99 protein-coding genes and 1 pseudogene are annotated in these 115343 nt (G+C 73.3%); 56 read left to right on the top strand and 44 right to left on the bottom strand.

The features are described 5' to 3' along the window. Positions 1–78: 78 nt before the first annotated feature. From ACFYYN_RS07535 to ACFYYN_RS07485, 11 genes are all read left to right on the top strand, one after another. Positions 79–162 (top strand): putative leader peptide, encoded by an 84-nt coding sequence (locus ACFYYN_RS07535; protein WP_322975673.1) that lies wholly within the window; start codon positions 79–81, stop codon positions 160–162. 169 nt (positions 163–331) lie between these two features. Beyond that, positions 332–2029, top strand: a complete 1698-nt coding sequence (locus tag ACFYYN_RS07530; RefSeq protein ID WP_500321730.1) for a nitrite/sulfite reductase — start codon at positions 332–334, stop codon at positions 2027–2029. After that, on the top strand, positions 2026–2205 hold the full coding sequence (locus tag ACFYYN_RS07525; RefSeq protein ID WP_500321732.1) for a hypothetical protein: 180 nt from the start codon (positions 2026–2028) through the stop codon (positions 2203–2205). The genes ACFYYN_RS07530 and ACFYYN_RS07525 overlap by 4 nt, the downstream gene beginning before the upstream one ends. Continuing rightward, positions 2202–2909, top strand: a complete 708-nt coding sequence (locus ACFYYN_RS07520; RefSeq protein WP_500545034.1) for a phosphoadenylyl-sulfate reductase — start codon at positions 2202–2204, stop codon at positions 2907–2909. The genes ACFYYN_RS07525 and ACFYYN_RS07520 overlap by 4 nt, the downstream gene beginning before the upstream one ends. A gap of 32 nt (positions 2910–2941) precedes the next feature. Beyond that, positions 2942–3487: an adenylyl-sulfate kinase gene (cysC, locus tag ACFYYN_RS07515; protein WP_500321734.1), complete on the top strand. Its 546-nt coding sequence runs from the start codon at positions 2942–2944 to the stop codon at positions 3485–3487. 118 nt (positions 3488–3605) lie between these two features. Beyond that, positions 3606–4541 carry a sulfate adenylyltransferase subunit CysD gene (gene cysD, locus ACFYYN_RS07510; protein ID WP_500545033.1) on the top strand — a complete coding sequence of 312 codons (936 nt, stop codon included), beginning with the start codon at positions 3606–3608 and terminating at the stop codon, positions 4539–4541. Positions 4542–4543: 2 nt separating this feature from the next. Then, entirely contained in the window at positions 4544–5893 is a 1350-nt protein-coding gene (locus ACFYYN_RS07505; RefSeq protein ID WP_499514656.1) for a sulfate adenylyltransferase subunit 1, read from the top strand. Positions 5894–6117: 224 nt separating this feature from the next. Then, positions 6118–7245 carry an ABC transporter substrate-binding protein gene (locus ACFYYN_RS07500; RefSeq protein ID WP_500545032.1) on the top strand — a complete coding sequence of 376 codons (1128 nt, stop codon included), beginning with the start codon at positions 6118–6120 and terminating at the stop codon, positions 7243–7245. Between the two features lie 52 nt (positions 7246–7297). Next, positions 7298–8092, top strand: a complete 795-nt coding sequence (locus ACFYYN_RS07495) for an ABC transporter ATP-binding protein (RefSeq protein WP_500545030.1) — start codon at positions 7298–7300, stop codon at positions 8090–8092. Continuing rightward, on the top strand, positions 8079–8972 hold the full coding sequence (locus tag ACFYYN_RS07490) for an ABC transporter permease (RefSeq protein ID WP_499514653.1): 894 nt from the start codon (positions 8079–8081) through the stop codon (positions 8970–8972). Before ACFYYN_RS07495 ends, ACFYYN_RS07490 begins: the two co-directional genes overlap by 14 nt. Position 8973: 1 nt before the next feature. Continuing rightward, positions 8974–9729, top strand: a complete 756-nt coding sequence (locus tag ACFYYN_RS07485; protein WP_500545029.1) for a sirohydrochlorin chelatase — start codon at positions 8974–8976, stop codon at positions 9727–9729. Between the two features lie 14 nt (positions 9730–9743). On the opposite strand, the gene ACFYYN_RS07480 is transcribed toward ACFYYN_RS07485, so the two are convergent. After that, positions 9744–10595, bottom strand: a complete 852-nt coding sequence (locus ACFYYN_RS07480) for an LLM class flavin-dependent oxidoreductase (RefSeq protein ID WP_500545028.1) — start codon at positions 10593–10595, stop codon at positions 9744–9746. A 175-nt stretch (positions 10596–10770) separates the two neighbouring features. Beyond that, positions 10771–12246 (bottom strand): glycosyltransferase family 39 protein, encoded by a 1476-nt coding sequence (locus tag ACFYYN_RS07475; protein WP_500545027.1) that lies wholly within the window; start codon positions 12244–12246, stop codon positions 10771–10773. Between the two features lie 111 nt (positions 12247–12357). Here ACFYYN_RS07475 and lepB point away from each other — a divergent pair, with 111 nt between their 5' ends. Then, the gene (gene lepB, locus ACFYYN_RS07470; protein ID WP_500439448.1) at positions 12358–13029 is read left to right on the top strand and encodes a signal peptidase I; all 672 of its coding nucleotides are present in this window, start codon (positions 12358–12360) and stop codon (positions 13027–13029) included. Positions 13030–13094: 65 nt separating this feature from the next. Here lepB and ACFYYN_RS07465 read toward each other — a convergent pair. The 3 genes and pseudogenes from ACFYYN_RS07465 to ACFYYN_RS07455 all read right to left on the bottom strand — a co-directional run. After that, positions 13095–13208: pseudogene (locus ACFYYN_RS07465) on the bottom strand (helix-turn-helix domain-containing protein); the annotation flags it as partial. Between the two features lie 102 nt (positions 13209–13310). Then, positions 13311–14111, bottom strand: coding sequence for a class I SAM-dependent methyltransferase (locus ACFYYN_RS07460; protein WP_500545026.1), 801 nt, complete (start codon positions 14109–14111; stop codon positions 13311–13313). A gap of 18 nt (positions 14112–14129) precedes the next feature. Further along, positions 14130–14744: a winged helix-turn-helix transcriptional regulator gene (locus ACFYYN_RS07455; RefSeq protein WP_500545199.1), complete on the bottom strand. Its 615-nt coding sequence runs from the start codon at positions 14742–14744 to the stop codon at positions 14130–14132. Positions 14745–14848: 104 nt separating this feature from the next. Between ACFYYN_RS07455 and ACFYYN_RS07450 the strand changes: the two genes are divergently transcribed. Both ACFYYN_RS07450 and ACFYYN_RS07445 read left to right on the top strand, forming a co-directional pair. Beyond that, entirely contained in the window at positions 14849–16060 is a 1212-nt protein-coding gene (locus tag ACFYYN_RS07450; RefSeq protein ID WP_499514647.1) for a pyridoxal phosphate-dependent aminotransferase, read from the top strand. Positions 16061–16369: 309 nt separating this feature from the next. Continuing rightward, positions 16370–18592, top strand: a complete 2223-nt coding sequence (locus tag ACFYYN_RS07445; RefSeq protein ID WP_500545198.1) for an MMPL family transporter — start codon at positions 16370–16372, stop codon at positions 18590–18592. Positions 18593–19514: 922 nt separating this feature from the next. Here ACFYYN_RS07445 and ACFYYN_RS07440 read toward each other — a convergent pair. From ACFYYN_RS07440 to ACFYYN_RS07410, 7 genes are all read right to left on the bottom strand, one after another. Beyond that, on the bottom strand, positions 19515–20921 hold the full coding sequence (locus tag ACFYYN_RS07440) for a carboxylesterase family protein (RefSeq protein ID WP_500545025.1): 1407 nt from the start codon (positions 20919–20921) through the stop codon (positions 19515–19517). A gap of 118 nt (positions 20922–21039) precedes the next feature. Then, positions 21040–21765, bottom strand: coding sequence for a VC0807 family protein (locus ACFYYN_RS07435; protein WP_500545024.1), 726 nt, complete (start codon positions 21763–21765; stop codon positions 21040–21042). Positions 21766–21905: 140 nt separating this feature from the next. Then, positions 21906–22274 (bottom strand): tetratricopeptide repeat protein, encoded by a 369-nt coding sequence (locus ACFYYN_RS07430; RefSeq protein WP_500321754.1) that lies wholly within the window; start codon positions 22272–22274, stop codon positions 21906–21908. Next, positions 22271–23260: a pirin family protein gene (locus ACFYYN_RS07425; protein ID WP_500545023.1), complete on the bottom strand. Its 990-nt coding sequence runs from the start codon at positions 23258–23260 to the stop codon at positions 22271–22273. The genes ACFYYN_RS07430 and ACFYYN_RS07425 overlap by 4 nt, the downstream gene beginning before the upstream one ends. Before the next feature lie 129 nt (positions 23261–23389). Then, a complete protein-coding gene (locus ACFYYN_RS07420; RefSeq protein ID WP_500321757.1) occupies positions 23390–23713 on the bottom strand; it encodes a GNAT family N-acetyltransferase in 324 nt (107 codons plus the stop codon). Between the two features lie 8 nt (positions 23714–23721). Continuing rightward, on the bottom strand, positions 23722–24354 hold the full coding sequence (locus ACFYYN_RS07415; RefSeq protein ID WP_500545022.1) for an FMN reductase: 633 nt from the start codon (positions 24352–24354) through the stop codon (positions 23722–23724). Continuing rightward, positions 24351–25463: an LLM class flavin-dependent oxidoreductase gene (locus tag ACFYYN_RS07410; RefSeq protein WP_499514639.1), complete on the bottom strand. Its 1113-nt coding sequence runs from the start codon at positions 25461–25463 to the stop codon at positions 24351–24353. The genes ACFYYN_RS07415 and ACFYYN_RS07410 overlap by 4 nt, the downstream gene beginning before the upstream one ends. 569 nt (positions 25464–26032) lie before the next feature. Here ACFYYN_RS07410 and ACFYYN_RS07405 point away from each other — a divergent pair. The 6 genes from ACFYYN_RS07405 to ACFYYN_RS07380 are packed head-to-tail and all read left to right on the top strand — an operon-like array spanning position 26033 to position 33059. Beyond that, on the top strand, positions 26033–27280 hold the full coding sequence (locus ACFYYN_RS07405; RefSeq protein WP_500545021.1) for a cytochrome P450: 1248 nt from the start codon (positions 26033–26035) through the stop codon (positions 27278–27280). Between the two features lie 16 nt (positions 27281–27296). Further along, positions 27297–28538 (top strand): aminotransferase class I/II-fold pyridoxal phosphate-dependent enzyme, encoded by a 1242-nt coding sequence (locus ACFYYN_RS07400; protein WP_500545020.1) that lies wholly within the window; start codon positions 27297–27299, stop codon positions 28536–28538. Next, a complete protein-coding gene (locus ACFYYN_RS07395; RefSeq protein ID WP_500545019.1) occupies positions 28535–29683 on the top strand; it encodes a GNAT family N-acetyltransferase in 1149 nt (382 codons plus the stop codon). Before ACFYYN_RS07400 ends, ACFYYN_RS07395 begins: the two co-directional genes overlap by 4 nt. Then, positions 29680–30591, top strand: coding sequence for an NAD-dependent epimerase/dehydratase family protein (locus ACFYYN_RS07390; RefSeq protein ID WP_500545018.1), 912 nt, complete (start codon positions 29680–29682; stop codon positions 30589–30591). The genes ACFYYN_RS07395 and ACFYYN_RS07390 overlap by 4 nt, the downstream gene beginning before the upstream one ends. Before the next feature lie 53 nt (positions 30592–30644). After that, positions 30645–31937, top strand: a complete 1293-nt coding sequence (locus ACFYYN_RS07385; RefSeq protein WP_500545017.1) for a condensation domain-containing protein — start codon at positions 30645–30647, stop codon at positions 31935–31937. Positions 31938–31982: 45 nt separating this feature from the next. Beyond that, the gene (locus ACFYYN_RS07380; RefSeq protein WP_500545016.1) at positions 31983–33059 is read left to right on the top strand and encodes a carboxylate-amine ligase; all 1077 of its coding nucleotides are present in this window, start codon (positions 31983–31985) and stop codon (positions 33057–33059) included. Between the two features lie 43 nt (positions 33060–33102). Here the strand turns inward: ACFYYN_RS07380 and ACFYYN_RS07375 are convergent, their stop codons facing one another. Beyond that, positions 33103–33489: a nuclear transport factor 2 family protein gene (locus ACFYYN_RS07375; RefSeq protein ID WP_500545015.1), complete on the bottom strand. Its 387-nt coding sequence runs from the start codon at positions 33487–33489 to the stop codon at positions 33103–33105. A gap of 221 nt (positions 33490–33710) precedes the next feature. Here ACFYYN_RS07375 and ACFYYN_RS07370 point away from each other — a divergent pair, with 221 nt between their 5' ends. After that, positions 33711–37427, top strand: coding sequence for a CHAT domain-containing protein (locus tag ACFYYN_RS07370; RefSeq protein ID WP_500545014.1), 3717 nt, complete (start codon positions 33711–33713; stop codon positions 37425–37427). A 16-nt stretch (positions 37428–37443) separates the two neighbouring features. Here ACFYYN_RS07370 and ACFYYN_RS07365 read toward each other — a convergent pair whose 3' ends face one another. The 3 genes from ACFYYN_RS07365 to ACFYYN_RS07355 form a co-directional block, all read right to left on the bottom strand. Further along, positions 37444–37743 carry a YciI family protein gene (locus ACFYYN_RS07365; protein WP_500321776.1) on the bottom strand — a complete coding sequence of 100 codons (300 nt, stop codon included), beginning with the start codon at positions 37741–37743 and terminating at the stop codon, positions 37444–37446. Between the two features lie 65 nt (positions 37744–37808). Beyond that, on the bottom strand, positions 37809–38708 hold the full coding sequence (locus ACFYYN_RS07360; protein ID WP_500545013.1) for a hypothetical protein: 900 nt from the start codon (positions 38706–38708) through the stop codon (positions 37809–37811). Between the two features lie 165 nt (positions 38709–38873). Beyond that, the gene (locus ACFYYN_RS07355; RefSeq protein ID WP_500545012.1) at positions 38874–39227 is read right to left on the bottom strand and encodes a hypothetical protein; all 354 of its coding nucleotides are present in this window, start codon (positions 39225–39227) and stop codon (positions 38874–38876) included. Positions 39228–39260: 33 nt separating this feature from the next. Between ACFYYN_RS07355 and ACFYYN_RS07350 the strand changes: the two genes are divergently transcribed. Both ACFYYN_RS07350 and ACFYYN_RS07345 read left to right on the top strand, forming a co-directional pair. Continuing rightward, a complete protein-coding gene (locus ACFYYN_RS07350; RefSeq protein ID WP_500545011.1) occupies positions 39261–40121 on the top strand; it encodes a phosphotransferase enzyme family protein in 861 nt (286 codons plus the stop codon). A gap of 66 nt (positions 40122–40187) precedes the next feature. Next, positions 40188–41819 (top strand): PQQ-binding-like beta-propeller repeat protein, encoded by a 1632-nt coding sequence (locus ACFYYN_RS07345; protein WP_500545010.1) that lies wholly within the window; start codon positions 40188–40190, stop codon positions 41817–41819. Here ACFYYN_RS07345 and ACFYYN_RS07340 read toward each other — a convergent pair. From ACFYYN_RS07340 to ACFYYN_RS07325, 4 genes are all read right to left on the bottom strand, one after another. Further along, positions 41800–42513, bottom strand: coding sequence for a 3'-5' exonuclease (locus ACFYYN_RS07340; RefSeq protein WP_500321782.1), 714 nt, complete (start codon positions 42511–42513; stop codon positions 41800–41802). The genes ACFYYN_RS07345 and ACFYYN_RS07340 overlap by 20 nt on opposite strands. Before the next feature lie 221 nt (positions 42514–42734). Beyond that, positions 42735–43982, bottom strand: a complete 1248-nt coding sequence (locus ACFYYN_RS07335) for an SAV2148 family HEPN domain-containing protein (protein WP_499514625.1) — start codon at positions 43980–43982, stop codon at positions 42735–42737. A gap of 124 nt (positions 43983–44106) precedes the next feature. Beyond that, a complete protein-coding gene (locus ACFYYN_RS07330; RefSeq protein WP_500545009.1) occupies positions 44107–45399 on the bottom strand; it encodes a copper amine oxidase in 1293 nt (430 codons plus the stop codon). Positions 45400–45418: 19 nt separating this feature from the next. After that, on the bottom strand, positions 45419–46150 hold the full coding sequence (locus ACFYYN_RS07325; protein ID WP_500321784.1) for a Tat pathway signal sequence domain protein: 732 nt from the start codon (positions 46148–46150) through the stop codon (positions 45419–45421). 343 nt (positions 46151–46493) lie between these two features. Between ACFYYN_RS07325 and glgX the strand changes: the two genes are divergently transcribed. From glgX to ACFYYN_RS07300, 5 genes are all read left to right on the top strand, one after another. Further along, positions 46494–48614 carry a glycogen debranching protein GlgX gene (gene glgX, locus ACFYYN_RS07320; RefSeq protein WP_500358450.1) on the top strand — a complete coding sequence of 707 codons (2121 nt, stop codon included), beginning with the start codon at positions 46494–46496 and terminating at the stop codon, positions 48612–48614. A 51-nt stretch (positions 48615–48665) separates the two neighbouring features. After that, positions 48666–51062, top strand: coding sequence for a malto-oligosyltrehalose synthase (treY, locus tag ACFYYN_RS07315; protein WP_500545008.1), 2397 nt, complete (start codon positions 48666–48668; stop codon positions 51060–51062). A 117-nt stretch (positions 51063–51179) separates the two neighbouring features. Beyond that, on the top strand, positions 51180–51905 hold the full coding sequence (locus ACFYYN_RS07310; RefSeq protein ID WP_500545007.1) for a hypothetical protein: 726 nt from the start codon (positions 51180–51182) through the stop codon (positions 51903–51905). Positions 51906–51988: 83 nt separating this feature from the next. Further along, positions 51989–52471, top strand: coding sequence for a VOC family protein (locus tag ACFYYN_RS07305; protein WP_500545006.1), 483 nt, complete (start codon positions 51989–51991; stop codon positions 52469–52471). A 44-nt stretch (positions 52472–52515) separates the two neighbouring features. Next, a complete protein-coding gene (locus ACFYYN_RS07300; RefSeq protein WP_500545005.1) occupies positions 52516–53052 on the top strand; it encodes a hypothetical protein in 537 nt (178 codons plus the stop codon). A 44-nt stretch (positions 53053–53096) separates the two neighbouring features. On the opposite strand, the gene ACFYYN_RS07295 is transcribed toward ACFYYN_RS07300, so the two are convergent. Further along, on the bottom strand, positions 53097–53651 hold the full coding sequence (locus tag ACFYYN_RS07295; RefSeq protein ID WP_499514617.1) for an FHA domain-containing protein: 555 nt from the start codon (positions 53649–53651) through the stop codon (positions 53097–53099). A 237-nt stretch (positions 53652–53888) separates the two neighbouring features. Between ACFYYN_RS07295 and ACFYYN_RS07290 the strand changes: the two genes are divergently transcribed. From ACFYYN_RS07290 to ACFYYN_RS07280, 3 genes are read left to right on the top strand one after another with little or no spacing between them, the layout of a single operon-like run. Further along, positions 53889–54797 carry a GNAT family N-acetyltransferase gene (locus ACFYYN_RS07290; protein WP_500545004.1) on the top strand — a complete coding sequence of 303 codons (909 nt, stop codon included), beginning with the start codon at positions 53889–53891 and terminating at the stop codon, positions 54795–54797. Between the two features lie 29 nt (positions 54798–54826). Further along, a complete protein-coding gene (gene treZ / locus ACFYYN_RS07285) occupies positions 54827–56584 on the top strand; it encodes a malto-oligosyltrehalose trehalohydrolase (protein ID WP_500545003.1) in 1758 nt (585 codons plus the stop codon). A 13-nt stretch (positions 56585–56597) separates the two neighbouring features. Beyond that, positions 56598–56735 (top strand): hypothetical protein, encoded by a 138-nt coding sequence (locus tag ACFYYN_RS07280; protein WP_431967014.1) that lies wholly within the window; start codon positions 56598–56600, stop codon positions 56733–56735. Between the two features lie 19 nt (positions 56736–56754). Here the strand turns inward: ACFYYN_RS07280 and ACFYYN_RS07275 are convergent, their stop codons facing one another. Next, the gene (locus tag ACFYYN_RS07275; RefSeq protein ID WP_500545002.1) at positions 56755–57633 is read right to left on the bottom strand and encodes a PPK2 family polyphosphate kinase; all 879 of its coding nucleotides are present in this window, start codon (positions 57631–57633) and stop codon (positions 56755–56757) included. Between the two features lie 142 nt (positions 57634–57775). Then, on the bottom strand, positions 57776–58879 hold the full coding sequence (gene zapE / locus ACFYYN_RS07270; protein ID WP_500545001.1) for a cell division protein ZapE: 1104 nt from the start codon (positions 58877–58879) through the stop codon (positions 57776–57778). Between the two features lie 86 nt (positions 58880–58965). Here zapE and ACFYYN_RS07265 point away from each other — a divergent pair, with 86 nt between their 5' ends. The 6 genes from ACFYYN_RS07265 (at position 58966) to ACFYYN_RS07240 (ending at position 65104) form a co-directional block, all read left to right on the top strand. Further along, positions 58966–59742 (top strand): pyrimidine reductase family protein, encoded by a 777-nt coding sequence (locus tag ACFYYN_RS07265; RefSeq protein WP_500545000.1) that lies wholly within the window; start codon positions 58966–58968, stop codon positions 59740–59742. A 199-nt stretch (positions 59743–59941) separates the two neighbouring features. After that, positions 59942–60415 carry an indole-3-glycerol phosphate synthase gene (locus ACFYYN_RS07260; protein ID WP_500544999.1) on the top strand — a complete coding sequence of 158 codons (474 nt, stop codon included), beginning with the start codon at positions 59942–59944 and terminating at the stop codon, positions 60413–60415. A 79-nt stretch (positions 60416–60494) separates the two neighbouring features. Then, on the top strand, positions 60495–61886 hold the full coding sequence (murC, locus tag ACFYYN_RS07255) for a UDP-N-acetylmuramate--L-alanine ligase (protein ID WP_500544998.1): 1392 nt from the start codon (positions 60495–60497) through the stop codon (positions 61884–61886). Between the two features lie 14 nt (positions 61887–61900). Continuing rightward, positions 61901–62308 carry a peptide-methionine (R)-S-oxide reductase gene (msrB, locus tag ACFYYN_RS07250; RefSeq protein ID WP_499514609.1) on the top strand — a complete coding sequence of 136 codons (408 nt, stop codon included), beginning with the start codon at positions 61901–61903 and terminating at the stop codon, positions 62306–62308. Between the two features lie 98 nt (positions 62309–62406). After that, entirely contained in the window at positions 62407–64476 is a 2070-nt protein-coding gene (locus tag ACFYYN_RS07245) for a spermidine synthase (RefSeq protein ID WP_500544997.1), read from the top strand. A gap of 4 nt (positions 64477–64480) precedes the next feature. After that, positions 64481–65104: a LysE family translocator gene (locus ACFYYN_RS07240; RefSeq protein ID WP_500544996.1), complete on the top strand. Its 624-nt coding sequence runs from the start codon at positions 64481–64483 to the stop codon at positions 65102–65104. Between the two features lie 19 nt (positions 65105–65123). On the opposite strand, the gene ACFYYN_RS07235 is transcribed toward ACFYYN_RS07240, so the two are convergent. The 3 genes from ACFYYN_RS07235 to ACFYYN_RS07225 are packed head-to-tail and all read right to left on the bottom strand — an operon-like array spanning position 65124 to position 67316. Continuing rightward, complete coding sequence (locus tag ACFYYN_RS07235; RefSeq protein WP_500544995.1) at positions 65124–65795, bottom strand: ABC transporter; 672 nt, start codon at positions 65793–65795, stop codon at positions 65124–65126. Further along, positions 65792–66640 (bottom strand): ABC transporter ATP-binding protein, encoded by an 849-nt coding sequence (locus ACFYYN_RS07230; protein WP_500544994.1) that lies wholly within the window; start codon positions 66638–66640, stop codon positions 65792–65794. Before ACFYYN_RS07230 ends, ACFYYN_RS07235 begins: the two co-directional genes overlap by 4 nt. Position 66641: 1 nt before the next feature. Continuing rightward, entirely contained in the window at positions 66642–67316 is a 675-nt protein-coding gene (locus ACFYYN_RS07225) for an AIM24 family protein (RefSeq protein ID WP_500544993.1), read from the bottom strand. On the opposite strand from ACFYYN_RS07225, the gene ACFYYN_RS07220 reads away from it, so the two are divergent. The 5 genes from ACFYYN_RS07220 to ACFYYN_RS07200 all read left to right on the top strand — a co-directional run bounded on the left by ACFYYN_RS07220 (position 67258) and on the right by ACFYYN_RS07200 (position 72428). Beyond that, positions 67258–68064, top strand: coding sequence for an aminoacyl-tRNA hydrolase (locus tag ACFYYN_RS07220; RefSeq protein WP_500544992.1), 807 nt, complete (start codon positions 67258–67260; stop codon positions 68062–68064). The two genes, ACFYYN_RS07225 and ACFYYN_RS07220, sit on opposite strands and share 59 nt — an antisense overlap. Before the next feature lie 93 nt (positions 68065–68157). Then, a complete protein-coding gene (locus ACFYYN_RS07215; protein ID WP_500544991.1) occupies positions 68158–69513 on the top strand; it encodes an MbnB/TglH/ChrH family RiPP precursor modification enzyme in 1356 nt (451 codons plus the stop codon). Positions 69514–69674: 161 nt separating this feature from the next. Then, complete coding sequence (locus ACFYYN_RS07210; RefSeq protein ID WP_500321809.1) at positions 69675–70412, top strand: DUF4142 domain-containing protein; 738 nt, start codon at positions 69675–69677, stop codon at positions 70410–70412. Positions 70413–70426: 14 nt separating this feature from the next. Further along, positions 70427–71605 carry a DUF1996 domain-containing protein gene (locus ACFYYN_RS07205; protein ID WP_500438065.1) on the top strand — a complete coding sequence of 393 codons (1179 nt, stop codon included), beginning with the start codon at positions 70427–70429 and terminating at the stop codon, positions 71603–71605. 73 nt (positions 71606–71678) lie between these two features. Then, the gene (locus tag ACFYYN_RS07200) at positions 71679–72428 is read left to right on the top strand and encodes a TIGR04222 domain-containing membrane protein (protein ID WP_500544990.1); all 750 of its coding nucleotides are present in this window, start codon (positions 71679–71681) and stop codon (positions 72426–72428) included. 21 nt (positions 72429–72449) lie between these two features. Here the strand turns inward: ACFYYN_RS07200 and hemQ are convergent, their stop codons facing one another. Together hemQ and hemG are read right to left on the bottom strand one after the other, a co-directional pair. Beyond that, entirely contained in the window at positions 72450–73181 is a 732-nt protein-coding gene (gene hemQ, locus ACFYYN_RS07195) for a hydrogen peroxide-dependent heme synthase (RefSeq protein ID WP_499514598.1), read from the bottom strand. A 4-nt stretch (positions 73182–73185) separates the two neighbouring features. Further along, positions 73186–74631: a protoporphyrinogen oxidase gene (gene hemG / locus ACFYYN_RS07190; RefSeq protein WP_500544989.1), complete on the bottom strand. Its 1446-nt coding sequence runs from the start codon at positions 74629–74631 to the stop codon at positions 73186–73188. A gap of 127 nt (positions 74632–74758) precedes the next feature. Here hemG and ACFYYN_RS07185 point away from each other — a divergent pair, with 127 nt between their 5' ends. Beyond that, positions 74759–75781 carry a DUF4349 domain-containing protein gene (locus ACFYYN_RS07185; RefSeq protein ID WP_500544988.1) on the top strand — a complete coding sequence of 341 codons (1023 nt, stop codon included), beginning with the start codon at positions 74759–74761 and terminating at the stop codon, positions 75779–75781. A 49-nt stretch (positions 75782–75830) separates the two neighbouring features. Here the strand turns inward: ACFYYN_RS07185 and hemE are convergent, their stop codons facing one another. Next, positions 75831–76874: a uroporphyrinogen decarboxylase gene (gene hemE / locus ACFYYN_RS07180; RefSeq protein ID WP_499514595.1), complete on the bottom strand. Its 1044-nt coding sequence runs from the start codon at positions 76872–76874 to the stop codon at positions 75831–75833. A gap of 89 nt (positions 76875–76963) precedes the next feature. On the opposite strand from hemE, the gene ACFYYN_RS07175 reads away from it, so the two are divergent. The 5 genes from ACFYYN_RS07175 to ACFYYN_RS07155 all read left to right on the top strand — a co-directional run bounded on the left by ACFYYN_RS07175 (position 76964) and on the right by ACFYYN_RS07155 (position 83836). Further along, positions 76964–77614, top strand: a complete 651-nt coding sequence (locus ACFYYN_RS07175) for a DUF3000 domain-containing protein (RefSeq protein ID WP_500544987.1) — start codon at positions 76964–76966, stop codon at positions 77612–77614. Positions 77615–77829: 215 nt separating this feature from the next. Continuing rightward, positions 77830–78492: a response regulator transcription factor gene (locus ACFYYN_RS07170; RefSeq protein WP_018563211.1), complete on the top strand. Its 663-nt coding sequence runs from the start codon at positions 77830–77832 to the stop codon at positions 78490–78492. A 79-nt stretch (positions 78493–78571) separates the two neighbouring features. Next, positions 78572–79813: an HRDC domain-containing protein gene (locus ACFYYN_RS07165; protein ID WP_500321815.1), complete on the top strand. Its 1242-nt coding sequence runs from the start codon at positions 78572–78574 to the stop codon at positions 79811–79813. A gap of 667 nt (positions 79814–80480) precedes the next feature. Then, positions 80481–81701, top strand: coding sequence for a thiolase family protein (locus ACFYYN_RS07160; protein WP_500321816.1), 1221 nt, complete (start codon positions 80481–80483; stop codon positions 81699–81701). Continuing rightward, entirely contained in the window at positions 81698–83836 is a 2139-nt protein-coding gene (locus ACFYYN_RS07155) for a 3-hydroxyacyl-CoA dehydrogenase NAD-binding domain-containing protein (protein ID WP_500544986.1), read from the top strand. Before ACFYYN_RS07160 ends, ACFYYN_RS07155 begins: the two co-directional genes overlap by 4 nt. Before the next feature lie 64 nt (positions 83837–83900). Here ACFYYN_RS07155 and ACFYYN_RS07150 read toward each other — a convergent pair whose 3' ends face one another. The 3 genes from ACFYYN_RS07150 to ACFYYN_RS07140 all read right to left on the bottom strand — a co-directional run bounded on the left by ACFYYN_RS07150 (position 83901) and on the right by ACFYYN_RS07140 (position 86964). Continuing rightward, entirely contained in the window at positions 83901–84857 is a 957-nt protein-coding gene (locus ACFYYN_RS07150; RefSeq protein WP_499514590.1) for an SPFH domain-containing protein, read from the bottom strand. Continuing rightward, positions 84854–86137, bottom strand: a complete 1284-nt coding sequence (locus ACFYYN_RS07145; RefSeq protein WP_500544985.1) for a peptidoglycan-binding protein — start codon at positions 86135–86137, stop codon at positions 84854–84856. Before ACFYYN_RS07145 ends, ACFYYN_RS07150 begins: the two co-directional genes overlap by 4 nt. A gap of 89 nt (positions 86138–86226) precedes the next feature. Beyond that, the gene (locus tag ACFYYN_RS07140) at positions 86227–86964 is read right to left on the bottom strand and encodes a DsbA family protein (protein WP_500544983.1); all 738 of its coding nucleotides are present in this window, start codon (positions 86962–86964) and stop codon (positions 86227–86229) included. Between the two features lie 128 nt (positions 86965–87092). Between ACFYYN_RS07140 and ACFYYN_RS07135 the strand changes: the two genes are divergently transcribed. Continuing rightward, positions 87093–87500, top strand: a complete 408-nt coding sequence (locus ACFYYN_RS07135) for an NTP pyrophosphohydrolase (protein ID WP_500544982.1) — start codon at positions 87093–87095, stop codon at positions 87498–87500. Here ACFYYN_RS07135 and ACFYYN_RS07130 read toward each other — a convergent pair whose 3' ends face one another. The 12 genes from ACFYYN_RS07130 to ACFYYN_RS07075 form a co-directional block, all read right to left on the bottom strand. Further along, positions 87501–89039 carry a glycosyltransferase family 39 protein gene (locus ACFYYN_RS07130; RefSeq protein ID WP_500544981.1) on the bottom strand — a complete coding sequence of 513 codons (1539 nt, stop codon included), beginning with the start codon at positions 89037–89039 and terminating at the stop codon, positions 87501–87503. It abuts the gene before it with no gap. Positions 89040–89076: 37 nt separating this feature from the next. Then, positions 89077–90588, bottom strand: a complete 1512-nt coding sequence (locus ACFYYN_RS07125) for an amino acid permease (protein WP_500321825.1) — start codon at positions 90586–90588, stop codon at positions 89077–89079. Positions 90589–90735: 147 nt separating this feature from the next. Beyond that, entirely contained in the window at positions 90736–92664 is a 1929-nt protein-coding gene (gene dxs / locus ACFYYN_RS07120) for a 1-deoxy-D-xylulose-5-phosphate synthase (protein ID WP_500544979.1), read from the bottom strand. A 136-nt stretch (positions 92665–92800) separates the two neighbouring features. Further along, positions 92801–94102 carry a sugar ABC transporter permease gene (locus ACFYYN_RS07115; protein ID WP_500321828.1) on the bottom strand — a complete coding sequence of 434 codons (1302 nt, stop codon included), beginning with the start codon at positions 94100–94102 and terminating at the stop codon, positions 92801–92803. Then, positions 94099–94887, bottom strand: coding sequence for a sugar ABC transporter ATP-binding protein (locus tag ACFYYN_RS07110; RefSeq protein WP_499514582.1), 789 nt, complete (start codon positions 94885–94887; stop codon positions 94099–94101). Before ACFYYN_RS07110 ends, ACFYYN_RS07115 begins: the two co-directional genes overlap by 4 nt. A 186-nt stretch (positions 94888–95073) precedes the next feature. Further along, the gene (locus ACFYYN_RS07105) at positions 95074–96177 is read right to left on the bottom strand and encodes a sugar ABC transporter substrate-binding protein (RefSeq protein ID WP_500544978.1); all 1104 of its coding nucleotides are present in this window, start codon (positions 96175–96177) and stop codon (positions 95074–95076) included. 146 nt (positions 96178–96323) lie between these two features. Beyond that, positions 96324–97520 carry an ROK family transcriptional regulator gene (locus tag ACFYYN_RS07100; protein WP_500544977.1) on the bottom strand — a complete coding sequence of 399 codons (1197 nt, stop codon included), beginning with the start codon at positions 97518–97520 and terminating at the stop codon, positions 96324–96326. A gap of 227 nt (positions 97521–97747) precedes the next feature. Beyond that, positions 97748–98683, bottom strand: a complete 936-nt coding sequence (locus ACFYYN_RS07095; protein ID WP_500544976.1) for a carbohydrate ABC transporter permease — start codon at positions 98681–98683, stop codon at positions 97748–97750. Between the two features lie 16 nt (positions 98684–98699). After that, positions 98700–99632 (bottom strand): carbohydrate ABC transporter permease, encoded by a 933-nt coding sequence (locus ACFYYN_RS07090; RefSeq protein ID WP_499514578.1) that lies wholly within the window; start codon positions 99630–99632, stop codon positions 98700–98702. 105 nt (positions 99633–99737) lie between these two features. Continuing rightward, a complete protein-coding gene (ngcE, locus tag ACFYYN_RS07085; protein WP_500545197.1) occupies positions 99738–101129 on the bottom strand; it encodes an N-acetylglucosamine/diacetylchitobiose ABC transporter substrate-binding protein in 1392 nt (463 codons plus the stop codon). 266 nt (positions 101130–101395) lie between these two features. Further along, a complete protein-coding gene (acnA, locus tag ACFYYN_RS07080) occupies positions 101396–104110 on the bottom strand; it encodes an aconitate hydratase AcnA (RefSeq protein ID WP_500321833.1) in 2715 nt (904 codons plus the stop codon). 265 nt (positions 104111–104375) lie between these two features. Continuing rightward, positions 104376–105203, bottom strand: a complete 828-nt coding sequence (locus ACFYYN_RS07075; protein ID WP_500544975.1) for an isocitrate lyase/PEP mutase family protein — start codon at positions 105201–105203, stop codon at positions 104376–104378. Positions 105204–105336: 133 nt separating this feature from the next. Between ACFYYN_RS07075 and ACFYYN_RS07070 the strand changes: the two genes are divergently transcribed. From ACFYYN_RS07070 to ACFYYN_RS07040, 7 genes are all read left to right on the top strand, one after another. After that, positions 105337–106827 (top strand): AlkA N-terminal domain-containing protein, encoded by a 1491-nt coding sequence (locus ACFYYN_RS07070; protein WP_500544974.1) that lies wholly within the window; start codon positions 105337–105339, stop codon positions 106825–106827. 3 nt (positions 106828–106830) lie between these two features. Then, positions 106831–107337, top strand: a complete 507-nt coding sequence (locus tag ACFYYN_RS07065; protein WP_500544973.1) for a methylated-DNA--[protein]-cysteine S-methyltransferase — start codon at positions 106831–106833, stop codon at positions 107335–107337. A 14-nt stretch (positions 107338–107351) separates the two neighbouring features. Then, complete coding sequence (locus ACFYYN_RS07060) at positions 107352–108881, top strand: helix-turn-helix domain-containing protein (RefSeq protein WP_500358070.1); 1530 nt, start codon at positions 107352–107354, stop codon at positions 108879–108881. Between the two features lie 123 nt (positions 108882–109004). Further along, positions 109005–110027, top strand: coding sequence for a hypothetical protein (locus tag ACFYYN_RS07055; RefSeq protein WP_500544972.1), 1023 nt, complete (start codon positions 109005–109007; stop codon positions 110025–110027). A 50-nt stretch (positions 110028–110077) separates the two neighbouring features. Further along, the gene (locus tag ACFYYN_RS07050; RefSeq protein WP_500544971.1) at positions 110078–111922 is read left to right on the top strand and encodes an HSP90 family protein; all 1845 of its coding nucleotides are present in this window, start codon (positions 110078–110080) and stop codon (positions 111920–111922) included. Then, complete coding sequence (locus ACFYYN_RS07045; protein WP_500544970.1) at positions 111922–114837, top strand: hypothetical protein; 2916 nt, start codon at positions 111922–111924, stop codon at positions 114835–114837. The genes ACFYYN_RS07050 and ACFYYN_RS07045 overlap by 1 nt, the downstream gene beginning before the upstream one ends. Positions 114838–114984: 147 nt before the next feature. Beyond that, on the top strand, positions 114985–115338 hold the full coding sequence (locus ACFYYN_RS07040; protein ID WP_499514568.1) for a YciI family protein: 354 nt from the start codon (positions 114985–114987) through the stop codon (positions 115336–115338). Positions 115339–115343: the final 5 nt, after the last annotated feature.

Raw genomic sequence — 115343 nt, 5'->3', positions numbered from 1 at the left:
TCTCGCCATGCGGGATGAACGCGTCCACATTCTGGATAACGGTGGACTGGCCCGAGATCCCCGTGACACGCTTTCGACATGTCGCGCACTGGAATCGCCTTGGTAGGTCGGCTGCACGTCGACCTCGGACGCATGTCCAGCGCCATCTGTCAGGCGTGCTGAGCACTCGCCGCCGCCCCGTCCAGGACTGACCCGGCCGTCCCCGGCCCCGCGGGCGCAATGACGCGCCCACGTCCCGCGCTGTTCCCAGCGCTGCGGCGTATCCGCAGGCCAAGGGGACTCTTCGCGCTACGACCGACTCTGTCCAGCCTGCCAGAAGGACTGCATCGCCATGGCCTCCACCCCTGACCAGCCGAACGCCGCCGCGCCGCGCCGCAAGGTGAGCCGCCACCGCGGCGAGGGCCAGTGGGCGGTCGGCCACATGACACCGCTCAACGCCAACGAGCAGTTCAAGCGGGACGACGACGGTCTCAACGTGCGGACACGCATTGAGACGATCTACCGGTACCGCGGCTTCGACGCGATCGACGGAGCCGACCTGCGCGGCCGCATGCGCTGGTGGGGTCTGTACACCCAGCGCAAGCCCGGGATCGACGGCGGCAAGACCGCGATCCTGGAGCCGGAGGAGCTGGACGACAAGTACTTCATGCTCCGGGTCCGCATCGACGGCGGCCGGCTCACCACCGAGCAGCTGCGCGTCATCGGCGAGGTCTCCCAGGAGTTCGCCCGCGGCACCGCCGACATCACCGACCGGCAGAACATCCAGCTGCACTGGATCCGCATCGAGGACGTCGCCGAGATCTGGCAGCGCCTGGAGGCCGTGGGCCTGTCCACCACCGAGGCGTGCGGCGACACCCCGCGCGTCATCCTCGGCTCCCCCGTCGCCGGGATCGCCGAGGACGAGATCCTCGACGGCACCTGGGCCGTGGACGAGGCCCACCGCCGCATCGTCGGCAACAAGGAGTTCTCCAACCTCCCGCGCAAGTTCAAGTCGGCGATCTCCGGCTCCCCGCTGCTGGACGTGGCCCACGAGATCAACGACGTCGCCTTCGTCGGCGTCCGCCACCCCGAGCACGGGCCGGGCTTCGACGTGTGGGTCGGCGGCGGTCTGTCCACCAACCCCAAGATCGGCGTCCGGCTGGGCGCGTGGGTGCCGCTGGAGGAGGTCCCGGACGTCTTCGAGGGTGTCATCTCGATCTTCCGCGACTACGGCTACCGGCGGCTGCGCACCCGCGCCCGGCTGAAGTTCCTGGTCGCCGACTGGGGCGCGGAGAAGTTCCGCCAGGTGCTGGAGGACGAGTACCTGGGGCGCAAGCTGGCCGACGGCCCGGCCCCCGACCAGCCGGTCCAGCAGTGGCGGGACCACGTGGGCGTGCACCGCCAGAAGGACGGCCGCTACTACGTGGGCTTCGCGCCGCGCGTCGGCCGGGTGGACGGCACCACGCTGAGCAAGATCGCCGAGCTGGCGGAGGCGCACGGCTCCGGCCGGCTGCGGACCACCGTCGAGCAGAAGATGATCGTGCTGGACGTCGAGCAGGACCGGGTCGACTCCCTCGTCTCGGGTCTGGAGGCGCTGGACCTGCAGGTGAAGCCCTCCCCGTTCCGGCGCGGCACGATGGCCTGCACCGGCATCGAGTTCTGCAAGCTGGCCATCGTCGAGACCAAGGCGCGCGGCTCCTCGCTGATCGACGAACTCGAGCGCCGGCTGCCGGAGTTCGAGGAGCCGATCACAATCAACATCAACGGCTGCCCGAACGCCTGCGCCCGGATCCAGGTCGCCGACATCGGCCTCAAGGGCCAGCTCGTGCTGGACGACGAGGGCAACCAGGTGGAGGGCTACCAGGTGCACCTGGGCGGCGCGCTGGGCCTGGAGGCCGGTTTCGGCCGCAAGGTCCGCGGGCTGAAGGTCACCGCGGACGAGCTGCCCGACTACGTCGAGCGCGTCCTGAAGCGCTTCCAGGCCGAGCGTACGGACGGCGAGCGCTTCGCGCAGTGGGTGACGCGGGCGAGCGAGGAGGCGCTGTCGTGAGCGAACGCGCCGCACCGTTCTACTGCCCCTACTGCGGGGACGAGGACCTGCACCCCGCGGAGCAGGGCCACGGCGCCTGGGAGTGCCGGTCGTGCAACCGCGCGTTCCAGCTGAAGTTCCTGGGCCTGCTGGCCCGGGGGCTGCGGACCGAGCACCGTGAGGGAGACCCTTCGTGACCACCGCGCAGCGGCACACCGCGGACGAACTGCGGGCGCTGGCCGAGCAGGCGGGCCGCGACCTGGAGGACGCCCCCGCGCTCGACGTCCTGCGCTGGGCCACCGGCACCTTCGGGTCCCGGTTCTGCGTCACCTCCTCGATGGAGGACGCGGTCGTGGCGCACCTGGCCTCGCGCGTCGCCCCGGGCGTCGACGTCGTCTTCCTCGACACCGGCTACCACTTCCCGGAGACCATCGGCACCCGTGACGCGGTCGCCGCCGTCATGGACGTGCAGCTCATCACGCTGACGCCGCGTCAGAGCGTGGCCGAGCAGGACGCCGAGTACGGGCCGAAGCTCCACGACCGCGACCCCGACCTGTGCTGTGCGCTGCGCAAGGTCACGCCGTTGGAGGAGGGCCTGACCCGCTACGACGCCTGGGCGACCGGCCTGCGCCGCGACGAGTCCCCCACCCGCGCGAACACCCCGGTCGTGGGCTGGGACGCGCGGCGCGGGAAGGTCAAGGTCTCGCCCATCGCCCGCTGGACGCAGGACGACGTGGACTCCTACGTCACGGAGCACGGGGTGCTCACCAATCCGCTGCTCACGGACGGTTACGCCTCGGTCGGCTGCGCCCCCTGCACCCGCCGGGTGCTTGAGGGCGAGGACGCCAGGGCCGGCCGCTGGGCGGGACGGGCCAAGACCGAGTGCGGGCTGCACGGCTGATGACGACGGAACGGACTTCCCGGGAGGGGCGGATGGGCGGGACGGGCACAGGGGCCACGGTGTGGCTCACGGGTCTGCCGAGCGCGGGCAAGACCACGATCGCCCGGGCGCTTGCCGGGCGGCTGCGCGGCGACGGGCACCGGGTGGAGGTCCTGGACGGCGACGAGATCCGCGAGTTCCTCTCCGCGGGCCTCGGCTTCGGCCGCGAGGACCGGCACACCAATGTGCAGCGGATCGGTTTCGTCGCCGAACTCCTGGCCGCCAACGGGGTCAAGGTGCTGGTCCCGGTCATCGCGCCGTACGCCGACAGCCGGGAGGCCGTCCGCAAGCGCCACGAGGCGCGGGGCACCACGTACCTGGAGGTGCACGTCGCCACCCCGGTGGAGGTCTGCACCGTGCGTGACGTGAAGGGCCTGTACGCCAAGCAGGCCGCGGGCGAGATATCCGGGCTGACCGGCGTCGACGACCCGTACGAGGCACCCGAGACCCCCGATCTGCGGATCGAGACCCAGGACCACACCGTCGAGGACTCGGCGGCGCTGCTGACGGCGCTGCTGGTGGAGAGGGGACTCCTGTGAGCGACGTGCGCGCGGCCACCGGGCCGCACCCGACCGGCCGGCAGCGCGTTCGCCGCGCGGGCGGAGATGGGGGCACCACCCAGGCGCGAGCTCTGGGGGAGAACGAAGGGGGCACAGCGTGACCACGGTAGTCGCAGTCGACGAGAGCACCGGCAATCCCTTCGCGCTGTCGCACCTGGACGCACTGGAGTCCGAGGCGGTGCACATCTTCCGCGAGGTGGCGGGGGAGTTCGAGCGGCCGGTGATCCTCTTCTCCGGCGGCAAGGACTCCATCGTCATGCTCCACCTGGCGCTGAAGGCCTTCGCCCCCGCGGCGGTCCCCTTCTCGCTGCTGCACGTCGACACGGGCCACAACTTCCCCGAGGTGCTGGAGTACCGGGACCGCACCGTGGCGGAGCACTCCCTGCGGCTGCACGTCGCCTCGGTGCAGGACTACATCGACGACGGCCGGCTGCGCGAGCGCCCCGACGGCACCCGCAACCCGCTGCAGACGGTGCCGCTGACCGAGGCCATCCAGGAGCTGCGCTTCGACGCGGTCTTCGGCGGCGGCCGCCGTGACGAGGAGAAGGCCCGCGCCAAGGAGCGGGTGTTCTCGCTGCGCGACGAGTTCTCCCAGTGGGACCCGCGCCGCCAGCGGCCCGAGCTGTGGCAGCTCTACAACGGCCGGCACGCCCCCGGCGAGCACGTGCGCGTCTTCCCGCTGTCCAACTGGACCGAGCTGGACGTGTGGCAGTACATCGCCCGCGAGGGCATCGAGCTGCCGGAGATCTACTACGCCCACGAGCGCGAGGTGTTCCGGCGCAGCGGCATGTGGCTGACCGCGGGCGACTGGGGCGGGCCGAAGGACGGCGAGTCGGTGGAGACCCGGCTGATCCGCTACCGCACGGTGGGCGACATGTCCTGCACCGGCGCGGTGGACTCCGACGCCGCCACCATCGACGCCGTCATCGCCGAGATCGCCGCGTCCCGGCTCACCGAGCGGGGCGCCACCCGGGCGGACGACAAGCTCTCCGAGGCCGCGATGGAAGACCGCAAGCGCGAGGGGTACTTCTAGCCATGACCACCGGCACCACCGCCGAGCAGCTCTCGGCCACCTCCCTGCTGCGCTTCGCCACCGCGGGTTCCGTCGACGACGGCAAGTCCACGCTGGTCGGCCGGCTGCTGCACGACTCCAAGTCGGTGCTCGCCGACCAGCTGGAGGCCGTCGAGCTGGCCTCCGCCCGCCGCGGGCAGGAGGCGCCGGACCTGGCACTGCTCACCGACGGCCTGCGCGCCGAGCGCGAGCAGGGCATCACCATCGACGTGGCGTACCGCTACTTCGCCACGCCGCGGCGGCGGTTCATCCTGGCGGACACGCCGGGGCACGTGCAGTACACGCGGAACATGGTGACCGGCGCCTCGACCGCCGAGCTGACCGTGATCCTGGTGGACGCCCGCAACGGCGTCGTGGAGCAGACCCGCCGGCATGCGGCGCTGGCGGCGCTGCTGCGGGTGCCGCACGTGGTGCTCGCGGTCAACAAGATGGACCTGGCCGACTGGTCGGAGCCGGTCTTCGCGGCCATCGCCGAGGAGTTCACCGCCTACGCGGCCTCCATCGGCGTCCCGGAGATCACCACGATCCCCATCTCGGCCCTGGTCGGCGACAACGTCGTGTCGCCGTCGGCGAACATGGACTGGTACGGCGGCCCGACGATCCTGGAGCACCTGGAGACCGTCCCCGTCGGCAGCGACCCGGGCGCGCACCCGGCGCGCTTCCCCGTGCAGTACGTCATCCGCCCGCAGACCGCGGAGCACCCCGACTACCGCGGCTACGCGGGGCAGATCGCCTCGGGCGTGCTGCGCGTCGGCGACCCCGTGACGGTCCTGCCGTCCGGGCTGACCAGCACGATCAGCGGCATCGACGCGCTCGGCACCCCGGTCGACGTGGCGTGGGCCCCGCAGTCGGTGACGCTGCTGCTCGGCGACGACCTGGACATCTCGCGCGGCGACCTGATCGCGCCGTCCGACGCCGCCCCGGCGACCACCCAGGACGTCGAGGCGACCGTGTGCCACCTGCACGAGCGGCCGCTGAAGGTCGGCGCGCGCGTGCTGCTCAAGCACAGCACGCGCACGGTCAAGGCGGTCGTGAAGCGGCTGCCGTACCGGATCGACCTGACCCGGGGGCTGGAGCACGAGGACGAGCCGGGCGAGCTGCGCGTCAACGACATCGGCACGGTGGTGCTGCGCACCTCGGAGCCGCTGCCGCTGGACGCGTACGCCGACTCGCGGCTCACCGGCTCCTTCCTGCTGATCGACCCGGCGGACGGCACCACGCTGACCGCCGGCATGGCGGGCGAGGCCTTCGCCGCCCGCACCGCCACGGCCGCGGGCGACGCGGCCGGTGACGACGAGGGGTGGGATTTCTGATGGCGTTCGACGACGCCTTCGCCGGATTCGCCAAGGAGGGCGGTCGCGTCGGCAGCGGCTGTCTGGGCAGCGGCACGGGCGGTGTCACGCGATGTGCGCGCTGACCCCGTCCGAGCACCGCACCCGCGCCGCGTACGCGGCACCGCACCACCGACCACCAGACAGCCACCACCCCGGCGCGCCGTAGAGAGCGCGAGCCGGGGCCATCGAGAGGACCGCCTCCCGTGACTGCCGATCGCACCACCGCCCCGAGAACGTCCGCCCGTCGCCGCCTCATAGCCGGCGCCGCCCTTCTGCCGCTGCTGGCCCTGGCCGCCTGCGGCTACGGCTCCGACAAGAAGGACGACACCACCAACGCGGCCGCGAGCAGCGGCACCAGCAAGAAGCTGTCCGCCTCGACGGTGAAGATCGGCTACTTCGCGAACCTCACCCACGCCACCCCGCTGGTGGGCCTGAAGGAGGGCTTCTTCGCCGACGCGCTGGGCTCGGGCACCACGATCAAGGAGTCGGTGTTCAACGCCGGGCCCGCCGAGATCGAGGCCCTCAACGCCGGTTCCATCGACATCGGCTGGATCGGCCCCTCCCCCGCGGTCAACGGCTGGACGAAGTCCGGCGGCAAGAGCCTGAAGATCATCTCCGGTTCGGCCTCCGGCGGCGTCAAGCTGGTCGTCAACCCGGACAGGATCAAGACCCTGAAGGACGTCAAGGGCAAGAAGATCGCCACCCCGCAGCTCGGCAACACCCAGGACGTGGCGTTCCTCAACTGGATCGCCGAGCAGGGCTGGAAGGTCGACGCGACCAGCGGCAAGGGCGACGTCTCCGTGGTCCGCACGGACAACAAGGTCACCCCCGACGCCTACAAGACCGGCTCCATCGACGGCGCCTGGGTGCCCGAGCCCACCGCCTCCAAGCTGGTCGCCGAGGGCGCGAAGGTGCTCCTGGACGAGCGCGACCTGTGGCCGGACAAGAAGTTCGTCATCACGAACGTGATCGTCTCCCAGGCGTTCCTCAAGGACCACCCGGACGTCGTCGAGGCCGTCCTGCGCGGCTCGGTGAAGACCAACGCCTGGATCGGCGCCAACCCCGACAAGGCCAAGGCCGACGCCAACGCGCAGTTGGAGAAGCTCTCCGGCAAGCCGCTGCCCGCCGACGTCATCGACCCGGCCTGGGAGAGCATCCAGGTCATCGACGACCCGCTGGCGTCCACGCTGCAGACCGAGGCCGACCACGCCGTCACCGCCGGCCTGCTGGAGAAGCCCTCGCTCAAGGGCATCTACGACCTGACGATCCTCAACAAGATCCTCAAGGGCGAGGGCAAGACCGGGATCGACGACGCCGGTCTCGGCGGCTGAGGCCCGGCAGCACCGATGAAGACCGCAGCCCCAGCCCTCAGGAGGTGACGCCATGGCCACCGCACTCACCAAGCAGCCCGCCGTGACGGTCGACGCGGCCCCGTACGCCGCACGGCTCGAGCACGTCTCGAAGTCCTTCGGCCGTCCCGGCGCGGAGACGCACGTGCTGGACGACATCAGCATCGATGTCGCGCCGGGCGAGTTCGTCTGCCTCCTGGGGGCCTCGGGCTGCGGCAAGTCCACGCTGCTCAACCTGGTCGCGGGACTCGACCGGCCGTCCGCCGGGGGCATCGAGACCCCCGGCGGCCGTCCGGCCCTGATGTTCCAGGAGCACGCCCTGTTCCCGTGGCTCACCGCGGGCAGGAACATCGAACTCGCCCTGCGCATGCGCGGCGTGCCGCGCGCCGAGCGGCGCCCGGAGGCCGAGCGGCTGCTGGAGCTCGTCCGCCTGAAGGGCGCGTACGGCAAGCGGGTGCACGAACTGTCCGGCGGCATGCGGCAGCGCGTCGCGCTGGCCCGGGCGCTGGCGCAGGACAGCCAGCTGCTGCTGATGGACGAGCCGTTCGCGGCGCTCGACGCCATCACCCGCGATGTCCTGCACGAGGAACTCACCCGCATCTGGGCCGAGACCCGCCTGTCGGTGCTCTTCGTGACCCACAACGTCCGCGAGGCGGTGCGGCTCGCTCAGCGGGTCGTGCTGCTCTCCTCGCGGCCGGGACGGATCGCCCGGGAGTGGACGGTCGGCATCCCGCAGCCGCGCCGCATCGAGGACTCGGCGGTCGCCGAGCTCTCCGTGGAGATCACCGAACACCTCCGGGGGGAGATCCGGCGCCATGGCCAGCACTGAGACGAAGGCGGACGTCAGGCCGGGCGGCGACCTCGCGGGGCTGGAGGCCGGGCTCGACGCCCTGGAGACCCGGTCCGCGACCCGCGTGCCGCTGGCCCGTGTGCTGCTGCAGAAGGCCGTTCCCCCGCTCGTCGCCATCGCGCTGGTGCTGGTGGTGTGGCAGCTCGCGTACCACTTCGAGCTCAAGCCGCACTACCAGCTGCCCAGTCCGGCGGAGGTCGGGCGCGCCCTGCAGGACAAGTGGCTCGACGGCACCCTGCTCGGCTACGTCTGGACGAGCCTGTCGCGCGGCGCGCTGGGCTTCGTGGCCTCCGTCGCGATCGGCACGCCGCTCGGCCTGCTCGTGGCGCGGGTCCGGGTGGTGCGGGCCGCGATCGGGCCGATCCTGTCGGGCCTGCAGTCCCTGCCGTCGGTGGCGTGGGTGCCCGCGTCGATCATCTGGTTCGGCCTGTCGGACGCCACGATCTACTGCGTGGTGCTGCTGGGCGCGGTGCCCTCGATCGCCAACGGCCTGGTCGCGGGCGTCGACCAGATCCCGCCGCTGTTCCTGCGGGCCGGCCGCACCATCGGCGCCACCGGCATCCACGCGGTGCGGCACGTGCTGCTGCCGGCCGCCCTGCCGGGTTACCTCGCCGGCCTCAAGCAGGGCTGGGCCTTCTCCTGGCGCTCCCTGATGGCCGCCGAGCTCATCGCCACCTCCCCCGACCTCGGCGTGGGCCTGGGCCAGCTGCTGGAGCAGGGGCGCGAACTGTCCGACATGCCGAGCGTGCTGGCGGCGATCCTGCTGATCCTGATCGTCGGCATCGGCATCGAACTGCTGGTGTTCGCGCCGCTGGAGCGTTCGGTGCTGCGCAGCCGCGGCCTGTTCGCACGGGGCTGACATGACCGCGCACCCCGTCCTCCTCGTCATCGCCCACGGCAGCCGCGACCCGCGGCACGCCGCGACCGTCCACGCGCTGACCGAACGGGTCCGGGCGGCCCGTCCCGGGCTGCGCGTGGAGACGGCCTTCCTCGACCACTGCGCGCCCAACGTGCCGCGGGTCCTGGACCGGCTGGCCGCGGAGGGCGTGCGCGAGGTGGTGGCGCTGCCGCTGCTGCTCACCCGGGCCTTCCACGCCAAGGCCGACATCCCGGCGGTGCTGCGCGAGTCCGCGGCACGGCACGCCCGGATGCGCGTGCGCCGGGCCGACGTGCTCGGCCCCTCGCCGCTGCTGCTCGCCGCGCTGGAGCGGCGGCTGCGCGAGGCCGGGCTCGGCCCCGGCGACCGCCCCTCGACCGGGATCGTCCTGGCGTCGGCGGGCTCCTCGGACCCGGAGGCGATCGCAGTGATCGCAGAAATCGCGCGGGAGTGGCGGCGTACCGGTTGGTGCGCCGTGCGGCCTGCGTTCGCCTCCGCATCCCTTCCCACCACGGACGAGGCGGTGCGCGCGCTGCGCGCCGAGGGCGTACGGCACGTGGCCGTCGCGCCGTACGTCATCGCGCCGGGCTTCCTGCCCGACCGCATCGCCCGTGGCGCCGTGGCCTCCGGGGCGGACGTCCTCGCCGACGTCCTCGGCGACGCCCCGGAGGTCGCCCGGCTGCTGCTGCGCCGCTTCGACGAGGCGCTGCGGCCCCGGTTCGCGCTGGCGCTGGCCTGAGGCGCGGCGCGCCGTCAGGACACGACGTCCGCCAGGCGTTCGACCTGGGCGGGGTCCGACGACCAGCAGTAGAGCACCACTTCGTCGGCGCCCATGCCGGCGTACCCGGCGACCGCGTCGCGGATCTGCTCCGCAGTGGCCAGGAGGCCCTCCGCCACGCGGTCGGCGAAGTCGGTGAAGGCGTAGTAGGCGCGGACGTTGGCGCGGGCGGCGGTGACCACCGCGTCCGGACCGAGCGCGACGTTGGCCTGGGCGACCAGGCGGGGCCGGCCGGGCCGTGCGTGCCGTTCCCAGCTCCGTTCCGCCTCCCGGAAGAGCCGGTCCATCGCCTTGGGCGGCAGCCCGGCGCCGAGGAAGCCGTCGCCGTGGCGGCCGACCCGGTCGATCGCCGCCGGGGCGAAGCCGCCGAAGAGCACCTCGGGCCCGCCCGGGGTCGCGGGGGCGGGACCGATCGGCCCGGCCCCGTCGCCGTACGGGTCACCCGCCCAGAGGCGGCGCAACACGGTCATCTGCTCGTCGAGCAGGCGGCCGCGGCGGTGGAAGTCGGCTCCCGCCGCGCGGAAGTCGTCCTCGCGGGCGCCCACGCCGATGCCGAGGGTGAAGCGGCCTGCGGACAGCCGGTCCAGCGTCGCGGCCTGCTTGGCCAGGACGGCGCCGTCGCGGAACGGGGTGATGAGCACCTCGGTCTGCAGCCGGATCCGGCGGGTCGCCCCGGCGAGCACGGCGAGGGTGACCAGCGGTTCGGGGTTGTCGTACACGAGACGGTCGAGCAGGCCGAGGGTGCTGAACGGACCGTCGTCGGCGCTGCGGGCCCAGGTCGTCAGCACGGCGGGGTCGTCGACGGGAAGGCCGAGACCGATCTTCATGGGGAACTCCTCCGGAAGGGCAGGGGCAAGTGGTGCCGCCCCTCCGTGACCGCACGACCAACCGTGCGGGCCGCTCCCGTTCTGCGGCGTCCCTCAGGGAGCGTGTTCGTCGAGTGCTGCCACCGTAACCCGGCGCCCCCGCCTCGCCCCTTCATTTCTCCCGTGTCGGACCGGCCTAGTAGTAGTGGCGCAACGACGGCCACAGCCGTGACCACGGTTCGTCCGGGCCGGTGCACAGGACGATCGCGGCGTGCTGCTCCTCGTTGTCGACGTGCTGTCCGTTGTCGACGCGGCCGACCTGGCGGCAGCCGGCAAAGTGGCGTTCGACGCCGTCGGCGTCCTCCTGACGCACCAGCAGCACCGGTCCGGTGGCGGAGTCCGGTGGCGGGCCCCAGTCGGCGAAGCTCATGTGGGGGGAGTAGGGGGCGGGCAGTCCCCGGGCGGGGCCGTAATGGGCGAGGGCGCCGGCCTCGCCGTAGTTCTGCGCTAGGACGACGGCACGGGAGCGGTCGGCGGCGGGCAGGTCCGACCAGGCGTCGGCGACGGCGTCGGCGAGCTGCGGCCAGCCGATCTGCTCGCCCTGCTCCTTGTTGACGGCGTTCACGACGGCCACACCGCGCGGCGGGAGCACCGGCAGCGAGATCAGGGCGCTGATGACCGCCGTGACCGCGATGGCCGGCCACATGGCGCGCGGCCGGGAGACGGACCTGACGCAGCCCGCGGCGAGCAGCACGAGCAGCAACGGCAGGCAGTAGTACGGCTTGCCGCCGGAAGCGACGACCAGGACGGCGAGCAGGACGTAGGCCGGGGCGAACGCACGGGCCCAGCGCAGCGCGGGATCGCGCCACAGCCGCAGCCCGCCCGCGATCCACACCGGCACGAACACCGGTGAGAGGAAGAGGATCTGCTGGGGCACGAACAGGAGGCGGTTCTCGGCGCCGTCGTCCGCGCTGATGCCGCCCGCGACGGTCAGCTGGGGCCAGCCGTGCGCCGCCTGCCACCACAGGCCGGGCAGGGCCAGCGCGAGCGCCACCGCGGCTCCGGCGACCGGCCACCAACCGCGCAGCACGTGCCGGGGGCCGGTGGCGAGCAGCGCCGCGAGGAGGGCGACGGCCAGCAGAGCGACCAGGTACTTGTTCTCCAGGCCGACGCCCAGGGCCGCACCCACCGCGAGCCACAGCCGGCCGTCCCCGGTGCGCAGCAGCCTCAGCAGGATCCAGCAGACGACCACCCAGGCGAGCACGTCGAAGGTGGCGGTGGAGACCAGGTGGCCGACGGCGAGGACGAAGCCGGAGACCGCCGTGCACACAGCCGCGAGCACCTGCGCCGGACGCCCGCCGCCCAGTTCCCTGGCGACGAGGGCGACGACCACGACCGTCGCGGCGCAGGCGAGGGTGGCCACCACCCGCAGCCCGGCGGGCGTCTCGCCGAAGACCGCGGTGGACAGGCGGGCGGCGAGCGGGGTCAGCGGGGGCTGGTCGACGTAACCCCAGGCGGGGTGGTCGCCGGCGACGAGGAAGTACAACTCGTCGCGGTGGAAGCCGTAACGGCCGGACAGCGCGGTCAGCACGGCGGCGACCGCGGCCGCGACCGCCAGAACGGGCGCCGCGGCGAAGGACGCCACCTGCGCGCGGACGTGCGTAGCCGACATCCCCCACCCCCCGGTGTTCCCGGACGACGGTACCGGGGCGGTGCCCGGGGGGCCACGGTTCCGGCCGGACGGCGGTCGTCTAGTGTGCCGTGCACGGATTCGGGAGGGGTCATGGCAGAGGCGGCGGGAAGACGGCGGCGTATCGCGGCGTGGGTGCTCGGACCGGTGGGGCTGGTGCTCGCGGTCGGTGCGGTGGTGACGGCCCGGACCGGCTACACGACGGGCACCGTCTCGAGCGCGGCCATGGAGCCGACCTACTCCCCCGGTGAGCGGCTCCTGTTCGAGCGGGTGGGCGGGGACGAGGTCCGGCGCGGCGACGTGGTGCTGATCGACGGGCAGGACCGGTACGGCGGGCTGGTGCTGGAGCGCGTGATCGGCACGGGCGGCGACCGCGTCGCGGAGCGCAGCGGCGGGCCGGTGACGGTGAACGGCAAGGAGCTGTCCGAGCCGTACGTGAAGGACGGGGATCCGTCGGGCGGCGCGCCCGCGTTCGACGTCACGGTGCCCGAGGGGCGGCTCTTCCTGCTCGGCGACCATCGCGCGGACTCCAGGGACTCCCGCTGGTTCCTCCGCGAGCAGTCGGGCACCCTCCCCGCCGCCGGGGTGCGGGCCCGGGTTCTGGAGGACCGCGGCAGCGCGCTGCTGCCGGCCCTGGCGGCGCTGCTCGGCCTCACGCTGGCGATCACGGGCCTCGTCCTGGGGATCACCGCCCGGGTCGCCCGGCTCCGCGAACGGCACCCGGCCGTACCGCCGGTCTGGGGCGCCGCTCCGCCGGTGCCCTAGGTGTATTGACCCGCAGCGTTGTTCACGCGGGTGATGGGTGGGTGGCCGCCGAGTGCGGTGTGGCAGCGGCGGACCCATTTGTGGGCGGTGGCTCGGGAGATGCCCATTTCGGCGGCCACATGCGCGACAGGGCGACCCGCGCAGACACGCTCGACCAGCCGGGCATTACGGTGGGACACGAAGACCTCCGTGTGGTGCAGTCCTAGACACCTCCACCACACCGGAGGCCTTCGCCTTGATCAAGCCAGGACCGGTGTCAACAACGCTCGTGACGAGACGGCCTAGGCGCCCGGGGCTCCGACGTCGAAGCGGTTGAGCCGGGAACCGCCGGCGCGCGAAGCGCGGTCGAGCAGCGCGCTCAGGACGCGGCGGCCCGGGGTGAGCCGGGCGCGGGCCTGCGGCGGGAGGTCCCACAGCGTGCGGGAGTCGCGCAACCGCAGGCCCCATGCGGCCAGTTCACGGGGGTCGTCACAGCTCCAGCCGACGTTGACGGCGCGCGGGCGGCGGGCCTCGGCGGAGCCGACGGTGTCCATCAGGAGGACCGATCCGGGGAACCGGTCGCGGATGACGTCCACGGCGGAACGGGCCCCGGCCTCGGTGAGGTAGATGAGCACGGCCTCGGAGACGAAGAGGTAGGGGCCGGGCGCCGCCGCGACGGCGGCCGCCCAGTCCGGTTCCGCGGCCGAACCGGCGACCATGCGGCGGCGCGCGTGCTCGGCGAAGAGCTCGCGGCGCAGCGCGATGACGTCCGGCAGGTCGACCTCGACCCAGGTGGCGGTGCCGTTGTCGACCCGCTCGTAACGGGTGTTCAGGCCGGCGCCGATCTCGACGACGGTGCCGGACGGGTGCTCGGCCAGGAACTCGCGCACCCAGTCGTCGAGGACGACGCCCCGGAAGACCGGGCCGAGCAGCTTCAGCCCGCCGCCGATGCGCGAGACGTCGTAGTCGAGGGCGCCCGCCAGTTCGACCGACCGCGGGTCGCGGGTCAGCGGCCGCCTGCGGCGCGTCTCGGCCGCCCTCGCGTGCAGCGGTATGAGCAGGGTCTCCTGCACCGGGCCGAGTTCGACGCGCCGACGTTCCATGCCCGCACCGTACAGCGGTCAGGCACCGCGCAGGGCGTCGGCGAGGGGGCCGTCGCCGGTGACCTCGGCGCCGCCGTCGCGCAGGGACTCCGCGATGCCGCGGACGGCGCCCGCGGGCACGGCGAGCACCGCGTCGGGGCGCTTGGCGGGGCCGTCGGCGTACGAGGGGGTCCCACCGCCGAGTTCGATGTGGAAGGCGCCCTCGTCGAGGCGGACCTCGACCACTCCGGCGGGGACCCCGGGGAGCGCGGCGAGGTGCCGCATGAGGGGCACGGCCGCCCAGTGCGCGCGGACGGCGTCGGTGGGCCGCGGGTCCTGCAGTTCCGGCGCGCCCCATTCGGCGAGGGCGCCGAGCACGGGGAGCAGTTCACCTCCGCGCCGGGTGAGTTCGTAGACGTACGCGGCACCGGGCGGCGCGAGGCGGCGGCGGGTGACCAGGCCGTCGCGCTCCATCTCCTTGAGCCGGGAGGCGAGGACGTCGGTGCTGACGCCGGGCAGGTCGGCGTGGAGGTCGGTGTACCGGCGGGGACCCGCCAGCAGCTCCCGGACGATCAGGAGCGTCCAGCGCTCCCCGACGGTGTCCAGGGCGCGGGCGACGGCGCAGTACTGGTCGTAACTTCGGCGCGGCATGATCCCCAGTGTAGACAAGTGGTTGGACTTTCCAAGCGCGTACTTGGTAAAACCAAGGAGAGCAGCGTACCGAGCAGGATCGCGGGACCGGGTCGGGAGGCCGTCGCATGGAGTACAAGCAGTCGGGCAAGCTGGCGGACGTCTGCTACGAGATCCGCGGGCCGGTGATCGAGCACGCCAACGCGCTGGAGGAGGCCGGGCACAGCGTCCTGCGTCTCAACACGGGCAACCCTGCGCTGTTCGGCTTCGAGGCGCCCGAGGAGATCCTGCAGGACATCATCCGCACGCTCCCCACGTCGCACGGCTACAGCGACTCGCGCGGCATCCTGTCGGCCCGCCGGGCGGTGGCCCAGCACTACCAGGAGCGCGGGCTCGCCGACGTCGGCGTGGACGACGTCTTCCTCGGCAACGGGGTGTCCGAGCTGGTGCAGATGGCCGTCCAGGCCCTCGTGGACGACGGCGACGAGGTGCTGATCCCGGCCCCCGACTTCCCGCTGTGGACGGCCGTGACGAACCTGGCCGGCGGCAAGGCCGTGCACTACCTCTGCGACGAGCAGGCGGACTGGTTCCCCGACCTCGACGACATCGCCTCCAAGATCACCAGCCGTACGCGGGCGCTGGTGATCATCAACCCCAACAACCCCACGGGCGCGGTCTACCCGCGCGAACTGCTCGAAGGCATGCTCGACCTGGCGCGCCGGCACCACCTGGTCGTCTTCGCCGACGAGGTCTACGACAAGATCCTCTACGACGACTCCGTCCACCACTCGGCCGCCCAACTCGCCCCCGACGTGCTGTGCCTGACCTTCAGCGGGCTGTCCAAGGCCTACCGCGTGGCGGGCTTCCGCTCCGGCTGGCTGGTCGTCACCGGGCCCCGGCAGCACGCCAAGAGCTACCTGGAGGGGCTGACGATGCTGGCCTCGATGCGGCTGTGCCCCAACGTCCCGGCCCAGCAGGCGATCCAGGCCGCGCTCGGCGGCCGGCAGAGCATCAAGGACCTGATCCTGCCCGGCGGACGGCTGCACGAGCAGCGCGACAAGGCCTGGGAGAAGCTGAACGAGATCCCCGGCGTCAGCTGCGTCAAGCCCAAGGGCGCGCTCTACGCCTTCCCCCGGCTGGACCCGAAGGTGCACCGGATCCACGACGACGAGAAGTTCGTGCTCGACCTCCTGCTCCGCGAGAAGATCCAGGTCGTCCAGGGCACCGGCTTCAGCTGGCCGCGCCCGGACCACTTCCGCATCCTGACCCTCCCCCGCGCCGACGACCTGGACGCCGCCATCAGCCGCATCGGCCGCTTCCTCGCGGGCTACCGGCAGTAGCCCGGGGCCGGGCGCCGCACCCCGGGGCCGGCGCATCCCGTTTGCGTGCGGCCGGGCACCGCGACGGCGGTCGTTGTAGGGGGCAACACTCCCGTGGGCGGGGGTTTTCCCCACTCCCTGGGGAGGAGAAACCCTCCGCCGGTTCACCTGTCAGCCGGATGGGGTGCCGTCCCGTGGACCCATAGCGTCGAGGGCGAGGCGGTGGTGAGGTTCCACCGCCCGGCTTCGAGGGGGTTCGCAACCGTGGCAAGCGCACACGGCAGGGCACGTACCGCGGGGACGGTACGCGGGCAGGGCATCGCCGCCGCCATGGGCGGCTGGAGCGCCCGGCACCGCTGGACGGCGGTCGGGAGCTGGCTGCTCTTCGTCGTACTCGCGCTGGTCATCGGCTCGATGGCCGGGCGGGTCGACCTGACGGACCGGGAGGAGGTGCCCGGGGAGTTCGGGCAGGCGGTGGCCATCCTGGACGACGCCGGGCTGAACGACGGGCCGGCCGGTGAGATGGTGCTGGTCCAGGCGGCCGGGGGCTCCCTGAAGGCCACCGACCCGGCGTTCCGGGCTGTGGTCGGGGAGGTCGTCGCCGCGGTGAAGGGCACCGGCGAGGTCGCCTCCGTCCAGTCGCCGTACGACGTCGGAGCGGTCTCCGAGGACGGCCGGTCCGCACTGGTGAGGTTCGACCTGCGCGGCGACCCGCAGACGGCGCCCGACCGGGTCGAGCCGGTCGTCGACGCCGTCCAGGGCGTCCAGGACCGGCACCGTGACCTGAAGGTCGAGCAGTTCGGCGAGGCCAGCTCGGAGAAGGTCTTCAACGACGCCTTCGGCAGCGACTTCCAGCGCGCCGAGTACTCGGCTCTGCCGGTCGCGCTCGGCATCCTGCTGATCGCCTTCGGCGCGCTGGTGGCGGCGCTGCTTCCGGTGGCACTGGCGATGACGGCCTTCCTCGCGACGACCGGCCTGGTGGCCGTCGTCAGCCACGGGGTGCACATGAGCGACACCGCCAACTCCGTGATGCTGCTGGTCGGCCTGGCGGTCGGCGTCGACTACTGCCTGTTCTACCTGCGGCGTGAGCGCGAGGAGCGGGAGGCGGGACACGACGCGCAGACCGCGCTGCGGATCGCGGCGGCCACCAGCGGCCGGGCGGTGCTGGTCTCCGGCGTGACGGTGATCGTGGCGATGGCGGGCATGCTCTTCACCGGCATCGGCGACTTCAAGGCGATGGGCCTGGCCACGATGATGGTGGTGGCCGTGGCGATGTTCGGCTCGGTGACGGTGCTGCCCGCGCTGCTGTCCCTGCTGGGCGAGCGGGTCGAGAAGGGCCGGATCCCCTTCCTGCGCCGCCGGGGCAAGGGGGCGAGCGGGGAGTCCCGCATCTGGCGGGCGGTCCTCGCGGGCGTGCTGCGCCGCCCGGTGGTGGCGGCGGCGGTCGCCGGTGGGGCACTGGTCGCGCTGGCCGTCCCGGCGGTCGGCCTGAACACCGCGAACCTGACGCTGAGCCAGGAACTGGGCGACGGCCTGCCGGTCGTGCGGGCGTACGAGGACATCAACAAGGCGTTCCCGGGCGGCCCGGACCCGGCCCAGGTGGTCGTCAAGGCCTCGGACATCACCTCGCCCGAGGTCCGTCAGGCCATCGACGCCTTCTCCCGGGAGGCCGTGGCCAAGGGCGCCTCCCCCGGGCCTGTGGAGACGGAGCTCCATGAGAAGGCGGGCGTCGCCGTCCTCAAGGTGCCGCTGACGGGCGGCACGGACGAGGAGAGGGCCGAGGCCTCGCTGAAGGTCCTGCGCGACGAGGTGCGCCCGGGCACCCTGGGCGAGGTGGCCGGCGTCACGGCGCCCATCGGCGGCTCGACCGCGGCCTCGATGGACTTCACCGACAAGATCGGCGACGCGGTTCCCCCGGTCTTCGCCTTCGTCGTGGCCTTCGCCTTCCTGCTGATGCTGCTCTCCTTCCGGTCGCTGACCATCGCGGTCACCTCGATCGTGCTCAACCTGCTGTCGGTGGGCGCCGCCTACGGCATCCTCACCATCGTCTTCCAGCACGGCTGGGGCGCCGGCCTGGTGGGCGCCGAGGGCGTGGGCGCGATCGTGGCCTGGCTGCCGCTGTTCCTGTTCGTGATCCTCTTCGGGCTGAGCATGGACTACCACGTCTTCGTGGTCTCCCGGATCCGTGAAGCGCGGATGCGGGGGCTGACCACGCAGGGCGCGATCCGGCACGGCATCACGACGACGGCCGGTGTGGTGACCAGCGCCGCGGTCATCATGGTGGCGGTCTTCGCGATCTTCGGCACGCTGTCCATGCAGAGCATGAAGCAGATGGGCGTGGGCTTGGCCGCGGCGGTGCTCATCGACGCCACCGTCATCCGCGGTGTGCTGCTCCCCGCGGTGATGGCCCTGCTGGGCGAGCGCAACTGGTACCTGCCCAAGTGGCTCGGCTGGCTGCCGGACATGACCCACGACGAGGCCGGCGTCGAGCCCGCCCCGGTGCGGCCGGTCACCGCCCCGGCACCGGTCGAGCCCTCCGGTGTGGGCCGCTGAACCGGCGGACGCCACGAGGACGCTCCGGCCCGGCCCCCGTCGCCACGGGGGCCGGGCCCCGGCGTACCGCCACCCGGCTCAGGGCCCGCCGGCGCCGAACATCCCCATCAGGGCCTCGACGATGAGCGTGCCCGTGCTCGCGGCACCCGTACCGAAGGCGGTCGCCGGCAGGTAGCCCACGGCGGCGTCCTGCGGCGGCGGGGAGCTCTCCCGAACGCGGCCACCTGCTGCCCGTCGCGCCACACCACACTGCTGTGGGAGCTGACCGGTTCGAAACGGCAGGCCCGGCCCGGAAGCTCGGCACGGACGCCGAACGAGGAGCGGGTCAGCCGCCCCGGCCCGAGGTGCAGCCTGGCCGCGTCGCCGCCGACCGTCAAGGTCAGCCGTCCCGCGTCGCGGGTGCCCACCGGGGCCTGGGCGCGGTCCCGTGCCTCCCCTTCGCGGACGATCGTCGCGGTCGGCAGCCCCGGGCCCTCCACCCGGGCCAGGGCCGCGTGAACGCCCGGCAGGGTGATGGTCGGCGAGCCGGACAACGCGTCCCGCACCGTGCGCCGCGGCGCCGGGCCGACGGCCGGAGCCTCGCCCATGTACCTCACCGTCCCGTCGGAGGCGGCGTGACCAGGGCGGCCACTCCCCTACCGAAAGTCCGCGCAAGGCCGCCCAGCGGGGTCGGGCTCAGCGCTCGGCGCCGGGGCGCGGGGTTATGGCCCCGCGCCCCGGGCCGTCCACCGCGCGCGCGGCCGGGGCCGTGGACGCGCCCGCGGAGCCAGGGGTCCGGAACGGGTCGAGGGCGGGTGCCGGACCGCGCGCCGTGAGGGGCGCGGTCCGGTCGGGATCCGAGAAGAGGTCTCGCTCATCGCCTGAAGTCGACATGCCCGCAGCGTATCCCGTGTTCGAATATTTGTGCGATCCCCCGGAAGAGTTAACGCACCGGCGGCCCGAACCGCCTCACCGAGGCGGCCGTCCCCGGCTCGTACGGCCGCCACGGCCCGCGCCCCTCCCCGCCGTCCCCGTCCCCGTCCTCCCCGTCCTCCCCGCCGTCCGGGCGGCCGGTCGCCACGAACGCGGCGAGCGCCCCGCCGAAGGCCCGGGCGAGGGCGCGGTCGGCGTCGTCCACCGGGCCCAGCATCGGGGCGTCGGCGTACGCCGCGAAATCGCCGAAGAGGAAGGGGAGTTCGGCGCAGTGCGTGGCACCCAGGGTGCCGTCGTCGCCGGGCGGGCGCCGCGTGAAGCGGTAGGCGTACGCGGGCCGGCCCCGCTCCGCGCAGTGGGCCGCGATCGCGGTGACCCCGGCCCCGAAGACCCGCTCGGTCCCGGCCGCGTCGGGGAAGCCGGCGGGCGAGGCGGCACGGAAGGCCGTCATCTCGTCCTGCGTGCTGCCCAGCAGGACGTCCGTGCCGTCCAGGCCGCCCACGGCCACCGCCGCCATCGGAGCGCGGGGCAGGCCCGCCCCGCCGAGCACCGGGTGCATCGGCGGGGCGACGTCGCCGGGCCGGGCGCGCTCGGCCGACAGCCGCCCGTACGCCGACACGAGCCGCTCCGCGGGCAGTTCCCGCAGTTCCGGCGGGTGCCTCACGCCCAGGAGCCGCAGATAGGCGGCGGTGACCTCCGCCGCCTCGGCGGGCTCCCGCGCTGCGAGCCCCCACGGCCCGCTCTCGGCGAGCACCCGCCGGACGAGTCCGTGCGTGCCCGGGTCGACGGCGAGGCAGAGCGCGCAGTACGCGCCGGCCGACTGCCCTCCCACCGTGACCAGCGCGGGGTCACCGCCGAAGGACGCGATGTTGTCGCGGACCCAGCGCAGCACCGCGGCCTGGTCCCGGCTGCCGAGGTTGTCCGCGCCGAGTTCCGGCAGGTACAGCCAGCCCAGCGGGCCGACGCGGTAGTTGGCGGTGACGACGACGATGCCGCCGAGGGCGGCGAGCCGCGTGCCGTCGTACCAGTCCCAGCCGCCCGAGCCGGTGGTGAAGCCGCCGCCGTGGAACCACACCAGCACCGCCCGGGGATCGGCACCGGCCTCGAGCGCCCCCTCGGGCACCCACACGTTGAGGGTGAGGCAGCCGTCCTCGTCCCCGTGCGGCTCGCGCGGGCCCATGACGACCGCCAGCCGGGACGGCGCCTGCGGCACCTCGGGGCCGGCGTGGGCCGCGTCGCGCACGCCGGCCCAGCCGGGGTGCGGTGCGGGCGGGGCGAACCTCAACGCGTCCACCGGCGACGCCGCATAGGGGATCCCGCGGAAGGCCGCCACGCCCCGCTCCCCGGTCACCCCGCGCACGGAGCCCCGCTCCGTGACCACCACCGGCCGCCGCTGTCCTTCGGTCTCACTGTCCATGGCAGCCGGTCTACCGGCAACGACCGGCCGGTGGCCACGACCTGCCCGGCCGACGTGGCGGCACGTGCCCCCGATGCCGCCCGGACCGCCGGACGTGCGCGATGCGCGGCGGTTACCGTCAGGCCCCGGGTACGCCGGGCGCCCCGGCCGCCTCGCCGGCCCGGGCGGCCTCCGCCTCCGCCGCCGCCGCCTCCGCGGCCTGCCGTTCCCGCTCCTTGCCGCGGGCGGCGGCGCGCCGGCCGTAGAGGATCGTCCACGCGATGAGGACACCGGTGACGGCGTACGCCATCACCGAGTTGACCGTCACCATGGTGGCGGTCGACAGCTTGTACGAGAGGCCGATCCTGGCGAGTGCCTCGAGGATGTAGCCGACCCCCCAGGCGACGGTCATGGTGCGGATGACGTGGCGGAAGCCCTCGTACTGCCACAGGCCGTCGAACCGCTCGGCGTCCTCCTTGGTGCCGTTGGTGCCGAACTTGCGCCCGAAGTAGAACATCAGCGGCCGGGGCGCGAGCAGGCTGGCCAGGCAGACCACCCCGAACAGGCCGGTGACCGCGGAGTCCTTGACCAGCAGCAGGCGCGTGGAGTGCGGGCCCACGACGGTGACGACCACGGTGATCACCAGGAACACGAGGGTGATGACGGCGAACTCGTCCACCTTGCGGCGCCAGGCGAGCGTGATGGCGGTGTCCAGCACCGGCCACACGCCGGAGACGAGCAGGGCGGAGAACTCGCTCCAGCCGGCGTCGGTGAGCCGGCCGTAGGTGAGGATGGGCAGGACGATGTTGAAGGTGATGGTGAGCGCCCAGCCGAGCGCGGACGACGTGCCGGAACGTGCGGACACGGCTTTCCCCCCGTAGTAGTTGCCGAAGCCGCAGGGGAACATACGCCCGGCGCCGCCGCCCCGGCCAGGCTCTTTGCCCAGGCTTTAGGGCGGCGGCGCCGCGTGTGCCACCGGGCCCCGGTCCGGGGCCCGGCACCGGCTCAGTCCTCCGGGGGCAGCTCCCCGGCGAAGGCCGCGGCGAGCCGCAGCCAGGGCGCGGCCTCGGCCTCGCGCCCCTGCCGCTGGAGGGTCCGGCCCAGCATCAGGTGCGCGTAGTGCTCGACCGGGTCGCGCTCGACGACCACGCGCAACTGCTCCTCGGCACGGCCGAGCTGGGCGGAGTGGTAGTAGGCGCGGGCGAGCAGGAGGCGCGGGGCGACCTGCTCGGGCACCTCGTCGACGACGGCCGTGAGCAGCCGGGCCGCCTCGGTGTACTCCTTGGCCTCGAAGTAGAGCCCGGCGCGCGCCCAGCGCTCCGCCGTGGTCTCCTCGTAGGCGGCGTAGGACCCGTGGTTGGTGGTGGTGTTCACGCGAGCTCCTCTCCGGGTGCGGTGTGCGGCATGTGGCCGGCCGGCTCCCGTCCGAACCGGCCCCGTTCGAAGTCCTCGACGGCCTGCATGACCTCGGCCTTGGTGTTCATGACGAACGGGCCGAAGTGCGCGACCGGTTCGCGGATCGGGCGGCCGCCCAGGATCAGGACGTCCAGGGCGGGGGTGCGGCTGTCGGGGTGGTCGGTCGCCTCCAGGGTCAGGGTGTCGCCGCTGCCGAACACGGCCAGCTGGTGCGCGCCCAGCGGGCGCCGTTCGGCTCCGGCGGTACCGCGCCCGGACAGCACGTAGGCCAGGGCGTTGAAGTCCGGCCGCCAGGGCAGGACCAGGCGCGCGCCGGGACTGACGGTGGCGTGGACCAGCGTGATCGGGGTGAAGGTGCTCCCCGGTCCCGCGTGGCCCGCGACCTCGCCGGCGATGACGCGGACCAGCGCGCCGCCGTCGGGCGAGGACAGCAGCGCCGCCTCCGGGCCCTCGATGCTCTGGTAGCGGGGCGCGTTCCACTTGTTCGCCCGCGGCAGGTTCACCCACAGCTGGACGCCATGGAACAGCCCGCCGGAGACGACCAGTTCCTCCGGCGGCGCCTCGATGTGGAGGATGCCGCTGCCGGCCGTCATCCACTGCGTGGCGCCGTCGGTGATCGTGCCTCCGCCGCCGTGCGAGTCCTGGTGCTCCATGCGGCCGTCGATCATGTACGTGACGGTCTCGAAGCCGCGGTGCGGGTGCCACGACGTGCCCTTGGGCTCGCCCGGCGCGTACTCGACCTCACCCATCTGGTCCATGTGGATGAAGGGGTCGAGCTCCCGCGTCGGCACACCGGCGAAGGCGCGGTGCACCGGGAAGCCCTCGCCCTCGAAGCCCTGAGGGGCGGCGGTCACCCTGCGCACCGGGCGCTGCTCGGCGGTCAGCGGGTCGGGCCCGGCGACACGGGGCAGCAGCAGGGTGTTCTCCACGGTCACGGCAGGCATGACGCCCTCCTCGGCAGTCTCGGCGGGCCCGGTCCGGGCCCCGCACGGTCGGTTTAACATTCAACCAACCGGATCCATTCCGGCCCGCCCGCCGTCTGCCGTGGAGGCCGCCGGAGACCCCGGCCGGCCTCAGAAGCCGAAGCGCGGGCGCTCGCCCTCCGGCACCAGGTCCACGTACTCGGGGTGCTTGCCGATCCACGCACGGATGAAGGGGCAGAACGGCAGCACCGCCAGCTTCCGCTCGCGGGCCGCGTCCAGCGCGGCCCGGGCGAGGGCGCCGCCGAGCCCGCGACCGCCGAAACGGGGGTCCACCTCGGTGTGGATGAACGCTATCTGGTCCCGGTACAGGTGGTACTCGGCGAAGCCGGCCACCTCCTCGGCACCGCCCTCCTCCGCCGCGTCGAAGATCTCGAAACGGGACTTGCCGGGGTTGTCGGCGACGCGCAGTGCCATCGTCTCTCCTACTCGGGCCGCAGGGCGGCCAGTTGCTGTGCGAACGGAACGACCGTATCGGCCGCGGTCACCGGGGCCGGGGGCCGCGTCACCAGCAGCGCCGCCAGCTCGCCCGCGGCGCGCACGATACGGGTCGGCAGGGTGTCGGTGAGCGCGTCGCCGCTGCCGCCCCAGTCCTCCGAGGCCGCGTACACGGCGGTCGGGACGACCACGGCCCGCAGGTAGGCGAAGAGCGGCCGCAAGGCGTGCTCCAGCGCGAGCGAGTGCCGGGCCGTACCGCCGGTGGCGGCGATCAGCACGGGCTTGCCGGCCAGCGCGTCGTTGTCGATGACGTCGAAGAACGACTTGAACAGCCCGCTGTACGAGGCCGAGAAGACCGGCGTCACCGCGATCAGGCCGTCCGCCTCCGTGGCGGCGGCGACGGCGTCCGCCAGGGCGCGACCGGGGAAACCGGTGACCATGTTGTGGGCGATGTCCACGGCCAGGTCGCGCAGTTCGACCACCCGCACGTCGACCGTGCGGCCGCCGTCCGCGACGGCCCGGCGTACGGCCTCGGCGAGCCGGTCGCCGAGCAGCCGCGTGGAGGACGGCGTGCTCAGGCCGGCCGAGACGACCACGAGCTTGAGGGGTGCGGCGGTCACTTCGCGGCCTCCTTCTCCTTCTCCTCCAGCGCCTGCGCGTCACGCCGGGCCACCAGCGAGGCGTGCGTCGGGGCCTCCGGCACGTCCGCGGGGCGGCCCTTGGCGAACTCCTCGCGCAGCACCGGCACGACCTCCTCGCCGAGCATGTCGAGCTGCTCCAGCACGGTCTTCAGCGGCAGTCCCGCGTGGTCCATCAGGAACAGCTGGCGCTGGTAGTCGCCCGCGTACTCGCGGAAGCCCAGCGTCCGCTCGATGACCTGCTGCGGCGAACCGACGGTCAGCGGGGTCTGCTCGGTGAAGTCCTCCAGCGACGGCCCATGGCCGTAGACCGGGGCGTTGTCGAAGTACGGCCGGAACTCGCGGACGGCGTCCTGCGAGTTCTTCCGCATGAACACCTGGCCGCCGAGGCCGACGATGGCCTGCTCCGGGGTGCCGTGGCCGTAGTGCGCGTAGCGCGCGCGGTACAGCTCGACCATCCGCTTGGTGTGGTCGGCCGGCCAGAAGATGTTGTTGTGGAAGAAGCCGTCGCCGTAGTACGCGGCCTGCTCGGCGATCTCCGGCGAGCGGATGGAGCCGTGCCAGACGAAGGGAGCCACGTCGTCCAGCGGGCGGGGCGTGGAGGTGAAGCCCTGCAGCGGGCTGCGGAAGCGGCCGGCCCAGTCGACGACGTCCTCGCGCCACAGCTTGTGCAGGAGCGCGTAGTTCTCGACCGCCAGCGGGATGCCCTGCCGGATATCCTGCCCGAACCAGGGGTAGACCGGTCCGGTGTTGCCGCGGCCCATCATCAGGTCGACGCGGCCGTCGGCCAGGTGCTGCAGCATCGCGAAGTCCTCGGCGATCTTCACCGGGTCGTTCGTGGTGATCAGCGTGGTCGAGGTGGAGAGGATCAGCCTCTCCGTGCGGGCGGCTATCCAGCCGAGCATGGTCGTCGGGGACGAGGGCACGAACGGCGGGTTGTGGTGCTCACCGGTCGCGAAGACGTCGAGGCCCACCTCCTCGGCCTTGAGCGCGATCGCCGTCATGGCCTTGATCCGCTCGTGCTCGGTCGGCGCCCTGCCGGTCGTGGGGTCCATGGTCACGTCACCCACAGTGAAGATCCCGAACTGCACCGGCTTCACCCTCCTCCGTCGTCTCACGATATGTTGTTGATTATTCAACCACCCTTTCCAACGAGATGCCCCATCGGGCTATTCCTCCCACGGCGCCACCCCGGGCGGCGGTGCGACAGGTGGCGGTGACCAGCACGTCAGACGCGCGGGGCGCGGGAGGCCCCGATCGCAGCGCAAGGGGGTCGCGAGCCGGCGGCGCGGCCTCGACGGATGTGAGCGGCCCCATCGGGCGCCGACCGCGGGCACCGGCCCCACGGTCCGCCCGGCACACCGCTTCCCCGCCGGCGGGGAAGCCGCCGGCGATCCCCGTCACGGGATACGCCGTCCACGCATCCGCGTCCATGGCACCTGCGGGGGACACGGGGCGGTCCGGACACGGACGGTCGACCGTAGCGGACCGTGCGGGGGAAAGGCGAATTACGTTCACGAGTGGGTGAAAAGTGCCTATGTGACTGGATCGGAACACCTCCGGCAGAGCACTCTCAGGGGCGCCAGTCCGGCGTACGCCGCCCCGTGCGCCCCGCGACGCTCCCCCTCCTGCCTCCGAGCCGAAGTCCGTTTCCTGACACATGAGCCACGTGATGCTGTCCCCGAAGCCCACCGCCCTTGACGCGCGTTCCGCGGCGGGCCTCGTCCGGCAGTGGCGCAGAGCCGTGGAGCCGCAGGCGCTCGCAGCGGCGTACGACGCACTCGCCGCGGCAGGGCCGCTCGTGCCGACGCCGTGGGGCGCGCTCCTGGTCACGGGGTACGAGGAGTGCCGGCAGGTGCTGACCGGGCGGGAGTGGCTCACCCTCGGGGCCCGGTGGCGCGACGCCCACCGCCCCGGGTGGCGGGAGAGCGCGAGCACGGTCGGGCTGTGCGAGACGCCCCTGCAGCAGGATCCGCCGGAGCACACCGCGCGCCGGCGTCCGCTCAACGCGGTGCTGGCCCCGCGGGTCGTGCGGGAGGCGGCGGAGCGGCTCGTGGAGCCGCTCACCGACCGCCATGTGCGGGAGTTCGCCGCGGCCGTGCGCCGTGACGGCGCCGCCGACGTCGTCGCCCGGGTCTGCCGGCCGCTGCCCACCGCGGTCCTGGCGGAGATGGCCGGGCTGCCGGAGTGGATCGACCGGGGGTGGCTCGCCGCCGAGAGCGCCGCCATGGTGCGCGTGGAGGAGCTCGCCGCACCGCCCAGCGTCGTACGGCGGGCGGACGCCGCCGCGCTGTCCCTGCTCGACGCGTACGACCGCGCGCTGGCCGAGCGCCGCCGGCACCCCACGGGGGACCTGCTGTCCCGGTGGGCCGCCGAGGACCCGGCAGGGGCCCGCTACCTGCTGCTGACGCTGTTCTCCGCGGGGGTGCCCACCACGGCCGCCCTGCTGGCCGGCACGGCGCTGACGCTGATCACCGACCCCGCGTCTGCCGAAAGGATCCGCCAGGACCCGGGGTTCGCCGGGCCGCTCACGGACGAACTGCTGCGCTGGGACCCGCCGGGACGGGTGGTGACCCGCGTGGCGGACGCGGACACCGAGCTGGGCGGCCGTCCGGTGCCCGCCGGACGCGTCGTCCACGCGCTCATCGGCGCGGCGCACCGCGACCCGGCGCGCTTCCCCGCCCCGCACGTCTTCGACGCGGACCGGCCGGCGCAGCGGCTGCTGGCCTTCGGCGGCGGCCTGCACTACTGCCTCGGGTCCCATCTGGCCCGCGCGCAGGCGCTCGCCTTCGCCCGGGCCTTCGCCCGCGAGCTGCCCGGCGCCCGGGCCGCCGCCCCGCCGGTGCGGCACACCGGGCCGAGCATGGCCGACATCGCCCGGCTCACCATCCACTCGCCCCTCACCTAAGGGAGACCGAAGGCCAGTGACCGAAATCCAGGACGCCACCGACGCGTTCCGCAAGGACCTGTCGTCGTCGACCTTCGTGCGGGCCATGGTGGAGACGGGCGTCCGGCCCTTCTACCGCTCCCTGCACATGACGGGCGACGGGGAGGCCGTCGTCGAGGGGCGGGACGTCGTCATGGCGGGCTGCAACGACTACCTGGGCCTGTCCACGGACCCCCGGGTGACGGCGGCCGCGGCCGAGGCGCTGACCCGCTACGGCGCCTCCTGCTCCGGTGCGCGCACCCTCAACGGCACCCTTCCCCTCCACGGCGAACTGGAGGAGCGGATCGCGGACTTCCTGGGCACCGAGGCGGCCGCCGTGGTCACCACCGGTTTCCAGGCGAACCTCGCCGTGGCCGCGCTGCTCGGCCGCGGCGACATCGCCTTCAGCGACATGTCCAACCACGCCTCGCTGGTCGACGGCATCCGGCTCGGCGCGGCCCGCCGCGTCCTGTACCCGCACTCGGACACCGTGCGGCTGGACACGCTCCTGGAGCAGGCCACGGCCGCGGAACCGGCCGCGGGCAAGGTCGTCGTCACCGACGGGATGTTCTCCATGGACGGCGACCTGTGCCGGCTCCCCGAGCTGACGGAGCTCGCCGCCCGGCACGGCACCCGCCTCGTCGTCGACGGCGCCCATGACATCGGGCTGCTCGGCCCTGGCGGGCGCGGTGTCGCAGACCACTTCGGCCTCATGGACCGGGTCGACCTGTTCACCGGGACCCTGTCCAAGTGCTTCGGCTCCACCGGGGGGTTCCTCGCCGGTCCCGCGCACGTCATCGACTACCTGCGCTACAGCGCCCGCTCCATCCTCTTCTCCGCGTCGATGCCGCCGGCCGCCCTCGCCGCCGGGATCGCCGCGCTCGGCATCGCCGCGGCCGAGCCCTGGCGGCGCCGGCGCGTGCTCGCCCTCGCGGAGGCGCTGCGGGCGGGGCTGCGCGCGCTCGGCTACGACACGGGCGACTCGGTCACCCCGGTCGTGCCCGTCCTCATCGGGGACGCGACCGTGTGCGCCCGCATGTGGCAGGCCCTGCTCGACGAGGGCGTGTTCACCAACGCGGTCGGTGCCCCCGCCGTCCCCGAGGGCCGCTGCGTGATCCGGGTGACCGTGCAGGCCACGCACTCCGACGCCCATCTGGGGCGGATCCTGGGCGCCTTCGCGGCCGCCGGCCGCCGGGTCGGCCTCGTCCCGGACCTGCCCGCCCAGGCGGTGGCCCGGTGAACGCCGTCACCGTCACCCCCGTCGAGGACCGCGCCGCCACGACGGCCTTCATCAGGCTGCCGTACGCGCTCTACCGCGACGAACCGCACTGGGTCGCGCCGCTGGAGCGCGAGGTGCGCGCCTTCCTCGACCCGCGCCGCAACCCCTTCTTCGAGACGGCCGAGGCGCGGCTCTTCCTCGCCCGCCGGGGGCGCCGGACCGTCGGCCGGATCGCGGCCGTCACCGACCCCCGCTTCCACGAGCGGCACGACTACAAGTGCGGTCACTTCGGGCTCTTCGAGTGCGCCGACGACCTGGAGGCCGCCGGGGCCCTGTTCGACGCGGCGGCCGACTGGCTGGCAGGGCGCGGGCTGACCCGGATGCTGGGCCCGCTCAGCTTCTCCGTCAACGACGAGTGCGGACTGCTCGTGGACGGCTTCGACGGGCCGCCGAGCGTGGGCATCCCGTACAACCCGCCGTACTACGCGGACCTGCTGACCGGCTGCGGCTTCGGCAAGGCCAAGGACCTGCTGTCCTGGCTGGTGCCGATGCCCCCGGACGGCGAGCCGCCCGCCGCGATCGCCCGGGTCGCCGCGCGCACCCTGGCCGACCCGGCCGTGCGGGTGCGGCCGCTCGACCCGGACCGCTACGAGGCCGACATGGCCGTCATCAAGGACATCTACAACGACGCCTGGGCCGAGAACTACGCCTCCGTGCCGCTGACCGACGCCGAGTTCCTGCACATGGCCGCACAGTTGAAGTCGGTCGTCCACCCGGAGCTGGTGCGGATCGCCGAGGTGGACGGCGAGCCGGCCGCCTTCACGCTGTGGGTACCGGACGTGAACCAGGCGCTGCGCACCGCGCGGGGCAGGCTCACCACCTGGGGACTGCCGGTCGGCATGCTGCGGATCAGCCGCGCCATGGGGCGCATCACCCGTGTCAGGGGCGGCACCTCGGGCGTGCGCAAGGAGCACCGCAGCCGCGGGCTGGTGGCGGTGCTGCTCGCCGACGCGCAGCGCGCCGCGTTCCGGCTCGGCTACACCGAGACCGACCTGTCCTGGATCCTGGAGGACAACCGCGGCTCCAACCGGCACGCGCAGGCCATGGGCGGGGTGCACTTCAGGACACACCGGCTGTACGAGCGCGACGGCGGGGGCCTGCGGTGAGGTACCTCGTGACCGGCGCCACCGGCTTCATCGGCGGCCACCTCGTACGCCACCTCACCGCCCGCGGCCACGAGGTGACCGCGCTGGTGCGCGGCGGCCGCGACGTGCCCGGCACCCGCAGCGTGCCCGGTGACCTGGCCACCGGGGAAGGGCTGGCCGTCGCGCTGCGGGGCGTGGACCGGGTCGTCCACCTGGCGGGGGTCACCAAGGCCGGGGACCCCCGCGCCTACGCCGCCGTCAACGCCGCCGGCACACGGCGGCTGTGCGAGGCGGCCGCGGTCGCCGCCGTGCCGCCGCGCCTGGTGTACTGCTCGTCGCTGGCCGCCTCCGGCCCCGGACGACGGCGTCACGAGGACGCGCCGCCGGAGCCGGTCTCCGCGTACGGGCGCAGCAAGCTCGGCGGCGAGTGGGCGGTGCGGGACGCGGCGGACCGGCTGCCGGCCGTCGTGGTCCGGCCGCCGATCGTCTACGGCCCGGGTGACCCGGAGTTCCTGCCGCGGCTGGTGGCGGCGGTGCGTACGGGCCTGCTGCCCGCGGTCGGCCGGCCCGGGCCGCGGCACTACTCGCTGATCCACGTCGACGACCTGTGCAGGGCGCTGATCACCGCCGCCGACCCCGGCACGACGGACGTGGGCACGTACCACGTCTGCGACGGCACCGAGCACCGCTGGGAGGACATCGGCGCCGCCGTGGCGGCCGCGCTCGGGCGCCGGGCGCCGCGGGTGGTGCACATCCCCGGGCCGCTGGCCATGGCCGCGGCACGGCTGTTCGGCAGCTCGTCGGCGCTCAACCCCGACAAGGTCGCCGAGGCGCTGCACCCCGCGTGGACCTGCGCCCCCGGCGGCCGCCTCCCGTACCGGCCCGCCGTCACGCTGCCCGAGGGGCTGCGCGGCGCCCTGAAGCGCTGACCGCCCCGCCAGGAACCCCACCAGGAACCCCGCCAGGAAGGGGGAGCACCCCCATGCGCCGCCGACTGTCCCCGTACGAACGCGTCATCTGGGCCGCGGGCGAGCGGCTCCCGGTCAACATCGCCGCCGTGGCCCGGGTCGAGGGCCGCACCACGCCCGGGCGCGTGCGCACGGCCGTGGCGTCCGTGCGCCGCCGCCACCCCCTGCTCGGCGTCCGCATCGCCGACCCTGGGCCGTGGCAGGGGCGGCTCACCACGGCCGGGGTGCCGGACCCGGGGGTGCGAATGGTCCCGGACGCCGGTGCGGGCGCCTGGTCCCGCGTGGTGGAGGAGGAGCTCCAGCGGCCCTTCGACACCCGTACGGGTCCCCTCGCCCGCTTCGTGCTCGTCGACACGGGCGAGGCCTTCGACCTCGTCACCGTCTACCACCACCTGGTGGCCGACGCCGTCTCCGCGGGCGTCGTCATGCGCGACCTGCTGACCCACCTCGGGGGGCCGGATCCGGCGGGCACCCGCCTGCCCGGCCCGGCGCGGCCGCCCGGCGCACACCGGGGGGCCGCGGCGGAAGCGTCGGACGCGTCGGACGCGGGCCCGGTGCCGGTGCTGGCGGCACCCGCGGACGAGCTGATCCCCGGCCCCCGCGCCCACCCCGGGGACCTGCTGAAGACCGCCCGCGCGCTGGGCGGGCCCGTACGGCCGCCCTACCCCTCGGACGGGCGGCTCTCCTACCACGCGTGGTCACTGGAGCGCGAAGAGACGGAGCTGCTGCTCAAGCGGTGCCGGGCGCAGGGCGCGACACTGCAGGCCGCCCTGTGCGCGGCCTTCGCACGGGCCGCCGCGCCCGGCCGCCCGGCGCGGATCGCGGTGGCGGCGGACCTGCGCCGGGTGCTCGAACCGTCGCCCGGTGAGGCCATGGGCCTGTACGCGGCGAGCTTCGTGGTCCCCGTGGACGGCGGCACCGACGACCTGTGGGCGGCCGCGCGCGCCGCACGGGCCGGGATCCACGCCCGGCTCACCCCGGAGGAGCTGCGGCCGCTCGTGCGCGTCTTCCGGCTGACCTCGTTCCTGCCGCACCGCGCCGTCGGCGCCCTCCTGCGGCGCGGCGAGACGCGCGGCCCCCGGTTCGACGTGTCGGTGAGCAACACGCGACTGGACCTTCCCGGGACGTACGGGCCGCTGCGGCTGGCCGCCGTCCACGGGGCGGCGCACACCAGCCTGTCCGGGGCGCCGCTGGTGATCGTGGTGGGGCTGGGCGGGCGGCTGTTCCTCAGCGTGACGTCCACGGCGGGCGAGGAGGCCGCCGACCTGTGCCGGCGCGCCATGGACCACCTCCTGTCCGCCGGGTGAGGCCCGCCGACGGATAGCCGCGGGCTCAGCGGGTATCGGAAGGACGTGGCACGCACCGTGGGAGTGGAAGAAGAGCTTCTCCTGGTGGACGCGCGGTCCGGGGAACCGCGCGCGGTGGCCGACGCGGTGCTGGACGGCGGCCCCTGGCCCGGGGAACTGGTGGCCGAGCTGCAGCAACAGCAGCTCGAACTGAACAGCTCCCCCTGCGTCACCCTGGACCAGCTCCGGGAGGAGCTGCGCTCCTGGCGCCGCCGGGCGGCCGGGCTCGCCCGCTCGGAGGGCGTCGCGGTGGCGGCGCTGGGGACCTCCCCGATGGCGGTGCCGCCCCGGCTCACCCCAAGGGGCCGCTACCGCAGGATGGCCCAGTCCTTCGGCCTCACCGCGCAGGAGACCCTGACCTGCGGCTGTCACGTCCACGTGGGGGTCGCGTCGGACGAGGAGGGCGTGGCCGTCGTCGACCGCATCCGCCCCTGGCTGCCGCCGTTGCTGGCGCTCAGCTCCAACTCGCCGCTCTGGCAGGGTGCCGACACGGGGTACGCGAGCTACCGCTACCAGGTCTTCGGCCGCTGGCCCACCGCCGGGCCGACCCGCGGCTTCGGCTCCGCCGAGGGGTACCGCGCCGCGGTGTCGCGGCTGCTGGCCACGGGGATCCTGCTCGACCAGGGCATGCTCTACTTCGACGCCCGGCTGTCGGCGAAGTTCCCCACGGTGGAGGTGCGCGTCTGCGACGTGTGCCCGGAGTACCAGGACGCGGTGGTGCTGGCCGCGCTGGTGCGCGGCCTGGTCGAGACCGCCGCCCGCGAGTGGGCCGACGGGTGCCCCGCGCCCGGCGACGACGTGTCCCTGCTCCGGCTCGCCTCGTGGCGGGCCAGTCGCTCCGGGCTGGACGGCGCCCTGCTCGATCCGCGTACCTTCCGTCCGGCGAGCGCGCACGACGTCGTCGAGTCCCTGGTCGCCCACGTCGACGGCGCGCTGAAGGACGCCGGCGACCTGTACACCGTCCGCGCCGGCGTGGACCGCCTGACCTCCCAGGGCTCCGGCGCCCGCCGGCAGCGCCAGGTGTACGCGCACGGCGGCGCCGCCGCGGTCCTGCGGGACGCGGTCCGCCGCACCGCGGCGTGACCACGCACCGGCGAGCGCACCACGCGGGCGGATCGCCGCGGACTCAGGAGCGGGGCATCGGCTCCACCCATCGGGCCCGCCAGGCGGGCGGGGCGAACGTGTCCGCGAAGTACTGGGTCTCGTGCGCGACCTTGCCGTCGCGGAATTCCATGATGCTGATGGTCGGCGTCGGTTTCCCGTCGTAGGCGATCTCGTACTCGGTGATCCAAAGATCCCCGCTGCCGAGGATCCGGTGGATGGTGAAGTCGAGCTTGGCGGGGTGACCCGAGCGCAGTGCCTGGAGATTGCGCCGGCCGTGGATGCGCTCACCCGACTGGGGATAGTCCGTGATCACGTCGTCGTGATAGATCTCGTGCTCGATGTCCTGGTCCCCGGCGGCAGACGCTGCCCAGTGCCGGTCCAGCGCCTGTCGGATACCGCGGTCTTCCATGGCGCCCCTCCGGTTGCGGAATCGTCGGATGATCCATGGACGGCCTCGACGCGGCCCCGAGGGCCGCCACGAGGTGTGGGCTCTGCACCGATCGTAAGCGGCCTGGGGCGCCGGTTCTCATCGGCCGGGAAGCCTGCTCCGCCGTATCCCGGAGTGAGCGGCCGGTCACGGGCGGCGCGCTATCCTGCCGCGACGCCGGCAACGGGGATCGGGGGCGGCTGATGACGGACGCGCGCGCGGCCGTGGACCGCATGCTGAGGCGCTTCGCGCTGGCGGAGCCGCCGGGCACCGGCCGCCTCGTCGACGGCGCCGGACCGGCGCCCGGGAGCCTGCTGCGGGCGGCGGAGGACCTGTTGCGGGAGTCCTGGCGGGGCGAGGACGGCCGCGCCCCGGCCGCCGCCGCCCTCGCGCTGATCGTGCTGGGCCTGGACACGGCGCCCCGCGACCATCCGCTGCGCGCCCGGCTCGTCCTGCACCTGCAACTGGCCGACCGCACCCTGGCGCACCTGCACGGCGACTTCCGCACCGCGCCCGAGGTCCGCCACCACCTGGGGGCGCAGACCCAGCACCGCTCGCCCGACGACCTCGTGGCCGTCGCCGCCCGCTACCCGTCCGGCCCCGCCCAGCAGCCGTTCCATCCCGCGGACCCCCTGGAGGGCGGGGCGGCGGCCCTGCTGGCGACGCTGCCTGCGGACGACCTGTGCCGTCCCGGGCTGCTCGCCCGGCTCGCGCACTGCGCGCTGATCCGCTACGAGTGCGGGGCCACGGACGAGTTGCCGACGCTGTGGGCGCGTGCCCGGGAGGCCTTCGCCGCGGTCATCCCCGGGCACGTCGACGCCCCGGACGCGGGCCGGGTGGCGGTGCTCGCCGGGATCGCCTGGGTCCGGGCCCACCCGCGGGACCGGGAGGCGGTGGACGTCGCCGTGCGGGGCGGGCGGCTGGCGCTGGCCGCGGCGAGCGGGCGCACCATGGGCGGGCTCCGGGACCGGCACGAGATGCGCAGCGTCCACTTCGCGCTGGCGGCGGCGCTGATGTGCACGCTGCCCTGGGCGCCGGCCCGCGCGACGATCGACGAGGCGATGGGCCACCTGGAGGCGTACCGGGCCGAGGGCCTGCCGGACGACAACGGGACCTACGAGGTGAACCGGGCCTCGCTGCTGGCCGCCCGCGCGGTCGTGGACTGGGAGGCCGCGGACGCCGCCGAGGCCGAGCGGATGCTGCGCGCGCTCGTGGAGCGGCTGCCACCGGGCCATCCACTGCTGCCGCACGTCGCCGAGAAGGCCGCCGCGGTGGGCGAACTCCGCGGCAGGATGCGGCTCGTACCGCGCGCCCTCGGCTCGGTGGCGACCCGGTTCCTGCCGATGATGGTGCGGTTCGCGCCCGCGCTGCCGCCGGTGCAGCTGCGGTCGGCCCTGCCGCCGGACGGCTTCCCCACCGACCCCGTCACCCCCGCCCCCACCCCCGCCCCGGAGCCCGGGCCCGGACCGGAACCGGGCGTGGGCGTGGACGCGGGCACGGGCACGGGCACGGGCGACGGCGAGGCCGAGAGCGAGGGCGACGGAGCAGCCGACGACCTGTACGCGCGCTTCACCTCCGCCTTCCCCGTCCCGCCCGACATGCGGCCCCTGCTGGACGCCCTGGCCAAGGGCCCCGGCACGCCCCAGGGCATGGATCCCGCCTTCGTCGCCGACGCCGAGCGGCGGTTGCGCGAGGCGCTGGAGCGGACGGAGGCCGGCAGCGCCGAACGCGCGTGGACGGCCGGCCTGCTGATGGCGGTCATCGGGATGCGCTACATGGCCGACCAGGACGCCGCCGTGATCGAGGAGGCGGCCGCGCTCGGCGACCGCGTCCTGGCCGAACTCCCCCACGGCTGCGCGGAGCACGTCCGCCTGGTCCTCGCCTCGGCGCCGTGGCAGCACATGCGGGCGGTGCTCGCCATGGACACCGGCGCCCTGCGCGCCTGCTGCCGGGAGCTGCGGGCGGCGCTCGACCTGCTGCCCGGGGACGCGCCCGAGCGCGCCGCCGGGGAGGTCGAGTACGCCAACGCGCTCACCAACCTCGCCGGGCTCACCCAGGACCCCGTCCTGGCCGCCGAGGCGCGCCGCAGGATCGCCGACGCCTCACGGCGCGTGGAACGGACCCCGGGCCTGACGGACCTGGTGGGCGGGATGGTGACCTCGTACGGCCACTGGGCGGACTACACCGACGCCACGGTCCGCGGGGACCAGCGGGCGGCGCGGGCGGCCGAGGTCGCGTTCGTGGCGTCGCCCGCGGGCGAGATGCCGGCGCTGCGGTTCGAAGTGGCGCGCATCGCGATGGCCGACGCCCTGGAGCACCACGACTGGGCGGCCGCGGCCGACGCGGCGGCACGGGCCCTGGAGACCCTGCCGTCGCTGGCCTCGCGGGCCCTGGCGCGGGAGGACCGGCGGGCCACCGTCGGCGGGGCGCTGCTCGGCCGCCGCTACCCCATGGCGCACCTGGGGGTGGGCGGCGCCGACCCGTCAGGGGCGGGCCGGCCCGATCCCCTGACCGGTACGAGCCTCGGCCGCACCGGCTGCGCAGCGGCGCTCGCCGCCGGGCGCCCCGCGCAGGCGCTGGCGCTGCTGGAGCGGGGCCGGGCCGTCCTGATGGGCCAGGACCTGGAGGCCCGCGCCGATCTGACCGCCCTGTCCGCGGCGCACCCCTTGCTGGCCCGGGAGTTCGCCGGGCTCGGGGGACGCCTGCGGCGGGCCGAGGCGGGCGAGGACTTCATGGAACGGCACGTGCCGGCCGCCGAGTGGGAGGCGCTGCTGATGCGCGTCCGCGGCAAGCCGGGCTTCGAGCGGTTCCTGATGCCGCCCACGGAACGGGAGATGCGCGCCGTGGCGGCGCAGGGACCGGTCGTCGCGGTCAACGTGGACCGGCTCCGGTGCGACGCGCTCGTCGTCACGCAGGAGCGCATCTTCTCCGTTCCGCTGCGTGAGCTGACGGAAGGACAGCTGGCCCTGCGGGCACAGGAGTTCCTCGGCGCGGTCAGCCTGCCGCGGACCGCGCCCGACGAGGAGCACGACCGCGCCCGCGAACTCGTCCTGGACACCCTCGCCTGGCTCTGGCGCACCGTGGCCGAGCCGGTGCTCACCGCCCTCGGCCTCACCCGGCCGCTCCCCGCGGACGCCCCCGCGTCGGCCGCGCCCCGGCTGTGGTGGTCGGCCTCCGGGCCGCTGGCGTACCTGCCGCTGCACGCGGCCGGACTGCAGCGGCGGCACCAACTGCGCGACGGGAACACCGTCCTGGACCGGGTGGCCTCCTCCTACACCCCCACCCTGCGCGCCCTGCGGCACGCCCGGCAGGTCTCCTCCGGCCGCACCGGCGGACGGCTGCTCGCCGTCGGCCGGCCCACCGGCACGGCGGGCTCGGCGGGCGCCTCGGCCCGTGAGGTCGCCGCGATCGCGGACGCGCTGGGCGGCGTACGCGCCGTCGAGGGCGAGGCGGCCACGCCGGAACGGGTCCTGTCGGCCCTGCGCACGGCCCGCTGGGTGCACTTCGCCTGCCACGGCGTCAGCGACCCGCGGGACCCGTCCGCCAGTCACCTGCTCCTGCACGGCGGGCCGCTCAGCGCCGCGGACGTCTCCCGGCAGGAGCTGCTCTACGCCGAGCTGGCGGTGCTGCTCGCCTGCCACACCGCGCACACCGGGCAGCTGCCGGACGAGGCCGTCCACCTCGCCTCCGCCTTCCAGACCGCCGGCTACCCCCAGGTCGTCGGCGCCCTCTGGGAGGCCGACGACGCGGTCTGCGCCCTCCTGGCCGCCCGCCTGTACGCAGCGCTCCGCGGCCCGGCGCCCGGCGCCGTCGCCCCCGCGGACGCGGGCCGCGCCCTCAACCACGTCATCCGCGCCCTGCGCACCCGCTACGCCCGCTCACCGGCGGTTTGGGCGCCCTTCGTCCACATCGGCCGCTGAGCCCCGCGACGGGACGTCAGGCGCCGCCCAGCGGTCCTGCCAGGTCCGGGTGCACACGGGCCGGGTCGACGGTGGTCACGGTGTACGCGGCGACCCCCGAGGTCACCAGGGGGTCCTCCGCCGCGATCCGCTCGATCGTCCGCCGGTCCGTGCCCCGGGCGAGGATCACGCCGCCCTCGGACGAGGGCACCGTCTGCCCGGAGAGCAGGAACGTGCCGGCACGGTGGTGGCGTTCCAGGAACGCGACGTGGGCGGCGACGAAAGGCCCGGCGTCCGCTTCCGATCCGGTGTACGTCAGGAACAGCAGGTGCAGCATGCTCGTCCGATCTCGTGGCGGGCCGGGCGGCCCGCCACATCATGGCAGCGCCCGCTCCCGCGGGGTCATCTGCGGCGGCGCAGCACCAGGTCGAGTTCCCGCCAGGTCGCCGGGGCGACGGGCCCTGGCGGGACGGGGATCCCCACCGCCCGGGCGACGGAGCGCAGACGCAGGTCCACGACGGCGTCGGCGAGGTCCGCCAGGGCGAAGAGCCGTTCGCGACCGAGCCACCAGGCGGCGGACACGAGCACGGCGCCGACGACGAGCGCGGGCCACCACGCGGTGACGCAGGCCAGCGCCGCGTACAGCAGGCCCCACCCGGACAGCCGGGTGGCCGCCTCGAAGGCACCGGCCGCCGTGCGGATCTCCCCGCGGTCGGCCTCCGTGGCCGCCAGCCACAGGCGCGGCCAGACCGCCGTGAAGGGCACCGCGTAGTACCCGCCGACGCGGTGCTCCAGGGCGTGCATCCGGTCGCCCATGCGGGTGGGACGGGCCGGAGGCAGGGGCGCGATCCGGTCGCGGCGTGCCTCGGCCGCGCGGGCGGCGGCCAGTTCGGCCTCGTCGCCGTCGCGTTCGTGGTTCCGCAGGTGGGCCGCGACGTCCGCGTCGGCGCGCTCGCGCCGCGCGCGGCGCCGGCGCACGAGCCATTCCCCCGATCCTCCCGGCCAGGGCCCGAGCCAGAGCACCTGGACGGCGCGGGCCAGGAGTTGGACCGCCAGGCCCGGGACGACGGCGAGCAGGAGCGCGGCCACCAGGGCCAGGAAGAGCGCGGCGCCGCCGTGGGCGTCCGTCCAGTCCGCGTAGTGCTCGACCTCGTGCAGCAGGCGGCCCGCGTCGAACGGCCGTCGTCCGCCCAGCACATGGGCGGCCCAGGCGGTGCCGAGGAAGAGCGATCCGGGCAGCGCGAGCAGGGACACCCAGCGCTCGGCGAGCTTCCCGCCGATCTCGTCCAGCAGACCCGCCACCGCGCTAGTACCCGCCTTCCGGGCCGCTGCGGCCCCGCGCCGCCCGGCGGGCGCATCCGCCGCGTCGCCCGCACGGACCGGCCGCCCGTGCCGGACGCTTCCTCCACCGTGGGACTGCGCGCACCGGACGCTCCTCCTTCACCCGCAGGGACCGGGACGACAGGCCTAGTACCAGACGGGCCGCAGTTCGGCGTCGAACATCGCGCAGCGCGGGGCGGTGACGGACGCCGTCGGGTCCTCGCTGCGGGCGCAGACGCCGCGCGGGCAGCGGTGGCGCAGGAGGCCGCCGCCCCCGCCGGTCATGCCGGGCACCTGGGCGTAACCACCCGCGTCCTTGCGGGAGTCGAACCGTACGCCGAGCCGGAGCCCGAGGTCGGTGACCACCTCCATGTCGCCGGCGCCCTGCCGTACGGTCTCGGCGACGGCCTCGAGCTCGGCCGCTTCGGCCGGGTCGCCGCTCGCGGCGCGCCGCAGCCGCGGCAGCGTCTCGCAGAAGGCCATGACGTCGTCCTCGGTCACCGGACCAGCCTACTGATCTGCGATCATTGCCGTATGGCGTTCACCGAAGAGCTCGCCCGGGCCGTGCTCGCGGCGGACGGACAGGACGGCGCGAAGCTGATCGCGCTCGGCGAGAACGCGGTGCTCGAACTCGCGGACGGCGTGACCGTCGCGAAGGTCGGCCGCGGTCCCGAACTGCTGGACCGGGCCGCGCGCGAGGTGCGCACGGCGTCCTGGCTGGCCGCGCACGGCGTTCCCGCGGTACGGGCGGCGGCGCCGCAGGCCCGGCTGGTCGAGGGGCACCCGGTCACGTACTGGGAGCGGCTGCCGGACACCGTACGGCCCGCGGAACCCGCCGACCTCGCCGCGCTGCTGCGGCTCGTGCACGCCCTGCCCGAGCCGGACTTCGCCCTGCCGCGCCGTGACCTGCTGGACGGGGTGGAGCGGTGGCTGCGGCTGGCCGGGCCGGCGGTGGACCCCGCGGACGCGGCGTACCTGCGCGATCGCCGGGACGGTTTCGCCGCCGCGGCGGCCGCACTGACCCCGCACCTGCCCGCGGGGCCGATCCACGGCGACGCGCTGCCGCGCAACGTGCACGTCGGCCCGGACGGTCCGGTCCTGGTGGACCTGGAGACCTTCTCCGCCGACCTGCGCGAGCACGACCTGGTCGTCATGGCGCTCAGCCGGGACCGCTACGGCCTCGGTACGGACGCCTACGACGCCTTCACGGCCGCCTACGGCTGGGACGTGCGCGAGTGGGACGGCTGCGCGGTGCTGCGCGGGGCGCGGGAGACGGCGAGCTGTGCCTGGGTGGCGCAGCACGCGCCGGGCAACCCGGCGGCGCTCGCGGAGTTCCGCCGGCGGGTGGCCTCGTTGCGGGACGGCGATCCGGCCGTGCGCTGGTACCCCTTCTGACCCTTCCTGCCTCGCCGTCCGGCCCGGGCTGCGAGGATGGGCACTCCTCCGGCCTGGGCGGTGTCCATGTCAGATTCCTCGATCGTCCGTCGTGTCCTCGCCGACCGTCCCTTCGCGGAGGTCGGTGAACCGCGCGTCGCCGTCGCGGACGAGCGGCTGGGGCGCCTGGTCGTGGGCGGCGACATGGGGTGGATCGCCTGGCCGCAGTCGGGGCGGGCGGGGACCGACCGCTGGCCCCGGTACCGCGTCGGCGTCTACGACGCCCGGGACCTGCGCTGCCGGCACGTGTACGAGTGCCCGTGGCCGGTGAACTCCGTCGCCTTCCATCCGCTCCTCCCGCTGGTGGCAGTGGGCGTGGGCCGCTACGACGGCAGCTGGGACTTCGAGGGCCAGCTGCTGCTGATGGACCTGGAGTCGGGCGACGTGCGGCCGGTCCTGGACGGCGGCCGCGAGGTGACCTCCGTCCGGTGGGTGGACGGGCGGCGCCTGCGGCTGGTCGTCACCCCCGAGGACAAGGACCACGAGTACGCCTTCAGCCACGGCTTCGAGTCCGTCCTGGAGCGCGAGGACTGGCGGGCGGTGCCCGCCCGCTCCGTCGGGTACCGCGAGGTGATGGGCCCTCGGGTGCCGTACACGTACCCCGAGGGCGGCGACGCCCGCGACCTGCTGACGGAGCGCGGCACCGCCCTGGGGACGGCGTGGGCGCCGCGCCGTCAGGTGCGGGCCGTCGAGGTGCTCGCCGACGGCCGGGTGCTGGCGACGGCCGAGGGCGCGCTGCTGGAGTGCCGGCTGCCGTCGGGGCAGCTCCAGTGGTCGGTGCCCGACCCGGACGGCGGGCAGCAGATCCACGTGGCCGCCGACCAGCGGTCGGCCTGGGTCAACGTCCGGCACACCCTGCGCCCGTCGGGGCAGGGGTGGCAGCGGTCCGGCACGCTGGTGCAGCGGGTGTCCCTGGCGGACGGGCGGTTGCTGGAGGCCTTCGAGCCCGGTCACGCGGTGACGTTCACCGGCAGCCGTGACGGCCGGCTCGCCGTCCGCCAGGGAGGGCCGGATCAGGGGGGCGGCGCGACCCGGCTGCTGGCCCCCGACGGCACCGAGGCGGCGCGCTTCACGCTGACGGCGAGCGACTTCCGTCTGCGGCGCGGCGCTGAACTGCTCTTCGTGCGGGACCTCCACGGTGTGCCGCGGGGCCGGGCGTGGGTCGGCGCGCTCGACGGCGGGGCAGCGGACGCCGAGCCGGAGCTGCGCAGGCTCTTCCCCCTCGACTGGGAACCCGGGCGCGGCTCCCACCTCTTCCCCGGACCGGCCGTCCGGCTGGACGGCGACGCGCTGGTCCAGGCCGCCGTGGTCCGCGACGCGGGCGAGGCCCCGGCACGGAACGCCTTCGTGGTGCGGCGCCGGCTCCCGGACGGCACGCCGGAGTGGGTGTTCACCGCCGACGAGCCTGTCACGGCCCTGGACGCCGACGAGGACACCGTCTACGCCGCGCACCGGTCCGGGGAGGTCGTGGCGCTCGACGCACGCACCGGCAGCCCGCGCCGACGGCACCGGCTGCGCGTCGACGGTCAGGTGGTCGTGCCCCTGTCCCTCGCGGCGGCCGGTGCCGGCAGGTTCCTGGTCGGGACCGTGGACGGGCGGATCCTCGACTGCGCCCCGGTCGCGCCGGCGGACCCCCAGGTCACCTCGGCCGGGGGATGACCGGCCAGGCCTGCTCGACGACGGCCGCCGGGTCGGCGGTGCGCCGCAGGTACGCCTGGAGGGAGGCCGACTGCTCGGCCGCCGCCCGGACCTGAAGGGCGTGCAGGTCCGCCAGCGGCATCAGGCCGACGGGCTCGTGCCGCTCCCCCATGCGGCGCACCACGCGGGCCGCGGCCACCGCGTCGGCCCGCGCGTCGTGGGCGCCCTCCAGTTGCACGCCGTAGTGGGCGCACAGCGCCTGCAGCGCCCGCCTGCCCTTGCGGTACTTGTCGACGTGCTTGTCGATGACCAGCGGGTCGATCACCGGCGAGGGCACGCCGCCCAGCCGTTCGCTGACCGACGCGACGCCGTGCCGCCGGCACTCGCGGTCCAGCAAGGACAGGTCGTAGCGCGCGTTCATCACCACCAGCGGTGTGCCCGAGCGCAGCACCTCGGCCACGGTGCGGGCGATCTCCTCGACCGCCGCACCGGCCGGGGCGCCGTGCGCACGGGCGTGGGCGGTCGAGATGCCGTGGATCGCGGAGGCCTGCTCGGGTATGGCCACGCCCGGGTCGAGCAGCCAGGTCCACTCCCGCGAGACGGCTCCGTCGGCCTCCAGCCGTACGACGGCGGCGGTGACGATGTGGTCGGTCTCGACGTCGGTGCCGGTGGTCTCCAGGTCGAACGCGACCAGCGCGTCGCTGATCCAGCTCATCGCGCGCCCCCCGTGACCGTGGCGCTCACCGCGCCGCGCGGGCGGTCGCCCGCGGTCCTCCCCCGTCCGGAGCCGGCCCGCCATGCCCGGCGTCGTCCCATGCCCATGTGGCGTACGTCCTTCCCGCAGTTCCCCCGTGTGCCGCTCCATCATCCCGCGCGCCACTGACACTCCTGCGGCCGGGCTGCGGGGGAGGTCCGGCCGCGGCGGCCGCCGGGCCGTCAGGAGACCGGCCGGGAGTCGGCCCAGACGCCCTCGAACTCCTCGCGGTAGATCTCGAACAGCCCGTGCTCGGCCTCGGGGGCCTCGCCGGCCCTGATCTGCACGAGTTCCCGCGGCCCCCCGCGCAGGATGAGGACCGGCGCCTCCATGCCGCGGGCCTTGCGCAGGTAGGGCTGGACGACCGCGATGCCGTCCGAGGTGTCGCCGTCCACGAGGTAGGCGGTGAAGCGCGGGGTCTCGTCGAAGACCCGGATCTCGAACGCGGCGGTGTCCCGCAGCCGGGCCCGGACCCGCCGCATGTGCATGATGTTCATCTCCACGGAGCGGCTGAGCTCGCCGCGGCCGAGGCCGAGTTCGCGCTCACGACGGCGGACGGCGCTGCTCGCCGGGTTGAGGAAGAGCAGCCGCACCCGGCAGCCGGACTCCGCCAGCCGCACCAGCCGCTTGCCCGAGTAGTTCTGCACCAGCAGGTTGAGGCCGATGCCCACGGCGTCGAGGCGCCGCGCGCCCCCGAACAGGTCCTCGGCGGGCAGCTGGCGCTGCAGCCGCACCCGGTCGGGGTAGACGCCGACGACGTCGGCGTAACGGTCGGCGACGAGCTCTTCCACGGCGTCCACGGGCAGCCGCTCGGCGGAGGGGTAGCCGGGTCCGGAGCCGAGCATGTCCAGCAGCCGGGCGGCGGCCCGCTCGGCCTGGTCCAGCACGGTGCGGGACAGAGCACGGTTGCGGGAGACGACGTGCCGGGCCACCTCCAGCTCGTCCAGGGCGAGTTCGAGTTCCCGGCGGTCGTCCAGGTACGGCTCGAAGCACGGCCAGTGCTGGACGACGAGTTCACGCAGCTGCGGCAGCGTCAGGAAGCTGAGGATGTTGTCGTCGGCCGGGTCGAGCAGGAACCCCTTGCGGCGGCTGACCTCGCGCACGGCGGCGGCCCGCTGCACCCACTCGTGGCCGGCCGGGCCGGCGGCCGCGACCACCCACTCGTCGCCGTGCACGGGTTCGTAGATCGGGCGCAGCACGGCGTTGACGACGGCGCGCAGGCGCTGTTCGACGAGGTTGAGCCACACGTAGGCCCGTCCGGCGCGCCGGGCGCGGGTACGCACCTCGGACCACTCGTCGGCGCCCCAGTCCAGTTCCGCTCCGATCTCCAACGGCAGTGCCAGGGAGGTGGTGCCGGTGGTTCCCTCGCCGATGCCGCCGCCCGGGTCCCCCTGATCACCACCACCGGGGAGCACCAGACCTCCCGACATCACGACTGCACCCGCCTTCCCGCCCCCGTCCACGATCAAGGAAGGGTACTGCGGGGCGGGAGGCGGTGCAGCCGTAACGACGCTACTTCACCACATGCTTACCGGGTCCGGCGCGGCGGGACGCTCAGTGTCCCTGCCCGTTGTGGCCCGAGAGCTCGTCCGGTGTGAGCGGGCTCATGGCCGTCACGTCGCGCGGCGCGAGCTGGAACCCCTGCCAGTGGATCGGCATGGGGCTCTGGTCCTCGTCGCGCGGGACGTGGTGGAACCCGACGTTGACCCACACCACCGGGTGCTTGAGGGCCTCCCCGTCCGCCCACTTGTCCACCGAGGTCCCCCGCCCGTTGCAGGCCGGGTCGCTGTTCCCGCTGGCCAGCTGCTCGCAGGCGCGGTACTGGGTGAAGTACACGTCCTTCGAGGTGTAGGCGTGGGCGTCGTAGTGGTCGGAGTGCTGCTGGACCAGCTCCCAGGAACGCGGATGCCGGTCGGCGTTCTTGCCGGCCGTGGAGACCACGCGCCACCAGCGGCGCAGCGCGGAGGAGGCGGCCAGCTCCTTGGTGACCGGGGTCCTGGTGGTCTTCAGGACGGCGGAGCCGGAGCCCTGGCCGGCCTTCTTGGTGTCGAACTGCTCGACCTTGGCCTGCGTGGAGCCGTCCAGGCCGAAGTTCAGCCGCCAGAAGACCGAGTGGTAGTGGCTGGTGGAGTGGTCGTGGTCGCCGTTGCCGATGGGCCAGCCGGTGCCCTCTCCGCTGTAGTCGCCGGGCGACAGGTCACCGGTGGCGCCCATCTTGGCGGTGATGGTGCCGTCGTCGGAGAAGTTCCACTGGGTGACGTACTCGTACCAGCCGAGCTGGGAGACGGAGAAGACCACCAGGTCGCTGCCCTGCTTGGTGTACTTCGTGGAGTTGCCCTGGTCGTCGTACACGTCGCTGCGGTAGGCGTAGCCGTGCGGGGCGGTGGTGGTGCACAGCGCCTTGACGTTCCGCTGCTGCTGCGGGACGTAGGCGGAGCTGATCGTCCCGCCGGGGCACTCCTCGGGGCCGATGTCGACCGCGGTATTGCCGAAGCCGATGTCGGACAGGTCGTTGTACTCGGTCAGCCCCGAGTCGTACGGGACGTTGACCTGCGCGAGCGTGGCCGAGGTCAGCACCTTGAGCGGCTGCGGTTCCCCCTTCGGCTTGTACGCGATCTTCTCCAGGACCAGGCCCTTGGTTCCGCTGATGCGCCAGCACATGCTCCAGCTGGTGCCGTTCGGCAGGGCCTTGGTGATGGCGGTGGCGGTGCCGCAGTCCACCGCGGCCGCGGTGCCGGCCCGGGGGGCCGCGCCGGCCTCGCCGGCCGTGGAGCCCGCGAAGAGCGCGGGCAGGAGCAGGAGCGCCGAGGCCGTACCGATGGCCCGGCGCACGTTGGTGGTGCGCATGGTTGCTGGGTCTCCGCTCTTAGTGGATTCGGCCGACGGTGCGATCGCTGAGGTCGACGACCAGATGGGTCGTATCGATCCACGGCCCGTCCTTCACCTGTGTGAACAGCCGTACGCACCGGTGCTCGCCACACTTGGCCAACCCGGCCGGGGCGGACTGCTCGGCGGTGTTGAACGAGATGCCGCGCAGCCGCAGCTGGTCGGGCGAGGTGAGCTCCCGGCCCTTGGTGGCGGCCGTGAAGTCGGCGCGGAGGCCCTTGCCGAGGGCGTCCCGGATGAGCAGTTCCGCGGCCTCCCGGGTCTCGTCGTTCGAGGGCGGCGGCTGCATGCCGGTGGCGGTGTCGGTGTGCTCGACGGTGCCGGCGGTGAGGTTGACGGTCTTCTTCACGAGCCGGTCGTGCCCGTAGTCGTAGAAGAGCACCTCGACCCGGCGGGCCTGGTCCGCGGACGCCTGCGTGGCGTCGGCCGGTTCGGCGAGGTCGGTGTCGAGGTACTCCGGTCCACGCTCCCCGTCCACGTCCTGCGCGCTGCGCAGCGCGTCGCGCTGCAGGGCTATGGACTTCGCCCGGTCGACCTCGGCCTTGGTCAGAGGCCCGCGACCGGTCTGCTGTCCACCCTGGGGCGCGTCGTCCTCGATCACCCCACCGCTGCCCGCGTCCTGCTGCCCCGGCGCTCCCGACGCGGCGGCGGGGCCGCCCGTCGTGGAGTGGTCGTCGCCGGCGGCGTCACGCGGCAGGGTGACGGCGATCATCACCGTGGTGGCGGCGACGGCGACGCCGCCACCCCACAGGGCGCGCCTGAGACCGCGCCCGACCCCTCCCTTTCGTGGTAAGGAGCGGCTTTCCCCCTGATCTGTCACTTAGATCTCCCCTGTGTCGTACTGTCACTCTTATCGACGGGACCTCGACGGCACAGGTTGCCCCGGGACGGTGGATTCTTGCGGCAGGCAGGGGAATTGGGACACCCGTAACGGGGAAGATCTTGGCGATTCCACGCCCGGAGGGGCCCAATTGCGTGACGATGCCCTTTTCGGCACCGAAGTGGCCGGGGTGCGGCCTACCGGCGCCCGGCGGACAAGTGGAAGAGTCGACGACATGCAGGTCTGGCCGGGTCAGGCATATCCCCTCGGCGCCACGTACGACGGCGCTGGCACCAACTTCGCGGTCTTCTCGGAGACCGCGGAACGGATCGAGCTGTGTCTGCTGCACGACGACGGCTCGGAGACCGCCGTCGAGCTGCGGGAGGCGGACGCCTTCGTCCGCCACGCGTACCTCCCGGGCATCATGCCCGGTCAGCGCTACGGCTTCCGGGTCCACGGCCCCCACGAGCCGACCCGGGGCCACCGCTGCAACTCCGCGAAGCTGCTGCTGGACCCGTACGCGAAGGCGATAAGCGGGACGATCGACTGGGACGAGGCGGTGTACGGGTACCGCTTCGGGGAGCCCGAGTCCCGCAACGACCTGGACTCGGCGCCCCACACCATGACCTCGGTGGTGGTGAACCCGTACTTCGACTGGGCCGAGGACCGCAGCCCCCGCATCGACTACCACCGCACGGTCATCTACGAGGCGCACGTCAAGGGCCTGACGATGCTCCACCCGGAGCTCCCGGAGGAGATCCGCGGCACCTACGCCGCGCTCGCCCACCCCGCGGTGATCTCGCACCTGACGGAGCTGGGCGTCACGACGCTGGAGCTGATGCCGGTCCACCAGTTCGTCCACGACCACCGGCTGGTGGACGCGGGAATGCGCAACTACTGGGGCTACAACACGATCGGCTTCTTCGCCCCGCACAACGCCTACGCCTCGATGGGCGACCGCGGCCAGCAGGTGCTGGAGTTCAAGACGGCCGTGCGCGAGCTGCACCGGGCGGGCATCGAGGTGATCCTCGACGTGGTCTACAACCACACGGCCGAGGGCAGCCACCTGGGGCCGACGCTGTGCTTCCGGGGCATCGACAACGCCTCGTACTACCGGCTGGCCGACGACCCGCGCTACTACACGGACACCACCGGCACCGGGAACTCGCTGCTGATGCGCAGCCCCCACGTGCTGCAGATGATCATGGACTCACTGCGCTACTGGGTCACCGAGATGCACGTCGACGGCTTCCGCTTCGACCTCGCGGCGACCCTCGCCCGGCAGTTCCACGAGGTGGACCGGCTGTCCTCGTTCTTCGACCTCGTGCAGCAGGACCCGGTGGTCAGCCAGGTGAAGCTGATCGCCGAGCCCTGGGACGTCGGCGAGGGCGGCTACCAGGTGGGCAACTTCCCGCCGCTGTGGACGGAGTGGAACGGCAAGTTCCGCGACACGGTGCGCGACCTGTGGCGCGGCGAACCGGCCACGCTGGCCGAGTTCGGCTCCCGGCTGACCGGTTCCTCCGACCTCTACCAGGACGACGGCCGCCGGCCGCTCGCCTCCATCAACTTCGTGACCTGCCACGACGGCTTCACCCTGCGCGACCTGGTGTCGTACAACGACAAGCACAACGAGGCCAACGGGGAGAACAACCGGGACGGCGAGAGCCACAACCGCTCGTGGAACTGCGGCGCCGAGGGCGAGACCGAGGACGAGGACGTGCTCGCCCTGCGCGAGCGCCAGATGCGCAACTTCATCGCCACCCTGATGCTCTCCCAGGGGGTGCCGATGCTCGCCCACGGCGACGAGTTCGGCCGCACCCAGCAGGGCAACAACAACGCCTACTGCCAGGACAACGAGCTGGCCTGGGTACCGTGGCCCAAGGAGGGCGACGCGGACACCGAGCGGCTGCACGACTTCACCCGCCAGATGGTCTGGCTCCGCCGCGACCACCCCGTCTTCCGCCGCCGCCGCTTCTTCCACGGGCGGCCGGTCGAGGGCACGCACGACGACCTCTCGGACATCGCCTGGTTCACCCCTGAGGGTGAGGAGATGGCCCAGGACGACTGGCAGGAGACCCAGGCCAACGCCCTGGTGGTCTTCCTCAACGGCAGCGCGATCTCCGAGCCCGGCGACCGCGGGGAGCGGATCGGCGACGACTCCTTCCTGCTGATGTTCAACGCCTGGTACGAACCGCTGGACTTCGTGGTCCCGGTGAACCACGGCAAGGAGTGGCAGGTGGTCGTGGACACCCAGCGGCCGGAGGGCGTGCCCCCCGGCTCGGGGCGCAAGGTGACCCAGGGCGACCGGCTGCGACTGGCCGACCGCAGCATGATGGTCCTGCAGCGCCCGGCGTAACCGGCCGCCCGATGTGATGGGCGTACCGGTCGGCGGGGTAGTCAGTCCACCATGACAGAAAGCGCCGCGACCCCGCCGACCGCTGTCGTCCCCTCCGTGCCAAGCGCCACCTACCGGCTCCAGCTCCAGCCCGACTTCCCCTTCGCCGCGGCCGAGGCCGTCGTCCCCCATCTGGCGGCGCTCGGCGTCTCCCACCTGCACCTCTCCCCCGTGCTGCAGTCCGTGCCCGGCTCCACGCACGGCTACGACGTCGTCGACCACACCCGGGTGCGCGAGGAACTCGGCGGCGAGAAGGGGCTGCGCGCGCTGGCGCGCACCGCCCGGGCGCACGGCCTCGGGCTCGTCCTGGACGTGGTCCCCAACCACATGGCCGTGCCGGCGCCCGAGCATCTGGCCCGGCCGCTGTGGGAGGTGCTGCGGGACGGGCCGCGGTCCCCGTACGCGCGCTGGTTCGACGTCGACTGGGCGGCGCAGGGCGACCGGCTGCTGCTGCCGGTGCTGGGCGGCCCGCTGGAGGAGGTGCTGCCCGACCTGCGCGTCGAGCGCGACCGCGCCGCCGGCGAGCGGGTGCTGCGCTACCACGACCACGCCTTCCCGCTGCGCCCCGGCACCGAGGAGCTGCCGCTGCGCGCGCTGGTCGACGCCCAGTGGTACCGGCTCGCCTGGTGGCGGCAGGCCCGCACCGAGCTGAACTACCGGCGCTTCTTCACCATCTCCGAGCTCATCGCGGTCCGCGTCGAGGACGACGAGGTCTTCGCCGCCACCCACGCCACCTTGCTGCGCCTGCTGGACGAAGGTGTCGCCGACGGACTGCGCATCGACCACCCGGACGGCCTCGCCGACCCCGCCGGCTACCTGCGGCGGCTGGCGGACGCCTCCGGCGGCCGCTGGACGGTCGTGGAGAAGATCCTCACCGGCGACGAACGGCTGCCGGCCGACTGGGCCTGCTCCGGCACGACCGGCTACGACGCCCTGGACCGCCTCGACGGGCTGTTCACCGACCCGGCGGGCGTCGAGGAGATCACCCGCTTCTACCGCGCGTTCACCGCCGCCCCCGCCGACGCGGGCGGCGAGTGGCAGCCGACCGTACGGGCCGCCGCCGAACGCATCGTCACGCACGACCTGGCCGCGGAGGTGGACCGGCTGACCCGCTCCGCGGTCCGCGCCACCGGGCTGGAGCCCGCCGCACTGCGCGAGGCGATCGAGGCCACGCTCGTCCGGCTGCCGCGCTACCGCCCGTACGTCGTCCCCGGCGAGCCCGCGGACGCGGAGGACACCGCCCTGCTGGAGGCCGCGGCCGGTGCCGCCGGGCACCCGGCGGCCGGGACGGTGTGCGACCTGGCCCTGGGCCGGCACCCGGGCGGCGGGGAGGCCGCCGCGGACTTCGTGGTGCGCTTCGCCCAGGTCTGTTCGGCGCTGCGCGCCAAGTCCGCCGAGGACACCGCCTTCTACCGCTACCACCCCCTGCTCAGCCTCAACGAGGTCGGCCGCGAGCCGGACCGTCCCGCCACCTCGCCCGAGGACTTCCACGCCTTCTGCGAGCGGCTGCGGCGCGACTGGCCGCTGACCGGGACGGTGCGCTCCACCCACGACACCAAGCGCAGCGCCGACGTCCGCGCCCGGCTCGCCGCGCTGAGCGAGCTGCCCGGCGAGTGGGCCGGCTGGCTGGGCGAGGTCTCGGCGGACCTGCGGGAGTACCTGGAGCACCGCGGGGTCCCGCTCCCGGCGCGTCATGCGGAGTACCAGGCCTGGCAGTACGCGGCGGTCTTCTGCGACCCCGGTGCCGCGGAGCCGGTGACCGCCACCATGCTCAAGTCGGAGCGCGAGGCGGGCCTGCGCACCTCGTGGACCGACCAGCGTCCGGAGTACGAGCAGGAGCTGACCGGCTTCGTCCGTGAACTGGTCGGCGGACCGGCCGCCTTCGCCACCGGACGCATCGACCGCGCCCTGCGCGGGCCCGAACGCGTCAACGTCCTCGGCGCTCACCTGGCGCACCTGACGATGCCGGGCGTGCCCGACGTCTACCAGGGCGACGAGGAACGGCAGTTGCTGCTCGTCGACCCCGCCAACCGCCACCCGTACGACCCGGGCACCGCGGAGGGCGACCCGAGCGAGAAGCGGCGGGTGACCGAGTTCGCGCTGCGCCTGCGCCGGGCCCGCCCGCAGTGGTTCACCGGCCCGGAGGCCTCGTACGAGCCGCTGTACGCGCGCGGCCCGGCCGGGGAGCACTGCGTGGCCTTCGTCCGCGGCGGGCGGGCGCTCACGGTCGTCACCCGGCTGTCCCGGCGGCTCGCGCACGCCGGGGGCTGGCGCGGCACGGAGCTGGTGCTGCCGGAGGGGGCCTGGACCGAGGTGCTGACGGGCCGTCCGTTCCAGGCCGTGGTGCCGCTGGCGGAGCTGCTGGACCGCCTGCCGGTGGGCCTGCTGGTCCGTGACGTCGACGAGTGAGGTCCCGTGGGGCGGGAGATTTCCGGTACGGACGGATACGGAGCATGAAAGCCGGTAATGTCCCGCCCATTGAGCGCCGTCGGGGCACCCCCCGGCGGCGCGGGGGAAGGGACGTCCATGCTCCGGAAGTGCGTGCCGGCGCTCGCCGCCGTGCTGCTGGCGGGCGGCTGCGGCGGCGGGTCCGCCCCCGTCCGCACGGCTGCCGCGGAACCACCGTCGACGGGATCATCCGTGACCGCTCCGGACGGCACCCCGCCCGTCCCGGAGAGCACCGCGCCGTCGCCGTCCGCCGTGGAGCCGTCCGACGCGGTGGTCACCGAGGACGGCACGCCGGCCGGAACCCCCTCCGACGGCGCCGGTCCGTCCGGCGACCCGGACGGGGCGCCGGCGGGCGGCCCCCGGACGACGAGCTGCGACGCCCTGCCAGGCAGCGGCACCTTCACCGACCCGCTGCAGCTCGGCGTCGTCGACGGTCCCGTGGTCGCCGAGGGCTGCGCGCCGCTGACCCCGGGCTCGCCCTTCAACGCCCGGTACTTCTCGTTCACCCTGCCCGCCGCGCCCGGCGCGGACGCGCACGCCGGACCGTCGTTCGCCCTCACCCAGGACGCGCTGGGACCGGTGTACCCGGCCGTCGTCCTGCCCGGCGGGTGGGTCCTCAAGCACAGCCTGGGGTCCGGCTACTGGACGGGGACGGAGCCCTGGTTCACGGGCCGGTACCAGCCGATCGCCGACCTGGCGCCGGGCACCTACATCCTGCGCACGGAGAAGCTCGACTCGCCCCTGCACTCGCTGACCACGCCGGCCTACGACGTCGTCGTCGACCCCGGCGGCACGGCCGGCTAGCCACTGACGGACCGTCAACCGCCGTGCGGCACGCCGTTGCTGCCCCCGAGTCGCACGACCGGGCGCGCTGTACGGTATGCGGCATGTATACCGATATTCCCTTCATCCCGCGTCTCGCCGGGGTGCACCACGTCACGCTGCCCGTCGGCGATCCGGCCCGCTCGGAGGCGTGGTACGAACGGGTGCTGGGCCACCACCGGATCGCGGAGTTCACGGAGGGCGGCGCCTTCGCCGGCATCGCCATGGCCCACCCCGGCGGCGGACCCGTGCTGTGCCTGCGCCACGACCCCGCCCTCGCCGCCGCCTCCGCGGGCTTCGCGTGGTTCTCGCTGGGCGTCCCCGACCTCCCCGCGCTGGAGGCGCTGGCCGCCCGTCTGGACGCGCTCGGCGAGCCGCGCGGCGCCGTCGTCCGCACCGCCCGCGGCTGGCTCCTGGCGCAGCTGCGCGACCCGGACGGCCACGAGTTGCGCTTCGCGACCGCCGACGAGGGGCCGCCGCCGTGCCGCGGGCAGGTCCTGCGCCTCGCGGGCGGCCGCGAGCCGCTGCTCCGGTCCCGCACCGCCTGAGCGACGCGGGCCTCACTGTCGGACTCCGCTGTTAACGTCCTGCCATGGACGCCTCGGAAGCCCTGCTCATCCGCATCGAGAACGACCCGGTCGCGGCACAGCACCTCGCCTGGCCCGGTGACTTCGACATCACCCGCCGCGACCCGGTCGAGGACGTGCGTCTGCCCTCCGGCCTCGTGATGCGCCCCATAGCCGGCGACGGCGCCGGCGGCACGTTCTTCCTCTGCGGTGAGCCCGGCGACGCCGGGCGGCCCGTGGTGTACGCGGACTCCGAGGGGCAGGCGGCGCTGATCGGCGCGGACCTGGCGGAAGCGGTCGAGCTGATCGTGTCCTGCCCGATGTGGTGGCGGGACGTGGACTCGGGACTCCCCCTGGAGGAGCTGGAGGCCGAGGTGCGCGAGGACCACCCGGACCTGGACCGGCAGCGCGAAGAGGTGGCTGCGGCCCTCGGGCTGACGCTCCCTCCGGTCGAGGAGGTCGTCGCCCGGCTGCAGGCGACGGCTGCGCGCACGGCGCCGGACTTCCTGCCGTACGTGGACGACGACGATCACGAGCCGTACGAGCCGCTGTTCCGGCCCTGAGGCCCGGAAGCCCGAAGGCCCGGAGGCCCGAAGCCGGCGCGGCCTCAGGCGGTGGTGAGGCGGAAGCTCATCGCGCCGAAGGTGACCTGGTCACCGGGGCGGACGGCCGCGGCACCCATGACGCGGTGGCCGTTGACCCACGTGCCGTTCATCGAACCGAGGTCGCGCAGGACCCACAGCCCGCCCTCGTGGCTGAGCTCGGCGTGGAAACGGGACGTCGAGGAGTGGCTGAGCCGGAAGGTGCACGACAGGTCCCGGCCGATCCGCACCGGGAAGGGGCCGGGGGCGGGCAGCAGCAGGGGCGGCAGCTGCTGGACGGCCCAGGCCTGCCGCATGCGGGCGCGGAAGGCCGACGTCTTGGTGACGGCGCGGACGATCGAACCGGTCAGCCGGGCCCAACGTCCCTGTGCGGGCGGCAGGTCGGCGACGAGGGCGGCCAACTCGTCGGAGTGGCGCGCCTTGAGCGCGAGTCCCATACGGCGCACGAAGGTGTCGTGCGACAGCCGCCCGTCGACGGCCCCCTCACGGAGTACCTCGATGGCGCGCTCGCGTTCGGCGTCCGTGGGACGCGCCGGGTGCGTGGGGAACTCATAGCTCACCTGCGTGATTGTCGGGCCGCGGAGGCCGGGGTGTCCAGAAGGTGCGGCCCGTGCGGCCGCGCCGTTAATTGCGTGGACGCCGCGGAGGCCGATGGCTACGGTGGGCACACGCCCTTGACCGAGGAAGGAGGCGGAAGCCATGTGCCTGTTCACCGTTCCGCGCTCCCGCCCCGTTGTCCGCAGGGCGTACTCCGTCTGACCGGGAGCGCTCCGCTCTTCCGTGAGGACTTCTCCTTCATGACCGATCTGGTCTTCCGCCCGCTCGTCGCGGGCGAATCGCACCTCTTCCACTCCCTGACCCCCGAGGACCACGGCCTGGTCGGCCGGTCCCTGATGGGTCACTCCTACGCCATGACCGACGAGGGCGGCGAGTACCGTCCCGACTGGACCTGGGTGGCCCTGCGCGATGGCGTCGTGGTCGCCCGCGCGGCCTGGTGGGCGGCTCCGGCCGACGACAAGCCGATAGCGCTCGACTGGTTCGACTTCACCGACGCCGACGCGGCCGTGCGGCTGCTGCGGACGGCGCCGCTCAAGGCCGAGTACGAGCTGGTGCTGCCCCCCGGCTGGCGGGAGCGGCGCGAGGTCCGCGAGGCCGCCCAGTCCCGCATCGACGCGGCGATCGTCTCCGGCATGGAACTGCTCGTCGAACGCTACCGCTACGTCTGGACCCCCGAGTGCGGGCTGCCCGAGCGCACCGGACGGCTCGAGTACCGGCCGGAGCCGGACGACGGCGTGGTCCTGGACGTACTGAGGCGCATCGGGGTCGGCAGCCTCGACGCGCACACCCGCCGCACCGTACGGCTGCACGGCCCGGACGCGGCCGCCCGCGAGGAGCTGGAGTTCCTCAACTGGCTGCAGTCGCCCCGCGAGTGGTGGCGCCTGGCGTACACCCCGCAGGGCGAGCTCGCCGGCATCCAGGTGCCGGGGCGCAACCCGGGCGCGTTCTGCGTCGGCTTCATCGGTGTCCTGCCGGAGCAGCGCGGCCACGGCTACGCCTACGACCTGCTGGTCGAGTGCACGAACGACCTGGCCGGATACGGCGCCGAGCGGATCGCCGCCGCCACCGACCAGGGCAACGCGCCGATGGCGGCGCACTTCGCCAAGGCGGGTTATCCGGTCACCGGAGAGCGCGTCAACCTGGTGTGACCCACCGGACGGCGGGCAGCATGGTGCCCATGCGCTTCGACGTGTGGGCACCGGACGCCGGTGAGGTGGAGGTACGGGTCGACGGCCGGGCTCACGACATGGAGCGCGACCCCGAACGCCAGGGCTGGTGGTACGCGGACGTGCCCGCCGGGCACGGCAGCCGCTACGCCTTCGCGCTGGACGGGGGCCCGCCGCGGCCCGACCCCCGCTCCCGGCGGCAGCCGGACGGGCCGGAGGGCCCGAGCGCGGTCGTCGACCACGACCGCTTCGCCTGGGCCCACGAGTGGGCGGGCCGCCCGCTGCCCGGCGCGGTCCTCTACGAGCTGCACGTCGGCACCTTCACCACCGACGGCACCTTCGACGCGGCGGTCCAACACCTGCCGTACCTGGCCGGGTTGGGGATCACCCACATCGAGCTGATGCCGCTCTGCCCGTTCCCCGGCACGCACGGCTGGGGGTACGAGGGCGTGTCGCTGTGGGCCGTGCACGAGCCCTACGGCGGCCCCGACGGGCTCAAGCGCTTCGTGGACGCCGCGCACGGCCACGGGCTCGGGGTGGTGCTGGACGTCGTCCACAACCACCTCGGCCCCTCGGGCAACCACCTGCCCGCCTTCGGGCCGTACTTCACCGACCGCCACCACACCCCGTGGGGCGACGCCGTCAACCTCGACGCCCCCGGCTCCGACGAGGTGCGCGACTTCCTGGTCGGCAGCGCCTTGTCCTGGCTGCGCGACTACCGCCTCGACGGGCTGCGGCTCGACGCCGTCCACGCCCTCGTCGACACCCGCGCGGTGCACTTGCTCGAGGAGCTCTCCACCTCCGTCGACGCCCTGTCGGCCGCGGTCGGCCGCCCGCTCTTCCTGATCGCCGAGTCCGACCGCAACGACCCGCGCACCACCGACCCGCGCGAGGCCGGCGGCCTGGGTGTGCACGCCCAGTGGAACGACGACTTCCACCACGCCCTGCACACCGCCGTCACCGGCGAGGCCCAGGCGTACTACGCGGACTTCGCCGAATCCCCGGTGGCCGCCGTGGCCAAGGCACTGCGCCGGGTCTTCTTCCACGACGGCACCCACTCGAGCTTCCGCGGCCGCGCCCACGGCCGCCCCGTCGACCTGACGACCACCCCGGGCCACCGCTTCCTCGCCTACACCCAGACCCACGACCAGATCGGCAACCGCGCCACCGGTGACCGCCTCGGCGCGAGCGTCCCTGCGGGGCTGCTCGCCGCGGCCGCCGCGCTCGTCCTCACCTCCCCGTACACGCCGATGCTGTTCATGGGCGAGGAGTGGGGCGCCCGCACGCCCTGGCAGTTCTTCACCGACCACGACGACCCCGAGCTCGCCGCCGCCATCACCCGGGGCCGCCGCCGCGAGTTCGCCGAGCACGGCTGGAAGGCCGAGGACATCCCCGACCCCCAGGACCCGGCGACCCGGCTGCGCTCCTGCCTGGACTGGTCAGAACCCGCCCGGGAGCCGCACGCGGAACTGCTGGCCTGGTACCGGCGGCTCATCGCGCTGCGCCACGCCGAGCCCGAGCTGACCGACCCGGCCCTGGACGCCGTCCACGTCACCGTGGGCGAGCACACCCTGCGGCTGGACCGCGGACGCTTCCGGATCGCCGTCAACTTCTCCCCCGAGGAGGCGCTCGTCCCCCTCCACCACCCCGGCCGCGCCGACCCTCCGGGCTACGTCCCGGTCGCCGCCTGGCGTCCCGGACCACCGCCCGCCGGCACCGGCTGCCTCCACCTGCCCGGCCACTCGGTCGCCGTGCTCCGTGAGCGCTGATTACCCTGATCGGGTGACGACCGACGACGAGCCCCGCGCGATCTGCGTCCACTGCGGCGACCCGACCGAGTACCCCGACTCGCAGCCGGGCGCGACCCTCTGCCCGGTCTGCGCCTGGCACGAGGCCCAGCGCACGGCCTGCAGCGGCTGAGCCGCGCGGCCCGGTGGGGTCAGTCCTCCAGCAGCAGCTTGCGGGCGACCTCGACGTCGAAGGACGCGGGCGGGCACACCGGGTCTATCAGTTCCAGGTGCTCCATCAGCAGCCGCCCGACGGCCCAGTTCCGGTACCACTTGCGGTCGGCGGGGACGACGTACCAGGGCGCGGCCTCCGTGGAGCAGCGTCCGAGCACGTCCTCGTACGCCTGTTGGTAGGAGGGCCACATCGCCCGGTCCTCCAGGTCGCCGGGGCCGAACTTCCAGTGTTTGCAGGGGTTGTCCAGCCGGTCCAGCAGACGGGTGCGCTGCTCCTCGCGGCTGATGTGCAGGAAGACCTTGACGACGCTGACGCCGTCGTCGGCGAGCGAGGCCTCGAAGGAGTTGATGGTCTCGCAACGCTCCTCCCACACCGAGCGCGGCGCCCGGCCCCTGACCCGCGGCACGAGGACGTCCTCGTAGTGGGAGCGGTCGAAGACCCCTATCCGCCCGCGACCGGGCAGGGCCCGCTCGACGCGCCACAGGAAGTGGTGGGCCTGTTCCTCCGCCGTCGGGGCCTTGAAGGCGGTGATGCGGCACCCCGCGGGGTCGAGCAGGCTCGCGAGGTGCCGTACGGCGCCGCCCTTGCCCGAGGTGTCCATGCCCTGGAGCAGGACGAGGACCGAACGCGGGTCGCCCGCCGTGCTCTGCGCGAAGAGCCGCTCCTGCAGCGCCGTGATCCGGCCGCGTGCGTACGGCACGCACGCCAGCGCCTCGGCCTTGCCGGCCGGGCCGCCCGGCGTGGCGCGCGGGTCGTACGACCGCAGCCGCACGGGGCCGCCGCCCGACGGGACCCGCAGCTTCGCGCGCAGCCCGGGCCTGGTTCCGGATGCGGTGTCCGGGCTCCTCTTCGTCACCGCGCCTCCCTCCGGGGGACCCTCGCCGCTCCCCGCGGGCTCCGGTCCGGTGATCCGATGGTGCGCCGGATCCCCGGGCGCCGCCAACGCGGCCGGGGGCCACGGGTGTCACGGCCCGGGCGCCGCGCACAGCGCAGGGGGCTCAGGCGTCCGGGGTGGCGAAGCGCTCGGCGTCGCGGGCGAGGGCGGTGAGGCGGGAGATCGCCCGGAAGTACTTCTTGCGGTAGCCGCCGGCGAGCATCTCCTCGCTGAAGATGCCGTCGAAGGGCCGGCCGGAGGCCATGACGGGGACCTCGCGGTCGTAGAGCCGGTCGGCCAGGACGACCAGGCGCAGCGCGGTGGCCTGGTCCTCCACGGGCCCGACGCCGCGCAGGAAGACCGCCTCGACGCCGTCGCAGAGCGCGCCGTAGCGGCTGGGGTGGACCCGGGCGAGGTGGGCGAGGAGGGCGCCGAAGTCGTCCAGGGAGGCGCCCGGGGTGCGGCCCGCGGCAGCGGTGACCTGCTCGTCGGTGTACGGCGCGGGGGCCTCGGGAAGGCCGCGGTGGCGGTAGTCCTCGCCGTCGATGCGCAGCGACCGGAAGCGGGCGGACAGGCCCTGGATCTCGCGCATGAAGTCGGCGGCCGCGAACCGGCCCTCGCCGAGCTTGCCGGGCAGGGTGTTGGAGGTCGCGGCCAGCTTCACCCCGGCGTCGGCCAGCTTGCCCAGCAGGGTCGAGACGAGCACGGTGTCGCCGGGGTCGTCGAGTTCGAACTCGTCGATGCAGACCACCCGGTGCCCGCTGAGCGCCTGCACGGCCTGCTGGAAGCCGAGGGCGCCGACGAGGTTGGTCAGCTCCACGAAGGTGCCGAAGGCCTTCTGCTCGCGCGGCGCGGGCGTGGCGTGCCACAGCGAGGCGAGCAGGTGGGTCTTGCCCACGCCGTAGCCGCCGTCGAGGTAGACCCCGCCGGGTCCGGCCGGGGCGGCGGGTGCGGCCTGACGCCGGAACCAGCGCTTGCGCCCGTCGTCGGCGGGGGCGCCCAGCCCCTCCGCGAAGGCCCGCAGCGTGCCGACGGCCTGGGCCTGGCTCGGCTGCTTCGGGTCCGGGAGGTAGGTGTCGAACCGTACGGAGTCGAAGCGCGGCGGGGGCACCATCTCGGCCACCAGCCGGTCCGCCGGGACGTGCGGCTCGCGTCCGCTCAGCGAGACGGGCGGCGTCCCGCCGGGTATCGGGCTGGATGCTTGCGCGGCGGCGAAGGACGAGGACACAGCACTCCAGCCTAGTGCCTCGCCGGTGGTCCTCCCGCCGCCGTGTGGCCGGCCCCACTGCGTGGGGGGCGTGGAAGACTGCAGCCATGCGCCGCCTCTTCCCCGCCCCCGCGACCGCTGCCGCACCGGCACCCGCCGAGACCCTGGACACGCCGGAGGCGCTGGCCGACGCCTACGCGTACCCGGAACCGGCGGGCGGGGCGCCCTGGCTGCGGGCGAACATGGTGTCGTCGCTGGACGGCGCGGCCCGGCACGACGGACGCTCCCAGCCGCTGTCCTCGGACGCCGACATGCGGGTGTTCGGGGTGCTGCGGGCCCTGGCCGACGTGGTGGTCGTCGGCGCGGAGACGGTGCGGCAGGAGGGCTACCGCCCGGCCCGCGCCCGGGAGGCCTTCGCGGCCCGCAGGGCCGCGGCGGGACAGGGCCCGGCCGCCGCGATCGCGGTGGTGAGCGCCCGGCTCGACCTGGACTTCTCGCTGCCGCTGTTCACCGAGCCGCTGGTGCCGACCCTCCTGCTGACCGGCGAGGACGCCCCGGCCGACCGGGTCGCGGCGGCCGGGAAGGCGGGGGCACGGGTCGTCCGGGCCGGCTCGGGCACGGGCGTGGAACCGGCGCGTGTGGTGCGCGAGCTGGCCGCGCTGGGGCTGCGCCGGATGCTGACCGAGGGCGGGCCCCGGCTGCTCGCCCAGTTCGCCGCCGCGGGGGTGGTCGACGAGCTGTGCCTGACGATCGCCCCGCTGCTGACCGCCGGTGACGCCATGCGCATCATGAACGGACCCGGCATCACCGACCCCGTCCGTTACACCCCGGTGTCGATCCTGGAGGAGGACGGCTTCCTGTTCACCCGCTACGTACGCGGCTGACCGGCCCCCCCGGTGCGACCGGGACCGGCCACCGGCCGCCCAACGCCACCGGCCTCACCCGGATGGCGCCGATTGCCCGCCCCGCACTCGTCCGCGTGCCACGGCCCGGGAACGGATGTCCCCGCGTGCCCCGCGCCCGGACGGGGCAGGATGGTTCCCGTGGCAGGCCCGACGGCCCGCGAGAGAGAAGGACGCGTCCGTGTTCACGACCGTACTCATGATCGAGCAGCCGCTCGTCCCCGCCGATGTGGAACTGGTCACCACGCTCCACGGTGACGAGCCCGTCTCCTTCGTCGTCCTGATGCAGCCACGCGGCGACCAGGACAGGCTGCTGCGGGCCATCGACGACGTCGCCCTCGGCGAACTCGACAAGGCCGTCCACGAGGGCGAGCGCCCCGAGGGCGACAAGGCCCTGATGCCCGCCGAGCGCGCGCTGAGCCACAGCCTGACCGCCCTGCGCGAGGCGGGCTGCGAGGCGGTGGGCGAGGTGGTCGAGCGGCACCCCATCGAGCTGATGAAGTCGGTGGTCGAGCAGACCCACGCCGACGAGGTGATCGTGCTGACCGCCCCGCACCTGGTGGAGGAGTTCTTCCACCGCGACTGGACCTCCCGGGCCCGGCACAAGGTCGGCGTGCCCGTGCTGAAGCTGTTCGCCCACAACGCGGAGGACTGAGCGGACGCCGTGTCCCCGACTGGTGGAAGAATCGGGGACGGCCGACGACCGACCTCGTGAGTTCCAGGGAGCACCTCGCATGAGCCCCACCCTTCCCCCCGGTATGGACCGACCGCACTTCATCGGGATCGGCGGGGCCGGGATGTCGGGCATCGCGAAGATCCTGACCCAGCGCGGCGCCGCCGTCGCGGGCAGCGACGCGAAGGACTCCGACACGGCCGGGGCGCTGCGCGCGCTGGGCGCGACCGTCCACATCGGTCACTCGGCCGCGCACCTCGCGCAGGACGCGACCTGCGTGGTCGTCTCCAGCGCCATCCGTGAGGACAACCCGGAGCTGGTGGCGGCCTGCGGGCGCGGCATCCCGGTGGTGCACCGCTCGGACGCGCTGGCGGCGCTGATGGGGGGCTCGCGCCCGATCGCGGTGGCCGGCACGCACGGCAAGACGACCACCACCTCCATGCTCGCGGTGAGCCTGTCCGCGCTGGGCCTGGACCCGTCGTACGCCATCGGCGGCGACCTGGACGCCCCGGGCTCCAACGCCCACCACGGCACCGGCGAGATCTTCGTGGCGGAGGCGGACGAAAGCGACCGCAGCTTCCAGAAGTACGACCCCGAGGTGGCGATCGTGCTCAACGTGGAGCTCGACCACCACGCGAACTACGCGTCGATGGACGAGATCCACGAGTCGTTCGAGGTCTTCGTCGGCAAGATCGTCCCCGGTGGCACCCTGGTCGTCGGCGAGCACTCCGGCGCGCGGGAGCTGGCCGCCCGGGTGGCGGGCCGCGAGGGGCTGACCATCGTGCGCGTCGGCGAGGACGAGCAGGCCGACGTGCGGATCCTGCGGATCACCCCGCACGGGATGTCCAGCGAGGTCACCGTCCGCCTGAACGGCGAGGAGCACACCTTCACCGTCTCCGTGCCCGGCCGCCACTACGCCCACAACGCGGTCGCCGCCCTGGCCGCGGGCGTCGCGCTGGGCGTCCCGGCGGAGGGCCTGGCCAAGGCGCTCGGCACCTACACCGGGGTGAAGCGCCGGCTGCAGCTGAAGGGCACCGCCGCGGGCGTCCAGGTGATCGACTCCTACGCGCACCACCCGACCGAGATGACCGCGGACCTGCAGGCCCTGCGCGAGGCGGCGGACGACCGGCGCATCGTCGTGGTCTTCCAGCCGCACCTGTTCAGCCGCACCCAGGAGCTGGGCCGCGAGATGGGCCGGGCCCTCGCGCTCGCCGACGCCTCCGTGGTGCTGGACATCTACCCGGCCCGCGAGGACCCGATCCCCGGCATCACCAGCGACCTGATCATCGACGCGGCCGTCGCGGCGGGCGCCGACGTCACCGCGGAACACGACAAGGAAGCGGTCCCCGAGGTCGTCGCCGGAATGGCCAAGCCCGGTGACCTTGTTCTCACCATGGGCGCGGGCGACGTGACCGATCTCGGTCCGCGCATCCTCGCGCGCCTGGAGAACTGAGGAGAGGGAGGACCATGGCGTACGAAGTCGACAAGTCCGAGGAGCAGTGGCGTCAGGAGCTGACGCCGCAGGAGTACGCGGTCCTGCGCCAGGCGGGCACGGAGCGTCCCTTCGTGGGCGAGTACACCGACACCAAGACCCGCGGCGTCTACTCGTGCCGCGCCTGCGGCGCCGAACTGTTCACCTCGGACACCAAGTTCGAGTCGCACTGCGGCTGGCCGTCCTTCTACGACCCGAAGGACAGCAAGGCCGTCGAGCTGATCGAGGACCGCTCGATGGGCATGGTCCGCACCGAGGTGCGCTGCACCCGCTGCGGCTCGCACCTGGGCCACGTCTTCGAGGGCGAGGGCTACGACACCCCGACGGACCAGCGGTACTGCATCAACTCGATCTCGCTGCGGCTGGCCCCCGTGGAGGACTGATCACGAAATCCGACGGCTAGGCCCCTCGCGTGGGGCGGACGCGCCACGCGGGGCGCGTCCGTCGACTCCCCGCCCACCGGGTGGCAACGTGGCCCGGCATGGAACACCACGTACGGGCCAGGTTGCTGCTGGCCAGCGCCACCATGCTCTTCGTCGAACTGGCGCTGATCCGGTGGGCGGGCGCGAACGTCGTCCATCTGAGCTACTTCTCCAACTTCATCCTGCTCGGCTCGTTCCTGGGGATCGGGCTGGGCTTCCTGATCGCGGCGGAACGCGGCCGGTGGCTCAAGCGGTGGGCGCCGCTGCCGCTGGCCGTGCTCGTGGTGCTGGTGCGGGAGTTCCCGGTCCAGGTGCGGCAGAGCAGCGGCGACATCATCTACTTCACGGCGGTGAGGACCACCGGGCTGCCGCAGTGGGTGACGCTGCCGGTGCTCTTCCTGCTGGTGGCGTTCGCGATGATGGCGATCGGCAAGATCACCGCCGATCTGTTCCGGCAACTGCCGTCGCTGGAGGCGTACCGGTGGGACCTGCTCGGCTCGCTGACCGGTTCCGTGGCCTTCGCGGGGGTGTCCTGGCTGCGCGCGCCCTCCCTGGTGTGGGGGCTGATCGCCGCTGCGGCGCTGCTGGTCCTCGGCGGCCGGCGGAACACGCTCCGGTACGCGCTGCCGCTGGCGGCGATGGTCCTGGCGCTGCTCTTCGAGTCGCTGGCGCCGGGGGTGTCCTGGTCGCCGTACTACAAGATCGAGCTGACCCGCCCGGAGCCGGGCACCAGTTCCCGGACGTACAAGATCGCCGCCAACGGCGTGCCGCACCAGAGCATCGCGCCGCTGAAGGTGCTGCAGCAGCCCAACTCGCCGTACGAGCAGGCCTACCGGGAGACCCCGGACAATCCGCACCGCAAGGTGCTGGTGATCGGCGCGGGCAACGGCAACGACGTCGCCGTCGCCCTGGCCAACGGCGCGCAGTACGTGGACGCCGTCGAGATCGACCCGCGGCTGCAGGAGATCGGGGCGCAGCTGCACCCCGCGCGGCCGTACGAGAACCCGCGGGTGCACGTCCACATCAACGACGGACGGGCCTTCCTGGAGCGGACGACGACGAAGTACGACCTCGTCGTGCTGGCGCTGCCCGACTCGCTGACGCTGGTGTCGGGCGCGAGCAACCTGCGGCTGGAGAGCTACCTCTTCACCAAGCAGGCCTTCGAGTCGGCACGTGACCACCTCGCGCCGGGCGGCGCGTTCGCGATGTACAACTACTACCGCCAGAACTGGCTGATCGACCGCTTCGCGGGAAGCCTGGACCAGGTCTTCGGGCACGCCCCGTGCATGACGGAGTACAGCAAGCGCGCCGCGGTCCTCGTGGCCGGGCTGACGCCGGCCGACCAGACGTGCGGGACGGTCTGGCGGGCCAGCGGGGCGGTGCCGCCGCCCGCGGACGACGACCACCCGTTCCCCTACCTCCTGCACCGCACCGTGCCGAGCCTCTACCTCGGCGCGCTCGGCCTGATCCTGCTGGTCACCGTGATCTCGGTGCGGCTGGCCGGGGTGCGGCTGCGCGGGACGCTGCGCTACGCCGACATGTTCCTGATGGGCGCGGCCTTCCTGCTGCTGGAGACCAAGAACGTCATCGGCTTCGCCCTGTACTTCGGCACCACCTGGCTGGTGAACGCGCTGGTCTTCATCGGGGTGCTGCTGGCGGTGCTGGCCGCCGTCGAGGTGCGGCGCCGCATGCGCCGGCTCAACCAGACGGCCCTGCAGATCCTGCTCTTCGTCACGCTCGCCGTCGGCTGGCTGGTCCCGGCGCAGGCCGTGCTGTCGCTGCCCTTCGCGGCACGGCTGGCGGCGGCCGTCGCGCTCGCCTTCGCGCCGATCTTCTGCGCCAACCTGATCTTCTCCGACCGCCTCGCCCAGGCACCGGACCCGACCGCCGCCTTCGGCGCCAACCTCCTGGGCGCGCTGACCGGCGGCACCCTGGAGTACCTGGCGCTGCTCACCGGCTACCGCGCGCTGCTGATCCTGGTGGCCGTGCTGTACGCCGGGGCCTGCGTCGCGATGCGGCTGTCCGGTGGCGGTGGCCCCGCCGGCGGCGACGGCGCGGCGCAGGGCCGGCAGGACGCGACGGCGCACGGAAACCGGCTGGTGCGCGAGGGTCCCGCTGCAGCACCATGACGGGATGCTGAGCGTCCTGCTGCCCTTCGTCGGTGCCTGCACCCTGATCGCCGCGGCCCCCGGGCCGAGCACCGTACTGATCATCAGGCACTCCCTGCGCAGCCGCCGGGCCGGCTTCGCGACCGTCCTCGGCAACGAGACCGGTGTGTTCGTCTGGGGGCTGTGCGCCGCCTTCGGCCTCACCGCGCTCCTCGCGGCCTCACAGCTCGCCTACGACGTCGTGCGGGTCGTCGGCGCCGCCGTCCTGATCTGGTTCGGCGTCCAGGCGTTGCGTGCCGCCCGCCGCGGCCCGGACCCCGAGCGGGCCGCGGCGGGTGAGGACGTGACGGTGACGCCGTGGGCGGCCTACCGCGCCGGGCTCGGCATGAACCTGGCCAATCCCAAGGCGGCGGTCTTCGCGATGTCGTTCCTGCCGCAGTTCGTGCCCTCCGGCGCGCCCCAGCTCCCCGCGATGGTGGCGCTCGCGGCGCTGTGGGCGGTCTACGAGGTCGGCTACTACGGGGCGTACGTCTGGTTCGTCGACCGCCTGAGGGCGGTGTTCAGCCGCGCCGCGGTGCGGCGCCGCCTGGAGGCGGTGTCCGGTGGCGTGCTGGTCGCGCTGGGCGTCCGGATGGCCCTGGAGGGCTGAGCGGCCGGGCCCCCGCCCCTCACCCGCGGCGTGCGCTGAGCGTCGCCGCGAGCAGGCCGGCGCCCGCGGCGGCGAGCGCCGCGAGCAGGAGGGGCACCAGCGGGAACGGGACCGCGCCGGTACGGGAACCGGTGACGAGCCCGGTGACCGCCACATTGGCGGGCGATCCGGCGGCGACGAGGACCAGGACCGCGGTGAGGGCCGTGACGGGCACCGCCCATCCGGGGCGGAGCGGCACCGGGGGGTTGGTGAGCGCGCCGACGGCGGTGCCGAGCAGCGCGCTCACCAGGGCGGCCAGGAGACCGGCCACGGCCGCCGGGACCACCGGGATGGCCTTGAGGTGGTCCGTGGTGCGGGGGTCGGCGATGCCGAGGACCACGGCGGTGCCCGCGGTGCCCAGCACCACCGAGCACAGCAGCGCCGCCAGGACGCCCGCCGTGTGGGCCCGCCCCGGCCCGGCGGCGGCCGCCACGCAGGCGCGGGCGGCCGGCGGCTCGGCCGTCACGCTGACCCGCACCAGCCAGGCCGCGGCCGGGAGCAGCGCGGCGGCGCTCCAGCCGAGGGAGTCCAGCAGCGGCTGCGGTCCCCCGGCCAGCCCGATCCCCATGACGGCGACGTGGAGCAGCAGCGGCGGCAGCCAGCGGAAGGACCGCAGGAGCAGGGCGGTCCGGTAGCGCAGCAGGGCGGTCATGAGGACTCCGTGGACGGCTGCGCGGGCGGCTCCGCGGGCGGCTCCGCGGGGCGGACCGCCCGGATGTGCCAGGGCGGCGTGGCGGTGAGGAGCCGCCGCAGGACGGCGTCGGACCCGGCGGCCGGGACGGTCACCCGGAGCGTGCCGGGCGCGGCGGGCTCGTACGCGAGCCCGGCCGGCGGCTGCCCGCCGCCGGTGGCCTCGATGACGACGCGCGGCCCGGCGGCGGCGTCCAGGGGCACCGGCACGAGCCGGGCGCCCTCGACGCGGTGGACCTCCGTGATGTCGCCGGCCAGCCGGCGCGGGTCGTGGTCGACGAGGACGACCGTGCCGCCGGCGGCGCTGCGGGCGCGCACGGCGTCGTCCAGGACGGTGCGCGCGTCCCGGTCGAGCCCCGTCCACGCCTCGTCGAGGACGAGGAGTTCCGGCTCGGCCAGCAGCGCCTGGGCCACCGCGACCTTCTGGCAGGTGCCCTTGGACAGCTCGGCGAGCGGGGTCCGGGCGTACCCGGCGATGCCGAAGCACTCCAGCCACTGCTCGGCCCGCCGGGCGGCGGTGAGGCTGCCGAGCCCGTGCACCCGCCCCAGGTGCACGAGGTAGCCGTGCGCGTCGAAGGGCAGTGCCGGCGGGAACCGCTCGGGCACGTACGCGGTGCGCGGGCGCCCGCTGACCCGGCCCGTGGTGGGGCGGTCGATGCCGGCGAGGATCCGCAGGACCGTGGACTTGCCGCTGCCGTTCGCCCCCTCGACGCGCAGCACCCGTCCCCCGGGCACGTCGAGGTCGACGCCGCGCAGCACCCAGGGCCCGCGCGCCCCGTACCGGCGGCCGACCGCCTCCAGCCGCACGTCAGTTGGACGGCTGGTGGGGGGTGGACTCGCTCGGCCGGACGATCACGAAGCCCTCCCCCTGCAGCATCAGCTGCACCGCCTCGCCGGAGCCGCCGCGCAGCATCGAGCCGAAGCTCTGCGAACGGTGCAGGGAGGTCTGCAGCTGGGCGCTCCAGCCAACGACCGCGTCGGTGTCGACGTACACCGGGGCCTGCGGGGTGACCGGGATGACGATCGGGTTGCCCTCGCACATCACGCCGAGCCGGCCGTGCCCGGTGAAGACGCTGTTGAACAGGCCGCCGCCGGCCATGCCCGCGCCCTTCACGACCTTTATCTCGTAGGAGAGGGTCGAGTCGAAGACCAGCACGTTGCGGCCGTTGATGGTGAGGCTGTCGCCGGGGTCGAGGTCGATGACGAAGCAGTTGGCGGCCTCGTGCGCGAACCAGGCCTCGCCCTGGCCGCGCACCGACATCAGCGGCAGGCCCTCACCGGTGAAGGCGCGCTTGAGGAACTTGCCGACGCCCTGCCCCTTCACCTCGAACTGCAGGTTGCCCCGGAAGGCGATCATCGAGCCCTGGCGCGCCAGGCACTCGCCGTTCACCACGTACTTGATCGACTTGGCGTTCTGGAGGGTCATGCCGGGCTCGGTGGCCGGCTGCGCCGTGTTCTCGGTCGCGAAGAGGTCGCTGTGCACCCCGGCATCCTGGCCCGGAGGGATCGGCTCCGACAAGCTCTCGCGGGGCGGGTGGCAGACTGTCGAGGTGACAACCGATCCTCGCGACGCCGCTCCCCAGTTCGTCCTCCCCCTGGTCGTCCGCATCGAGCGGACCGCCCCGCCGGCGCGGACCGACGCGCTGGAGACGGCCGCCCGTGCCGTGCTCCTGCTGCGCTCCGACGAGCGCGCCACCGCCGCGGACGGGGAGTGGGCCGGGGCGGTACGGGGCTGGGAGGACGCCCGCATCCGCAAGGTCGTACGGCGGGCGCGCGGCGCCGAATGGCAGCGGGCCGAGGCGCTGCCCGGCATCACGGTCACCGGCAAGTCCGCCGAGGTCCGCGTCTTCCCGCCGGTGCCGCTGGACGGCTGGCCCAAGGACCTGGCGCGGCTGCAGGTGTCCGGGACGGAACTGGAGGACCCGGAGCCGCCCGCCGGGCCGGAGACCGGGACGCCGGTGCTCTGGCTCAACCCCGGGGTGCAGATGTCGGCCGGCAAGGCCATGGCGCAGGCCGGGCACGGCGCCCAGCTCGCCTGGCTCGCACTTCCCCCCGCCGAGCGCGCGCAGTGGCGCGAGGCCGGTTTCCCGCTGGCCGTGCGCACGGCGCCGCAGGGCGGCTGGGAGACGCTCACCGCCTCCGGGCTGCCCGTGGTGCGGGACGCCGGGTTCACCGAGATCGCCCCGGGGTCGTGCACCGTCGTGGCGGACCACCCGGCGCTGCGCCGCTGAGGCCCCAAGCTCAAATCAAGCTCTGAAACCCGCCCCCGCGGGGTTCACCCGCCGTGCGCGGGGCCAGAACCCCGGCAGGAGGAAGGGGGGCGCATGGAGCACTCGTATCTGGGCACCGGCATCGGCTGGCGGCCGGAGATCGCGGCGGCGGTCGAGGCGCTGGCGGAGGCCGGCCGTGTCGACTGGGTCGAGGCGGTCGCCGAGAACGTCTGCCCGGGTCATCTCCCCGACTCCCTGCTGCGGCTGCGCGAGCGCGGTGTCACGGTCGTCCCGCATGGTGTCTCGCTCGGCCTCGGGGGCGCCGAGCGGCCCGGCGCGGACCGGCTGACCGCGCTCGCGCAGCGCGCGCAGGCGCTGGGCGCCCCGCTGGTCACCGAGCACATCGCCTTCGTGCGCGGCGGCGGGGAGCTGACGGGCTCGGCGCACCTGGAGGCGGGGCACCTGCTGCCCGTGCCGCGGACCCGGGACGCGCTGGACGTCCTGTGCGAGAACGTGCGCATCGCGCAGGACGCGCTGCCGGTGCCGCTCGCGCTGGAGAACATCGCGGCGCTGGTGGCCTGGCCGGACGAGGAGATGAGCGAGGGGGCCTTCCTCGCCGAGCTCGTCGAGCGGACCGGGGTACGCCTGCTGATCGACGTCGCCAACCTGCACACCAACCACGTCAACCGCGGCGAGGACCCCCTTGCCGCACTCGACGCGCTGCCGGTGCACGCCATCGCCTACGTCCACGTGGCGGGCGGTGTCGAGAAGGACGGCGTGTGGCACGACAGCCACGCGCACCCCGTCCCCGAGGCCGTCCTGGACGTGCTGGCGGCGCTGTACGAGCGGGCCTGCCCGCCCGGCGTGCTGCTGGAGCGCGACGACGACTTCCCCGCCGGCGGCGAACTGGCCCGCGAACTGGCCGCGATACGCCGCGTGGTGGACGCGGGCACGGGCGGGCGGGCGGACGTGCCGCCGGCCGTGCCCGCAGGGGTCGCCGCGGCGCCCGGGGCGGCCCGTCAGCGCCTCGCGCTGCGCCAGACCGCGCTGTTGTCGGCGCTCGTGGCCGGGACGCCGGTGCCGGAGGGCTTCGACCGAACCCGGATCGGTGTGCAGAGCCGCGCGCTGGCCGCCAAGCGCGCCGGCATCGTCGCCAAGGTGGCGCCGGAGCTGCCGGAGATCCTGGGGGCCGCGTACCGGCCGCAGTTCTTGCGCTACGCCGCGCGGCGGCCGCTCGACGGGGGCTACCGCCGCGACGCCATGGCCTTCGCCGCGTACGTCCTCGACGGGGACGGCCCGCACGACCCCGCGGTCACCAGGCGGCTGGCCGCGTGGTGGCGCGAACGCTCGGGTCCGGCACCGCTCCCGGCCTGGCGGCAGCGTCTGCGCGGAAGGGTTTTCCCGGCGCCGCGACAGCCCTCACACGTATTCATACGTATGCGGGACACGCTCCGTTCAAAGCTGCCATAATCTTTTTCCAAGGGCCTCCGACCTGCGGCGGGAATAGCGGCGGAGCCCATCGGGTGCGAAAAGGCAACAACGTACCAAGGACCGGGCCCGGATTCCTGGAATTCGCGAATACGTGACTGTTCCTCGCCTTGGACGCTTCAAACGCACTAACGTGCGGTCCCATGCGATCCACCCGTTACGCCACCGGACTCAGCCTCGTGGTCGGGGCTCTCGTGGTCACCCTCGCCGCGCTGGCCTACCCCGTCATGTCCGGGCTGAACAGCCCCGCCGTGACCGCGGCCGGCGCCCAGACCGTGTCCACGCAGTACGGTCCGCTCACCCAGCTGGACCGCACCTTCGTCACCAAGGTCCGGCTGGCCGGCCTGTGGGAGTTCCCCGCCGGGCAGATGGCCCTGCAGAAGGGGACGACGCCTGCGGTCAAGCGCGCGGGGCAGCACCTGATCGACGGGCACACGAACCTCGACTCGACGTGCCGCACGATCGCCCCCCAATTGGGCATCACCCTGCCCAACCAGCCCACAGCACAGCAAATGGGCTTTCTGGCCACCATGTCCGCGGCGACCGGACCGGATTTCGACCAGAAGTTCGCGAATATCCTGAGGCTCGCCCACGGCCAGGTGTTCTCGGTCGTGGCCCAGGTACGCGCCACCACCCGCAATTCGCTGGTGCGCGAACTGGCGGACCAGGCGAACGCGACGGTGCTCGACCACATCACCGTCCTGGAGAAGACCGGACTGGTCAACTTCGACCAGGTCGCCGTGGACACGACCGCCAGCCCCACCAACCCCGGTGCGGCGGTGCCGGTCTCCCCCGCTCCCGGTGAGCCGACCTTCATCGTCACCCCGTCCCCGACGTACTCACTTCCCCCAGCGGCTTCGTCCCCCCAGCCGTCGCAGTAGAAATGAGCGATCCGATGCCCACACGACAACACATGAACCACCGGCGCAGGTTGAGCACCAAGCAACTCGTGCTGATAGCCGTGCTGGCACTGCTCGGCTCCGGCGGCACCTTCGCCCTGGTCACCGGTTCGGCCTCGGCCCACTGGCGGTCCAACTCCGGTCACTCGGGCGGCTGGCAGAGCCCCAGCCCGGGGAACAGCACCAAGGCGGACAACGGGGGCCAGAACAACGGCGGGCAGAACAACGGCGGCCAGAACGGCTCCGCGGCCCCCTCGGCGTCCGCCTCGGCCTCGGCCTCTGCGTCCGCGCCCGCCGGCGGCGGCACGCAGACCAACGGCCCCGCCCCCGAGGACTTCGCCGACATCCGCTCCGTCCAGCCCAACGTCCAGCGGGCGGCGAACCAGCGGGGCGCCTCGCGCGGCACGTTCACGGCGCGCTGCGGCCGCAACGAGAACAAGCACCACAACCCCGACAACTTCATCGTGGCCCCCGGCGTCGCCAACGGCGCGCACCACGTCCACGACTACGTCGGCAACCTGAGCACCGACGGCTTCTCGACCAACGAATCCCTGGCCGCGGCCGGCACCACCTGCGCCCGCGGGGACAAGTCGGCGTACTTCTGGCCGGTGCTGCGCACCCGCTCCGCCAACGACGCGCCGGACGCCGACGGCAACACCGGCACCATCCTGCAGGCCACCTCGGTGCAGCTGCTCTTCGGGGGCAACCCGAGGGCCAAGGTGGTGGCGATGCCGTCCACGCTGCGGATCATCATGGGTGACGCCAAGTCCTTCACCAACGGCGTCGCCAACGCCAAGGCGTCGTGGAGCTGCACCGGCTTCGAGAACCGCCAGCTCACCGACAAGTACCCGCTGTGCCCGCAGGGCAGCCGGGTGGTCCGCACGCTGAACTTCCCCAGCTGCTGGGACGGGACCAACGTCGACAGCGCCAACCACCGCACGCACATCGTCTTCCCCGACGGTGCCGGGCAGTGCCAGGCCGGTTTCAAGGCCGTGCCCCAGCTGAAGATGCGGCTCACCTACAAGGTCCCGCAGGGCCCGAACTACGCGCTCGACAGCTTCCCCGAGCAGCTGCACAAGCCGGTCACGGACCACGCGGACTTCGCCAACTTCATGCCGACCCGCCTGATGAACCAGGTCGTCAGCTGCATCAACGGCAACCGCAACTGCGGCTGACGCGGTAGCCCGCGCCGCCCCCGATTCGGGAAACCGCGGGCGGACCCCCACGGGGGTCGGCTACAACTCCCCCATGTGGATGCTCTTCCTCCTCGTGGCCTGGGCCGCGGCGATCGCCTCCTGCACACGCCTGTGCAGGGCGGCGGTCGCCGCGGCCGATCTGCCTGACGGGGCCGCCGCAGCGGCCGCCGACCACGCGCTCGGGCTCTACGAGATGGCCTTCCTGTCCGGCGGACCGCGCCGGGTCACCGAACTGGCGATGGTCACGATGGGGCGCGAACGGCGGCTGCTGCTCGCCAGGACGGGCTGGGCGACCGTCGTCGACCCGGACGGCCGGGACGCCATCGAGCGCTCCCTGATCGCCGCCACCGGCCCCGAGGGTCAGGCCCCCGTCCCCGCGATACGCACGGCGCACGCGACCTCCGACGGGGTCCGCGCCTTGGCGCAGGGCCTCGCCGACGCGGGGCTCGCGGTGCCTCCCGCGGCCCGGGAGTCGATCTCCACCGGCATCCGCGAGGTCCGCGCGGCCTCCGCCCTCATCCTGGCCATGCTGGCCGCCGCGACGACCCTCAGCCCCGCCGGCCGGTCCCTGCTGCCGTGGTTCGCGCTCCCGCTGCTGGTCACCCTGGGCTGCCTGGCCATCGCGCGCTTCGAGATCCACTCCTACACCCACTGGGCCGCCCCCGCGGGCCGCGAGCTGCTGCGTGCCGTCGACGTCCCCGACGGCCCGTCCCCCGACGACCGCCGGCAGCTCCTCACCGCCGTCGCCGTCCGGGGCCCCTCCGCCCTCCCCGACCCCGCCCTCCGCGCCGCCCTGAGCTGACGCACCGCGCGGGGCCGGACCTCAGGCCAGACCCGCCACCAGATCCGCCACCGACTTACGACGACCCGTGTAGAACGGCACCTCCTCGCGGACGTGCATACGCGCCTCCGAGGCCCGCAGATGACGCATCAGGTCCACGATGCGGTGCAGCTCGTCCGCCTCGAAGGCCAGGATCCACTCGTAGTCGCCCAGCGAGAACGACGCCACCGTGTTCGCCCGCACGTCCGGGTAGCCCCGCGCCATCTTGCCGTGGTCGGCCAGCATGCGGCGGCGGTCCTCGTCGGGGAGGAGGTACCAGTCGTAGGAGCGGACGAAGGGGTAGACGGAGACGTAGTCGCGGGCCGTCTCGTCGGCGAGGAAGGCGGGGATGTGGCTCTTGTTGAACTCCGCCGGGCGGTGCAGGGCCATGTTCGACCAGACGGGCTCCAGCAGGCGCCCCAGCATGGTGCGGCGGAAGCGGTTGTACGCGTCCTGGAGGGCGTCGGCGGTCTCGGAGTGCCACCAGATCATGACGTCCGCGTCGGCGCGCAGCCCGGACAGGTCGTACGTGCCGCGGACCGTGACGTCCTTCTCTGCGAGCTGCTCGAAGAGCTCCTCCACCTCCTCCGCGTAGCGGGTGCGGTCGTCGGGCAGGACGTCGCGCAGCCGGAACACCGACCAGAGGGTGTAGCGGATGACCTCGTTGAGGTCCTTGGCCTTCTTGCCGGCGTTGGGGGCCTTGGCGGGGGCGGCGGATGCAGTGGAGTCGGTCATGGGGCTATTGTCCCGCGTCCGGTTCCGCCGCCCGCCGCAGGGTGCCCAGGACCTGCGTGGCCGCGCCGCGCGCGCTCGCGACGCAGGCCGGGATGCCGACGCCCTCGTAGAGGGCGCCGCACACCTCGAGGCCGGGCAGCTTCGCGACGTGCTCGCGCAGCCGCGCGACGCGGGCCAGGTGGCCGACCGGGTACTGCGGCAGGCCGCCGTCCCAGCGGGTGACACGGGCCGCGACCGGGGCCGCGGTGAGCCCGACGGCCTCGCCGAGGTCCTCGCGGGAGAGGCGGACGAGGTCGGTGTCGTCCCACGCGAGGTCGGCCTCCTGGCCGTGCCGGCCGATCGAGGTGCGCAGGACGTAGACGTCCGGGTCGGCGGCGCCGCTCCAGTGCCACTTCTGGGCGGAGAACGTGGACGCCTTGATGGTGCGCCCGTCCACCGGCGGGACGAGGAAGCCGCTGCCGGGCAGCGCGTGGGCGATCTCGCGGCGCCGGAAGGCCATGGTGACCAGGGCGACGCTGGCGTACTCCACCGTCGAGAGCTCGGCGGCGGCGCCCGGTGACTCGGCGGCCAGCAGCTTGGCGGCGGCCGGGGCCGGCACGGCGAGCACGACCGCGTCCGCGGACAGCGTCTCGCGGGTGCCGTCGTGGTCGAAGGCGACCTCCCAGCCGTCGGGGGTGCGGCGCAGCGTCCGCACCGGGGCGTCGGTCTCGATGCGGGCACCGGCGGCCCGGCAGGCCGCGGCGACGGCGACCGGCAGCCGCCCGACGCCTCCGCGGATGCCGGCGAAGACGGGGCCGTCCTGCCGCGCGGCGGCGGCCTTGCGCTGGCTCTCGCGGACGGCCTCGATCAGCGAGCGGCCGCTGCGCGCGCCCTCGTACAGCTGCGGGATGGCGGCGCGCAGCGAGATCTCGTACGCGTTGCCCGCGTACACCCCGCCGAGCAGCGGTTCGACGAGCCGGTCGACGACCTCGTGGCCCAGCCGGGCGGCGACGTAGGCGCCCACCGCCACGTCCTCGCCCACCTTGGTGCGGGGCAGGACGTGGTCGAGCGGCAGCCGCGCGAGGCCGGCCGCCGTGAGCACCCCGGACGCGGCGAGCGCGCCGAGGTCGCCGGGGACGCCCATGACGCCGCCCTTGGGCATGGGGCGCAGCCGGCCGCGCGTCCACAGGCCCGCGTTCGTCGTGGCGGGCGCCTCCAGGTCGTCGCCGAGGCCGACGGCGCGGGCCAGGTCGACCGCCTCGGGACGGCGCGCCAGGATCGACTCGGCGCCCAGGTCGACCGGGACGCCCGCGATCTCGTCCGCGTACAGCTTCCCGCCCAGGCGCCCGGAGGACTCCAGCACGGTCACCCGTGCCACGCCGTCCTCCAGCAGGAAATGCGCCGCGGCGAGTCCGGAGACCCCGCCGCCCACGACCACCACATGCCCGGCCCGGGGCTGCGTATTGCTCATGGCTCCACTGTCTCAGACGCCGGAACGAGCCCTAACCGTGACCTCTTCGGGATCACGGACCCGAAACCCGCCCCGCGCCCCTCGCGTCGAATCGGCAACAGACGCAACGACCCCGGGGGGACGCCCTGTGAGCACGTCAACCACCACCGCCCGCAGACCACTTGCCGCCGTCCTCGGCGCCCTGGCACTGGCCGCGGCCCTCTCGCTCACCGGCTGCGGCGCCGACAGCACCGACAGCAGTTCCAGCGAGGCGGGCGGCAAGGCGGGCGCCGCCGCACCCGACCTGGCCGAGCGTCCCGGCGCGCAGACCGCGGCCACCGGGGCGGACGGCGACGCGAAGAACGCCACCGGCAAGGGGTCCGGCACCGGGGCGGGAAAGACCCCGACCCTGGCGCAGTCCTACATCGTGCGCACGGCGACGTTGACGGTCGAGGCCAAGAACGTCTCCGGCGCCGTGGCCAAGGCGCGCACGCTCGTGGAGGGGACGGGCGGCTACGTCGGCAACGAGAGCACCAGCCTGGACGACGACGGCCGCGAGTACTCCACCATCACGCTCCGCGTGCCGCCGGACGGCTACGACCGGGTGCTGCGCGACCTGTCGGAGCTGGGCACGCTCCGCAACCGCAAGGTGGACGCCCAGGACGTCACCGGCCAGGTCGTGGACGTCGAGAGCCGGCTCAAGACGCAGCGGGCGAGCGTGGCGCGGGTACGGGAGCTGATGGACCGGGCGACGAGGCTCAGCGACATCGTCTCCCTGGAGAGCGAACTCAGCTCCCGCCAGGCCGACCTGGAGTCGCTGGAGGCCCAGCAGGCCTCGCTCAAGGAGCGGACCGGGATGGCGACGATCACGCTGGAGGTGCAGGAGCCGGCCGTCAAGGAGGCGCCGGAGAAGGAGGACGACGGCTTCTGGGCCACCGTGGGCAGCGCCTTCGGCAGCGGCTGGCACGCCTTCTACCTGACCCTGCGGGCCCTCCTGGTCGCCCTCGCCGTGCTGGCCCCGTTCGCGGCGCTGGCCCTCCTCGGCTACCTGGGCTTCCGGCTGCTGCGCCGGGTGCTGCCCGCCCGGCGTCCCGTCGCCGCGCCCCCGCAGCCGGTGACCGTGCCCGCGCCGATCGGTGCGGGCGACGGCGGGGCACAGCCGCGGGAGTAGCGGCGGACCCGGTGTCCCCGCGCCGCCGGGCGGCGCGGGGACACCGCCGTCAGCGGGCCGTCTCGGTGTGGACGAAGTCCACGAGACGGGTCAGGGCGTCGGGGTCCGTGGTGGGCAGGACGCCGTGGCCCAGGTTGAAGATGTGGCCCGGGGCGGCTCCGGCCGAGTACAGGACCTCGCGGGTCTTCTTCTCCACCGCCTCGCGCGGGGCGAAGAGCACCGCGGGGTCCAGGTTGCCCTGGAGCGCCTTGCCGGGGCCGACCCTGCGGGCGGCCTCGTCCAGCGGGACGCGCCAGTCCACACCGACCACGTCCGCGCCGGCCTCGCCCATGAGCCCGAGCAGCTCGCCGGTGCCGACGCCGAAGTGGATGCGGGGCACGCCGTAGTCCGCGACGGCCCGGAAGACCTTGACGGAGGCGGGCATGACGTAGCGCCGGTAGTCCTCGGGGGCGAGCGCGCCGACCCAGGAGTCGAAGAGCTGCACCGCGCTGGCGCCGGCCTCGATCTGCACCTTCAGGAAGGCCGAGGTGATGTCCGCGAGGCGGTCCAGGAGCTCCGCCCACAGCTCGGGCTCTCCGTACATGAGGGCCTTGGTGCGCTCGTGGTTGCGCGACGGACCGCCCTCGACGAGGTAGCTCGCCAGGGTGAAGGGCGCGCCCGCGAAGCCGATCAGCGGCGTCGTGCCGAGTTCACCCGTGAGCATGCCGATCGCCTCGGTGACGTACTTGACGTCGTCCGGGTCGAGCGGCCGCAGGCGCTGCAGGTCCTCCCTGGTGCGGATGGGCTGCTCGACGACCGGGCCGACGCCCGGCTTGATGTCGAGGTCCAGCCCGATGGCCTTGAGCGGCACCACGATGTCGCTGAAGTAGATCGCCGCGTCGACCTTGTGCCGCCGTACGGGCTGCAGCGTGATCTCGGTGACGAGGTCGGGCCGCATGCACGACTCGAGCATGGGGATGCCCTCGCGCAGCTTGAGGTACTCGGGGAGGGAGCGCCCGGCCTGGCGCATGAACCACACGGGGGTGTGCGGCACGGGCCGGCGCCGGCACGCCAGGATGAAGGGGGAAGCAGCGGTCTGCTGGTGCGCACTCACCCCCGAATCTTCGCATGCGCCAAGTGGGCGACCCGCCCGACCGGGTGTCCTCCCTCACTGCGGGCCCCCTTCGGCCTACGCTTCCGGGCATGGCAGCGGCTCATGGGCACCTCTCGGACGGGAACGACGCCCCCCTCCCGTTCCAGCACGCGGTCGACGCACTGCTGCGCGCCCGGGTACGGCACGAGGTGGAGCTCGATCCGGTGCCCCCGCCCAAGCGCCTGGCACCGCACGCGTACGCCCTGGAGGCGGCGGTCGTCGTCGACGACGAGGAGATCGGGGACGGGCGCCTGGTGCTGCTCTACGACCCCGACGGGCAGGAGGGCTGGCACGGCGCCTTCCGGCTGGTCACCCTCGTCCGGGCGGAGCTGGAGCCGGAGATCGCGGCGGACCCGCTGCTGCCCGAGGTCAGCTGGTCGTGGCTGACCGGTGCCCTGGAGGGCCGCGGCGCGGCCTTCACCGCGGCGGGCGGCACGGTCTCGCGCAGCTCCTCGCACCACTTCGGCGCCCTGGCCGGGCGGGAGGACTCCACCCGCATCGAGATCCGGGCCTCGTGGACGCCGCTCGCCGTGAACGGCGGCGTACCGGACATGGCCACCCACCTGGCGGCCTGGTGCGACCTGGTGTGCACCTGCGCGGGGCTGCCGCCGGCGCCCTCGGACCCCTCCTGCCCCCCGCCGGGCGGCGGCCCCTCGGTGGTGCCGCTGCCGAAGCGGCGCGGTCCGCAGCAGACGCGCTGAGGGCCGCCGCGCCCGCGCTGACCATTCGCTTTACCGCCGTCAACAAGGTCTGACACCCGGTGACCGCGATCTTCACACCTTCGATCGACCCTGGTCGACAGCGCGTCCGAATTGCCGGAATTGTTACTAAACAAGTCGTGATCATTCTCTAAAGCCGGGCGAAGTTGCTGCCGAAGGAACCTGTGACCCTTCCCGCCAATGTCCCAGGAGGCCCGGTGTCGGTTCTTCTCGAGCACCCCACAAGCCTGGTCGCCTACCGCCCCAACAAGCCGACGGCGATGGTGGTGGTCGCCGATCCCCGCGTACGTTCCACCGTCACGCGCCACTTGTGGGCGCTCGGAGTACGCGACGTGATCGAGGCGTCCTCCATCGCCGAGGCAAGGCCCCGGGTGGGCACCCCCCGAGACATCTGCGTCGCCGACGTACACCTCCCCGACGGCTCCGGGCTGACCCTGCTCGCCGAGACCCGGGCGGCGGGCTGGCCCAACGGCCTGGCCCTGTCCGCCGCCGACGACATCGGTGCCGTGCGCAACGCCCTCGCGGGCGGTGTGAAGGGCTACGTCGTCACCGGCACCCGCACCAACCTCGGCATCCCGGGCCGCCCCGGCGCCGTACCCCTCGGCCCGGCCGGCCAGCGGCTGCAGCGCCGCCCACCGGGTGCCCCGGGCCACGGCGGCGGCTACCGCGAACTGTCCGGCCGCGAGGTGGAGGTGCTGCGGCTGGTCGCGGAGGGCCAGTCGAACAAGGCGATCGGCGTCTCCATGGGGCTGTCGGCGCTGACCGTGAAGAGCCACCTGGCCCGGATCGCCCGCAAGCTGGGCACCGGTGACCGCGCGGGCATGGTCGCGGTAGCGCTGCGTACCGGCATCATCCACTGATCGAAGTCATATCCCGCGTGCGCCCGCCGACGGAACGTTCCGTCGGCGGGCGGCTGCTGTACACAGATACTCTTGACTGGTGACCGACGCCCGAGAGACCGCAACAGAAGCACCCCCGGCGCCGGTCCCGCTGCTGGACCCGCGCGAGGGAATCCCGCCGGTGACCGCCAGCCCGGAGGCCTTCGCCGACATCGTCGCGGCTTTCGCCGCGGGCTCCGGACCTGTCGCCGTCGACGCCGAGCGCGCATCCGGCTACCGCTACGGTCAGCGGGCCTATCTGGTCCAGCTGCGCCGCACCGGGGCAGGGACCGCGCTGATCGACCCCGTCGCCTGTCCGGACCTGTCGGCGCTGAGCGCCGCGCTCGACGGCACGGAATGGGTGCTGCACGCCGCCACGCAGGACCTGCCGTGCCTCGACGAGGCCGGCATGCGGCCCGCCCGGCTGTTCGACACCGAGCTGGCCGGCCGCCTCGCCGGGTTCGCCCGGGTCGGGCTCGGCGCGATGGTGGAGAACGTCCTCGGGTACGCCCTGGAGAAGGGCCACTCCGCCGTCGACTGGTCGACCCGGCCGCTCCCCGAGCCGTGGCTGCGGTACGCCGCGCTCGACGTCGAGCTCCTGGTCGACCTGCGCGACGCGCTGGAGGAGGAACTGCGCGCCCAGGGCAAGCTGGAGTGGGCGCTGCAGGAGTTCGCGGCCATCGCCGCGGCCCCGCCGCCCCCGCCCCGCGTCGACCCCTGGCGCCGCACCTCCGGCATGCACAAGGTGCGCCGGCGCCGTCAGATGGCGGTCGTGCGCGAACTGTGGAACCTCCGGGACCGGCTCGCCCGCGAACGGGACGTCTCCCCCGGCCGGGTCCTCACCGACGCCGCGATCGTCACCGCCTCGCTGGAGGCCACCCCCAACGCGCACGCGCTGGCCGCGCTCCCGGGGTTCGGGCACCGCATGGGGCGGCGCCAGCTGGAGCAGTGGCAGGCCGCGATCGACCACGCCCGCAGCATCCCCGAGCGCGACCTCCCGCAGCCCGGCCCCGCCTACACCGGCCCCCCGCCCCCGCGCGCCTGGGCCGACAAGGACCCGGCCGCCGCGGCCCGGCTCTCCGCGGCCCGCGCGGCGGTCTCGGCGCTGGCGGAGCAGCTGAACCTCCCCCAGGAGAACCTCATCACCCCGGACACCGTCCGCCGCCTGTGCTGGGCGCCCCCGCGGGACCGCAGCCCCGAGTCGGTGTCGGCCTTCCTCCAGGACGCCGGCGCGCGCCCCTGGCAGGTCGAGCTCACCACGCCCATCCTCACGGCGGCGCTCGCGGCAACGCCGGCGGTGTGACCCAGGGGGTGCCCCTCGCGGCCCGTGCCTCGTGTGCGGGCTGTGTGCGCCTGCGGCGGGCATCCCCCGCCCGCCCTCCCTCCCCCAGCCTTCGGCCGCGGGGACCCCCATCCGGCGCGGTTGGTGCGGGCCTCGCGCGGTTCGTGGGTGGGCCGGGGTCGGGGCCTCCGGGGCTGGGCATTCTGGACCGCATATTTATGTGCATGGCGGGCGGTACTCGTTGTGCCGTCTGTGCCGCACAACACATACACATCAGCGTCCAGAACGCCCACCCTCCCCCAGCCTTCGGCCGGGGGTGCCCCCAACTCCCCCGCCCCGTCCGTATCCTGCGGCGACCAACGGCCGGTGGGGGGTTCAGAAGGCGGTCCGGGGTTGCCGCAGGTGCCCTTCTCACCCCCACCGGCCGTCATGCGCCTCAACCGGCATGAGGGGGTGTGGCGGGGTGCGCCCATGGGGGTCCCCCCGGCCGAAGGCTGGGGGAGGGCGGGGGGCGGGGAGAAACCCCACGGAAAGCACGAACGGCCGCACGCGGGAACCCCGGAGGGAGACCGAACGTGTGACCCCGCACACCCGCACTGTGCACATCGGTTACCCGCGAGTAGCATGTACGGCGGAGCCGCCGTCTTCTGCCCGCGGCAAGCGAACCCGCATCTTGAGGAGAGCCAACGTGCCTCGTACCGCTAGGGACGTCGTCTTCGTCGACGGCGTCCGCACCCCGTTCGGCAAGGCGGGCCCGAAGGGCATCTACCACGAGACCCGTGCCGACGACCTGGTCATCAAGTCCATCCGGGAGCTGCTGCGGCGCAACCCCGCGCTCTCCCCGGAGCTCATCGACGAGGTCGCCATCGCCGCGACCACCCAGATCGGCGACCAGGGCCTGACCCTGGGCCGTACGGCCGCGATCCTGGCGGGACTGCCCAAGTCGGTGCCCGGTTTCTCCATCGACCGCATGTGCGCGGGCGCGATGACCGCGGTCACCAGCGTCGCCGGGGGCATCGCCTTCGGCGCGTACGACGTGGCGCTCGCGGGCGGCGTGGAGCACATGGGCCGGCACCCGATGGGCGAGGGCGTGGACCCCAACCCGCGCTTCGTGTCGGAGAAGCTGGTCGACGAGTCCGCGCTGTTCATGGGCATGACGGCGGAGAACCTGCACGACCGCTTCCCGCACCTCACCAAGCAGCGCGCCGACGAGTACGCGGTGCGCAGCCAGGAGAAGGCGGCGAAGGCGTACGCGAACGGCAAGATCCAGCAGGACCTGGTGCCGATCTCGGTGCGCCGCACCTCCCCCGAGGGCGGCGAGACCGGCTGGGGCCTGGCCACGGCCGACGAGCCGATGCGCCCGGGCACCACGCTGGAGAACCTTGCGGGCCTCAAGACCCCGTTCCGCGCCCACGGCAACGTGACGGCGGGCAACTCGGCGGGTCTGAACGACGGTGCCACCGCCTCCCTGATCGCCGCCGAGGACGTCGCCCGGGAGCTGGAGCTCCCGGTGAAGATGCGTCTGGTCTCCTACGCCTTCGTGGGCGTCGAGCCCGAGGTGATGGGCATCGGCCCGGTCCCGGCGACGGAGAAGGCGCTCGCCAAGGCGGGCCTGTCGATCTCCGACATCGGCCTGTTCGAGGTCAACGAGGCGTTCGCCGTGCAGGTGCTGTCGTTCCTCGACCACTACGGCATCGCCGACGACGACGCACGCGTCAACCAGTACGGTGGCGCCATCGCGTTCGGCCACCCGCTCGCTTCCTCCGGCGTCCGTCTGATGACGCAGCTGGCCCGCCAGTTCGAGGAGCAGCCGCACGTCCGCTACGGCCTGACCACCATGTGCGTCGGCTTCGGCATGGGCGGCACCGTGATCTGGGAGAACCCGCACTTCGACGGAGGCAGCAAGTGACCACCACCGCCGAGCTCCTCAAGGGAGCGGCCGAGCTGTTCCCGGACGAGGTCGTGACGCAGGCGCAGGTGCGCCACCTCGACCTCCCCCAGGGCGCCGGGCGTTTCGCGCTCATCACCCTGGACAACGGCCTGGACCACACCAAGCCGACCACCTTCGGACCGCAGTCGCTGGCGAACCTGAGCGGCGCCCTCGACCAGGTCGAGAAGGAGGCCGCGGACGGCGGGATCGTCGGTGTCGGCATCACCGGCAAGCCGTTCATCTTCGCGGTCGGCGCCGACCTCAAGGGCGTCGAGCTGCTGAAGCGGCGTGAGGACGCGCTGGCGATCGGCAAGGGCGGCCACGACGTCTTCCGCCGTCTGCAGTCCCTCGCGGTCCCGACCTTCGCGTACTACAACGGCGCGGCCATGGGCGGCGGCGTCGAGGTCGGCCTGCACTGCAGCTACCGCACCGTCTCCTCGGCCATCCCGGCGTTCTCCCTCCCCGAGGTCTTCCTGGGCCTGGTGCCGGGCTGGGGCGGCTGCGCGCTGCTGCCGAACCTCATCGGCGCCGAGCGCGCGGTGAGCGTCATCATCGAGAACTCGCTCAACCAGAACAAGCAGCTGAAGGGTGGTCAGGTCTACGACCTGGGCATCGCCGACGCGCTGTTCGACGGCGCGGACTTCCTGGAGCAGTCGCTGTCCTGGACGGCCGCCGTCCTCAAGGGCGAGATCCAGATCGTCCGCCCCGAGGTGGACCGCGGCGCGGCGTGGGACGAGGCCGTCGCCAAGGGCCGCGCCTTCGCCGACTCCAAGGTGCACGGCGCCGCCCCGGCCGCGTACCGCGCGCTGGACATCATCGCCGCCGCCAAGGACGGTGACCTGTCCGCCGGCTTCGACGCCGAGGACGAGGCCCTCGCGGACCTCATCATGGGCGGCGAGCTGCGCTCCGGCATCTACGCCTTCAACCTGGTGCAGAAGCGCGGCAAGCGCCCGGCCGGCGCCCCGGACAAGAACCTGGCCCGCCCGGTCACCAAGGTGGGCGTCGTCGGCGCCGGTCTGATGGCCTCGCAGTTGGCGCTGCTCTTCGCGCGCCGCCTGGAGGTGCCGGTGGTCCTCACCGACATCGACCAGGAGCGCGTGGACAAGGGCGTCGGCTACGTCCACGGCGAGATCGACAAGCTGCTGCTCAAGGGCCGGGTCAACCAGGACAAGGCGAACCGCCTCAAGGGCCTGGTGTCCGGCTCCCTCGACAAGGCCGCCGCCTTCGGCGACGCGGACTTCGTCATCGAGGCGGTCTTCGAGGAGATCGGCGTCAAGCAGCAGGTGTTCGCCGAGGTCGAGGCGGTGGTGAAGCCGGAGACGATCCTGGCCACCAACACCTCCTCCCTCTCGGTCTCCGAGATGGCCTCGAAGCTGAAGCACCCCGAGCGGGTCGTCGGCTTCCACTTCTTCAACCCGGTCGCGGTGCTGCCGCTGCTGGAGATCGTGCGCGGCGAGCAGACCGACGACGCGTCGCTGGCCACCGCGTTCGCCGTGGCGAAGAAGCTGAAGAAGACCGCGGTGCTGACCAAGGACGCCCCGGCGTTCGTCGTCAACCGCATCCTCACCCGCTTCATGGGCGAGATCCAGAACGTCATCGACGAGGGCACCCCGGTGGAGACGGCGGAGAAGGCCATCGAGCCGCTCGGCCTGCCGATGTCCCCGCTGGTGCTGCTGGAGCTGGTCGGCCCGGCGATCGGTCTGCACGTCTCCGAGACGCTCAACCGCGCCTTCCCGGACCGCTTCACGGTCTCCCCGAACCTCGCGGCCGTCGTCAAGGCGGGCAAGCGCGGCTTCTACGTCTACTCCGCCGAGAACGGCTTCAAGCCGGAGCTGGACCCCGAGGTCGCCGCGCTCCTGGTGCAGGGCGACAGCGTCCTGACGCAGGAGCAGGTGCGCGCCCGCGTCCTGGACGCCGTCGCGCAGGAGATCGGGATCATGCTGGAGGAGGGCGTCGTCGCCGAGGCGCAGGACATCGACCTGTGCCTGATCACCGGTGCCGGCTGGCCCTTCCACCTGGGCGGCATCACGCCGTACCTGGACCGTGAGGGCGTCTCGGAGCGGGTGAACGGCAAGCCGTTCCTGGCCCCGGGCGTGGCCTCCGTCCCGGCGTAACGCCGGCCGCGTACGCGGAAGGGGCCCCCGCCGGACGGCGGGGGCCCCTTCGCGTCGGTGTGCCTCAGGCGGTCTGCGCCGCGGCTTCGGGGACGTGGGCCGTGCAGTAGGCGACCGTCAGGTCCCTTACGAGGGCCTTGCGTTCGTAGTCGTCGAGGTCGACCAGGCCGCGCTCGGTCAGGCCCCGTACCGTCTCGCCGACGGCCGTCAGCGCGGCGTCGAGGGCGGCGCGGCGGTGCCGGTCGTCCAGGGCGGCCAGTTGGGCGCGGCGCAGCGCGGTGGCCACGGCGGGGGCGTACTCGATGCGGACGGGCTGAGCGGAGAACACCTCGATGCCGACGGGCTTCAGGTCCTGGACGAGCATCCGGGTGAGGTCGTCCGTGAGGCGGTCGGTGTCGCGGAGCGTGGGGCCGGGGCCGCGGAAGTCGTCGGCGGGCAGCCGGGACACACCGCGGGCGACCGCGGCCTCCACCAGTGCGCGCAGGTAGCGGACGTGATCGTGGACGGTGAAGGCGGCCCGCGCGGTGTCGCGGACCCGCCACACCATCAGGACCGTGACCAGCAGCGGGGTTCCCTCGGCGTCGGTGGCCTCGATCGGGCTGCTGCGCCAGTGGTGCAGGCTGGTGTCGACGCGGCGGCGGACGAGCAGCGGGCTGATCCACAGCAGCCCGGTGCGGCGGACGGTGCCGCGGTAGGCGCCATGCCGGGTGAGCAGCCAGACGGAGCCGGGGCGGCCCCGGACGAGGCCGAGCGCGGTCAGGGCGGTCACCGCGGCGAGGACGGCCACGGCGCCGCCGCGGACGGCGGGGGACGTCCCGGCGGGGCCCAGCAGGAGCGCGGCCGTCCCGCAGGCCGCCGCCAGGATGGTGAGCACGGCGACGCCGCCGGGCAGGCAGCGTCCCGGGCGTTCGGTGATGTCCGACAGCGGTGTCACGGCGGGCGGGCCGGGAACCGCGCCCTTGGTGGGGGACTGAGCGGGCACGGGGAACCCGGCGGGGCTCCCCTGGGGGGTGATCGTCATGAGAAGAGCCGCCTCCATGTCTCGGGGCCGGGATAGCCGTCGGCCTGGTTTCCGGACCAGCCCTGGGACCGCTGGAAGGCCTCCACCGCGCGCCGGTCGGCCTCGCCCCAGCGGGGGCCGGGCCCCTTCGCGTAGAACCGGCCGAAGCCCTTGGCGGCCAGCCGCCGTCCCAGCGCGAGCACGTGCGGGCCCGACTGGCCGGGCCGGAAGCCCCCGATGCCCGGGTAGGCCGGCTGGGTCAGGCTGGACGGGCGGGCCGGGGGCGCCGTCGGGCGGCCGCCGCCGACGTCGGCCCCGGCGCCCTGGGTCAGGTAACGCCACGTCAGGGGGCCGGGGAAGCCGTCGGCCTGGTCGCCTTTCCAGCCCTGGGCGCGCTGGAAGGCGCGGGTGGCCTCGCGGTCGGCGTCGCTCCAGCGGGGTCCCGGACCGTCGTGGTAGTACGCGCCCGCGCCCCGCTGCCGCAGCATCCGGCCGAGCCGGGTGACGTAGCCGTTGGAGGCGCCGGGGCCGAAGGACACGCTCCCCGGGTAGCCGGAGGCCAGGTCGCCGAGGTCGAGGTCGCCGTACAGGTCGTCGTAGAAGTCGTCGTAGCCCCCGTCGCTCAGGTACTTGTAGCGGTAGGGGACGTAGCGCTTGGAATGGTCCCAGTAGGCGTACGGGGTCGTGCGCACCCGGGCGCGCGGCCGGGTCTCCTCGTAGGCCACGTAGCGGTTGTGCGCGGCGTTCGCCCAGCCGCCGAAGATCGTGACGTGGGAGCCGTCGACGGGGTCGCGGGGGTTGTGGAAGAGCAGGATGTCGCCGGGTTCGAGATCACCGCGGCCGATCCGTTCCGCGAAGCGCGGCAGCGTCCCGGTCCACTGGCTGCTGCCCAGGCCCCAGGCCATGGAGACGAATCCGGAGCAGTCCTGCCGGTAGCCGTCCCGCCAGCGGCGGCGCATGTCGTACGGGACACGGGCGTCGACCCAGCGCTGGGCCCGCTCCAGGATCTGGTCGCGGGTCAGCCGGAGCGGGGCCACGGCGCCGATCCGGTCGGGCTGCGCCTGCTCGGTCAGGCCGGTGGACGCGGCCTGGCCGGCGTCCTCCGCGGGGGCCGCCACGGCGGCGGGCGCCATGACGGCCGCGCCGGCCGTGGCCAGGAGGACCAGGGCGGCGGGAGCGGCGGCCGGTGGCGCGCACGGGGGCGTGGCGCGGGTCGCCGCCCGGATCAGCCGCCGCCGTGCGCAGTCCTCACAGACGCAGCCCGGCTGCGGCCCGACCTCGTCGAACACCGGTGTGGACATGCGCACCACCACTCCTCGCGATCGAGTGCCACATGCCCTTATTACCCGATTTCCACTTAAATCTGATGTAATGACAGCGGGCGGTGTGGTCAGCCTGTCGCGGTGGTGCTGTTCACGACCTCGGCAACGGCCTTGTCGACCAGCTTCGTCAGCCCCTCGGGGGTGAGCCCGGACGCGCCGCCCGAAGGATCGGTGACGGTCTCGCCGTTCACCTGCACGACCGGCGCGGAGGTGAACCCGGCCGCGGCGAACTCCTCCTGAGAGCGCCGCACCCACCCGTCGTGGTCCCCGCCCTGGACGCACGGGACGAAGTGCGTCTCGTCCACGTCGCCGGCCTTCTTGGCCAGGCCCTTCAGGAAGGTGTCACTGGTGAACGGGTCGTCCGAGGCGTCGGCGGGCTGGGCGTCCCACACCTGCGCGACGAACTCCTGGAACCGGCCCACGTCCTGGGCGCACGCGGCCGCGTTGGCGGCGGCCAGGGAGCCGGTGCCACCGTCCGCGGAGTCGGTCGGCGTCACCAGGCGGTAGTCGATCCCCACCTGGCCGGTGGCGACCAGCTTCGCGAGGGTGTCCCCGTACTCGGCGGCGAAGGCCTTCGACTCCGGGCTGCGCAGGTCCTCGTACACGGTCAGCGTCACCGGCAGCTTGGTCGGCTTGACCGGCACCGCCAGCTGTTCCTCGCCCGAGGCACCGGCCGGTGCCTTGACCTCGTGCTGCTTCTCACTGCGCACATGCGCCCCGAGGACGGCCGAACCCCCGAACACCACGCCCAGGACGATCACCGTCCCGGCGTAGGACCGCCAGCGCTTGGACTTCGTCTGCTTCACCGGGACTTTCTACCACCGCGTACGAACACGCTCCGTGGGAGGGTACGGCTCCGCCCCGTGCACCTGCCCTGCCGGCCGGTCACCGGGCAGGACAACCGGCCCCGGCCCGGTTGTGACAGGGTGGGCCGGTGAACGGTGGGACAGCGCCCCTGGTCGTGGTCGACGCCGCCAACACCGTGGGGTCCGTCCCCGACGGGTGGTGGCGGGACCGGCACGGGGCGACGGAGCGCCTGCGGGACGCCCTCGCCGGGCTGGCCGCTACCGGGCTCCCGGAACGGGCGGACGTGCCGGAATGGGCCCGGCGGGCGCCGCTCGACGTCGTGCTCGTCGTGGAGGGCGCGGCCCAGGGGGTGGCACCCGTGCCGGGAGTACGGGTCGAGGCGGCGCCCGGCAGCGGTGACGACCTCATCGCCGAACTCGTCGCGGCCCGTCCGCCGGAACTGCCGTGCCTGGTCGTGACGGCCGACCGCGAGCTGCGCCGTCGCGTGACCGCCCACGGCGCGGCCGTCGCGGGGCCGCGGTCGGTGCGTCCCTGACTACCGGCCGGGCAGCCGGGCGTACAGCACCGCGCCGTCGGCGGTGGCGACGCGCTCGTAGCCGCCCCGGTCGAGCAGGCGGCGCAGACCGGGCACGTGCGCCGCGCCGTAGGGGGCGCCCCGCGAGTCGTCGACCACGACGGCCGGCGGCGCGGCGGAGAACTCCCGGCGGAAGGCCGCCCAGGCGCCCGGTACGGCGTACTCCTCGCCGACCCGGGCCCCGCCGCGGCCACCGCTGAAGTTGGTGAGGAATCCCGCGGTGAGGAACCGGCCGGCCGGTGCGCGCCCGGAGAGCCAGTACTGCTCCGGGTGCATGCCCCACACCAGGACGGTCCCGTCCGCGCCGGTGTGGGCGCGGATCGCGGCGGCGACGGTCCGGGCGTGGTCGAGTTCGGCGCGCGGTGCCGCGAAGCCCCAGCCGGTGAACACTGCCGCCGCCAGCACCGTCCAGACCGCGGCGGCCTTTCGGGCCGGACCGCGCGCGGGCAGCCGGCGCAACGCGGCCACCCCGACGAGCGTGAGCGGGGGCAGCAGTTGCAGGTAGTAGTGACCGTAGAACTGGAAGCCCGCCACGACGGCGACGGCGGCCGCGCCGAGCCAGATCCACAGCTCGGCCCCGGCGCCGGCCCTCCGGCGCACGGCGAGCCAGACGGCCGGCAGCACCACCCCCGCCCCGGCCGCCGTGAGGATCGCGGCGTTGCCGAGCCCCCGCCCGGCCGCGAGCAGCCAGGCTCCCTCGGGCGAGATGTAGGCCCCGGAGCCGGTGACCGTCCAGAAGACGAAGCGCCCCGCACCGGTCGCCAGGGCCACGGCCACGACGGGCAGCGCGCACCCCGCCGTCAGCCGGGCCCACGCTCCGGCGGACGCGGAGACGGACCCGGCCGCACTCCCCCGCCGGGCCCGCCACAGCATCCAGAGCACCGGGAGGAGCACCACCGCGCCGGTCTGCTTGGTCAGCGCCGCCCCGGCCACCGCGACCCCGGCCGCGCCCCAGCGCCCGCGGTCGGCCAACAGCACGGCGGCGACCGTCCACGGCAGGGTGAAGACCTCGAAGGAGGCCGCCTGTGTGTCCTCGGGCGCCAGCCCCACCGACAGCAGCAGGTAGCCGAACCCGGCGGCCGCGCCCCACCGGTCGCCCCAGCGCCGCCGGGCGATGGCGACGAGCAGCGCCGCGGTCACCACGTGCGCGACGACGGCCGCCGCCCGCAGGGGCCGGAGCGAGCCGTCGCCGAAGAGCGCGAACGCCCCCTCGTAGAGCCACGGCAGCAGCGGGGGCTTGCGGTCCACGACGGTGTCGTAGAGGACGCCTCCGGAGGCGAGCACGCGTGCCTGGGTCGCGAGGAACCCCTCGTCGGGGTTCCAGACGGGACGTACGAAGGAGGGCAGATGGACCAGCGCCGCCACCAGCGTCAGCAGCGGGAGCAGCACGGGCCACGAGAACCGGGTGAACGGCGAGGGCGCCCGGGACGGGGCGCCGTCCGCCTGCCGGTCCGGGAGCGCGGGCGCGGCGGCGCGGGCGGTCTCGGGGCGGGTCGGCACGCGCCCAAGGTACCGGGCGCCCTCCGGGTGCGTCAGCTCACCTCTGCCGGGACGGTGTGCGGACCCGGCTGTGCCGGTAGCCGTAGAGGAAGTAGACGAGGAAGCCGAGGGCCATCCAGATGGCGAACCGCAGCCAGGTCTCGGCGGGGAGGTTGAGCATCAGCCACAGCGTGGCGAGCACCGACACCGCGGGCAGCCACGGCACCAGCGGGGTGCGGAAGGCACGCGGCAGGTCGGGGCGGGTACGGCGCAGCACCACGACGCCGATGGCGACGACGATGAACGCGAAGAGGGTGCCGATGTTCACCAGCTCGGCCAGTTCCTCGATGGTCGTGAAGCCCGCAACGATCGCCACGATGCCGCCGAGCAGGATCGTCGAGCGGTAGGGCGTGCCCCGGGTGGGGTGCACCCGGGAGAAGAAGCGCGGCAGCAGCCCGTCGCGGCTCATCGCGAAGAAGACCCGGCTCTGCCCGAGCAGCAGGATCATGCAGACCGTCGTCAGGCCCACCACCGCGCCGAAGGCGATCAGCCCGGCCCAGAAGGGGTGGCCCACCGCCTTGAAGGCGTCGGCCAGCGGTGCGTCCACCGTCAGCCGGGTGTAGTGCTGCATGCCGGTGACGACGATGGAGACGGCGACGTAGAGCACGGTGCAGATGATCAGCGAGCCGAGGATGCCGCGCGGCACGTCCCGCTGCGGGTTCCTGGTCTCCTCGGCGGCGGTGGCGACGATGTCGAAGCCGATGTACGCGAAGAAGACCACGGCCGCCGCGGTGAAGATGCCCATGACGCCGAACTGGGACGGCGTGAAGCCCGAGATCAGCTGGATGAGCGGGGCCTTGATGCCGGCCTGCGCCCCCTCGGACGGCACGGCGGGCGGGACGAACGGGGTGTAGTTGTGGGCCTTGATGAAGAACGCGCCCACGATGATGACGATCAGCACCACGGTGACCTTGATGGCGACCACCACGGAGGTGACCCGGGCCGACAGCTTCATCCCGGCGACCAGGACGGCGGTGAGCACGGCCACCAGCAGGAAGGCCAGCAGGTCGAAGTGGAAGCCGCTCTGTTCGCCGCCGGACAGCACGGACGGCAGGTGCCAGCCCCAGTTGTCCATGATCGAGCGCAGGTAACCGGACCATCCGACGGCGACCACGGCGCAGCCCAGCGCCAGTTCCAGCACGAGGTCCCAGCCGATGATCCAGGCGGGCAGTTCGCCGAGGGTGGCGAAGGAGAAGGTGTACGCGGATCCGGCCACCGGCACGGTGGAGGCGAACTCCGCGTAGCACAGGGCGGCGAGTGCGCACACGACGCCCGCGGCGACGAAGGACAGCGCGACGGCGGGGCCCGCGTTCTCCTTCGCCACCTTGCCCGTGAGGACGAAGATGCCGGTGCCGATGACGACGCCGACGCCGAAGACCGTGAGGTCGAGGGCGGACAGCGACTTCTTGAGCGCGTGCTCGGGCTCCTGGGTGTCCCGCAGGGAGTCCTCGACCGATTTGGTACGGAAGAAACCGCTCCGACCCTTCGCAGCGTTACCGCCCACGTCCACCGGCGCACCTCCACAGTTGTTCCTGCATCACAGCACCCGCAGATGCTTGTGACCGGATCTGGCGCGCCTACACATCAACAGAAGGGCCGGGCGATCACCCATTGGGGTGTCGCCCGGCCCGGTGGTGCCAAGGACGGGGAGCGGCCGTCAGTCGCCCGCGACCTGGGGCGCGGGCTCGTCGGCGTAGCGGCCCCCGAGCCGGCTGACGAGGCCGGTCACCTGGCGCGCGACGTCCGGGGCGGTCAGCCCGATCTCGGCCATGACCTCCTTGCGGCTGGCGTGGTCGAGGAACTCCTGCGGGATGCCGAAGTCACGCAGCGGCACGTCCACGCCGGCGTCGCGCAGCGCCTGGGCGACGCCGGAGCCGACACCGCCGACGCGCCCGTTGTCCTCGACGGTGACGACGACCCGGTGGCCGGCCGCGAGACCGGGCAGGGCCGGGTCGACGGGCACGACCCAGCGGGGGTCGACGACGGTGGTGGTGATGCCCTGGGCGTCGAGCAGGTCGGCGATCTCCAGGCACATCGGGGCGAGCGCGCCGACGGAGACCAGCAGAACGTCCGGCTTGGCGTCGTCGCCCTGGGGCTCGGCCCGACGCAGCACGTCCATGCCGCCGACCGTGCCGACGGCCTTGACCGCCGGGCCGACCGCGCCCTTGGAGTAGCGGACCACGGTCGGGGCGTCCGACACCTCGACGGCCTCGCGGAGCTGGGCGCGCACCTGGTCGGCGTCGCGCGGGGCGGCGATCCGCACGCCCGGGACGACCTGCAGGATCGACATGTCCCACATGCCGTTGTGCGAGGCGCCGTCGGTGCCGGTGATGCCGGCCCGGTCCAGCACGAAGGTGACGCCGCACTTGTGCAGCGCGACGTCCATCAGGACCTGGTCGAAGGCGCGGTTGAGGAAGGTCGCGTAGACGGCGACGACCGGGTGCAGGCCGCCGGTCGCCAGGCCCGCCGCGGACACCACCGCGTGCTGCTCGGCGATGCCGACGTCGTAGACGCGGTCGGGGAACGCCTTGGCGAACTTGTCCAGGCCCACGGGCTGGAGCATCGCGGCGGTGATGGCCACGATGTCCTTGCGCTCCCTGCCGAGCTTGACCATCTCCTCGCCGAAGACCGAGGTCCAGTCGGCGCCGGAGGCCGCGATCGGCAGGCCGGTGTCGGGGTGGATCTTGCCGACGGCGTGGAAGCGGTCGGCCTCGTCCTGCAGGGCGGGTGTGTAGCCGCGGCCCTTCTCCGTCAGGCAGTGGACGATGACCGGGCCGCCGAAGCGCTTGGCGCGCTGCAGCGCCGACTCCAGGGCGGCGACGTCGTGGCCGTCGATCGGACCGACGTACTTCAGGCCCAGGTCCTCGAACATGCCCTGCGGGGCGATGAAGTCCTTGAAGCCCTTCTTGGCGCCGTGCAGGGTCTCGTACAGCGGCTGGCCGATGACCGGGGTGCGCTCCAGCAGTTCCTTGGTGCGGGTGAGGAAGCGCTCGTAGCCGTCGGTGGTGCGCAGCGTGGCGAGGTGGTTGGCGAGGCCGCCGATGGTCGGCGCGTAGGAGCGCTCGTTGTCGTTGACGACGATGACCAGCGGGCGGTCCTTGGCGGTGGCGATGTTGTTCAGCGCCTCCCAGGCCATGCCGCCGGTCAGCGCGCCGTCACCGATGACGGCGACGGTGTGGTCGCGCTTGCCCAACTGCTCGTTGGCCTTGGCCAGGCCGTCGGCCCAGCCGAGCACCGTGGAGGCGTGGCTGTTCTCGATGACGTCGTGCTCGGACTCGGCGCGCGAGGGGTAGCCGGACAGGCCCCCCTTGCTCTTGAGCTTGGAGAAGTCCTGACGGCCGGTGAGCAGCTTGTGGACGTAGGACTGGTGCCCGGTGTCCCACAGCACCTTGTCCCGCGGCGAGTCGAAGACACGGTGGAGCGCGATGGTCAGTTCGACGACACCCAGGTTCGGCCCCAGGTGCCCGCCCGTCTTGGAGACCTCGTCGACCAGGAAGGTACGGATCTCGCCTGCCAGCTCGACCAGCTGCTCCGGGCTGAGCCGGTCGAGGTCGCGCGGTCCCTTGATACGGGTCAGCAGAGCCACCCGTGCCTCCTTGTTGTCGCTTTCCGGTTTCCCGAGTGTATGTGTTCGCGTTTTCAGCTCCGCACACACCCGTGCCCGGCGCTGGGATGATCTTCCCTGCGCCGGGCACGTCACGCCACTGGTGCGGTGCGGAACCTCAGCCGCGACCCGAGGCCTTCTGGCTCTTGCGGGACACCGAGTCGATGACCACGGCGGCGAGCAGCACCGCGGCGGTGATCATGTACTGGAGCGCGGTGTTCATGTTGAGCAGGTCCAGGCCGGTCTGGATGGACTGGATGACCAGCATGCCGAGCAGCGCGGACCAAACGTTTCCGCGGCCGCCGAAGAGGCTGGTGCCACCGATGACCGCGGCCGCGATGGCCAGCATCAGGGTGTTGCCGCCGCCGGCGCCCAGGGTCGCCGTGAAGGTCTGCGCGGCGAAGAACAGACCGCCGAGCGCCGCGAAGCCGCCGGAGATGGCGAACACCGAGATGCGGACCATGGCGACGTTGATGCCGGCGCGACGGGCGGCCTCGATGCCACCACCGACCGCGAACACCTTGCGGCCGTAGGAGGTACGCCGCAGCACGAAGTCCGTGACGACCAGGGCCGCCAGGAAGACGACCAGCGCGTTGGGCACGCCGCTCGCCTGGTTCAGGACGTACGCGGCGACGAAGGAGACGACCGCCAGGGCGCCCACGCGGAAGGCGATCTCGCCGGTGGGCCGGAACGGGACGCCGGCCGCACGACGCCGCCGCTGCTCGATCAGCGAGCCCGCCAGCATGGCCACGGTGCCGAGGCCGGCCAGCAGGTAGGCGCCGGAGATGTCCTGGTCCATGAAGAAGGAACGCTGGCCCAGGATGTGCAGCGGGCCGTCGTCCGGGATCGAGAGGCTTCCGCTGTCGCCGAGCAGCTGCAGCATCAGGCCGTTCCAGCCGAGGAAGCCGGCCAGGGTGACGACGAACGCGGGGACGCCGATCTTCGCGAAGAACCAGCCGTGCAGGGCACCGATGAGGATGCCGGTGACGATGGCCAGGATCATGGCCAGCCACGGGTTCATCCCGTGGTTCGTGACGAAGATGGCGAAGACGGCGGAGGCCAGACCGCTGACCGAGCCGACCGACAGGTCGATCTCACCGAGCAGCAGCACGAAGACCAGACCGATGGCGAGCATGCCCGTGGCGGCCAGGAAGAAGCCGATGTTGGCCAGGTTGCCGGCGCTCAGGAAGTTGCTCGACTGGGTCTGGAAGATGGTCCAGATGATGATCAGGCCGATGATGACCGGCAGCGAACCGAGCTCACCGCCGCGCACCTTGCGCTTGAACTCGGTGAGGTAGCCCTTGAGGCCCTCTTCACGCACGAGCAGCCGCGGGTCGACCACGGGCACCGCCGCCGAGGACGCGTCCTCGACCGACGCTGCCACCACGTCCTGCTTTACGGTCTTCGACGTGTCGCTCACTTTGCAGCCTCCGTGCGCCGCCCCTGACGGCGGGTCACGGCATTGTCCGTGGCACCGGTGATGGCGGAGATGATGTCTTCCTGGGACGTGCTCTTGACGTCGAAGACGCCGTTGTTGCGGCCGAGCCGCAGTACCGCCACCTTGTCGGCGACGGCCTTGACGTCGACCATGTTGTGGCTGATGAGGATGACGGCGAGGCCGCGCTCGCGCAGCCGCTCGACCAGGTCGAGCACCTGGGCGGTCTGCTCGACACCGAGGGCGGCGGTGGGCTCGTCGAGGATGACCAGCTTGGGGTCACCGATCAGGGCGCGCGCGATCGCGACGACCTGACGCTGACCACCGGAGAGGCTGGCGATCGGGATGCGGACGCTGGGGATGCGGATCGACAGCGTGCTGAGCAGCTCCCGGGACCGCTTCTCCATCATGACCTCGTCGATCACGCCGGCGCGCTTGATCTCGCTGCCGAGGTAGAGGTTGGCGACGACGTCGAGGTTGTCGCACAGCGCGAGGTCCTGGTAGACGGTGGCGACGCCCAAACCCTGGGCGTCGTGCGGCCGGTTGATGTTGACCGGCTTGCCTTCCCACTCGATGACGCCGTCATCGATGGGGTGCACACCGGCGATCGTCTTGACCAGGGTCGACTTCCCTGCGCCGTTGTCGCCTACGAGCGCGACGACTTCTCCGGCGTGAACCTCCAGGTCGACATCGGTGAGTGCCTGGACCGCACCGAATCGCTTGGAGACTCCGCGCAACGCCAGCACGGGCGTAGCGGACACGTGAACCATCTCCTTCGCCGCCTGACCGGCGGGGATGCCGCGCTTGGAGGGGCGCGGAGTTTTGTGCAAGCTGCACAGCTTTGCGTGAACTGGAACGGACTGTCTGTCCGGCGCCCGCCCCGTCAGCGGGGTCTGTTGGACGGGGCGGGCGCCGGACAGGTTCGCGTGGCGGCCTCCGGGGGAGGGCCTGCCGTGTTACTGGAGGCCGGCGGCCTTGCAGGCCTCGGCGAACTCGGCCGTGCAGATCTCCGCGACGGACCACAGCTTGTCGGCGACGACCGTGTCCTTGACGTTGGCCTTGGTGACCGAGACCGGGGTCAGCAGCTGGGACGGGACCTTGTCACCGGAGCCGCTGGTCAGCGAGGTGGTGGCCAGCGAGTCGATGGCCTTGCCCTCGACCAGGTTCACCGCGAGCTGGGCGGCGGCGTCGGCCTCGGGCTTGAACGCCTTGTAGACCGTGCTGGACTGGGTGCCCGCGATGATCCGCTGGATGCCCGCGAGTTCGGCGTCCTGACCGGTCAGCGGGATGCCGCTGATGCCGGCGCCCTTGAGGGCGGTGGCGATACCGCCGGCCATGCCGTCGTTCGCGGCGTAGACGCCCGCGATCTTCTTGGCGCCGATCTGGGTGATGGCCGCCGTCACCTTCTGGTTGGCGACGGTGTCCTTCCACAGACCGCTCTGCTCGTAGGCGATCTTGACCTTGCCGTCGAGGACCTTGTGGGCACCGGCCTTGAACAGCGCGGCGTTCGGGTCGGCGTCGTCACCGTTGATCATGACGACGTTCGCCGAGGGCTTCGCCTTGTCGCCCAGCGCGTCGAGGAGCGCCTGGCCCTGCAGCTCGCCGACCTTCTCGTTGTCGAAGGAGACGTACGCGGAGACCGGGCCCTGGGCCAGACGGTCGTACGCGATGACCTTGATGCCCTTGTCGACGGCGGCCTGGACGGAGGACTTGATGGCAGCGGCGTCCTGGGCGCTGATCACGATCACCTTGACACCCTTGGTGATCATGGTGCTGACCTGCTGGGCCTGCTTGCCGGAGTCACCCGCGGCGTTCGCGTACTGAACGTCGCAGTCCGCGCACAGTTCCTTGACCTTGGCCTCGAACAGCGGCTTGTCGAACTTGTCGTAGCGCGCGGTGACGCTGTCGGGGAGCAGCAGACCGATGGTCTTGCTCTTGCTGCCGGCGCTGCTGCTGCCGCCGTCCGCCTTGTCGTCACCGGCCTTGCCGCACGCAGCAACGGAAAGGGCCATGGAGACGGCCGCGGTGCCGATCACGACGCGACGCATCATTGCGTTCATGTGGGGTTGCCTCCCTGACAGGGCCGCAAAAGACTGCGGCCGAGGTGAGCGTGAGTCAACTCGGCAACAGCCTTGACGTCAAGAAGTAAATACTTAACGAGATGGCAACGGTGCGTTTCGTTATCTAGATGAACGCAGAGTGATCTCTACGGCACAGCAACCGCTGCGGGAACGTTAGCATCCAAAAGGGAAGAATCGCCCACTTCGCTGAGGGCCAGCGCCAGGGCGCCCAGGACCTCCGCACGGGCCCCGAGGCCCCCTGAGACCACCGAAAGCCTACGGGCCGCGCTGGGGATCGCGTACCGCGCCACCGACTCCCTGAGGGGCGCCAGGACCAGCTCCCCGGCCTCCGCGAGATCGCCGCCGAGCACCACCCGGCTCGGGTTCAAGAGGTTGGCGAGGCTGGCGACACCCATGCCGATGTGCCGGCCGACGTCCGCGGTCACCCGGCGGCAGCCGGGGTCGCCCTCCCTCGCGAGCTGCACCATGCGCGCCAGGGTCAGGTCGGGGCCGTGGCTGCCGCGCAGCAGGTCCAGCACGTAACGGGCGGCGGTGAAGGTCTCCAGGCAGCCGCGGTTGCCGCAGCGGCAGACCGGGCCGGACTCGTCCAGCGTGATGTGGCCGATCTCGCCCGCGGTGCCGCCGGGGCCGCGGTAGATGCGGCCGTCGATCACCAGCCCGGCGCCGACACCGCTGGCCACCTTGATGTACGCCAGGTCCTTCACGCCCCGGCCGCCACCCCAGACCAGCTCCCCGAGGGCACCGAGGTTCGCGTCGTTGTCCACCTGGACGGGCATGCGCAGCCGCTCGGCCAGTTCCTGGCGCGGGTTGATGCCGCCCCACCCCGGCAGGATGGCGGTGGACCCGAGCGCGCCGGTCTCCACGTCGATCGGGCCCGGGACGCCGAGGCCGACGCCGATCACCTTGTCGGCGTCGATGCCGCTCGACTCGATCAGCCGCGCGACGAGTTGCTCGGCCCGGTCGAAGCCCTCGGAGGCCGAGGCGTCCACGTCGATCGGCTCCGACTGCTCGGCCAGCACCTGGTGGGCCAGGTTGCCGACCGCGACGCGCAGGTGGGAGTGCCCGAAGTCGACGCCCACGACGACGCCCGCGTCGCCGGACAGCGCCACCGCGCGGGCCCGGCGGCCTCCCGAGGAGGTGGGCGTGACCTGTACGGTCCCGTTGTCGCGCAATTCGCGGACGATGTTGGAGACCGTCGCCGCGGACAGCCCCGTCGTACGGGCGATCTCCGCCTGCGTCAGCGAACCCGCCAGCCGTACGGCCCGGACCACCCGCTCGAGGTTGGCCCGGTGCAGCGACGACTGGGACCCCGGAGTCTCCACGACCATTCCACTCCTGCCGAACCGGACGGGAGCCACGCCGATGAGACCCCGTCGTCTACAACATGTGAACTCTAAGCAAGCCTTTAGGCTCGCTTCCCGTCAAGGGGCAGAACCAGACCGCTGACGTAATGCCCGAAAAATCCAGAAGCGGCCCCGCATACGGCGGGACCGCTTCCGCTCCGGCGTCCGGGCGAACGGACGGCGGGCCACGTGGAGTGACCTTCCGGTTACTTCAAGGTGCCGGCCGTCAGACCCGCCTGCACCTGCCGCTGGAAGGAGAGGTAGACCACGAGCACCGGCAGCATCGCGATGGTCATGCCCGCGAAGAGCGCCGGGTAGTCACCGGAGTACCCCTGCTGCTGCGCCAGGTTCACCAGGCCCTGGGCCAGCATCGAGCGGTCCGGGTCGCTGCTGGACTGCTGCTGCTGCAGGGTCATCGGCAGGATGTACTGGTTCCACTGGCCGAGCACGTTGAAGATGCCCACGCTGATCAGGCCCGGCTTCGCCATCGGCAGCATCACCTGGAAGAAGGCCCGGGAGTGGGAGCAGCCGTCGATCATGGCCGCCTCGTGCACCGCCGTGGGCAGGGTCCTGAAGAAGGAGTGCATGAAGAAGACGGTGAAGGGCAGCGAGTACGCGACGTAGACCAGGATCAGGCCCTGGTAGGTGTTGAGCATGCCCAGGTTGCTGACCATGAAGAACAACGGCACGAGGGCGAGGTACACCGGGAACATCGCGCCGCCGACGAACAGGTAGAAGATGATCCGGTTGCCGGGGAACTCGTAGCGCGCCAGCACGTACGCCGTCATCGACCCGAGCAGCATCGTCAGCGGCACCGAGAACACCAGCACGATCACCGTGTTCACGAAGAAGTCGCCGATGCCCTTCTCCCAGGCCCGGGAGAACGCGTCGAAGGACCAGTGCGAGGGCCAGGACCAGGCGCTCGCGCCGATCTCGGAATTGTTCTTGAAGGATCCGAGGATGATCCAGCCCAGGGGCAGGAGGATCAGCACGCCCCACAGGGCCAGGAAACCGTGCGAGAAGACGTTCAGCGACGCGCCGCCGTCGGCGAAGCGTTCCCGTTCCGTCTTCTTACTGCCGATGGTGGTGGGCTGCCCCTTGAAGACCGGTACCGGAGTGGGCTGCTTGATGGGAGTGGCCATGGGATGCGCTCCCCGCTCAGTACTCGATGCGATCGCGGCGGGAGACCCGCAGCGCGATGGCGGAAAGGATCAGGGTGAGGAAGAGGATGACGACGCCCATCGCACAGGCGTAGCCGCTCTTTCCGAAGGTGAGGAAGTTGCGCATCAGGTAGGTCGCCATGACCTCGCCGTGGTAGTCGGGACCGCCGCCGAAGTTCGATCCCGGAGTGAGGACCGAGGCCAGGGCGAAGAAGTCCATCGCGGCGATGGCGAGGTACACCCAGGCCGTCTGCACGCTGTCCCACAGGAGCGGGAGGGTCACCTTGAAGAAGGTCTGCAGGCGGCCGGCGCCGTCCAGCAGGGCGGCCTCGTAGATGTCCTTGGGAACGGACTGCATGGCCGCGGAGAACAGCACCAGGTAGAAACCCACACCGGCCCAGATCTGCACGCCGAGCAGGCACCACATCACCAGGTTGGGACTGTTCAGCCATTCGATCGGGGCCTGTGGGTCCTCGAGGTGCAGTTTGATCAGGATGCCGTTCAGCAGGCCGCTTCCGTCACTTCGGTAGACCGCCTGGAAGAGCACGATGAGAATGGCGACGGAAAGCACCTGGGGGAAGAAGAAGATCACCTTGTAGAAGGCGGATCCGTGCACCCCGCGGACACCCGTGGTGCCGCCGCGGCCGCCCACGTTGAGCATGAAGGCGAAGAAGAGCGCCAGCAGGATCGTGATCACCGGAAGGAACACCAGAAGCAGCACGTTGTGCTGGAGCGCCTGCAGGAAGACGTGGTCCCCGAAGAGCGTCGTGTAATTCTCCAGACCGACGAAATGCATCTCCTGGGACTGCCCGGACCAGTCCGTCAGGGAATACCCGAACGTCTGCAGGTACGGCCAGATCACGAAGACGACGTAGAGCACGACCGGAATGAAGAGGAATCCCGCGATGAACGGGTACTTGCGGTATCGCATGGCGCTGCTCCTGCCATCGGGTAGACCGTCGCACCGGGGCCCCGAACGCCCCCTGGACCATCAGGGGGCACCGGGGCCCCGGTGCGCAAGGGCCGGTGGGAACGTTTAGCCCTTCTTGGCCTTCTCGGCCGCCGCCTTGACCCGCTTGAGCCAGTCGGCGGGCTTGATGCGCTTGGCCATCAGCTCGGCACTGGCGTTCTGCACGTCCGTGTCGAAGGCGCTCTGCGTGTTGGGGTAGTTGTAGTTGAAGACGTTGCTCCCGGCCGCGCTGAGCGCGGTGACGGTGGACTTGGTGCCCGGGCGCAGCTGGACGTCGGAGCCGACGCCGTCCTTGAGCACGGTCAGCGAGTTGGCCGTCTGGGCGAACTGGCTCGACGCTTCCTTGGTGAGCATGATCCGCAGGAACTCCAGGCCGCCGGCCTGGTTCTTGGCCTTCTTCGGGACGATGAAGGGCTCACCGGCGCCGGCCCGGATCGCCTCGAAGGGCAGCTTGTCGCCGTCCAGGGAGGGGATCGGCAGGAAGGTCATCTCGAAGTCCGCGGGGGTGGCCTTCAGCTGCTCGTTCTCCAGCCACGAACCGGAGGGGATGAAGGCCGCCTTGTACTCGTTCCAGGCGGTCTGCGACTCGATGTGGGTCATGCCGTTGGTGCCGGGGAGCAGGTAGCCCTTGTCGGCGATCTCGTAGACCGCCTCGACGGCCGCCTTGGCGGCGGGCTCGTCCCACACCGTCGGGTCGAGGCTGTCGATCCGCTTCACCAGGTCGGGACCGCCCTGCTTGGCGATGAGGTCCATGACCACGATGTTGATGTAGTAGGGGTACTTGCCCTGGTGGCAGAAGGGCGCCATGCCGGACTTCTTGATCTCCGCGCAGAGCGACATGAAGTCGGCCCAGGTCTTGGGCGCGGTCCAGCCCTTCTCCTTGAAGAGCTTGCCGGAGTACCACAGGCCCCAGACGGTGTAGATGTAGGACAGCTGGTACATCTTGCCGTCGTCGAAGCTGCCCGTCTCGATGGTGCCGGGCTGCAGGACGTCCCTGACCTTCTTGCTCGGGTCGTCGATGTAGGGCGCGTCGAGGAGCGGGGTGAGGTCGGTGAGCTGGCCGCTCTTGTAGAGAACGTCCAGCTTGATCTGCTGCGCGCCGGAGTCGTCGACGACGTCCGGCGGGTTGCCGGCGTTGAAGCGGGGCTGGAGCTTGCCGGTGATCTCCTGGGTGCCCAGGTGGCTGATCTTCGCCCCGTCGAACTTCTTCCCGTAGAGCTTCTCGAACGCCTTGGCGTAGTCGTCGCCGTAGCCGCCCTTGAAGATCACGACGTCCAGAGGGGCGTCGTTGGCCACGCCGAAGGGGTTGTCCTTGGACTTCTCGCCCTTCTCGGTGGCCTTGTTGTTGCCGCTGCCGCTGGACGCACAGGCACTCAGCAGACCCGCGGCCGGAGCGGCCAACAGGCCCACCGCTGCAGCCCGCTTGATCAGATCGCGCCGGTTGACGTCGGATCTCATGCTCAAGTCCTCACCTTCTCCAGGACCCATGCGGTGCGGAGTTGAATCTGTGCACGGGCCACGCACCCGTTGTTCCCCCCGCGCAAGCCCGCGTTCAGCGGGCCTCCTGGACGCCGACAGGTATAGTCCACTTCCCGCGAGGTGGGCAAGGTCATGCGCGCTTTTGACGGACAGCTTTCCCTAGTTGAGACCTGCCGGTAACGCGAACGGGCCCGCACCCCCGGCAGGGGTGCGGGCCCGTTCGTCGGGTCCGGACGCGGTGATCCCTACTTGCGGATCAGGGAGCGCAGGACGTACTGCATGATGCCGCCGTTGCGGTAGTAGTCCGCCTCACCGGGGGTGTCGATGCGGACCACGGCGTCGAACTCGACGCCGGTGTCGGTCGTCACCTTGACGGTGCGCGGCGTGGTGCCGTCGTTGAGCTCGGTGATGCCGGTGAACGAGAAGGTCTCCTCACCGGTCAGGCCCAGCGAGGCCGCCGAGGCGCCCTCGGGGAACTGCAGCGGCAGGACGCCCATGCCGATCAGGTTCGAGCGGTGGATGCGCTCGTACGACTCGGCGATGACGGCCTTGACGCCCAGCAGCGCGGTGCCCTTCGCGGCCCAGTCGCGGGAGGAGCCGGAGCCGTACTCCTTGCCCGCCAGGACGACCAGCGGGATGCCGGCGGCCTGGTAGTTCTGGGAGGCGTCGTAGATGAACGACACCGGGCCGCCGTCGGCGGTGAAGTCGCGGGTGTAGCCGCCCTCGGTGCCCGGCGCGATCTGGTTGCGCAGGCGGATGTTGGCGAAGGTACCGCGGATCATGACCTCGTGGTTGCCGCGGCGGGAGCCGTAGGAGTTGAAGTCACGACGCTCCACACCGTGCTCGGTGAGGTACTTGCCGGCCGGGGTGTCGGCCTTGATCGCACCGGCCGGGGAGATGTGGTCGGTGGTGACCGAGTCGCCCAGCTTGGCCAGCACGCGGGCGCCGGAGATGTCGGTGACCGGGTCCGGCTGGTCCTTCATGCCCTCGAAGTACGGGGGCTTGCGGACGTAGGTCGACTGCGGGTCCCACTCGAAGGTGTTGCCGGTCGGGATCGGCAGCGACTGCCACTGAGCGTCGCCGGCGAAGACGTCCTGGTAGGACGAGGCGAACATGTCCTGGCCGATCGCGGCGGCGACGACCTCGTTGACCTCCTGCTCGGAGGGCCAGATGTCCTGCAGGTGGACCGGCTTGCCCTCGGTGTCGGTGCCGATGGCGTCCCTGGTGATGTCGACCTTCATGGAGCCGGCGATGGCGTACGCGACGACCAGCGGCGGGGACGCCAGGTAGTTCATCTTGACGTCCGGGTTGATCCGGCCCTCGAAGTTGCGGTTGCCCGACAGCACCGAGGTGACGGCCAGGTCGTGCTCGTTGACGGCCTTGGAGACCTCGTCCGGCAGCGGGCCGGAGTTGCCGATGCAGGTGGTGCAGCCGTACCCGACCAGGTTGAAGCCCATCTTGTCCAGGTACGGGGTGAGGCCGGCGCGGTCGTAGTAGTCCATGACGACCTTGGAGCCCGGGGCGAGCGTGGTCTTCACCCACGGCTTGCGGGTCAGGCCCTTCTCGACCGCCTTCTTGGCCACCAGGGCGGCGGCGACCATGACGTACGGGTTCGAGGTGTTGGTGCAGGAGGTGATCGCGGCGACGGTGACGGCGCCGTGGTCGATCTCGTACGTGGACCCGTCGGGAGCCGTCACCAGGGTCGGGCGGGTCGGGACGCCGTTGGTGGCGGCCGGGGAGTCGGAGGCCGGGAAGGACTCCTTCCCGGACTCGTCCGCGGTGTCGACGTAGTTGCGCACGTCGCTCTTGAACTGCTCGGCGGCGTTTGCGAGGACGATGCGGTCCTGCGGGCGCTTGGGGCCGGCGATGGAGGGTACGACCGTGGAGAGGTCCAGCTCCAGCTTCTCGGAGAAGTCCGGCTCGGCGGCCGGGTCCAGCCACAGGCCCTGCTCCTTGGCGTACGCCTCGACGAGCGCGAGCTGCTGCTCCGAACGGCCGGTCAGCTTCAGGTAGTTAATGGTCTCCGCATCGATCGGGAAGATCGCCGCGGTGGAGCCGAACTCCGGCGACATGTTGCCGATGGTGGCGCGGTTGGCGAGCGAGGTGGCGGAGACGCCCTCGCCGTAGAACTCGACGAACTTGCCGACGACACCGTGCTTGCGCAGCATCTCGGTGATGGTCAGCACGAGGTCGGTCGCGGTGGTGCCGGTGGGGAGCTCGCCGGTCAGCTTGAAGCCGACGACGCGCGGGATCAGCATGGAGACCGGCTGGCCGAGCATGGCGGCCTCGGCCTCGATGCCGCCGACGCCCCAGCCCAGCACGCCGAGGCCGTTGACCATGGTGGTGTGCGAGTCGGTGCCGACGAGGGTGTCGGGGTAGGCCTGGCCGTTCCGGACCATGACGGTGCGGGCCAGGTGCTCGATGTTCACCTGGTGGACGATGCCGGTGCCCGGCGGGACGACCTTGAACTCGTCGAACGCGGTCTGGCCCCAGCGCAGGAACTGGTAGCGCTCCTTGTTGCGGCCGTACTCCAGCTCCACGTTCTGTGCGAAGGAGTCCGGGGTGCCGAACTTGTCGGCGATGACCGAGTGGTCGATGACCAGCTCAGCCGGGGCCAGCGGGTTGATGCGGGACGGGTCGCCGCCCAGCTCCTTGACGGCCTCGCGCATGGTGGCGAGGTCCACCACGCAGGGCACGCCGGTGAAGTCCTGCATGATCACGCGGGCCGGCGTGAACTGGATCTCCTGGCTCGGCTGGGCCTGGGAGTCCCAGCCGCCGAGCGCACGGATGTGGTCGGCCGTGATGTTGGCGCCGTCCTCGGTGCGGAGCAGGTTCTCCAGCAGCACCTTCAGGCTGTAAGGGAGGCGCGCGGAGCCCTCGACCTTGTCCAGCCGGAAGATCTCGTACGACTCGTCGCCCACCTGCAGGGTGCTGCGGGCGTCGAAGCTGTTCGCCGACACGACAGTCTCCTTCGTAACTTTGCGCGTACCACCGCAATGCTGCCGCTTCGACCCCTGGCCGATCCGCTAAGGTAAGGCTAAGTAAGGTGAGCCTTACCTCTGGCGGCAGCGGTGCGCCTTGGCAGATATCTCGATGTCGAGATAACTCTAATACATCACCGCTGCCGGGTCATGCGCTGGGCCGCCCGTGTGCGGCATCACGCCCTTTCCCATGCCCCCGGGGGTCCGTCCCGCCCCGCCAGGGTGCCGCCGTGAGGCCGCGCGCTCAGGCCTGCGGGAGCATCAGTGCGTTGAGCTCGCCCCAGGGGATGCCGCCCGCGACGGCGGCGTACGTGCCGGTGGCGAGGAGCTCGCGGGCGGCCCGGTCGACGAGGGCGTAGGCGGCCTCGGCGACGGCGCTGCCGAGGCTGACGCGCGCGGCGCCGGCGGAGGCCAGCACGGACACCGGTGGCGCGCCGGGCCCGGCGAGGATGCCGACGGGGGCGTCGATGCCCTCGGCCAGGGCGGCGACGACGGCCGGGTCGGTCACGCCGGGCACGAAGATGCCGTCGGCGCCCGCCGCGAGGTAGCCGGCGGCACGCTCCAGGGTCTCCCCCAGGTCGCCCGCGCCCCGCAGGAAGGTGTCGGTGCGGGCGTGGACGAACAACGGCACCCCGGCCTCGTCGGCGGCGCGGCGGGCGGCGGCGATGCGGGCGGCCTGTCCGTCGGCCGTGCGCAGCGGCGCGGGGCCGCCGTCGTGGGAGTCCTCGATGTTGATCCCGACCGCGCCCGCGGCCAGCACCGCCCGCACCGTCTCCGCGACGCCCTCGGGGTCGGCCGCGTAGCCGCCCTCGACGTCGGCGCTGACCGGGACGGAGACGGCCGCGGCGACCCGCGCGGTCAGTTCCAGCGCGAGGCCGCGGTCGACGTGGTCGCCGTCCGCGGTGCCCAGGGTCCAGGAGACCCCGGAACTGGTGGTGGCGACGGCGGCGGCCCCGGCGCGCTCGGCGACGCGGGCACTGGCAGCGTCCCAGGCGTTGGCCAGGAGCAACGGGCGCCCGGGGACGTGGAGGGAGCGGAAGAGTTCGGCCTTGGCCTTGAGTTCGCTGATCACGGACCGCAGTCCATCACCGGCCGGGGCCCGGGTCCGGCGGATTTCCGACACGTACGTCCCGCGCCGCCTCCCCGTACGTCCACGTCGGATTCTCGCTAGCCCCGGCCCGCGCGGGCCACGGATGCTGGGGGATGTGCATGAGGACTTCGAGCGCTGTGTGCGCGCCGTGCAGTCGAAGGACTCCCGTTTCGACGGGTGGTTCTTCACCGCGGTGCTGACCACCGGCATCTACTGCCGGCCCGGCTGCCCCGCGGTGCCGCCGAAGCCGCGGAACATGACCTTCTACCCGAGCGCGGCCGCCGCCCAGCAGGCCGGGTTCCGCGCCTGCAAGCGCTGCCGCCCCGACGCCGCCCCCGGTTCCCCGCGGTGGAACGAGAGGGCGGACCTGGTGGCCCGCGCCATGCGCCTGATCGCGGACGGGGTCGTCGACCGGGACGGCGTACCCGGGCTCGCGGCACGTCTCGGCTACAGCACCCGGCAGGTGGAGCGGCAGCTGCGGGCCGAGCTCGGGGCCGGGCCGCTCGCCCTCGCCCGTGCGCAGCGGGCGCAGACGGCCCGCCTGCTGGTCGAGACCTCGGCGCTGCCGATGGCCGACGTCGCCTTCGCCGCCGGCTTCAGCAGCATCCGCACCTTCAACGACACCGTGCGCGAGGTCTTCGCGCTCACCCCGAGCGAGCTGCGGACGCGGGCGGCACGGGGGCGGCACTGCGCCCCCGCCGCCGACGTGGCGGGCTCGCTGGCGCTGCGGCTGCCCTTCAGGGCACCGCTGTGCCCCGGCAACCTCTTCGGGCACCTGGCCGCGACCGCCGTGCCGGGCGTGGAGGAGTGGCGGGAGGGTGCGTACCGCCGCACACTGCGGCTGCCCCACGGCCACGGGATCGTGGCCCTGCGGCCCGAGCCCGACCACGTCGCCTGCCGGCTCTCCCTCACCGACTGGCGGGACCTGTCGCACGCCATCAGCCGCTGCCGGTGGCTGCTCGACCTGGACGCCGACCCGGTCGCCGTCGACGGGCTGCTCCGGCAGGACCCGCTGCTCGCCCCGTACGTGGACAAGGACCCCGGGCGCCGGGTGCCGCGCACCGTGGACGGGCCTGAGTTCGCGGTGCGCGTGGTGCTCGGCCAGCAGGTGTCGACCGCCGCGGCGCGCACGCTGGCCGGCAGGCTGGTGGCGGCGCACGGCGAGCCCGTCGCCGACCCCGGGGGCGGGCTGACCCACCTGTTCCCCTCGCCGTGGGCGCTGACGGCCCTGGACCCAGGGTCCCTGGCCATGCCGGGCACCCGGCGGGCCACGCTGACCTCCCTGGTCGCCGCGCTCACCGAGGGGGGCCTGGACCTGGACGTCGGCAGCGACTGGGAGAAGGCCCGGCGGCAGCTCGCCGCGCTGCCGGGCTTCGGCCCGTGGTCGGTCGAGGTGGTCGCGATGCGCGCGCTCGGCGACCCGGACGCCTTCCCCGCCACCGATTTGGGCGTACGGGCGGCCGCGGAAAAACTGGGCCTCCCCACGACCCCCGCGGCCCTCGTCCGGCGGGCCGCGGCCTGGCGGCCGTGGCGCGCGTACGCCGTGCAGCACCTGTGGGCGACCGGCGACCACCCCGTCAACGTCCTGCCCGCCGAACCGGCCTGAGGAATGATCATGTCCCTTCGCACGCACGCCCTGATCGACAGCCCCGTCGGGCCGCTGACCCTGGTCGCGACCGACGGCGTCCTGTCAGGTCTCTACATGCCCGCGCAGCGTCACCGTCCGCCGGAGGAGTCCTTCGGCGCGCGCCGCGACCCGGTGACGTCGCCGTTCGCGCGGGCCGCCGAGCAGCTGCGGGCGTACTTCACGGGCGAGTTGACCGCCTTCGACCTGCCGCTGGACCTGCGCGGCACCGCCTTCCAGCAGCGGGTCTGGGCGGGTCTGCGGGCCATCCCGTACGGCACCGTGATGACGTACGGTCAGCTGGCGGAGGAGCTCGGCAGCCCCGGCGCGTCGCGCGCCGTCGGGCTCGCAGGTGGACGCAACCCGGTCGGCATCATCGTGCCCTGCCACCGTGTGGTCGGGGCCTCCGGCAGCCTCACCGGATACGGGGGCGGACTGGAGCGCAAGCGGTACCTGCTGGACCTGGAGCTCGGGTTGCCATCTCATATGTGAGATAGTCTCTCCGCATGGGAGACGACTACCTCGCACGCATCGGCAAGCTCATCCGTGACGCCCGCCAGCACCGGGGCTGGACCCAGTCCCAACTGGCGGAGGCGCTCGGGACCAGCCAGAGCGCGGTGAACCGTATTGAACGCGGGAACCAGAACATCAGCCTTGAGATGATCGCCCGAATCGGTGAAGCGCTCGACAGCGAGATCGTCTCCCTCGGCTACGCGGGTCCCATGCACCTGCGTGTCGTGGGCGGGCGCCGGCTCTCCGGCTCCATCGACGTCAAGACCAGCAAGAACGCGTGCGTGGCGCTGCTGTGCGCCACGCTGCTGAACTCCGGGCGGACCACCCTGCGCCGCGTCGCGCGGATCGAGGAGGTCTACCGCATCCTGGAGGTGCTGAACAGCATCGGCGTGCGGACCCGCTGGATCAACGACGGCAACGACCTGGAGGTCGTCCCGCCGGCGCGGCTGGAGCTGGACGCCATGGACACCGACGCCGCCCGCCGCACCCGCAGCGTGATCATGTTCCTCGGCCCCCTGATGCACCGCACCGACCGCTTCCGCATCCCGTACGCGGGCGGCTGCGACCTCGGCACCCGTACCGTCCAGCCGCACATGACCGCCCTGCGGCACTTCGGGCTGGAGGTGACCGCCACCAGCGGGATGTACCACGCCCGGGTCGCACCCTCGGTGGCCCCGCGGCGGCCGATCGTGCTGACCGAGCGCGGCGACACCGTGACCGAGAACGCGCTCCTGGCGGCCGCCCGGCACGACGGGGTGACCGTCATCCGCAACGCCAGCTCGAACTACATGGTCCAGGACCTGTGCTTCTTCCTGGAGGAGCTGGGCGTCCGGGTGGACGGCATCGGCACCACCACGCTGACCGTGCACGGTGTCACCGAGATCGACCGGGACGTGGACTACGCGCCCTCCGAGGACCCGGTGGAGGCCATGAGCCTGCTGGCCGCGGCCGTGGTCACCGAGTCCGAGCTGACCATCCGGCGGGTGCCGGTGGAGTTCCTGGAGATCGAGCTGGCGGTCCTGGAGGAGATGGGCCTGGACCACGAGCGCTCCGCCGAGTACCCCGCCGACAACGGCCGCACCCGGCTGATCGACCTCACCGTGCGCCCCTCCAAGCTGCGCTCCCCCATCGACAAGATCCACCCCATGCCCTTCCCGGGCCTCAACATCGACAACGTGCCCTTCTTCGCGGCCATCGCCGCCACGGCCCAGGGCTCGACCCTCATCCACGACTGGGTCTACGACAACCGCGCCATCTACCTCACCGAGCTGACCCGGCTCGGCGCCAACGTCAAGCTGCTGGACCCGCACCGGGTGCTGGTGGAGGGCCCGACCCGCTGGCGCACCGCCGAGATGATGTGCCCGCCGGCCCTGCGGCCCGCCGTGGTGACGCTGCTGGCGATGCTCGCCGCCGAGGGCACCTCGGTGCTGCGGAACGTGTACGTCATCAACCGCGGCTACGAGGAGCTGGCCGAGCGGCTCAACTCCATCGGGGCGCAGATCGAGACGTTCCGCGACATCTGACCCGTCCCGCCCCTCCTGGCCGGCGAACCGGCTACTCCCCCGCAAGGTGACCGTGATAGTCATGCTCCGGGCCGCGGATCATGGCCCATGGGGGAGGAACGGCCAGGCCAGGAGGGGGTCTTCATGGTGGCGGTCCGAGGTGGTACCGCGGGCGGAACGGTGGACGGCAACGCGCGGCGCAGTTCTGCGTTCTCACTGAGGCGGTGGGCGCCGCGCCCGTCGCCACGGCTCGACCCGGCGCGCGGCAACCCCGCGCTCGCGGGCCTGCGCGCGGCCGCCGCCGCGGCGGACTGGCCCGCGATCCGGGAGCGGCTGTCGGCGGTGACCGACGACCGTGAGCGCAGCTGGCTCGTGGCGAACGTCGTGGACGTCGACGGCTGGGAGCGCTGGATGCCGGCCGTCGTGGCGGCCGAGCCCGACTCCGGGCTCGCCCGGCTGGTGGCGGGCGCCCGCCAGGTGACCTGGGCCTGGGAGGCCCGGACCGGACTGCGCGCGCAGCACGTCTCGCGTGAGCAGTTCCAGGTGTTCCACGAGCGCCTCGAGGTGGCCGAGGACCTGCTGTACCGGGCCGCGGAGCTCGAACCCGCATGGGCGTCCCCCTGGTACTTCCTGCAGATGAGCGGCCGGGGGCTGCAGGTCGGCCCGGACCTCGCGCGGCTGCGCTTCGAGGCCACCGTACGGCGCTCCCCGCTGCACCTGGGGGCGCACCAGCAGCAGTTGCAGCAGGTGTGCCGCAAGTGGGGCGGTTCGCACGAGGAGATGCACGCCTTCGCGCGGGAGTCCATGCTCGCCGCCCCCGAGGGCAGCGACATGGGCGTGCTCGTCGCGGTCGCGCACCTCGAGCACTGGGGCGACCTGGACCGCGGCGACGACACGGCGTACATGCTCCGCCTGCAGGTCGAGAAGGAGCTGCACGAGGCCGCGGACCGCTCCTACCGCAACCCGGCGTACCAGGGCTGCCTCGACCCGGTCGGGACGCTCAACACCTTCGCCATGGCCTTCGCGCTGGCCGGCGAGAAGAAGGCGGCGGCCGAGGCCTTCGCCGCCACCGGCGGAGTCGTCACCGAGTTCCCGTGGCAGTACCTCAACGGCAACGACCCGGTGGCGGCCTACCGCACCCTGCGGTCCCGCGCCGGACGTCCCTGACCGCCCCGCGCCCCGTTCCCCGTCCGCGCACCGCCCGGAAGGCCCCTTCGGTGTCCCAGTCCCCGTCAGCGCACACGTTCCAGGTCGACCTGCGCGGCCTGGTCGACCTGCTCTCCCACCACCTCTACTCCAGCCCCCGCGTCTACCTGCGGGAGCTGCTGCAGAACGCCGTCGACGCGATCACCGCCCGGCAGGCGGTCCAGCCGGGCGCACCGGCCAGGATCACCGTGCGGACCGGTGACACGCTCAGCGTCACCGACACCGGTGTCGGGCTGAGCGAGGCCGACGTGCACACGTTCCTCGCCACCATCGGGCGCAGCTCCAAGCGCGCCGCCGACGGCGAGATCGAGGCCGCCCGCGGCGACTTCATCGGCCAGTTCGGCATCGGGCTGCTGGCCTGCTTCGTGGTGGCCGACGAGATCACGGTCGTCAGCCGCCCGGCGACCGCCCCCGGCGCCCCGGCCGTCGAATGGCGCGGCCGCTCCGACGGCAGCTACACCCTGCGCACGCTCCCCGCCGACGCGCTGCCCGAGCCGGGCACGCGCGTGACGCTGACCCCGCGCGCGGACGCCGGCGAGTGGACGGAGCCCGGCCGGGTGGCGTCGCTGGCCCGGCACTACGGCAGCCTGCTGCGGCACGAGGTCACCGTCGTCGACCCGCGCGGCGAGACGACCCTGATCAACGAGACCCCTCCGTGGGAGCGCCGCCACGGCTCCCCGCTGGCCCGCGCCGAGGCGCTGGCCGAGCACTGCCGCGCGACGTTCGGCTTCACCCCGCTCGACACCATCGACCTCGACCTGCCCGTCGCCGGGCTGCGCGGCGTGGCCTACGTGCTGCCGACCCCCGTCAACCCGTCGGAGCGGGCCGGGCACCGGGTGCACCTGAAGGGCATGCTGCTCTCGGACCGGGCCGCCGAGCTCCTGCCGGAGTGGGCGTTCTTCGTCCGCTGCGTCGTGGACGTCACCAGCCTGCGCCCGACGGCCTCCCGCGAGGCGCTGTACGAGGACGAGACCCTGGCCGCCGTCCGCGACGCGCTGGGCGCCCGCATCCGCGACTGGCTGACCGGGCTCGCCGCCAGCGACCCGGCGCTCCTGCGGCGCTTCATCGACAGTCACCACCTCGCCGTCAAGGCGCTGGCCCGCTACGACGACGCGCTGCTGCGGATGCTGCTGCCGTGGCTGCCCTTCGAGACCACGGACGGCAACGTCACCCTGGAGGAGTTCGCCCGCGCCCACCCCACGGTGCTGGTCACCCGCAGCGTCGACGAGTTCCGGCAGGTCGCCCCGATCGCGGCGGCGGCCGGCCTCGGCGTCGTCAACGGCGGCTACACCTACGACCGGGACCTGGTGCACCGGCTGCCGGAGATCCGTCCCGGCACCACGGTCACCGACCTGGACCCGGCCACCATGACCGCGCACCTCGACCCGGTCGACTCGGCCGCCGAACTCGCCGCCGCCTCCTTCCTCGCGGTCGCCCGCGAGGTCGTCGGCCAGTACGACTGCGACGTCGTGCTGCGGGCCTTCCAGCCGGTCACGGCGCCCGCGCTGCTCCTGGACGACCGCGAGGCACGCCACGAGCGCACCCGGTCCGGCCTCGCGGAGAGCAGCGACGGGCTGTGGGCGGACATCCTCGGCTCGCTGCGCACGCAGGCCCCGCGGGCCCAGCTCGTCCTCAACCACCTCAACCCGCTGGTGCGCCGGGCCGCCACCGTCACCGAGCGCGGGCTGGCCCTCACCACGGCCGAGGCCCTGTACGGGCAGGCGCTGCTGCTCACCCGGCGGCCGCTGAAGTCCTCGGAGAGCGCGCTGCTCAACCGGGCCTTCATCGGTCTGCTCACCCACGCCATGCACGACCAGGACACCCCCGCGTCCGGGCCGGACGCCAAGGAGCACTGATGCTGGACACCCCCGAGGCCGTGTTCGAGGCGCTCCGCGAGAACAACGAGCGCCCCTACGGAACGCCCCGCACCGTGACGGCCGAGGAACTGGTCGAGGCGGCCGAGCAGTTCGAGGAGAAGGACGTCCTCGTGACGGCGCTGCTCGAACTCATGTCGGCGTACGAGTACGCCGCCGAGCACCGCAAGTCGCCGGTCGTCTTCGCCCGGATCCTCAAGCTGTGGGAGGAGGTGCCCGGCTCCTTCAGCGAGTGGGAGGGCCACCAGGTGCTGTGGCGCCACAAGTGGGTGACGACCTCGCTGCTCCAGGTGCCGGACGTCCCGCTGGCGACGGTCCACGGGTGGGTCGGCCAGATGGGCGAGCGCTACCGGGCGGCCGGTGAGGGCCTGCAGCCGGTGGCGGCCATGCGGCACCGGATCGCCGCCCACACCGGCGCGGACCGCGAGACGGCCTGGGACCTGTGGGTCACCCGGCGCCAGGAGCGGCTCAGCGACTGCCCGGCCTGCGAGACCCGGCACCAGGGACTGCACCACCTCGCGGCGGGCGACGACGAGCGGGCCCTGCGGACCTGGGAACCGGTCCTCGACGGCGTCCAGACCTGCGAGGAGGAGCCCTGGGTCACCCAGGCCCACGCCCTGCTGCCGTTGCTGCGCCTCGGCCGCACCGACGAGGCGCGCTCCCACCATCTGACGGGCTACCGGCACGCCCGGGGCCGGATCGGCATGGCCGAGGAGACCGGACTGCACGTGGAGTTCTGCGCGCTGTCCGGCAACGAGGGCCGGGCGCTGGAGATCCTCGCCGAGAACCGCGCCCTGTTCGGCACCACCGGCGCGCCGCTGTCGCTGCTCGGTTTCCTCACCGGCGTCGAGGTCCTCACCCGGCGCCTGGTCGACGAGGGGTACGACGCGACCCCCGTCGCCGGACCGCTGGGGCGCACCTGGACCGCGTGGGAACTGCAGGACCACGTGAGCGAGCAGGGCGACACCCTGGCCGCGGCGTTCGACCGGCGCAACGGCACCCCCGCCGTCGGCGAGCGCCGCCGGGCACGCCTGACCCGGCGCCCGCCGCTCGCCGAGCCGCTGGCACTCGGTCTGCGCACCGCGGCCGTGCCGTCACCTGCGGCCGGGCCGGCGGCGACGGCCCCGCCCGTCGCCGTGGCCGGGCGGGAGGTGCCCGAGGACTTCGTCGAACTGGTGGAGAAGGCCCGTGAGATGGGGGACGCCGGCCGTCCCGGCGACGAGGAGCTGTGGCGCCGGATCGCCGAGCGCGCCGGCACCGAAGGCCATGTGCACGACCCCCGGCTGGGCCCGGAGGAGCGCCTGCGGGCCGAACTGGCCGAGCACCGCGCCTTCGCGGCCATGGAGGACGAGGACCGGACGGCGGCCAGGGCCGCGCTCACCGAGGCACGGGAGCTGTTCGCCCTGGCCGGCATGCCCGAGCGCGTCCTGACCTCCCGCGCGCGGCTGGCGTCGGTGGGCGTGGAGCCCGGCCCGGAGGCCGTCGCGGGCCGGGCGGAGCTGGACGCGGTGCGGACCGAGGCCCGCGCACTGGTGGACGGCGAGGGCTCCGCCGAGGTCCGGCGCGCCTACTGCGTCGTGCTGCAGTGCCGTGCCTACCTCGCCCACACCGAGGCGGCGGCCATGCTGCCGGACGTCCCCGCGGAACTGCGCGAGCGCTTCGAGGCGGCCGTGGCCGAGGCCCTGGCGGAGTCGGAGCGGCTCGGCATCCCGGAGCGCACGGTCAACACCCGGATGTCCGCCGCCGATCTCGCGGCGCGCTCCGGGGACCTGGACGGGGCCGAACGGGAACTGCGGAGCGCGCTGCGGGTCGTGGAGGCGGCCGGGACGCCCTGGCGCGCCACCCGCCCGCGGGGCCTGCTCGGCCAGGTGCTGCTGCAGCAGCACCGCCCCGAGGAGGCCATGGAGCAGTTCCACGGCGCGCTCGCCACGGCCACCGCCCACAACGACACCGCGTTCCCGGTGGCGCGCACCCACGCGCTGCTCGGCCACGCCGCCGACCACGCGGGCGACCTGAACGCCGCCGTACGCCACCTGTCCGACGCCGCGGCGCGGCTGGACCGCGAGGACGACGCCACGGGCGCCGCCGAGCTGCGGGTGGAGCTGGCGGACGTGCTCGCCCGCGCCGACCGCCAGGCGGACGCCGTCGCCGTGCTGGAGTCGCTGGTCCGCGACGAGGCCGCGGCCGGCATGGACGAACGCGCCCTGGCCCAGGCCCGGCTGCTGCTGGCGCGGGGCCTGCGGGAACTGGAGGAGCACCGCGCGAGCGCCGAGCAGTTCCTGCTGCTGGCCGACGCCGTCCAGGGGTGGGAGGAGCAGTTCACGCACACGCTCGCCGCCTGCGAGGCCGCCGTCGCCCTGCTGCAGGCCGGCCGCGAGGACGCGGCGCGCTCCGCGTACGACCGCGCCGTCGCCTCGCACGCGAAGGGGCCGAACCCGCACGCGGTCGCGGAGATGATGCGCGACTTCGCAGGCTCCGCCGTCTCGGCACAGGGCGCCGAGGGCCTGGAGACCGCCCTGGACCACCTGCGCGAGGCCGACGAGGTGCTGGCGGCCGTGCCCGCGGACGACGAGGAGTTCGCCCTCTGGTACGAGAGCGGCGCCACGCACTACCAGCGCGGCCGGGCCTATGCCGGCGCCGAGCGCTTCCCCGAGGCGCTCGCCGAGCTGGAGCGGGCGATCGCCGCCCACGAGGAGGGCGGGCCGCGGGGTGAGGCGCCGCGCGCCGAGGCCGTCCGGGTCGCCGCCCTCGTCGAGGCGAACGGCCTGGACCGGCCGGACGCGGCCCTGTCCCGTCTCGGTGCCGCGATCACCCGGTGCCGGGCGGCGGGGCTCGACCACGCGGCCGTGGTCCTTTCCCGGGTCAGGGACGAGGTGTCGTCGCGCCGCCGGGGCTGACACCCGTGGTACGAACGAGGCGACCGCCCTCGGCGCCGCCCGTCCCCCGGACATCCGGGGGCGCGGGGTGTCGATCCGGGCGGTCGCCGTTCGTGTAGGGGGTGGAACGCCGGCGAAGGGCCGGCCCGGACCGCGAGGACGCCCGACATGAAGCACTACCTGCTCAGCGTGTACCAGCCCGAGGGGACCCCGCCGCCGCCCGAGTTCCTCGCCCGGGTCCTGGCCGACCTGGACGTCCTCAACCGGGAGATGAAGGAGGCCGGGGCCTGGGTCTTCGGCGCGGGACTGAACGCCCCGGACACGGCCACCGTGCTGCGGCCGCGGGGCGAGGAGGTGCTCGTCACGGACGGGCCGTTCGCGGAGAGCAAGGAGTACCTCGGCGGCTTCACGATCATCAAGGCGGCCGACCTCGACGCCGCGCTCGCCTGGGGCCGCCGGCTGGCCCGGGTGACCACGCTGCCCATCGAGGTCCGGCCCTTCGCGCACGAGGTCGAGGACTGACGGCC

The organism is Streptomyces sp. NPDC001902 (genome assembly GCF_042891295.1).
In the GTDB taxonomy this organism is placed as follows: Bacteria; Actinomycetota; Actinomycetes; order Streptomycetales; family Streptomycetaceae; genus Actinacidiphila.
This window is presented reverse-complemented; position numbering and strand designations above follow the sequence as displayed.

Coding starts and splice junctions, on each gene's coding strand:
- ngcE (WP_500545197.1), bottom strand. CDS start 101,129: ATGAGATCCGACGTCAACCGGCGCGATCTGATCAAGCGGGCTGCAGCG.
- ACFYYN_RS07485 (WP_500545029.1), top strand. CDS start 8,974: ATGACCGCGCACCCCGTCCTCCTCGTCATCGCCCACGGCAGCCGCGAC.
- murC (WP_500544998.1), top strand. CDS start 60,495: ATGAGCCCCACCCTTCCCCCCGGTATGGACCGACCGCACTTCATCGGG.
- ACFYYN_RS07245 (WP_500544997.1), top strand. CDS start 62,407: ATGGAACACCACGTACGGGCCAGGTTGCTGCTGGCCAGCGCCACCATG.
- ACFYYN_RS07450 (WP_499514647.1), top strand. CDS start 14,849: ATGGAGTACAAGCAGTCGGGCAAGCTGGCGGACGTCTGCTACGAGATC.
- ACFYYN_RS07480 (WP_500545028.1), bottom strand. CDS start 10,595: ATGAAGATCGGTCTCGGCCTTCCCGTCGACGACCCCGCCGTGCTGACG.
- ACFYYN_RS07330 (WP_500545009.1), bottom strand. CDS start 45,399: ATGCGCACCACCAACGTGCGCCGGGCCATCGGTACGGCCTCGGCGCTC.
- ACFYYN_RS07530 (WP_500321730.1), top strand. CDS start 332: ATGGCCTCCACCCCTGACCAGCCGAACGCCGCCGCGCCGCGCCGCAAG.
- ACFYYN_RS07290 (WP_500545004.1), top strand. CDS start 53,889: ATGACCGATCTGGTCTTCCGCCCGCTCGTCGCGGGCGAATCGCACCTC.
- ACFYYN_RS07235 (WP_500544995.1), bottom strand. CDS start 65,795: ATGACCGCCCTGCTGCGCTACCGGACCGCCCTGCTCCTGCGGTCCTTC.
- ACFYYN_RS07385 (WP_500545017.1), top strand. CDS start 30,645: ATGCGCCGCCGACTGTCCCCGTACGAACGCGTCATCTGGGCCGCGGGC.
- ACFYYN_RS07265 (WP_500545000.1), top strand. CDS start 58,966: ATGCGCCGCCTCTTCCCCGCCCCCGCGACCGCTGCCGCACCGGCACCC.
- ACFYYN_RS07350 (WP_500545011.1), top strand. CDS start 39,261: ATGGCGTTCACCGAAGAGCTCGCCCGGGCCGTGCTCGCGGCGGACGGA.
- ACFYYN_RS07310 (WP_500545007.1), top strand. CDS start 51,180: ATGCTCCGGAAGTGCGTGCCGGCGCTCGCCGCCGTGCTGCTGGCGGGC.
- ACFYYN_RS07205 (WP_500438065.1), top strand. CDS start 70,427: ATGCCCACACGACAACACATGAACCACCGGCGCAGGTTGAGCACCAAG.
- cysC (WP_500321734.1), top strand. CDS start 2,942: ATGGGCGGGACGGGCACAGGGGCCACGGTGTGGCTCACGGGTCTGCCG.
- ACFYYN_RS07145 (WP_500544985.1), bottom strand. CDS start 86,137: ATGTCCACACCGGTGTTCGACGAGGTCGGGCCGCAGCCGGGCTGCGTC.
- ACFYYN_RS07060 (WP_500358070.1), top strand. CDS start 107,352: ATGGGAGACGACTACCTCGCACGCATCGGCAAGCTCATCCGTGACGCC.
- ACFYYN_RS07440 (WP_500545025.1), bottom strand. CDS start 20,921: ATGGACAGTGAGACCGAAGGACAGCGGCGGCCGGTGGTGGTCACGGAG.
- hemG (WP_500544989.1), bottom strand. CDS start 74,631: ATGAGCAATACGCAGCCCCGGGCCGGGCATGTGGTGGTCGTGGGCGGC.
- ACFYYN_RS07305 (WP_500545006.1), top strand. CDS start 51,989: ATGTATACCGATATTCCCTTCATCCCGCGTCTCGCCGGGGTGCACCAC.
- ACFYYN_RS07475 (WP_500545027.1), bottom strand. CDS start 12,246: ATGTCGGCTACGCACGTCCGCGCGCAGGTGGCGTCCTTCGCCGCGGCG.
- ACFYYN_RS07110 (WP_499514582.1), bottom strand. CDS start 94,887: ATGGTTCACGTGTCCGCTACGCCCGTGCTGGCGTTGCGCGGAGTCTCC.
- ACFYYN_RS07335 (WP_499514625.1), bottom strand. CDS start 43,982: ATGTCGGGAGGTCTGGTGCTCCCCGGTGGTGGTGATCAGGGGGACCCG.
- ACFYYN_RS07535 (WP_322975673.1), top strand. CDS start 79: ATGTCGCGCACTGGAATCGCCTTGGTAGGTCGGCTGCACGTCGACCTC.
- ACFYYN_RS07340 (WP_500321782.1), bottom strand. CDS start 42,513: ATGAGCTGGATCAGCGACGCGCTGGTCGCGTTCGACCTGGAGACCACC.
- treY (WP_500545008.1), top strand. CDS start 48,666: ATGACAGAAAGCGCCGCGACCCCGCCGACCGCTGTCGTCCCCTCCGTG.
- ACFYYN_RS07375 (WP_500545015.1), bottom strand. CDS start 33,489: ATGGAAGACCGCGGTATCCGACAGGCGCTGGACCGGCACTGGGCAGCG.
- ACFYYN_RS07505 (WP_499514656.1), top strand. CDS start 4,544: ATGACCACCGGCACCACCGCCGAGCAGCTCTCGGCCACCTCCCTGCTG.
- ACFYYN_RS07150 (WP_499514590.1), bottom strand. CDS start 84,857: ATGACGATCACCCCCCAGGGGAGCCCCGCCGGGTTCCCCGTGCCCGCT.
- ACFYYN_RS07040 (WP_499514568.1), top strand. CDS start 114,985: ATGAAGCACTACCTGCTCAGCGTGTACCAGCCCGAGGGGACCCCGCCG.
- msrB (WP_499514609.1), top strand. CDS start 61,901: ATGGCGTACGAAGTCGACAAGTCCGAGGAGCAGTGGCGTCAGGAGCTG.
- ACFYYN_RS07370 (WP_500545014.1), top strand. CDS start 33,711: ATGACGGACGCGCGCGCGGCCGTGGACCGCATGCTGAGGCGCTTCGCG.
- ACFYYN_RS07495 (WP_500545030.1), top strand. CDS start 7,298: ATGGCCACCGCACTCACCAAGCAGCCCGCCGTGACGGTCGACGCGGCC.
- ACFYYN_RS07490 (WP_499514653.1), top strand. CDS start 8,079: ATGGCCAGCACTGAGACGAAGGCGGACGTCAGGCCGGGCGGCGACCTC.
- ACFYYN_RS07045 (WP_500544970.1), top strand. CDS start 111,922: ATGCTGGACACCCCCGAGGCCGTGTTCGAGGCGCTCCGCGAGAACAAC.
- ACFYYN_RS07420 (WP_500321757.1), bottom strand. CDS start 23,713: ATGGCACTGCGCGTCGCCGACAACCCCGGCAAGTCCCGTTTCGAGATC.
- ACFYYN_RS07210 (WP_500321809.1), top strand. CDS start 69,675: ATGCGATCCACCCGTTACGCCACCGGACTCAGCCTCGTGGTCGGGGCT.
- ACFYYN_RS07105 (WP_500544978.1), bottom strand. CDS start 96,177: ATGAACGCAATGATGCGTCGCGTCGTGATCGGCACCGCGGCCGTCTCC.
- ACFYYN_RS07325 (WP_500321784.1), bottom strand. CDS start 46,150: ATGATCGCCGTCACCCTGCCGCGTGACGCCGCCGGCGACGACCACTCC.
- ACFYYN_RS07345 (WP_500545010.1), top strand. CDS start 40,188: ATGTCAGATTCCTCGATCGTCCGTCGTGTCCTCGCCGACCGTCCCTTC.
- treZ (WP_500545003.1), top strand. CDS start 54,827: ATGCGCTTCGACGTGTGGGCACCGGACGCCGGTGAGGTGGAGGTACGG.
- ACFYYN_RS07175 (WP_500544987.1), top strand. CDS start 76,964: ATGGCAGCGGCTCATGGGCACCTCTCGGACGGGAACGACGCCCCCCTC.
- ACFYYN_RS07240 (WP_500544996.1), top strand. CDS start 64,481: ATGCTGAGCGTCCTGCTGCCCTTCGTCGGTGCCTGCACCCTGATCGCC.
- ACFYYN_RS07300 (WP_500545005.1), top strand. CDS start 52,516: ATGGACGCCTCGGAAGCCCTGCTCATCCGCATCGAGAACGACCCGGTC.
- ACFYYN_RS07220 (WP_500544992.1), top strand. CDS start 67,258: ATGCCGGGCTCGGTGGCCGGCTGCGCCGTGTTCTCGGTCGCGAAGAGG.
- ACFYYN_RS07215 (WP_500544991.1), top strand. CDS start 68,158: ATGGAGCACTCGTATCTGGGCACCGGCATCGGCTGGCGGCCGGAGATC.
- ACFYYN_RS07405 (WP_500545021.1), top strand. CDS start 26,033: ATGAGCCACGTGATGCTGTCCCCGAAGCCCACCGCCCTTGACGCGCGT.
- ACFYYN_RS07065 (WP_500544973.1), top strand. CDS start 106,831: ATGATCATGTCCCTTCGCACGCACGCCCTGATCGACAGCCCCGTCGGG.
- ACFYYN_RS07425 (WP_500545023.1), bottom strand. CDS start 23,260: ATGCCTGCCGTGACCGTGGAGAACACCCTGCTGCTGCCCCGTGTCGCC.
- lepB (WP_500439448.1), top strand. CDS start 12,358: ATGGCAGAGGCGGCGGGAAGACGGCGGCGTATCGCGGCGTGGGTGCTC.
- ACFYYN_RS07365 (WP_500321776.1), bottom strand. CDS start 37,743: ATGCTGCACCTGCTGTTCCTGACGTACACCGGATCGGAAGCGGACGCC.
- ACFYYN_RS07460 (WP_500545026.1), bottom strand. CDS start 14,111: ATGGAACGTCGGCGCGTCGAACTCGGCCCGGTGCAGGAGACCCTGCTC.
- ACFYYN_RS07095 (WP_500544976.1), bottom strand. CDS start 98,683: ATGGCCACTCCCATCAAGCAGCCCACTCCGGTACCGGTCTTCAAGGGG.
- ACFYYN_RS07445 (WP_500545198.1), top strand. CDS start 16,370: ATGGGCGGCTGGAGCGCCCGGCACCGCTGGACGGCGGTCGGGAGCTGG.
- ACFYYN_RS07090 (WP_499514578.1), bottom strand. CDS start 99,632: ATGCGATACCGCAAGTACCCGTTCATCGCGGGATTCCTCTTCATTCCG.
- glgX (WP_500358450.1), top strand. CDS start 46,494: ATGCAGGTCTGGCCGGGTCAGGCATATCCCCTCGGCGCCACGTACGAC.
- hemQ (WP_499514598.1), bottom strand. CDS start 73,181: ATGACCGACTCCACTGCATCCGCCGCCCCCGCCAAGGCCCCCAACGCC.
- ACFYYN_RS07200 (WP_500544990.1), top strand. CDS start 71,679: ATGTGGATGCTCTTCCTCCTCGTGGCCTGGGCCGCGGCGATCGCCTCC.
- ACFYYN_RS07055 (WP_500544972.1), top strand. CDS start 109,005: ATGGTGGCGGTCCGAGGTGGTACCGCGGGCGGAACGGTGGACGGCAAC.